This window comes from Agrobacterium sp. P15N1-A, from assembly GCF_044626815.1.
Taxonomy (GTDB): Bacteria; Pseudomonadota; Alphaproteobacteria; order Rhizobiales; family Rhizobiaceae; genus Agrobacterium; species Agrobacterium leguminum.
This window is the reverse complement of record NZ_JBIUPF010000001.1, coordinates 781,045-893,283: the sequence shown is the minus strand read 5'-3', so window position 1 is coordinate 893,283 and position 112,239 is coordinate 781,045. Positions and strand designations below refer to the sequence as shown.

The following is a 112,239-nucleotide window of genomic DNA, read 5'->3' as shown; positions in this document are numbered from 1 at the left end:
GTCAGCGCCTGCCGGATCGCGCCGACGATCAGCCCGCGAATGAGGCCGGGATCGCGGAAACGCACGTCGGATTTTGCCGGGTGCACGTTCACATCCACAAAGGCGGGATCGAGCGTGATGGACAGCACCGCGACAGGATATCGCCCATGCGGCACCGTTTCGGCATAGGCGCCGCGAATGGCGGATAAAAGCAGCTTGTCCTGCACCGGGCGCCCGTTGACGAAGACATATTGATGCGCCGAGTTGCCACGATTGAAGGTCGGCACGCCGGCAAAACCGGTCAGCGTCACATCCTCGCGCCCGGCATCGATCTCGATGGCGTTGTCCTTGAACTCGGCACCGAGGATTTGCGCCATGCGGGCGAGATGATCGTCGCCGGTCGAAGGGATTTCGAGCGTCGAGCGGTCGGTGCCGGAAAGTACGAAACGGATATGCGGAAAGGCGATCGCCATCCGTTTGACCACCTCGGTGATGGCGGCCGCCTCGGCGCGTTCCGTCTTCAGGAATTTCAGCCGCGCCGGCGTGGCGAAAAACAGGTCGCGCACCTCGACGATGGTGCCGGCATTCGAGGCGGCGGGCCGCACAGCGGACACCTTGCCGCCGGTAACGGAAATCACCGAACCCTGTTCCGCGCCCTGTTGGCGGCTGGTGATTGTCAGCTTGGCGACGGAGCCGATGGAGGGCAGCGCCTCGCCGCGAAACCCGAGCGTGCGGATATCGTCCAGCGTATCGGAAATCTTCGAGGTGCAGTGACGCCGGACCGCAAGCTCCAGATCGACAGGCGACATGCCGGAGCCGTTGTCGGTGATCCGCACCAGCCCCTTGCCGCCGCCCGCCGTGGCGATCTCGATCCGGGTCGCGCCCGCATCGATGGCGTTTTCCACCAGTTCCTTCGTGGCGCTGGAGGGTCTTTCGATGACCTCGCCGGCGGCGATCTGGTTAATGAGGGTTTCTGAAAGCTGCTTGATGGCCATGATCGTCATTTTCGCGGATTCGCCGTGGCTTCGAAAGCAAAAAACTCGAGCTGCGGAAATTTGCACATGTTTTGCGGCCTGTCTGGCATTCGATCATTTCCGTCAACATGGCGTTAAGCGTTAATCCGCCTTTAATCGGCCTTGATTATGGTGAGGCGGCTTGAAATGACCGCAGGAACGGGGCCGCCTTCGCCGGGCGGTGTGTGACGTCGACTATGGGTGAGCGTCATCTTCCCCTCAAGACTGCTTCAAGTTGCAAACCCTGATGTCTCTTTTTCGGAATTTTTCGTTTCATCCCGGCATCTGCCCTGGACGATTCCACTAGAAACATAAGCCTGACCCCTGAAAAACAGGCGGGAGTTTGCAGTTGAGTGATTTGGCGTCCTCTGGCGCGGGCGTTCATACGGTGATGCTTGATGCCCTTTGCGACGCGCTTGGCGCGGCGATCGTCGTTTACGACCGGAACGATCACATTATTTTCGCAAGCCGGAAACTCTTGAGCTTTTTTCCGCTGGAAGAGGCCGTCATCGGCCCGGGCGCGCGGCTGCGCGACTATCTGAGCGCGCTTTACGATTGTTATCTGCTCGAGGCGGAAAGCCTCTCCGCCAATGCCCGCCCGCTCGGCCGGGAGGAGTGGATCGGCGAGCGGCTGGCGCTGCACTGGAAGGAAAGATCGGAAAAAACCGAGAGGCTGAAGGGAGAACGCTTTCTGCGCTTCGTCATGAACCGTCTGCCGTCCGGCCTCGGCATCAGCGTGGTTGCCGATATTTCCGAACAGAAGAAGCGCGAAGAGCAATGGCGCATCGACCTCGAGCGCGTGCAGCTCATCGAGGATATTCTCGACAATCTGCCGTTTCCCGTCTTCGTCAAGGACCGGAACATGGCCTATGCCGCCGTCAACAAATCCGCCTGCGCCTTGGTCGAAACCAGCCCCGAGAGCATTCTCGGCCGCACCGTTTTCGATCTCCACTCGCGCAAGGTCGCCGGACGGATCGATATTGCCGATCGTATGGTGCTGGATAGCGGCACGCCGAGCGTCATCCCCGAAAGGGTGCGGCGGCTGAACGGCGAAGAGGTGCTGACCATCACCCGCAAGCAGCGTGTGGGCAGGCCCGGCCGATATTTCCTGGTAACGACGATGGAGGACGTGACCGCTCTCGCGACCCTCGATGCCAACGGCATGCCCGTCATTCCCTCGCTGGAACATGTCCCTTTCGTCGCCTCCACTTACGGCAGGGATGAGGAAACGGAAAAGCGCGGCGGGGTTTTAAAGAGCAAGTCGGTGCTGATCGTCTCTGAAAACGGACGCTTTGCGCAAGTCGCCGGTCGCCGGCTGACGGCGGGCGGCATGGACCACGCGGCGGTGACGAGCGAGGATGAGCAGCGTGCCTTCATCGATGTCGCGACCTCCGCCGGCGTGAGCATCGATGTGGTCGTTGTCGACGCCCAGATGAGCGTCGCCTGCCTCGATATTGCCGCCGCGCATGATCTGCCCGTCGTCACCATCGAGGAAGAGGAGATAGACGCTTCGCTGCTGCATTATCTTGCGGCCGGGCTGCAATCGTCCCCGAAGGAGAAAGCCGCCGACGAGGACTGGGAGATCATGACGGAGGACCTGCCTGAAATCCTCAAGACTGGCGGCGTCTGCGATATACTTCTTGTCGAGGATAACAGGGTCAACCAGATCGTCTTTTCGCAGATACTCGAGGGCCTCGGGCTTTCCTGGCGGCTCGCCACCTCGGGCGAGGAAGCCCTGCGTCTCTTTGCCGAGCAGCCGCCTTCCGCTGTCCTGCTCGACACGACGCTGGGCGATATCGACGGCTTCGAAGTCGCGCGCCGCATGCGCGGCCTTTGCGGTGAGAAGCACATTCCCATCGTCGGCGTCATCACCCACGCTTTCGAGGGCGATCTCGACAAATGCCGGGCGTCGGGCATGGATGACATGCTGCTGAAGCCCGTCAGCCCGGATATGGTCGAGGCGGTTTTCCTGCGGCTTTTCGGCAAGGATGTCCTGCGGCTACAGGCCTGAAATCGCCTTTGTCGGGAGGCTATGGCTTTTTTAATACTTGCCCTGCATTGTGAGCGCGGTCGACACAGGATTCACGAGATGCAGGAATGAAACGGGCAGAGCCGCAAACGTTGCAGGTCAGCCAGAACGAGCTGCAGGCGATGGCTTACAGCGACCCGCTGACGGGGCTCGGCAACCGCTACCGTCTGCGGGACAAGATTCGCATGCTTGCCAGCGAGCGCTCCAGCGATCCGGCGCCCTTCACGGTCGGCATTGCCAATATAGACGGCTTCAAACCCATCAACGATCTGTTCGGCGTGCAGGCGGGCGATGAAATCCTGTGTCAGGTCGCGCACCGGCTGAAGGCCTGCATTCCCGATGGCGCCGTCGTGACGCGCCATGACGGCGACGAATTCGCCTTCGTGCTGCCGCTTGTGTTCGAGCGCACCGGCGCGGAGCGCATCGGCAACATGATCAAGGACGTGCTTTCGGCCCCTTACGATCTCGGCGACCGCAACGTGCGCCTGTCCTCCTCCTTCGGTTTTGCCATCTATCCCTTCGCCGGCGATGAATTCGAGGATTTGCTGAAAAGCGCCGAGACGGCGCTCTATCGCTCCAAGAGACGTGGCCGCGGCCAGATCACGGTCTATTCGCGCGAAATCGCGCAGGAAATGAAGCGCGCCACGCAACTGGAACAGGCGCTCAGAAACGCCATCATCACCGATGCCATCGACGTGCATTTCCAGCCCATCGTCAGGCTGGAGGAGGCAAAGGTCATCGGTTTCGAGGCGCTGGCCCGCTGGAACGATCCGGACCTCGGTTTCGTATCGCCCGCGGTTTTCGTGCCGCTGGCCGAAGAGCGCGGTTTCATCGATGCGCTGTCCGAAGCCCTGCTCAGAAAGGCGGCGGAAGCGGCCCTGTTCTGGCCGCGTGAGCTTTTCCTGTCCTTCAACCTCTCTTCCGCGCAATTGATGGACCCCAGCACAGCGGATAATATTCTCTCCATCCTCTCGCGTGTCGGCCTCGATCCGCACCGGCTGGAGCTTGAAATCACCGAAACGGCTGTCATGACTTCCGCCGATACCGCCCAGCGCATCATCAGCGAATTGCAGAGCGCCGGCGTTCGCATTTCGCTGGATGATTTCGGCACCGGCCAGTCGAGCCTCGGCCGCCTGCGGGATTTCACCTTCGACAAGGTGAAGATCGACCGCGCCTTCGTCTCGCGCATCAGCAGCGACCGCCCCTCGGAACATATCATCAAGGCCATCGTCGCCATGTGCGAAGGGCTCGATCTCGAAGTCGTGGCCGAAGGGATCGAAGAACGGGCGGAAGAGGAAAAGCTGCGCGCGCTCGGCTGCGCCATGGGGCAGGGCTATTTCTACGGCCGCCCCGCCGATGCCGCCGCGACCCAGCGGTATCTGCACGAGAATTACCGCGAGATATTGTCGGATATTTCCTGAGGCGGTACGGCTTGGTCGTGACGCTTGTTGGAGAAAACACTATCTCAGCCAAGCTTGTGCGCGCCGGCGCATCCCCGCAACCCTCATTCCTGTGCTTGTCACAGGAATCCAGCCGACGCGCGTCTGCGCGGCGAAACGACTCCTTCCAGCCCAAGGACTTGGGCTGGCTAGATTCCTGTGACAAGCACAGGAATGAGGGAGGTCGTTTCGGGAGCAGCCCTTGCCAGAAGGCGCTCCGCGTTTTGTTGCGGGCGGCCTACGCCGCGCTTCACAACCGATAAAGCGGCTCGAACCGACCCTTCACCTCAACCCCCAGCTCGAATGTCAACCCATGCTGCGGATTGGCGGCAATGGCGTCATCATCGAGATGTTCGCGCGCCGAGGTGACGAGAAGGTGCGATGCGTCGGGGCCGATGAAGGCCGGGCAGGTCGTCTGCCCGCCGGGCACCTCATATCGGGCGATGTGATTGCCGTCGGTATCGTAACGATCCACGGCACCCACGCCCCAGCGGGCGTTCCAGATATGCCCTTCGGCATCGCAGACCGACCCGTCGATGCCGCCTTTGACACCGGTGGAATCGATGAAGACTTCAGCCTTGCCTGCGGGAAGGCCGGTCTCGGCATCGAGCGGCACCCGCATCAGCCTGTTCACCTTGGTATCGACGTAATATCCCGTCGCGCCATCGGGCGAGAAGCAGATTGAATTCGGAATGCTGATCTCGGCAAACAGCTTCGTCACGGTGCCCTTCGCGACATGATAGATGCTGCCCGCGCCGGTTTCCGCCTTGCGGCCCATGGTGCCGATCCACAGCGCGCCGGAGGGGTGCATGCGCCCGTCATTGGAGCGGTTGCCGGGCAAGTCCTTTTCCAGCTCCGCATGCAGCGTCAGCACACCGGTTGCCGTGTCGCGCAGGAAAAGCCCGTCATCGGAGGCGATCAGCTGCTTGCTGTCGCTGACCTTGGCGAGCGCACTGCCCATGAAGGGCAGGGCGTGCACGGTCTTGCGGCCGGAGGCGAGATGCAGCTCATGCAGTTCCCGCTCAAGAATATTGAACCACCAGGCGGTGCCGGTCGCAGGGTCGAAGGTCGGGCCTTCGCCGAGCAGCATCGGCGTCTCGTCCAGAACACGTCCGGCAAAGGGAAAAACAGTCGCCAAGCTCTTATCCTCCGATGGCTGCATCATAGGCTGAAAGTGTGACAGTGGCGCGTTCGCGCACCTCCGCCGCCGTCATGCCCGGCTTGTAAAGGCTGGTGCCAAGCCCGAAAGCCACGATACCGGCCGAGGTATATTCGGCAAAATTCTTGTCCGAGACGCCGCCGACGGCGGCAATGACCAGATCCTTCGGCAGGATCGTCCGGATCGCATTGATGCCGGCGGGGCCGATGATGCTGGCGGGGAAGAATTTCAGCCCGGTCGCGCCGGCCTTCGCGGCCACCAGCGCCTCGGTGGGGGTGAGAACACCCGGCATCGTCACCATGCCCTTGACGCGCGCGGCAACGATCACATCGGCATCGGCATTGGGGCTCACCATCAGCTTGCCGCCGGCCGCATCCAGCGAGGCCACGTCTTCCACGCTGAGCACGGTACCCGCGCCGATCAGGCAATCGGCGGGCGCCATCTTCGCGGCGATCTCGATGGAGCGGAACGGATCGGGCGAATTGAGCGGAATTTCAATGGCGCGGAAGCCGGTTTCGATCAGCGCGCCGACGACGCCTTCGGTTTCCTCGGGTTTCAGACCGCGCAGGATGGCGATCAGCGGATATTTAATGGAAGGGAAGGGAATACGCATGGTCGATCTTTCTTTTTATGGCCAGATGGCATTTGCAGCGGCCAGCAATCCGCGCCGCACGGCCTCGTCTGCATCGATGACCGTATAGTGGATATCAAGGGCGGTGAAGGCGCCTTCGTAAAGCGCGCCGAGCGCACCCGAACCGATCAGCACCACCGGCATCTCGCGCCGGGCGGTGGAATGCGCGCCGGCGATTTCCAGCCCGATCATGATGCCGGAAAGCTTGGCCTTGGCGTCGGTGGCGGTGAGGCCGTGCAGCAATTGGCCGGAGCGAAGGGTGAAAAAGCGATTGGTCGCAAGCTGCGGATTGGCATAGATATCGCGCACCGCCGCCGTAAAAACCGCATGTTCGCCGGTAAAGGCTTCGGCCTCGGCCACGGCATGGGAAAGGATCGTCTGTTTCGAGACGACTTCGAAGAGTTCGCCGGTCATGAAAGTGGCAAAGCCGGTCACGCCGCCATCCTTCACGGTCACCCATTTGGAATGCGTGCCGGGCATGCAGACGAGCTTTTCACCGGCCTCCGAGGAGGCGAGAGCGCCGAGCAACTGCGTTTCCTCGCCGCGCATCACGTCGGGCGCGTTTTGATCCCGCTGCGCCAGCCCCGGCAGAATCCGCACATCCCGCACCTGGCCCGGCACGCGAACCGCGCCGTCGAGAACCGCCGAAAGCGATGCCGGCACGTCGATATAACCCGCCTCGACCCAGCCCTGCCGCGCGCCTGCCATGCCGCAGACGAGAACCGGCAAACCTTCCGGCGCGCCGATGGCGTCGAGATGCGATTGCAGCACATCGGCAAAACCGGTCCGCATGGCGGTGGTCATGCCTTCCGTGCTTCTGCGCTCCGCCAGCACCGCGCCCGATCGGCTCATGAGCCAGAGCCGGAAACTGGTCGTACCCCAGTCGACGGCGATGAAAGCGGGTTCAGACATTATAGGAGGCCTCCGTCTACGATTATGGATTGCGCCGTAATGGCGCTCGATGCCGATGATGCGAGAAACAGGCACGGCCCCGCCAGATCGGCGGCGACGAGCGTGCGCTTCAGACATTGCCGCGCGGTTGTGGCGGCAATGCCCTCATCCGTCAGCCATAGTTCCTTCTGCCGCTCCGTCACGATCATGCCGGGCAGCAGCGTGTTGACGCGGATATTTTCCGGCCCCAGCCGGCCGGCAAGGCTTTTCGTCAGCCCGATGATGCCGGCCTTGGCCGCCGCATAGGAGGGTAGTTCGCCCATGTTGAGCAGAAACGAGATAGACGAGAAATTGACGATGGACGCATCTTTCGCCTGCCGCAGATAGGGCAGGGATGCCTGAACCGTGAAGAACATCTGCTTGAGATTGACCGCCTGATTGGCGTCCCAATAGGCTTCCGTCACCGTGTCTATGTCGTGGCGGTCGTCCCAGGCGGCGTTGTTGACCAGCACCTTGATGCCGCCGGTGGCGGAAGCCGCGGCCGCCACCGTTTTTCCGATCGCCGCAATATCGCGAAGGTCGGTCTTGAAGAAGTGGACCGGATGCGGCGCCGTCGTTGCAAGCCGCTTGACGAGCGCCAGGCTCGGCTCTTCGGCGATATCGATGAACGAAACCTTCGCGCCCTGCATCGCAAGGGCTTCCACCAGCGATGCCCCGATGCCGGAACCGCCGCCGGTGACGAGCACGCCCGCATCCTTGAGGTCCGGAAATTGGGCTTGCGTCATCGGCGTCATCTCGTCCATGAAAGGCTTGATTGTTCCATTATTTGGAACTAGATTTTACTAAATGGAATTATTCTCTTGGCGTCACGCTTATGTCAAGGCAGATGATGGTGGATGTTGCCATGCCCGATAATAAAAAGCCCAATGGGCAAAAGCCTGATACGGTTCCGGTGACGCAACGGAAAGCCGGAGTTGAGACGGGCACCCTCGGCAAGGCCGTTTCGCTGCTGGAGCTGATCGCCTTTGCTGAAAAACCGATGCGCTTTACCGATGTGGTCGAAGCCTGCGGCCAGCCGCGGGGCACGGTTCACCGCCAGCTCGCCCATCTTGTCGCCGAAGGCCTTGTCGATCACGCTGCCGATCAGACCTATGCCGTGGGACTGAGGTTGCTGCAACTGGCCGCGAAAGCCTGGAGCGGCAACGACCTGCGCAGCGTCGCGGCCCCCCATCTGGCGGCGCTGCAGGAGATGACGCAGGAGTCGGTACATCTCGCCGTGCTGAACGGCAGGCAGGTCACCTATCTCGACAAGATGGAGGGCCGGCATACATTACGCATGCATTCGCAGGTCGGCAAAACCTCGCCAGCCTATTGCACCGGGGTGGGCAAGGCGGCGCTGTCGTTGCTCTCTGCCGACGATCTGGCGCAGCTGGCTGGGGAACTGGATTTTCATCGCTTCACGGAAAGCACGGTCACGACGCCGGAAGCGCTGATGGCGGAGGTGGCGACCATTCGCGACAACGGCTACGGGTTCGACCTTCAGGAGCACGAGATCGGAATTCACTGTGTCGCCGCGCCGGTCCGGGCGCCTGGGCGCAATTTTCGCGCGGCGATTTCCGTCACCGGCCCGGCCTATCGCGTGGATGTGGAACAGCTCCGCAAATGGGGGCCGCTCGTGCGCGAGACCGCCGACAGGATTTCCGACGATCTTGCCTGCAGATTATCCCCGGTTGCGGATGGTTGAAGAAAACAGGGCGCGCAGTCCCTGGATTTTCCCGTGCAGAAAGGCCGCCATGCACCCATTTAGATGCGTTCGATATTATTTTCGACTATTCTGAATTAAGTTTTCAACTTTTGTTTGCATGAATCGTTTTGGTGAGTAACATCCGCAACAATTTCCGGGCAAGGGCGGGCCTTTGCGGCGGCATTTTCTCATTCTCGAAGAACAGCTTTGATGCAGAAAACAGAGACGGCCGCCGTTCAGTCGATTGGTGTTGATTGCGTTTGCGAGATCGCCGATCTCAACACGCAATTCGATATATTCCGGTTTTTGAAACGGCTGACGGAGGCCTGGGAATTCAGGGCTTTCATGGTGCTCGACCTGTCTTCGGAAGTGGCGAGCGAACTGTCGCAATATACGATCATCACCAGCTGGCCGGCCGAGCTTCTGCAGCGTTACGATGAAGAGGGCATGCTCCAGACCAGCCGGGTGATGGCGCAGTTGAAAAAAACGACCGTCCCCTTTTCCGTCTCCATGGATTTTCTGGTCAGGGGCGACGGAGAAATCGCCAAAAAAACCGTGATCAACCTTTTCGAACGATTCGAGATGATCAATTCGGTCTGGTTCCCCGTTCACGACATCACCATGCGGCGCGGCGCGGTATCTTTTTCCGGCAACAAGACTGCTGTGCCCGCCAGCCGGCTTGCGGAGCTTTTTTACATTTCCAGCCATGTCTTTGCCCGGCTATCTGAAATCCGTCGCCTCGATCTCAGGGTTCCCGAAACCCTGAGCGAGCGGGAGATCGACTGCCTGAACTGGACCGCCGCCGGCAAGACCAGCGCCGAAATCGCCGAAATCATGATGCTGTCGGAACATACCATCAATCATTACCTGAACCGTGCGACGAAAAAACTCGACACGGTCAACCGCACCCAGGCCGTCGCAAAAGCGCTGCGGGTCGGCCTGATAAAATAGCGAAATCTTAATTTTATCATTGTGATAAACCGCTTCCTGGGCGATCCTCTTTTCGAATCACCGGAAAGGAGAAATCGTTTGCCGGAACGGCATAAGGTAAAAGCAGGATTTTCTCCGACTATCGATTGCGCCGTGCTGATAGCCGCTGCCGAAAAAGGCTTTGCTGCCGATGAAGGCATAGAACTCGAACTTTTCCGAAAACAGTCCGCCCGCGCCGTGCTTGCGACGCTTGGCGAGGATGGCGTTCACGTCGCACATCTGCCCGCTCCGGTTCCGGTCGGCTCCGCTGTCGGCCTCGACGATCTGCCGGCCGATATTGTCGGCGTTTTCACGCTTTCCCTCGGCGGATCCGCAACGACCGTTTCCCACGGATTTTATGACGAACTCTACCGCGAAGGGCTGAAGCTGCCGGACCCGGCGGCTTTTGGACGCGCCATGGCCCGTGTCTGCGCCGCGCGCCGGGCGGCGGGCGGAAATCCGCCGGTCTTTGCGGTCGAGGATATCGTCTCCACGCCGTTTTATGCGCTGCGTTACCTGCTCGGAAGCTGCGGCGTGCTACTCGGCCGCGATATGGAAATCGTCGAGGCCCTGCCGAAGGCGATGCCGGGGCTCCTGGAAAGCGGCAAGGTCGATGCGCTCTGTACCGCCGAACCGGCGGGCAGCGCCGTGGTGCTCGGCGGCGCCGGCCGGATCGTCACCACCGGGGCGTTGATCTGGCACAACGCGCCGGAAAAGATACTGGCCGCGAAGAAGCGGTGGACGGAGGACAACCCAGCCCTTCTCGAAGGGCTGCTGCGCGCCCTTTACCGCGCCGGCGAATGGTGCGCCAATGCCGCCAATATCGAGGAACTTGCGGGTATCCTCGCTGCCCCTCAATATATGGATGAGAACGGCGAATTCCTGCTGCCGGCGCTGACGGGCTATATTTCCACCTCGCAGCGGGACATGCAGCGTTTTCAGGAGTTTTTCGTGACCAGCGCCAAGGCCGCCAATTTTCCCTGGCAGAGCCAGGCCCTGTGGTTCTTCAGCCAGATGTTGCGCTGGGGCGAGGTTTCCGCTGATTGCCGGTTCGATCCCGCCGTGGTGGAGGCGGCCCGCAACGCCTACCGGCCGGATATTTTCCGCAAGGCGATGAAGCCGCTTTTCGTGCCGGTGCCGGGTGCTAATCTGAAGCTCGAGGGCACGCTGCGCGAGCCTGTTCATGTCGGCGCATCCCGCACGGGTCTGGTGCTCGGCCCCGACTGTTTTTTCGACGGCCATGTTTTCGATCCGGAAACGCTGGCGATGGACGACGAAATCTGAAACCGCAGCGTTAAATCGTCGCGAATGCCTGACTGTCGCGCTTTGGCATTGGCGAAGCGCTCCGGCTTGTCTATGGATGGCACGCAATACCCGGTCGGATGATGAAGCGGAGCAGGAATATGGCAGAGGTCAGCAGGAGCCAGGTTGAAAAGGCGCTGGAAACGGTGATCTATCCCGTTAGCGGCAAGAGCATCGTCGCACTCGGCATGGTCTCGGAAATCTTCATCGCCGATGCGAAGGCCTATTTCTCGATCACTGTCCCGGCCGACAAGGCTGCGGAGATGGAGCCGTTGCGGCTTGCCGCCGAACGGGCGGCCAAAAGCGTGGAGGGTATCGTCGGCGCGGTCGTGGCGCTGACGGCCGACCGCAAGCCCGGCCAGCAGCAACCCGCACCCGCGCGCCCCGCCGCCGCAACCGGCCGGCCGACCCAACAGCCCGGCTCCTCGAAGGTCGGCGTCCCGGGTGTGCGGGCCATCATCGCCGTGGCCTCGGGCAAGGGCGGAGTGGGCAAGTCGACCACCGCGGTCAATCTGGCGCTCGGCCTCCAGTCGCTCGGCCTCAAGGTCGGTATGCTCGATGTCGATATTTACGGCCCTTCGCTGCCGCGACTGCTGAAAATTTCCGGCCGCCCGCAGCAGCAGGAAGACCGCATCATCCTTCCCATGGAAAATTACGGGCTGAAGGTCATGTCCATGGGCTTTCTGGTGGATGAGGAAGCCGCGATGATCTGGCGCGGGCCGATGGTGCAGTCCGCCCTCATGCAGATGCTGCGCGAGGTGGCCTGGGGCGAACTGGATGTGCTGGTGCTGGACATGCCGCCCGGCACCGGCGATGCGCAGCTTACCATCGCCCAGCAGGTGCCGCTCGCCGGCGCCGTCATCGTTTCCACGCCGCAGGATCTGGCGCTGATCGATGCGCGCAAGGGCATCACCATGTTCCGCAAGGTGGAGGTTCCGCTGCTCGGCGTCATCGAGAATATGAGCTATTTCATCGCGCCCGATACCGGCGCGCGTTACGATATTTTCGGCCATGGCGGCGCGAAGGCCGAAGCCGAGCGGATCGGCGTGCCCTTCCTCGGCGAAGTGCCGCTCACCATCTCCATCCGCGAAATGTCGGATGCCGGAACGCCTGTCGTCGCCGCCGAGCCCAATGGCCCGCAGGCCGCGATCTATCGCGATATTGCCGAAAAAGTCTGGGCGCGCATCGGTGCGGGCGAAAGAAAAGCGGCGCCGAAGATCGTTTTCGAGTAGCGCGGCAATCATGGGCGCAAATCGGGCAGGTCTCTGCCCGCTTTGAATAATCCTTTGAAAACAAAAGATTAATCGCCAGTATCGGGCAGGCTTTCCGGATTTGAACTGCAGAAATGCTTCGCCTGCAATGCTGTCGAGAAAAAATATTGCTTGATTGCATCTCGCTTTGGGCGCATACGCCTGCGCCGTTTGGCTCTTGGTCCATCGGGCTGGCGAGATTGTAAAAATCCCGCTCGTTCCGGCGTTCCCTGAAGTGTCGTCCAGGGGTTTGCCGAGCGCAAACAGGATATGTTAAGCAGCATTGCGGCTGAAGCCTGCAATGTGGAGCGGAGAAACGGATTGATAAAAGCCTATCGCGCCAATTGCGAGGCGATCAGCCTGTCGTCAGACGACGGCTCCGGACAGATTCCCGACGACATCGTCTGGATCGATCTCGTCAATCCGGACAGGGCGGAAGAGCAGCATGTGGAAAAGCTGCTGGGCGTGGAGCTGCCGACGCGCGAAGACCTGAAGGATATCGAGCCTTCCAGTCGCCTTTATATGGAAGACGCCAATGTCTTCATGACCGCATCTCTGGTGTGGAAGGCGGATTCGGATGATCCGCGCCTCACCGATGTCGCCTTCGTTCTGGTGGGCAAGCGTCTGGTGACAATCCGTTATGCCGAGCCGAAATCATTCCACCTTTTCATTGCCGCCATCACCCGCGCGCCGCACGAGATGCGCAGCGGCACGGCGCTGCTGTTGAAGCTGCTTGAAACAATCGTCGACCGCACGGCGGAAATCCTCGAAAACTCGGTCGCCGGCATCGACAATCTCGCCGCCGACATTCTTGGCAGCCAGGCGCGTTCCAAACGCAAGGCGCCGCGCTATCTCGAAGACCGCCTGACCAATATCGCCGCCTATCACCGGCTGATCTCGAAGGTCCGCGTCAGCCTCGCATCGCTGGCGCGGCTCCAGACCTTCCTCTCCACCAGCGATCAGGCTCGCGAGGACAAGGGGGCGAGGGAACAGGGCAAGTCGATCGGGCGCGATATCCAGTCGCTGAACGAACATGCCTCCTTCGTTTCCGGCAATCTGACCTTCCTGCTGGACGCCTCGCTTGGTATCATCAATATCGAGCAGAACAGCATCATCAAGATTTTTTCCATCGCTTCGGTAGTGTTCCTGCCGCCGACGCTGGTGGCCTCTGTTTATGGAATGAACTTTCAGCTCATGCCGGAGTTGAACTGGACATTCGGTTACCCACTCGCGCTCATCGTCATGCTGATGTCCGCCATCATCCCGTTTCTCTTTTTTCGTTGGAAGGGCTGGCTCTGAGGAGCCAGGATCATCATGTCCCAGATCGTTGACAAGGATCTTGCCGAGAAACCGGATGCGGATGACGAGCACAGGAACAAGGGGCTTTATGCCGCGATCCTTGGTTCCATCGGCGTCGTCTATGGCGATATCGGCACCAGCCCGCTCTACGCCTTCCGCGAGGCCCTGCGGCCCATTGCCTATGATGGCGTGACGCAGGAAGAAGTCATCGGCCTCACGTCGCTGATGATCTGGTCTTTGACCATCATCGTCACCTTCAAATACATTACCCTGCTGCTGCGCGCCGACAATGACGGCGAAGGCGGCACGCTGTCGCTGCTGGCGCTGCTGATGAAAACGGCGGGCACCCACCGCAGCGTCCTCATCGTGCTCGGCCTCATCGGTGCGGCGCTGTTTCTGGGTGATGCCATGATTACCCCGGCGCTTTCGGTGCTTTCGGCGGTTGAGGGCCTGAAGCTCGTCACGCCGGAGATGGACGCCTTCATCATCCCGATTTCCGTCGGCATTCTCATCGGCCTCTTCGCCATCCAGTCCCACGGCACGGGCACGGTGGCGAAATTCTTCGGGCCGATCACCGCCGTCTGGTTCATCGTCATGGGTCTGGCCGGTCTCCTCCATATCGCCGATGATTTCAGCATCCTCTTTGCCTTCAACCCATGGCATGCGGTGGAGTTTCTGGCCAATGAAGGCTTCTACGGCATCGTTGTGCTGGGCGCGGTCTTCCTGACGATCACCGGGGCGGAAGCGCTTTACGCCGATCTCGGCCATTTCGGCCGCCGTCCCATCCAGTGGGCGTGGTTCTGTCTGGTTTTTCCGGCATTGACGCTGAACTATCTCGGGCAGGGCGCGCTGGTGCTGAAAGACCCGGCGGCGATGTCCAATCCCTTCTATCTGATGTTCCCGCAATGGGCGATCCTGCCGGCCGTCATTCTGGCGACCGCCGCCACCATCATCGCCAGCCAGGCGGTCATAACAGGTGCGTTTTCGCTGGTGCGTCAGGCGATCCATCTCGGCTACCTGCCGCGCATGGAAATTCTCTTCACCTCGGAAACCAATACCGGGCAGATTTACCTGCCGGCCGTCAACACCATCCTGCTGTTCGGCGTCGTCGCTCTCGTGCTCACCTTCAAGAGTTCCGATGCGCTGGCCACCGCTTATGGTATCTCGGTTACCGGCGCGATGGTCGTCACCAGCCTGATGTTCTTCGAATTCGTGCGCAAGCGCTGGCAATGGTCGGTCTGGCTGGCAATTGCCGTTCTGGCCCCGCTTCTGGCGCTGGAGCTGATCTTCCTCGGCGCGAACCTCCTGAAGATTCACGATGGCGGTTATGTGCCGGTGCTGCTGGCAATCGCCTTCACCGTCATCATGACCACCTGGCAGCGCGGTTCGAGAATCCTCTTCGCCAAGACCCGCCGCATCGATGTGCCGCTGAAGGCTTTCATCGCCTCGGTGGAAAAGGAAAGCGCCCATGCGCCGGTGCGCGTGCCCGGCACGGCCATCTTCCTCACCGGCGATCCGGAAACGGCGCCGGCGGCCCTGCTGCATAATCTCAAGCACAATCACGTCCTTCACGACAAGAACGTCATCCTGACGATCCGCACCGAAGACCAGCCGCGCGTTCACCCCGAAGATCGTTATACGCTGACGAAGATGAGCGACCGTTTCGCCGTGGTCGAACTGCATTTCGGCTTCATGGAAACCCAGAACGTCACCCAGGCGCTGGGGTATCTGAGGCGCACCGGCTACAAGTTCGACATCATGTCGACCTCGTTTTATCTCGGCCGCCGCAAGCTGGTGCCGGATCCGAAATCGGGCATGCCGGGCTGGCAGAACCGCCTGTTCATCGCGCTCGCCGAAACCGCCGCCGATCCGTCCGATTATTTCCGCCTGCCGGCCAACCGCGTGGTGGAACTGGGTTCGCACGTCGTCGTCTGATGAAGTGGGCATGCCCTTAATGTAGCTGGGCGGTCTCCTTCTTTCCGTCATACCAGCCTTGAGCCGGTATCCAGCCAGCCCAAGTCCCTGGGCTGAAAGGAGTTTTTACGCCGCGCCGACGCGCGTCGGCTGGATTCCGGCTCGAGGCCGGAATGACGGATGTGGAGATGCCCTGCGGGACAGTTATGATCGGCACATGCGAACTCGACTCCACGCCACGCGCATTAGAATGTGGTTACACATTAACGTGAAGCCGCGTCCGCGCGCGGCGTTAACCAAGCATCAAGGTTAATAAGAGATTCTCGAACACCTGTAGCAAATATGGTTGTCGGTGTTCGGAGTGCTGGTTTTGCGTTCGAAAAGAGTAATGCGTCGTCGGTCCCCCGTGTCCCTTCAGGGGTGGGCGTCAAAATGGACCTCGCCCGTCGTCTTCGGCCTTGCCGCCTGGCTCGTTTTTCCTTCCCTCGCTGCGCGCGCGGATCTGGCCTCGCTTCTGGCCGGTCTGGACAATGGCGGCGAGCAATGGCGCATGGTGCTGACGGCCTCTCCGGCGGGCTCGGTGCACAATGCCTCGCTCACCTTCAACGATGCGGCAGGGGAGGCGGCGCTGCAAGGCGGCGGCATGACCCTGCCCAATGGCAGCAAGGTCGCCTTCGTCACCAACAAGAAGGGCGAGGCAACGACGCCCGACAGCGAGCGCGTCAACCGCGCCGCCAAGAAGGGCCGCATCGTCGCCACCGAAATCATGCAGCCGCCCAAGGCCTTCACCGCCGGTTCCGTTCTGCAGCGCACCAGCATGCTGGATATCGAGCCGCTGAAGCGCAAGGATCGCACCGCTTTCGTCAAGCCGAAGCGCGGCAAGGATGTGGAACTCGCCTCCTTCTATTTCCGCCGCGAGGAAAAGAAGGCGGACAAAAGCGTCTCGCCGATGCTGGCCGAGCTCATCACCAATCGCACACCGGATATTCTTGCCACGGCCTATGCGCCGGCCGAACCGGATTTCGCCCGCGAGTCGCCCTTCGACGCCATTCTCAAAAAGCCCGAGGCCGGCCGTTTCGTGCCGCAGATCGCCGAGGACGACCACGCCTGGGCAGCCACGCCGCTGCCGGCGGCGGTGTTTTCCGCAGCCGAACAGCAATGCCTCGCCTCCGGCATCTATTTCGAGGCGCGCGGAGAATCGGTGAAGGGGCAGGCGGCGGTGGCGCAGGTCATCCTCAACCGCGTGCGCAATCCCGCCTATCCGAAAACCATCTGCGGCGTCGTCTATCAGAACAAGGACTGGCGCAACCGCTGCCAGTTTTCCTTCGCCTGCGACAATATCAAGGACCGCGTGAATTCCGAACGCCACTGGAAAATGGCGCGCGAAGTGGCCATGGCCACCACCGCCGGCAAAATCTGGTTGAAGGAAGTGGGGTCGGCAACCCATTATCACGCCGTTTATGTGCGTCCCGCCTGGGGCCGCACCATGAAGAAGGTCGGCAGAATCGGATTGCACGTCTTTTACCGTACCTATGGTGGCGGCTGGAGCTGATACCACCGCCGATTTATCGCATTTTGCGTGTCAAAAATGCCGATTCCTTTGCGAAACATCGCGGTCAAACGGCGATTTGAGGTCAAGCTGTTGTTTTTGCATGATTAATTTGTGCTGCAACAACCGTCGCCAGTGCCTTGACTAGAGAAGCCCCTAAAACTATGTTGCGCGCGACTTCAGAGCGGGCTGGAACAGGCTTAATCCGTCACCGTTTACAACTCCAAAGGGTTCTGGCATGGCTGGAACGGAGAAAACGGGTGGGATTTTAAGATGACTGGCAACCGTGACGATAGTCTGGACGAGCGCCGCAAGCGCCTTGCTGACGAGTTGGCCAAGGTGAAGGCGGAGGATGAGGCGGAAGTGAGGGCGGAGACCAACGCTGCGGAAAGCCGGAAGGGCTTTGCGATGGCGGTTAAGCTCTCATCGGAGTTCATCTCGGCCATCGTGGTCGGCGCTATGCTGGGTTATCTTCTGGACTATTTTGCCGGCACGACGCCGTGGGGGATGATCGTTCTTCTTCTTCTCGGTTTCTGCGCAGGCGTATTGAATGTGTTGCGCTCGACCGGCGCGGTGGCCAAGCCGCCGCTGCTGGAAAAGGCGGACAGGCGAGACGAGGGTGGAAAAGGCGGCGTTTAAGCTGTTTTTTCTTGCAGTTGAGATGCCGCGACAAGCGGCGACAGGTAAAGAGGGCAGCCGGTGGCAAACGATCCGACCCATCAGTTCTTGGTGCAGCCGATCATTCCGATCGAAATTGGCGGCGTCGATTTTTCCTTCACCAATGCGTCGCTCTTCATGGTCGCGACCGTGGCTGCGGCTTCCGGTTTCCTTTATTTCGCAACGTCGAACCGCGGTCTGATCCCGACCCGCATGCAGTCCGTCGCGGAAATGTCCTATGAATTCATCGCCTCCATGCTGCGCGAAGGCGCCGGCAAGAAGGGCATGGTGTTCTTCCCATTCGTATTCTCGCTGTTCATGTTCGTGCTGACGGCCAATCTTCTCGGCATGTTCCCGTATTTCTTCACGGTCACCAGCCAGATCATCGTCACCTTCGCGCTCGCCTGCCTCGTCATCGGCACGGTCCTGGTTTACGGTTTCTGGAAACATGGCCTGCATTTCTTCGGCATCTTCGCCCCCTCGGGCGTGCCCAAGGCGCTTTTGCCGCTTGTGGCGTCGATTGAAATGATCTCGTTCCTGTCGCGTCCGATCAGCCTTTCGGTTCGTCTTTTCGCGAACATGCTGGCCGGCCACATCACGCTCAAGGTTTTCGCAGGCTTCGTCGCCTCCATGAGCGCGCTCGGCGCGCTCGGTGTCGGCGGTGCTGTCCTGCCTCTCATCATGACGGTCGCCATGACCGCTCTCGAATTTCTCGTTGCCTTCCTGCAGGCTTATGTCTTCGCGGTACTGACTTGCATGTACCTGAACGACGCCGTGCATGGTGGTCACTGAGAAGTAAAGTCGCTGGCCCCGGCAACGGGCGTCAAAAACAGCCGCAACAACCAATATCTCAAGGAGTCTCACATGGAAGCGGAAGCAGCAAAGTACATCGGCGCAGGTCTCGCATGCCTCGGCATGGCTGGTACGTCCCTCGCACTCGGCCGTATCTTCGGTGATTACCTGTCCGGCGCACTGCGCAACCCCTCTGCTGCCGACAGCCAGTTCGGCCGTCTGGTATTCGGCTTCGCCGTTACGGAAGCTCTGGGCATCTTCTCGCTGCTCGTTGCTCTCCTTCTCCTGTTCGCTGTTTAATATCGGCATCAGGTCTGGATCACGGCCCGCGATATAGCGTGCCGTGATCCTTCGCATTTGCAGTACCCCTGGAGGTGAGCATGTTCGTGACCGAGGCTTATGCCCAGTCAGCACCGACCGTAGGTGAAACGCATACGGAAACTCCGGCTGTCGGCCAGCCGCAACCGGAAGCCACGCACACGGAAACCGGTGTGGCGCACGGCGCCGAACACGGCGCTTCCGGCGTATTCCCGCCGTTCGACCAGTCTACTTATGCATCGCAGGTTCTCTGGCTGGCGATCACGTTCGGCCTTTTCTACCTGCTCATGCAGAAGGTCATCGTTCCGCGCGTCGGCGGCATTCTCGAAAACCGTCACGGACGCATCGCACAGGATCTCGATGAAGCGGCACGGCTGAAAAGCGAAGCAGACGCTGCCGTCGAAACCTATGAAAAAGAACTCGCGGCAGCCCGCGCCAAGGCAGGCTCCATCGGCGCTGCGGCCCGGGACGCCGCAAAGGCGAAGGCCGATGCCGACCGCGCCGCTATCGAAGCCGGTCTTGCCGAAAAGCTCGCCGCCGCCGAAAAGCGCATTGCGGGCATCAAGGAACAGGCATTCGCCGATGTCGGCGCAATCGCCGAAGAAACCGCGACCGCGATTGTCGACCAGCTGGTCGGCGCCAAGGTCAAGGACACGGACGTCAAGGCAGCGATTGCCGCCGCTTCGAACGTGAAGGGAGCCTGATATGGCATTTGATGCATCATTTTTCGCTCTCGTCGGTCTCGTCCTCTTCTTCGTTCTGGTTGCCTATCTCAAGGTTCCCGGCATGCTCGCCAAATCCCTGGACGAGCGCGCCCAGAACATCCAGGACGAGCTGGCCGAAGCCAAGCGCCTGCGCGAAGAGGCTCAGCACCTGCTGGCCGAATATCAGCGCAAGCGTAAGGAAGCAGAAGCCGAAGCCGCAGGTATCGTTGCCGCCGCCGAGCGCGAGGCCGCAGCCCTGACGGAAGAAGCCAAGCAGAAGACGGAAGAATTCGTCGCCCGCCGCACGGCCCTTTCGGAACAGAAGATCAAGCAGGCCGAAGACGACGCCATCGGCGCCGTCCGCGCCGCCGCCGTGGATATCGCCATTGCCGCTTCCGAGAAGCTCATTGCCGAAAAAACCACCGCTGCCGCAAAGGCCAAGCTTTTCACCGCCACCATCGGCGAAGTGAAGTCGAAGCTGAACTGAGATTTATCTCGGTATTGTTCAAAACCCCTCCGGCGAAAGCCGTGAGGGGTTTTTGTTTGAGGTGGTAAGGCTGGTTAGGAATATGATGTCGCCTGCACTATGGAAATGCGGCATTCGCTCCAGCAGGCCCCCTCGGAGGTGGCGATGATTGGCTTTAGTGTTTTTTGATGCTGAATGTCGGATTGCGCTTCCGCTTTGCGCCAGAAGCGGATGGATGAAGTGTGCGTCGCCTGATTGCCGCGGCGCCGAAAGCGAAAGCGGCCATTCCATACCTGGCGCAGCTTTTTCCGAGGGTCGACCGTCAGCAGTGTGGGCTTAGCCGCCGCTCGTCTAATCGTTCAGGCTCTTTAGAACTTGTTGGTAGAACACGCCTTGTGCATTCTCAGCAGTCGACCTTATGACCCCTTCCCAATCCAAATTCAGTTTTCCTGCCGGGACCATTTGCTGCGCGATTTCAGCCGGTGTGGTTTCGTTGCTGGTTCCGTTCTCCCAGTCGTGAAAGGCTGATGAGTATCGAACGACCGCTCCGCTAGTCGGCAAATCGAGCAACCCTCCCTCGGCAAAAAATCTCAACCCGTCGCCCATTTCTTCCCCGATGAGTTTGAGCCTATGTCCCAAACGATGTTTGAGGATGGCTACAAACACTATCGCTGCGGAAAACGTGAATTTGTCGACAAGCACAGCAACCTGCCTGCCTGCGTTTTCAGAGATGGCGTCGATCAAGGGCATCGTTTGAAGGAAGTCGCCACCCGTGTTTCCGCGAACGTCAATCAAGAGTTTTTTGTTCGGGCAGGTGCTTACATGCTCCGCTGCACCGGAGATGGCTTTCGGCAGCGCAGTTTCGCCTGGGTCGAAGAAACTTGGCAATGATATTGAAAGCCCAAGCCCCTGCCAGTCCTTGATCTCCACGAATCTCTCGGGTTTCCAGGCCGGATCAGCCTTGCCATGCTCGTTTCTCGGGTAGAGCATCGATGCAGGAACCGTATGCCCGTTCTCCACTTTCAAATCGGTTACCCGCCCCTTCTCGTCTTTCACGCGATATTCAGTCGTGTTCTCTTTTGAAGAAAAACCGAGGTGGGCCAATGCATACGGCCATGCGAGAAGAATCGGACCGATGACCCGTTTCCTCTGGCGCGTTCCCGCCAGAAATTTCTCTGCGGCGGCTTCAATCTGGCCCAAAGGTGTGCCGTTGACTGCTATCAGCTCTCCTCTTGGCGCAGTTGTTTCCAGTGCCGTGTCAGTTAACTGCACCACCGTTCCGACGCTCACAAACCTCAGCGGGAGCACCGAGATGGAATCGTTCGGGATCAGCCGTGTGTGTCCGTTGTCGGGAAGTGCGAGCAGGCGCATCGCGGAAAACAGAAAGGCCTCTTCGGAGCCCTCCCAAGCGTATCGTCGAGTGTCACAAATGCAGCTGTCTATCATCGCCTGTTCGATCCGCCGAAAGCTGGGATCGGTTGGCAGGACAGTTTCCAGAATTTTCTCGAGGTCTTGCGTCAGGGACATGATTTACGGTGCGCATAGTTGCTCGTCGATGTCCAGATCGGGTCGATAGCGGAGGTTCTGGTTGGAACTCCATTACTTGTCATCACTCCCGCTTCAGTGGCCTGAAACTCATCCGGTGCAGCGGGCAGGGCCCGTGGCTTTCGATGGCGCGCAGGTGGGCTGGCGTGCCATACCCTACATGTCCGTCAAAACCATAGGACGAATGAACCAAACCAGCACGTTCCATCATCCGGTCGCGTGTCACCTTGGCGATGATAGAGGCTGCGGCGATGGAGAGGGAGCGGGAATCGCCCTTGATGACGGCTTTGGCCTCGCAGGTGATGCCGGGCGGGCGGTCGCGGCCGTCGGCCAGCACGAGGGCAGGGGAGATTTCGAGGCCGAGCACGGCGCGGCGCATGGCGTCGAGGCTGGCGCGCAGAATATTCATGCTGTCGATCAGGCCGGGGCCGGAAGAGGCGACGGATACGATCGAGGTTTCCATGATCTGTACAAACAGGCTTTCCCGCTTCTGCTTCGTCAGCTTCTTGGAATCGTCCATCCCCTTGGGAATATTGTCCGGATCGAGAATGACGGCTGCCGCGACCACCGGTCCGGCCAGAGGTCCCCGTCCTGCCTCATCCGTGCCGGCCACGGGCCAGAGGCCCTTCTTTTTCGCTTCCAGTTCGAAGGAAAAATCCGGACCGGTATCGGCAAGATCAAAAAGAGCAGGAGAATCGGGTGTGGCCGTGCGTTTCATGCGGCGAAACTGGCACACACACCCGATCTCCTGCAAGCCCCCGGAAGCGGGCGATGACAGGCGCGGTGAGCCGGGGTCGAGGGGCGTGGCTCACCGTGCCCCGAAGGTCATCATGACCTTTGATCCTCCAACGGGGCGGCGGAGGAAAAACGATCGCACGCGAGGCGGCGGTTCCGGGGGCGATGTCCGGCGGGCCAGGGAAAACCCGTCGGGCATTTCGTGGAGCGTGGCCGATCAAAAAGAGAGGCCGCCGCTCCCTGTCATATTCCGCCTGATATCGCCGCACGTTCCGTATGGTGCTTCGATCGGGCGGGATTGTTTTCAGCGTCGGTCTTTCAAAGCAGCGACAATTGCACGCCTGCACCGCCCGGCGGCACGAAGAGATCGTCGCGCAGGTGGATGCCGCGGCGGATGAGGCCGAGCCTTTTTGTCGCCATCTCGAAACGCCTGCCGATCTGCCAGGCATAGGGGCCGGCGCCCTTCATGCGTTTTCCGAATTCCGCGTCGTAATCCTTGCCGTCGCGCATGGAGCGCACCAGCGACATGACATGACGGTAGCGGTCCGGATAGTTGCGCAGCAGCCAGTCGCGGAACAGCGGGCTCACCTCCAGCGGCAGACGCAAAAGCACATAAGACGCTTCTGTCGCTCCCGCTGCCTTGCCGGCCTCGAGAATACGCTCGATCTCATGATCGTTGAGCGCCGGAATGACAGGCGCCATCATCACGGCCACGGGAATGCCGGCCTCGGTCAGCGCCTTGACCGCTTCCAGCCGCTTCTCCGGCGTGGCGGCACGCGGTTCCATGTTGCGTGCGAGCTTCCGGTCCAGCGTGGTGACGGAAATACCGACCTTGGCGAGCCCCTTTTTGGCCATGGGCGCGAGAATATCGATATCCCGCTTGATCAGCGCCGATTTGGTGACGATGGCGACGGGGTGATCGGCCTTGGCCAGCACTTCCAGTATCTGCCGCATGATGCGCCATTCGCGCTCGATCGGCTGATAGGGATCGGTATTGGTGCCGATGGCGATCACCCGCGGCTTGTAGCCCGGCTTCGCCAGTTCCCGTTCCAGCAGCTTCGCCGCATCCGGCTTGGCGAAGAGCTTGGCTTCGAAATCCAGCCCGGCGGAAAGCCCCATATAGCTGTGCGTAGGGCGCGCAAAACAATAGATGCAGCCATGTTCGCAGCCGCGATAGGGATTGATGGAGCGGTCGAAGGGGATGTCGGGCGATTCATTGCGGGTGATGATACTGCGCGGCTTCTCCACCTGCACCTCGGTGCGGAATTCCGGCATGTCCTCGAGAGTCTGCCAGCCATCGTCGAAAACCTCGTGCTGCAGGGTCTCGAAGCGTCCATCCGGGTTCAGCCCGGCGCCACGGCCGCGACGACGGTCGATCTCGATGCGCAGACCGGATGCATCGGCCAGTGCATTGGCAATATCCGGCATATGGCTCGGCTGGAAGGCAGCCTGCCCCGAAAGCGTATGGTTTCTCATCTGGATGCTCCCAGGACGCCGCACGCCTCTCAAGGCACGCTCAACGCCCTAAACCGTTTCCATCCGGACAGGCTTTCAACCGCCTTCCGAATGATTAAATTCCTACATCAGGAATGAGAACAATACAAGAACAAAATTGCAAATTCGGCTCGTTCTCCAGAGATGGATGTGACCGCGACAGGCGCGGCCACGTCTGGAGACTGCGCGGTCGGTGGGAAGGACAGCCCTGGATTTTACCGCGATGAGCACAGTGGCAATTTATTGTGCGATGCGTTAGAGCTATGCAGATGTTGACAGTCATAATGGAATGCCGGGATCACGAGCCGGAATTGGCGCACACATTGTCTGCGCTTGTAACCGGGGCCGTGGAAGGGCTTGTAAGCGATGTTGTGATTCTCGATCACGGTTCGCGCGATGGATCGTCGCGCGTAGCCGATGCCGCCGGCTGCCGTTTTTATGGGCAGTGGGACATCGAAGACGTGGTGAAGTCCGCACGCGGCGGCTGGCTGCTTCTGATCGAGCCGGGCGCGCGCCCGCAGGCCGGCTGGATCGACGAGATTCTCGAATATGTGGCGATCTGCGCGCAGCCGGCGCGTTTCTCGCCCTCGCGCTATCACCGGCGCAATGTCTTCAGCCGTATGCTGCGGCGTATTCCGCCCTTGGAACACGGATATCTTCTGCCAAAGAAGCATGCCGTGTCGATTGCGAAATCGGGCATGAGCCTGACGCAATTTGTCGGCGCGCAGAAACCGCGCCGGCTGAATGCGGAAATGGTGCCCGCCTGGGCGCTGCGGGCCTCGGCCTAACCTCGGGGGGCTGCTTTACCCGGCCAGAACCTTGCCGGGGTTCATGATGCCGGCGGGGTCGAAAGCGTGTTTGATGCGCCGCATCAGTTCCATTTCGATGCCGGGGCGGATGGCGGCCAGTTCGTCGCGCTTCAATTGCCCGATGCCGTGTTCGGCCGAAATGGAACCGCCGAGCGACAGCACGATGCCGTGCACGATCTCGTTCATGTCCCGCCAGCGGCCAATGAATTCGGCCTTGTCGGCACCCACCGGCTGGGAAATATTGTAATGAATATTGCCGTCGCCCAGATGTCCGAAGGCGCAGACGCGGGCGCCGGGTATGGCGGCAAGAACCGCCTTTTCCGCCGTCGTCATGAATTCCGGTATTTTCGACACCGGAACGGAAACATCGTGCTTGATCGAGCCGCCTTCGGGTTTCTGCGCCTCCGACATGCTTTCGCGCATGTGCCAGAGCGCCTGCCGCTGCGCTTCGGACGCGGCGATCACCGCATCCTGAACCAGCCCGGCCTCAAAACCGCGCTCCAGCAGCGATTGCATCATGCTATCCGCCGTTTCGGCCGAGTCAGAGGTGGAAATATCGATGAGCGCGTACCACTCATGCGGCTGTTCCAGGGGATCGCGCACGCCGGGAATATGCCGGGCGGTGAATTCGACGCCGATTCGCGGCATGAGTTCGAAACCGGTCAGCGCCGTGCCGCAGAGATTGGAAGCCATCTCGAACAGCTTCAGCGCGTCTTCGGTGGAGCTGAGACCGGCAAAGGCCACCTGATGGCCGAGCGGTTTCGGGAAGAGCTTCAGCACAGCGCCGGTGATGATGCCAAGCGTGCCTTCGGAGCCGATGAAGAGATCGCGCAGATCATAACCCGTATTGTCCTTTTTCAGCCGGCGCAGCCCGTTCCAGATTTCGCCGGTCGGCAGCACCACTTCCAGCCCGAGGCAAAGCTGGCGCATGTTGCCATAGGCGAGCACCGCCGTGCCGCCGGCATTGGTGGCGAGATTGCCGCCGATGCGGCAGGACCCTTGAGAGCCGAGCGACAGCGGGAACATCCGCTCCACGGAATCAGCAGCCTTGTGAATGTCATCGAGAATGCAGCCGGCATCGGCGACGATGATATTGGCGACCGGATCGATATCGCGAACGCGGTTCATGCGCTCCAGCGACAGGATGATGTCCGTTCCTTCGGCACGGGGCGTCTGTCCGCCCACGAGGCCGGTATTGCCGGTCTGCGGCACGATGGGGGTGCCGGTCTCGCTGGCGAGCTTCAGGATGGCGGCAACCTCTTCGACCGAAGCGGGCTTGATGAGCAGCGGCGAGGCGCCGCGATAAAGCCCGCGATTTTCCACGAGGCGCGGCGCCATTTCCGCCGGGTCGCGGACCGCGTTCTTTTCGCCGACAATGGCGGTAAAGCGGTCGAGGATGTCGGAGGAGGGGATGGCGGTGGTCGTCATGGGCGGCGTCTCGCTGTCTTTTGAAACATGGGCGAAAGGATTGGGTGCCGTCAGCCTCGCGGCGCGGCGGCGCGGGAAAGGCGGTCGTTGATCGCCTCTCCGAGACCATGGGTGGGAATGGCGGTGATGGCGATCATGTCTGCGCCGCTCGCATCGGCGGCTTTGAGATAATCGAAGAGATTGGCGGCGGCCTCGGAAAGATCGCCGGAAGGGCTGAGATCGAGCACGGTGCGCGCCGTCGCTTCGCCGGCAATGGCAATGCCGCCGAAGCGGATCAGCGCTTCGCCCGCCAGAACCGATGTGGCGTGAAGGCGCACGGCAGCAGCCGGCGCGTAATGCGAGGCGAGCATTCCCGGCGCTTCAATGGCGGCGGCGGCTTTTTTCGGCCGCTCGAGCCGTTTGCCGGCAATGCGCTCTATGTCCGCGGTAACGATGCCGCCGGGACGAAGCAGCCGCACCCGGCCATCCTCTTCCACCTTGACGATGGTGGATTCGACGCCGACGGCGGCCGCGCCGCCATCGAGAATGAGATTGATCTTCTGTCCGAGATCCGCCTCCACATGAGAGGCACTTGTGGGGCTGATCTTGCCGGAACTATTGGCGCTGGGGGCGGCGAGCGGCCTGTCGAAGCGTCGGATCAGATCGCCTGCAAAACCCTGGGGCACACGAATGCCGACCGTATCGAGACCGGCTGTCGCCAGCGAATGAATGTCGCTTGCCGGTTTCAGCGGCAGCACCAGCGTCAGCGGGCCGGGCCAGAAGGCCTCGGCGAGCTTCAGCGATATGGGATCGAACACGGCGTAACGTTCAGCCATGGCGATATCGGCCATGTGGCAGATCAGGGGGTTGAACTGCGGCCGGCCTTTTGTCTCGTAAATGCGGGTAATCGCCGCCGGATTGGTGGCGTCGGCGGCAAGGCCATAGACCGTTTCCGTCGGCAGGGCGATGGGCTGGCCGGCGGCAAGCTCCGCCACGGATGCCTGCAGGGCCGTTTCCCGCTCTTTCTCTATATCGATATGACGCGCCATGATGCTGCCTTTCAGGGCGGTCAATAGCGTATTTCAGAGGCCTATGGAAAGTTTTATATCGCCTTGATGATCCTGCGCATCTCCTCGGACCGCGCGCCGAGCATGAGCACGTTTTTCAGTGCCACCCGCGGATCGTGGGTCTGGAACAGCAGGCCGCCGCGATGCACGGAGGTATCGACGGCGAGTTCCTGATCGGGAAGCGCGTTGATAGCGACGGCGAAATACATCCTCGAATAGCGCGCATCGATATTTTCGAAGAAGTTTTCTGCCCCGCTCAGCTCGGCGAAGAAATTCGCGAAATAGAAGGACCAGAGCACATGGCGCTCGGCATCGAAGCTGGTTTTCGCCGCCGTGACGTGACAATAGCCGAGATGCGGCCGGTCATTGAGCAGATGGTGAAAAACCATCTTCGGAAAACGGATGGACTGGTGAAAGCCGTTCAGACGGCTGTGGGTGGCATCGGCGGCAGCTTCCAGCTTTCGCCCGGTCAGCGCAGCCACTTCGTCATGGCTGTAATAGACGCGTTCTTTCGGCAGCCATCGTTCTTCATAACGGCTGATACGCCCTGTCCGCAGAAAATCGGAATGCGCGGTCTTCGAGCGTATCGGTGTGACCGAATGCCTGCTCGCATCGAAATAGCGTATGCGTGTCGCCTTCTCCACCGGGAACACCCTCGTTGCTGTCGATCCGGCAAGATAATTTAGGGCGCGTTAATACTCCGTTGCGCCGCATCCCCCGTTTTTTTATGGGTGGGGAGCAGGACGCGCGCCATCATGCGTCATATTGCGACGTCATTTCCGTCATTGAATAGCCGTCGGATTTCCCAGCGGAATGGGCTGAGAGGGCGAATTGCGCATGTCGCAATTTGTCGCCAATGCGGAAGGTAATGTCGCTGTTTGTGCTGCCGCAAATGAGCGCCGGTGTTTAGATGAGGACATGCTTCCGCAACCCCGCAAATGGTGTCGGGCAGGGCGGTTTGATCGAGGATTTGGCCATGGAATTGCGTGATACCGTATTGCGCCAGCTGAAAAACCGCCGCGAAGGCTTCAGCCTGGAACAGCCCTTCTACACGGACCCGGATTATTTCAAGCTGGATATGGAAACGATCTGGTATCGCGACTGGCTGTTTGTCGGCCATGATTGCGAAGTGCAGAAGTCCGGCAGCTATTTCACCGTGCAGGTCGGCGCCTATTCCGTGGTCATCGTTCGCGGCCGCGACGGGCAGATCCGCGCCTTCCACAATTCCTGCCGCCATCGCGGCTCGCGCGTCTGCACCACGCAGAAGGGCCAGTCGGCCCGCCTCGTCTGTCCCTATCATCAGTGGACCTACGATCTCGACGGCAAGCTGCTGTTTGCGCGCCATATGGGCGAAGAGTTCGACAAGGGCGATTTCGGCCTGAAGCCGGTCGCCTGCGAAACCGTCGCCGGTTACGTCTTCATCTGCCTTGCCGATCAGCCGGCCGATTTCGAGCCCATGCGCAAGGAAGTCGAGAGCTACATGGCGCCGCACCGCATCTGGGAGGCGAAGGTCGCGCATGAGAGCACCATCATCGAAAAGGGCAACTGGAAGCTCGTCTGGGAAAATAACCGCGAGTGCTACCATTGCGCCGCCAACCACCCGGAACTCTGCCGCACCTATCCCGAAAACCCGAGCGTGACGGGAACAGACGGCGGTGCGAGCGATCCCGAGATCGGCGGCCACTGGGCGCGCTGCGAGGCCGCCGGCCTGCCGAGCCGTTTCAAGATCGACCCCAAGGGCCAGTTCCGCGTCGCCCGCATGCCGCTGATCGGCGAAGCGGAAAGCTACACCATGTCCGGCAAGCGCGCCGTGCGCCGGCCGCTGTCAGACGATGTCAGCATCAGCCATATCGGCGCGCTGCTCCTGTTCCATTATCCGACGACCTGGAACCACTTCCTCGGCGACCACACCATTTCCTTCCGGGTGCTGCCGCTCAGCGCCACGGAAACCATGGTCACCACCAAATGGCTGGTGCACAAGGATGCCGTCGAAGGCGTGGACTACGATCTCGAGGATCTCACCCACGTCTGGAACGAGACCAACGACCAGGACCGCCGCATCGTCGAGGAAAATGCCTTCGGCATTCGTTCCCCGGCCTACGAGCCCGGCCCCTATTCCATGGAGGACGAGGGCGGCGTGATGCAGTTCGTCAACTGGTACTCCGATTTCATGGTCGACCGGCTCTCGGGCGATAAGGCCCGGCTTTCGGCTGTAGCGTGATGCGAAGATGAATATGGTTGTGACCTATAAGCATATCGATGAGATGAAGCCATGGAGCGACAAGCTCCAGCTTCTGGAGTGCATCTCGGTGACGCCCGAGACGCCTGATGTGATGACGTTCCTGTTCCGCTCGGAGGATCAGAACTGGTTCCGTTATCTGCCGGGGCAGTTCGTCACGCTGGAATTGCCGGTGGGCAAGGAGCCGCTTTACCGCACCTACACATTGTCCTCCAGCCCGTCGCGGCCCTATGCGCTGTCGGTCACGGTCAAGGCGCAGGCCAACAGCATTGGCACGCGCTGGATGTTCGACAATCTGAAGCCCGGCATGAAAATCCGGGCGCTCGGGCCGCTCGGCGACTTTTCCTACGTCAAGCATCCCGGCGACAAATATCTGTTCATCTCGGCAGGCTCCGGTGTTACGCCGATGATGTCGATGGTGCGCGACATGAGCGACCGCGCCCCGCAGAGCGATATTGCCTTCATCAATTGTTCGCGCACACCCGGCGATATCGTTTTCCGTCACGAGCTGGAATATCTCGCCCGGTTCATGCCGAACCTGTCTCTCGGCTTCATTGTCGAGAAATGCGGCCGCACCGATCTGTGGTCCGGCCTGAAGGGCATGGTCGACAAGGCCAAGATCGCGCTGCTCGCGCATGATTTCATGGAGCGCACCGTCTTCTGTTGCGGGCCGGAGCCGTTCATGGCCGCCGTCCGCTCGATGCTCGATGCTTCCGGCTTCGACATGAGCCGCTATCATCAGGAAAGTTTCGCGCCGGCTGCGCCGGTCACCGTTGGTGAAACTGTCCTCACCGGGGCGGATGGCGAGGCGCTGTCGATGGTGGGTTTCACCCTTTCCGGCAAAGAAATGCCCTGCCAGCCCGGCCAGACGGTTCTGATGACGGCGCGCGCCGCCGGCGTCCGTATCGGGGCGGCCTGCGAATCGGGGATTTGCGGCACCTGCCGGGTGCTGAAGCTTTCCGGCGAGGTGGAGATGAACCACAATGGCGGCATTCTCGATGAGGAAATCGAGGAAGGCTATATTCTCGCCTGCTGCTCACGCCCGTTGACCGACGTAAAGGTGGAAGCCTGACACGAGCAGGCGTTTCATCTTCATCCGCCTTTCACCGGATGGTTGTCTTGGAACCAAATTTCTCTAAACTCGTTTGCACGTCATCGAATTCTTTTCGGGCATGAAACGGGGCTGTCCCATATCTCCGACAAGAGCGAGTGGGTAAAAGGCGCGGGTCCAGCGCGCTGAAGCAAACGGAGGAAGATCATGATGAATTTCCGGACAACGAGTGTCGCCACGGCGATGATCGTGTTCCTCACCAGCTTTACGCCGTCGCAGGCGTTCCAGGTCCCTGTTCCGATGCCCAAGCCGGCGGTTTCGACCGACAATGTCGTGCCGGTGCAGTACCGCGAATGGGACCGCCGATACGACCGCAGGCACGGCGACCGCATGTATCGCCCGCGCCCCCCGCGTGACGGCTGGTATAATGGTCACCGTGGTTATCGCGATCGCCGCCCCGGTTACCGTTATCACAATGGTTACTGGTTCCCGCTGGCAGCCTTCGCGGCAGGCGCGATCATTGGCGGTGCCATGCAGCAGCCGCGCCCGGCCTATGGCGGCAGCCATGTTTCCTGGTGCCAGAACCGCTGGCGGTCCTACCGCGCTTACGACAATACCTATCAGCCGAACAGCGGTCCGCGTCGTATATGCGTATCGCCTTACAGCCGCTGACAGGATTTTCGAAAGCCCGGATTTTGATCCGGGCTTTTGTTTTCCGGCTGCCGGATCGGGTAAACGAAGCGTGATGGGATCGTTAATGCTGGGTTCAGGCGAAAACGCCTAGCCTGCAACCTGCAATGTTACAGCCAGACCGAAAAACTGGCCGAATGAGAATAAAAAAGTGTTATTATTCACGGAGAACGGCCTGTTGACCGTCGTGAATGGAGGAAGTCAGATGAGAAGCTATATGAAGAATATCCTGGCTGTCGGTCTTTCTGCGATTGTGGTTGCGGGAGCGATTGTTCCGGCGGAAGCAGCAATGCCTTTGCCGATCGCGCCGAAGAGTGTTGAGACCGCCGGCAATGATGCAAGCCAGAATGTCGTGAATGTCCAATATTGGCGTGATCGCGACGGCTGGGGCGATCGTCGCGGCTGGTATCGCGGCCACCGTGGTTATCGCGATTACCGCCCGGGCTATCGTCACCATGACGGTTACTGGTTCCCGCTCGCAGCCTTTGCGACGGGCGCGATCATCGGCGGCGCACTCTCGCAGCCGCGTGAAGTCTACCGCCCGGTACCGGAATATCGTCCGCGCCCGGTCTATCGCGAATATCGCCCGGTCCGCCGCGGCGGGCTGAGCCAGGCGCATGTGAACTGGTGCTATGGCCGCTATCGTTCCTACGATGCCTATAGCAACACGTTCCAGCCTTACCATGGTCCGCGCCAGCCCTGCTATTCGCCTTACAGCTGATAGAACACGCTGAAATTGAAAGAGCCGTCCGGTCATTGCCGGGCGGCTCTTTGCGTTACAGGATTCGCGCGCGTTTCAGCACGAACCAGGCGAGAGCAACCGAAATCGCGATGAAGATGCTGGCCGACAATGTGCCGCCCGTGCCGACGGTAAACGGCAGCTCATCCGTATTCATGCCGAAAAAGCCGGTGACCAGCGATGGCGGCAGCAGGAATGCGGTCATCAGCGACAGGATATAAAGGTGCCGGTTGGTTTCCGACGAGAGTTTGGAATCGATTTCTTCATGCAGCAGCCTTGCCCGCTCCTGCAGGGCGTAGACGTCGTGGTCGACAGCCTCCAGACGGCCCATCAGGCGTGAGGCGACATCCTCGAAACCATTCGGCATCTCGTCATCATCGGCGGCCGAAGCCCGCCGCATCAGGGTCAGCACGGTGCGCAGATGCCGGTGCAGGCGAACCACCGTGCGGCGCAGCGGGGCAAGACGCCGCCGCTCATCACGGTTCTCGCTGTCATAGACCATATCCTCGATGGCGTTCAGCTCTTCCGTCGTCTCCATCACCAGATTGATGAGCGAACGCTGGAATTCCGCCACCAGCCCCTCGAAGACATGCGACGGCGTGAGGTAACGGTTGGAATTCTTGTCGACCGCCGCCTTCAGCCGGTCCACCGAATGCAGCGGTTGCAGGCGGGTGGTGATGATGAAGCGGTCGCTCACCGCAAAATGCAGCCAGCCGAAATCGCGCGTTTCCTTGTCGAATTCCCGCTGGAAATCGACAAGCGTGCCGTAAAGCGATTTTTCATCGACCACGATGGACGGATGTGTCTCATGGGTGGTGAGGCTTGCCCGCGCCGCCGGGTCGAGACCGTCGATGGTCTCGAGAAAACCCGCCACGCGCTGATCGGCGAGGTTGAGGTGCAGCCAGAAGAACCCTTCGCACTCCGCCATTTCCTGAAAGCCGGCATCGGGCGCGAGCCGCCGGCACGGGGCTGTACCGGGATGAAATTGATAGGCCCAGACAAGGCCGGGAATAACGGGCGTTACGAGATCCATCGTGGCAGTCCTGACCGGCTGGATGGGGGAGAGGGAGGCGTTCGTCGTTCCGGTGTGGGAGCGGCGGCGGCGAGGCGCCTTTCAGCGCATGCTGAGCAAATTCATATGACAGTTTTATAACAATCCCGCCGAAATGACGGGAATTTTCAAATTGACGTTTACGTAAAAATCATTTAGCCCGAAGGCAGTAGCAAGATGCCACAGCTTCGGGAGGAGGCAGCATGTATAGCGCGCCGGTGGACGATATCGCCTTTACACTCAAACATGTAGCGGGTCTTGAAGACGCGCTGTCGACGGGTGCGCTGGGAGAGCTTGGGGAAGATCTGGTCGATGCCATTCTGCACGAAGCCGGCCGTTTCGCCACCGCAGAGGTCGCGCCGCTCGCCGACATTGGCGACCGCCAGGGCGCAAAGCTTGCCGACGGGAAGGTGACGACACCGGATGGCTGGGCCGATCTTTACCGCCGCTGGGCGGAAGCGGGCTGGAACAGCCTGACGGCGCCGGAAGAATTCGGCGGCCAGAACCTGCCGCATATGCTGAATGTCGCCGCACTCGAAATGTGGAATTCCGGCTCCATGGCCTTTGCGCTGGCCCCGACGCTGACCATGGGCGCGGTGGAAGCCCTTGTCGCCCACGGCAGCGATGACCTCAAGCGCACCTATCTGCCGAAACTCGTCTCCGGCGAATGGACAGGCACCATGAACCTCACCGAGCCGCACGCGGGTTCGGACCTCGGCGTCCTGAAGACCCGGGCGGAGCGCAATGGCGACGGCACCTATCGCATCTTCGGCCAGAAGATTTTCATCACCTGGGGCGAACATGACGCGGCGGACAATATCATCCACCTCGTTCTCGCCCGCCTGCCGGATGCGCCGGCCGGCACGCGCGGCATCTCGCTGTTCCTCGTACCGAAATTCCTGCCCGATGAAAACGGCGCGCCGGGCAGCCGCAACGATCTGTTCTGCCATTCGCTCGAACACAAGCTCGGCATTCACGGCTCGCCCACCTGCACGATGATCTTCGGTGACGGCAAATTCGGGGAAGAGAAGGGCGCGCTCGGCTGGCTGGTCGGCGAGGAGAACAAGGGTCTCGCCTGCATGTTCACCATGATGAACAACGCCCGCCTTGCCGTAGGTATGCAGGGCGTGGCGATCTGCGAAGCCGCGACCCAGAAAGCTATCGAATATGCCAGGGAGCGCACGCAGGGCAAGGCGCCCGGCTGGCAGGGCTCCGGCATGAGCCCGATTATCGAACACCCGGATATCGCCAGAACGCTTCTGACGATGAAGGCGCTGACGCAAGGGTCGCGGGCGATTTCCTTCAACTGCGCGCACGCCCTCGACATGGCGCATGCGAGCGAAGACGCCCGGCAGCGCGCTCACTGGCAGGAGCGCGCTGCCCTTTTGACACCCATCGCCAAATCCTTCTCCACCGATGCCGGCGTCGATGTCGCCTCCATGGGCATTCAGGTGCATGGCGGCATGGGCTTCATCGAGGAAACCGGCGCGGCGCGTTATCTGCGCGATGCCCGCATCGCGCCGATCTATGAAGGCACCAACGGCATTCAGGCCATTGATCTGGTGCTGCGCAAGCTGCCGCTCTCCGAGGGCGCGCAGGTGCGCGGTTTCATCGCCGAACTGCGTGAGATCGCCGCCCGCACAGCCGCGTCGAACCGCGACGATCTCGGCGAGACCGGCCGCTATCTCGAAGCAAGCCTCACCGATCTGGAAACGGCGACCGACTGGCTGCTGGATCGCATCAAGGCAGGCGAAACCGAAACCGCGCTCGCCGGCGCGACGCCCTATCAGCGCCTCTTCGGTCTGGCGCTCACCGGCGCCTATCTCGCCAAGGGCGCGTTGGCCGCCGTCGATGATGGCAGGGGCGGGCACCGCGCAGCCCTTTGCCGTTTCGCTGCGGAAAATCTGCTGGCGGAAACGGCGGCGCTGAAGGATCGCGTTATCGCCGGCGCGGCAAGCCTTACCGCCGCCCGCACCGTATTGGCTTGAGGAGCTTCAGATGTCGGACGACCACATTCTCGTCGAGCGCGTCGGCCATGCGCCGGAAGTCTTGACCATTCGCTTCAACCGGCCGGACAAGAAAAACGCCATCACCGATGCCATGTATTTGCGCATGGCAGACGCCCTCCATGCCGCCAATGCGGACCCGGAAATTCGCGTCGTCGCCTTTCTCGGCACGGAAGGCTGCTTCTCCGCCGGTAACGACATGGCCGATTTTCTGGCCTTCGCCATGTCGGGCGGCAGGGGCAAGCTTGCCGCGCTCGAGCTTCTGAAAGCGCTCGTCGCCTTCGAAAAGCCGATGGTATCCGGCGTCGACGGGCTCGCCATCGGCATCGGCACGACGCTGAACCTGCATTGCGACCTGACGGTCGCCTCCAGCCGCAGCCTGTTCAAGACCCCATTCGTGGATTTGGCGCTGGTGCCGGAAGCGGCTTCCAGCCTGCTCGTGCCGAAACTCATGGGACACCAGCGCGCCTTTGCGCTGCTTGCCATGGGCGAAGGTTTTACTGCTGAACAGGCGTTACAGGCCGGAATGATCTGGAAAGTCGTCGCCCCTGAACATGTGGAGAGCGAAACGCTGGCGCTCGCCACCCGGCTTGCGGCCAAACCGCAGCAGGCGCTGAAGATCGCCCGCGATCTGGTTCGCGGCAATCCGGCCGATCTTCTCGCCCGCATCGAAGAGGAAGGCCGTCATTTCATCGCGCAACTGCAAAGCGCCGAGGCGCGCGCCGCCTTCGAGGCATTCATGCGTCGTTAAGCGTTCCGGCAGGAAGTCCTTGCGGTTAAGCAACCGGGCAATATGGGTTGGGTTAAATAATGCAACGTCATCGCCCGAAGGCTACCCGCATGCGTCACGTCGTTTTCGCCCTGTCCGTCTTCCTCTGCGCCGCCACTGTCACCGAAGCGGCGGCGATAACGCGCCCTCCGGCGGCTTTCGCCGGCAATGTCATTCTGGCGCAATCCGTCATTACCGAAGACGATGGCTCGGATTATTATTCCGGCCGCAATCGCGACCGCCAGCGCCGCGCCCATTTCGTCTGCGTCATCACCCCGCCGGAGAGCGCCAATCGCCGCCGGCCCTATGTCTGCCCCATCGAGCGGGGCCGCGTGGGCGGCGCCTGCCGCTGCTCGGGCGTGGTCGGCAACGGCACGGTCGATACGGCCTGGTGATTATTTCTCCAGCGTCGCCACCGCTTCCACATGTGGCGACCACAGGAACTGGTCGACCGGCGTGACGCGGGTGATGCGATAACCGCCTTCCGTGAGGATGGTAAGATCGCGCGCAAGCGTCAGCGGATTGCAGCTCACCGCAACGATCTTCTTCACCGTGCTGCGGGCCAGTTCCTTGCACTGGAATTCCGCACCGGCGCGCGGCGGATCGAAGACGACAGCATCGTAATTCTTCAATTCGCTTGTCATCAGTGGCCGGCGGAAGAGGTCGCGTTTCTCGACGCTCACCGGCTTCAGGCCCTGTGTGTTGCGGGCGGCGAAGTCCAGCGCCTTTAGCGGCTTGTCTTCGGCTTCCACCGCATGCACCTTGCCGATGCGTGCGAGCCTCAACGCGAAGGTGCCGGAACCGCAGAAGAGATCGGCAATGCGCTTGGATTTGCCGATATGGGCAAGCACCAGCTCGGCCATGGCGTCTTCGGCCTGTTTCGTCGCCTGCGTGAAACTGCCGGCCGGCGGGGAAACCGCAACGCCGCCGAATTCGATGATCGGCTTTTGCGGTTCGATCAGAATTTCACCTGAGAGCGAGACACGGGCAATGCCGCGCATGGCAAGCACCGTTTCCGTGAGTGTGCGCCGCTGCTTGTCGCTGACCGACTTGATGCCCTCGACCGAAATATCGAGACCCGAGAGCGTTTCGAGAACGGTGATGCGGAACGGTTCGGCATTCGCCACCATGGAAAGCCCGATGGCGCGAATGGCATCCAGCCGCGAGACGATGCCGGGCGAGGTGACGGGACATTCCTCAATGGCGACGATGTGATGGCTGTTCGCCTGGCTGAAACCGAGCAGCAGGCCCTTTTCCGTCCTGCGGGCGGCGAACACCGCGCGGCGGCGCTCGCCGGGGCGACAGATGACGAGATCGTCGACCGGCGGCGTCAGGCCTTTCGATTTCAGCGCCGAAACCACCAGCTCCCGCTTGTAGGCATGGTAAGGCTGGTCGGACAGATGTTGCAGCGAACAGCCGCCGCAGGTGCCGTTCTTGCCATCGGGACCGAAATGGCGGCAGGCCGGTTCACGGCGCTCCGGCGAGGCTTCGGCAATGGACATGACCGTGCCGTGATCCTTGAGCTTGGCGATGGCGACCGTTTCGCCGGGCAGCGCGAAGGGCACATAGACCGGGCCATCGGGACAGTGCGCGATGCCGTCGCCCTGCGCGCCGAGGCTCTTGATGGTGACGGTCTGTGTGCTCATGGCTTTTCGCCTCCGAGAAGAAATTCGATATTGCCGTCGCCGCCGGAAATTGGCGAGGGAATGAGGCCGAGGCTTTTCCAGCCCATGTCCTCGGTCAGCCAGCGTTCCAGCTCGGCGGCCACGGCAGGTGCCGTTTCCGGTTCTTTCAACAGCCCGGCCTTGCTGATGGCGTCGCGCCCCGCCTCGAATTGCGGCTTCACCAGCAGAACCGCCAGCGCGCCCGCTTCCGCAAGCTCGAGTGCCGGCGCAAGCGCGAGCTTCAGCGAAATGAAGGACACGTCGGAGACGATGAAGCCGATGGGCCGGTCATCGATATCTTCCGCCGTCAGGAAACGCGCATTCAGCCCTTCCAGATTGGTCACGCGCGGATCGTTCTCGATCCTCGCATGCATCTGCCCGTGGCCGACATCGATGGCGGTGACGTGTTTGGCGCCCCGCTCCAGCAGCACCTCGGTGAAACCGCCGGTCGAAGCGCCGACATCGAGACAGTCATGGCCCGATGGGTCGAGCAGGAAATGGTCGAGCGCGGCAACGAGCTTCAGCGCTGCGCGCGAAACATAGGCCTGCGCGGGATCGCTGATGGCGATTTCGGCATCGCCGGCGACGGTCTGGCTCGGTTTGGTGATGATTTTACCGTTGACGCTCACGGTGCCGCGCGCAACCGCGTCGCGCGCACGCGAGCGACTGGCGAAGTGGCCGAGCGACACGAGAAGCTGGTCAAGCCGTTCATTTTCAAATGTTTTGGACATGGTCCCGTGTCAATGACCGCCAAACCCCGCCGATGCAAGCGATTTATCGCTGAAACGGGCCGGCGATGCCCGCTGTCGCCCATTGATGTTGCACCGCAAAGTCAGAATGTTCGATTAATCCAATATAAAGGCTTGTATTGCACTTTGTGCACAAGGCCCGTGCGGCCACCGGAACCTGCCATGACGGCATCTCCTCCCATCCACAAAATTGCGGCCGTTGCAGCGCAGACGCTTGCTTCGAGGCATCGGGTCGCCGAGAGAGTTTGCGATGTCGCTTAAAAACCTCCCCATCAATCTGAAGCTCATAGCCACCTTCTGTGCCTTGATGAGCGTGTGCCTGCTCGCTTCTGCGGTCGTATTCTGGCAGACGCTGGGGAGCGAGCGTGTCACGATCGAAAACAACCGCACGAAGGATATCATCCAGGCCGTGGATGGCGCGACGGCCGCCATGCTGGAACAGGCCGTCAATCAGCGCGGCTTCCTGCTGTTTCGCAGCGACAGCACCTATAATGACGTCTTCGCCCAGCGCGACCTGATGCTGAAGAAGCTGGACGAAGCCCGCGCGCTGGCTGTCGGCCGGCCGGACATTCTGACATCCATCGACGACATGCAGAAATCCGCAACCGTGTTCTTCAAGGAACTGGCGGAACCGCAGATCGCCGCACGCAAGACGACCGAAGCGCCGATTTCCGAAATCATCGAGATCGGCCGCAATCAGGCCAAGGGCCAGCTCGATGGCTTCCGCGCCTCCGCCGCCAAGATCAAGGAACAGTTGAACGGCCTGTCCGCCGCTTACGCGGCAGAACAGCAGGCAGCCGCACTGAACCTCAAATATGCGCTTCTGGGTGGCGGCGCTGTCGCCGGTCTTCTGGCCGTTGCCCTCATCTGGGCGCTGTCGCGCTCCATCGTCACGCCCATCGTCGGCATGACGGCGGCGATGAGCCGGCTCGCCGATGGCGATCTGACAACGGAAGTTCCGGCCACGGATCGTGGCGACGAAGTCGGCAAGATGGCGAAGGCCGTTCTGGTCTTCAAGGAAGCCGGGCTGGAAAAATCCCGCCTTGCCGGCGAGACCGATCGCATGCGCTCCGCGACGGAGGCTGAACGCCGCCGCAACGAGGAAGAAAAGGCCAAGGATGAAGCCGCCAGCGCTTTTGCCAGCGCCGAGCTTGGCAAGGGCCTTGCCGCTCTTGCGGATGGCGATCTCTCCTATCGCATCGAAACGCCTTTTGCGCCCGCCATCGATCCGGTTCGCGTGAATTTCAACAGCGCCGTCGAAAAACTCCAGCAGGCGCTGCGCACGGTCGGCGAGAACGCGGCCGCGATCAATGCCGGTGCTTCGGAAATGCTCTCCGCCGCCGACGACCTGTCGCGCCGCACCGAACAACAGGCGGCCTCCATCGAAGAAACCGCCGCAGCGCTGGAAGAAGTCACCACCACGGTGCGCGATAGCGCCCGCGGCGCGGAAGATGCCGGCAATCTGGTCCAGCGCGCCCGCGCCGGTGCGGAAAAGTCCGGTGTCGTGGTCCGCAAGGCGGTTGCCGCCATGCGCGAAATCGAAAAGTCCTCGGGTGAAATCGGCAACATCATCGGTGTCATCGACGATATCGCCTTCCAGACCAACCTGCTGGCGCTGAACGCAGGCGTTGAAGCCGCACGCGCCGGTGATGCCGGCAAGGGCTTTGCCGTGGTTGCACAGGAAGTCCGTGAGCTTGCCCAGCGTTCCGCCAATGCCGCCAAGGAAATCAAGACGCTGATCGGCGCTTCCAGCCAGCAGGTGGAAAACGGCGTCAATCTGGTCGACGAGACGGGTAAGGCTCTGGAACTCATCGTCGCGGAAGTCGAAGAGATCAACGCCCATGTTAGCGCCATCGTCGTCGCTTCCCGCGAACAGGCGACCGGCCTGCAGGAAATCAATACGGCCGTGAACACCATGGATCAGGGCACGCAGCAGAATGCCGCCATGGTGGAACAGCAGACCGCCGCCAGCCATTCGCTGGCCCGCGAAGCGGAAGCGCTGAACAGCCTGCTCGGCCAGTTCAGAATGGATGGCGCACGCGCTGCCGTTGCGAGTGCCGGCGGCTATTCAGCGCCGCGCCAGTCTGCCGCGAGGCCCGCCTTCCAGCCGGCACCTGCCGCACCGGCCCGCAAGGCTCCGGTAAAATCGGCCTCCGCAACCGCAAGGCCTGTCGCCTCGCCGGCCCGTGCGCTTGGCCAGAGCCTCGCCCGCGCCTTCGGCGGTGCCGCCGAAGCGCCGGCTGCCAAGGATCAGGACTGGACGGAGTTCTGAACCGGGCTTTCAGATTGAACCTATGGATTGGGGGCCGAAAGGCCCCCTTTTTGCATCGGCTTTTCAGATTGGGAACTTTCGCTTTTCTTCGAATCGCGAAACCACTCCAACTCTTTGTTTTGGCGCATTTCCGGACGGAAAGCCGGGGTCCACTTTTCCTGGAAATGCTCTATGTGCCCTGTAGCCGGAACATCCGCGCAAAGAACAGCTCATCCGACAGGCGGTGAAGCAGGGCGGCAATGCCGGCGGTCGCGGCAATGGCGAAAACAAGCCGCCCGGCCAGAACGCCATAGACATCCGCGCCAAGCGACATCACCACGAGCGTGTCTTCGATCACGCTATGGGCAAAACCCATGAACACGCAGGACAGAAACACCTGACGCGGCGAGATTGTGCCCGATTGCGCCTCGCGGATCAGGAAACCGGCGCCGTAGGAAATGCCGAGGAACAAGCCGATGGCGGTGAGGTGTTCGGCCTCGCCGCGAATGCCCGCAAGACGCAGCAGGGGCGAGAGCGCTTTCATCATCAGCGCCAGCAGGCCGGTCAGCCTGAGGATTTCAAGGCAAAGGGAAAGTGCCAGGAGGATGACGAGCATCCAGACCATGGTTTCCCCGAGGCCGAGGAAATAGGCGGTCCATTCAGGCGTGGCGCTCATCGCAATCCAGGCGGGGTTTACCGGCGCGGACAGCCATCCCATCGCCTCCAGAACGTGATGCAGCATGAAGGCATACAGCAATCCGCCGCCGACGCGTAGCGCCGTGGTGACGATCATGCCCGGTCCCGCTCTTTCAATGATCTTCTGTTCGATGGGCAGGCCATGGGCGAACAGGATGAGTGCCGAAAAAACGGTGATATCCGCAACAGTCAGAGAGGATGCGGGCACAAGCGTGAAGATGAGCGGCACCGCACCCCATATGCCGACCAGCATCGCGGTCAGCCAGGCAAGACCAAGCTCCGGCGGCAGCCCGATGAGGTTCATGACCGGCGCAAAGGCAGGCGCCACCGCCTCGATCGCGCCCATCCTCGACAACAGCTCGGTCAGAATGGCGATGGGAACCGTGATCCGCACAAGCACCCAGTAGATTGCTAGCGTTTCCCGCGTTTTTTGCCAGACGGGCAGGAAAAGTGACATGTGAGACTCCCTGAAGGTTGTTCCCATTCACTAATCCCGGCCCGTTCGCATTTGCGGTCAAAAATTGCAGTTTCATGCAATTTTATTGCAAATCCAATGGCGAGAGATATGCTGCCGGCATGGATCGGATCGACCGGAAACTTCTGAACCTTTTGCAGAACGATGCGTCGCGCACCAATGTGGATATGGCCGATGAAGTCGGGCTGTCTCCATCCAGTTGCCTGCGCCGCCTGCAGCGGCTGCACAAGTCTGGCGTGATCGACCGCATCGTGGCGATCCTCAACCCCGCAAAGGCGGGGCGGGTGATCAAGGCTCTGGTGACGGTGGAGCTGAAATTGCACGGCGAGCAGCATATGCGCCGCTTTCTGGATATTGCGAGTGCCGAAGAGGCCGTATCGCAGGCCTATGCCGTGACAGGAGCATCCGATGTCGTGCTGATGTTGCGCCTGCGGGATATGGAAGAATTCGACGCCCTGTGCGACAGGCTGTTCCGGGATCAGCACAATGTGGCGCGCTTTGTCACCATGGTCGTCATCAAGACGGCGAAAGAGGAAACGGCTATCAGGCTTTAACCGGAGCCCTTCAATACAGGACATTCACTCGTCCAGGAATCCATTTCGCCACGACGTTTTTTTGAAGAGGTGCGTTTTGAATAGTGAAATCGAACTGCCGGTACAAAAGCAGCTTGAGGCCTATAATGCCCGTGACATCGATGCCTTCATGCTCTGGTGGGCGGATGATTGTCAGTATTACGCGTTCCCGGCGACGCTTCTGGCAGGAAGCGCGGCAGAGATTCGGGAGCGTCATATCCAGCGCTTCAAGGAACCGGATCTCCATGGGAAACTGCTGACGCGCATTGTCGTTGGCAACGTCGTCATCGACCATGAAACGGTCACCCGAAACTTTCCGGAAGGAAAGGGAGAGGTCGACGTTGCCTGCATCTATGAAATTGAGAACGGCAGGATCGCCAAGGCCTGGTTCAAAATCGGTGAGCCGCGGATATTGTCGCGAAAATCCTAGCGCGTGCAAAGGGTGCTTGCGTGGGATTCCTTATGATCCATGTCGCTATGCGGCGTGATCGGCCCGCATGGGATGCCAGACGGAGATATCCCGTGGGGCTTCCAGAAGCTCGGGCAGGGCAGCGTGCCATGCCTGACGATAGGGGCGGTGAATCTGGACATCGATGACGTCCTGATGGTCGCTCCAGGTCTCATGCAGCAAAAAGCGGTTCTCGTTTTCACCGTCCCGATGCAGGGTTGCGTTCACGAAGGTCTTTTCATGCCGCATGGCGTCGAGCAGCGCATTCAGCAATTCGAGAAAGCGCTCGCGCTGGCTGGGGCGGACCTGAAAGCCGATGAGATAGGTGGTGTGCACGGGTCTTACTCCTTGGTGCCTTGCATCAGTGCTTCGCGGGTTGCCGCGTCGGCGGGATAAAAACACTCCAGCACCAGTTCGGACAGCGTGACGTCTGTGGCCGTGCCGAAAACCGTGGTGGTTGAAATGAAGCTCAATATGCCGCCCGAAGACGGATCGCGAAGCTGGAGCGGTATGGCCAGAGGGTCGGCCCCGGCGGCATGCGGCGAGACCTTTGGTGCGGGATAGGCCGCAAGCTCCGCATGTAGCCGGGAAAGCACCTCGTCTCCCGTCTCTTCGACCTGGCGACGCAGGCGTTCCAGCAGGTGATGACGCCATTCGGCGAGGTTGACGATGCGCGAACTCAGGCCCTGCGGATGCAGGCTCAGCCTCAAGGCGTTGAGCGGCGGGAGAAGCAGCTCCTCTGAAACGCCGGCCAGAAGCGCTGTGATCGCGCCATTGGCGAGAACGACGTTCCAGTGCCGGTCAACGGCAAGGGCGGGGAAGGGCATATGCCCGTGCACCACGGTTTCGACGGCCTGCCGGGCCGCCGCCATGTCGGGCGCGTCCAGCGAGCGTTCGGAATGAACAGGCGCATAACCCGCCGCCAGCATCAGCCGGTTGGCGGCGCGGGCGGGCATGGAAAGCTGCTCCGCCAGTTTCGCGAGCATCTCGCGGCTGGGGGATGAACGCCCGCTTTCCACAAAGCTCAGATGCCGCGCCGATATGTCCGCCTCTATCGCCAGATCGAGCTGGCTCAACCTGCGGCGGGCACGCCATTCCTTCAGCACCTGGCCGACATGTTCTTGATGATGTGTCATGCCCCGCAGCCTAGCAGAACATATCGGCAATGCGATTACCTCCGAGGTAATTGTTCCGCTTCCCGACCGCCGGCATGTTTGGGCCGTCAACCAGAAGGAACGCAATCATGACGCAACATCTCACAATCGCCCAGACCTATCTCGCAGCCTGGAACGAAGAGGACAATGAACGCCGCAGGCATCTCGTCGGGCAGGCATGGGCAGAAAATACGCGCTACGTCGATCCGCTGATGCAGGGCGAAGGCCAGCAGGGGATTGCCGCGATGATCGAGGCGGCGCGGCAGAAATTTCCGGGATATCGCTTCGTTCTTGCCGGCACCCCGGATGGTCACGGCAACTTCACCCGTTTCTCATGGCGTCTCATTTCGCCTGACGGGGACGATGTTGCTGGCGGAACCGATGTCGTCAGCCTGAATGCCGAGGGACGGATCGAGAATGTCGTCGGTTTTCTCGATGGCGCGGCATCCTGAGAAAGAGGCGGGATGGTCCCGCCTCCTGTCCCGGCAATCTTGTCAGCCGGCGAAACCGACGCCGGCCTGACGCTGGCCGAGCGCATTAAACACGGTGGAAACGATGCCGGCCCGGTCAAGGCCGGCATTGGCATACATGGTTTCGGGTTTGGCCTGCTCCACCCACTGGTCGGGCAGGGTCAGGGTCCGGACCTTGGGGCCATGGTCAAGCAGGCCGGCGCTGGCCATGAAATGCAGCACATGCGCGCCGAAACCGCCGACAGAGCCTTCTTCGATCGTCACCAGAACTTCGTGATGGCTGACCAACTGGCGGATGAGATCGAGATCGAGCGGCTTGGCGAAGCGCGCATCGGCAACCGTGGTGGAAAGGCCGGCCGCTTCAAGGTCTTCGGCCGCCGCCAGGCATTCCGCCAGCCGCGTGCCGAAGGAGAGCAGCGCAACCTTGGTGCCTTCCTTGATGATGCGACCCTTGCCTATCTGGAGAATCTCACCACGCGCGGGCATTTCGACACCCACGCCTTCACCGCGCGGGTAGCGGAAGGAAATCGGGCCTTCATCATAGGCCGCTGCCGTGCGCACCATATGTTTCAGCTCCGCCTCGTCGGCCGCCGCCATCACCACCATGCCCGGCAGGGTGGCGAGGAAAGTCGTGTCGAACGAACCGGCATGGGTCGGCCCGTCAGCACCGACAAAACCGGCACGGTCGATGGGGAAACGCACCGGCAGGCTCTGGATCGCCACATCATGCACCAGCTGGTCGTAACCGCGTTGCAGGAAAGTGGAATAAAGCGCGCAGAACGGCTTGTAACCATCAGCCGCAAGTCCTGCCGCGAAGGTCACGGCATGCTGCTCGGCAATGCCGACATCGAAGGTGCGAGACGGGAAAAGCTCGGCCATCTTGTCGAGGCCTGTGCCATTCGGCATGGCGGCCGTCACACCGATGATCTTTTCGTCGAGCGTCGCTTCCTGGATCAGGGCTTCGGCAAAGACGCTGGTATAGCTCGGCGCATTCGGCTTGGCTTTCGCCTGCGCGCCGGTGATGACGTCGAACTTGTTGACGCCGTGATATTTGTCGGCTGCGGCTTCCGCCGGCGCGTAACCCTTGCCCTTCTGCGTCACCACATGGATGAGAACAGGGCCCTTCTGGTTGTCGCGCACATTGCGCAGCACCGGCAGGAGGTGATCGAAGGAATGACCGTCGATCGGTCCGATGTGATAGAAGCCAAGCTCCTCGAACAGCGTGCCGCCGGTCACGTAACCGCGCGCATGGGTCACGGCGCGGGTAATGGCGCGGTCGATGGTCTTGCCGAGATAAGCCGTCAGTTTCTTGCCGAAATCGCGGAAGCCCATATAGGTGCGGCCGGAGGCGAGGCGTGCCAGATAAGCGCTCATCGCGCCCGTCGGCGGCGCAATCGACATGTCGTTGTCATTGAGGATGACGATCAGCCGCGCATCGAGCGCACCGGCATTGTTCAATGCCTCAAACGCCATGCCCGCCGACATCGAGCCGTCGCCAATGATGGCTACGACCTTGCGGTCGCTGCCATCAAGACCCGCCGCCACCGCCATGCCGAGGCCGGCGGAAATGGAGGTGGAGGAATGGCCGGCGCCGAAATCATCATATTCGCTTTCGGCCCGCCGGGTGAAACCGGAAAGCCCATCTTCCTGCCGCAGCGTGCGGATGCGATCCCGTCGGCCGGTCAGGATCTTGTGCGGATAACATTGATGGCCGACATCGAAGATCAGCCGGTCCTCGGGCGTGTTGAACACCTTGTGAATGGCAATCGTCAGTTCCACCACGCCAAGGCCGGCACCCAGATGGCCACCGGTCTTCGATACGGCGTCAATCATCTCGTCGCGCAGTTCCCGTGCCAGTTCCGGCAGGTCGCGATCATCGATCTCCTTGAGATCGGAGGGAAAATTCACCCGGTCGAGCAATGGTGTCTGTGGCATTCCGGTCAATCGTTCGGCCTTTTCTTGTCGTCAGCAGGGCGTGCCAGAGCGTCTTTCATGTCGAAAGCCGACGGTGCAGCCCTGCATGTCGTACACTTCTATAGAATTTCAACCTTCCGGCAAAGGGACAAACTCTTCTTCGTCGCCGGGAACGATGTCGAAGCGTCCGGTTCTCCACTCCTGTTTGGCCTGTTCTATGCGTTCTTTTGATGACGAAACGAAGTTCCACCAGATGTAACGGCGTTCATTCAGCGCCGCCCCGCCAAAGATCATGATGTGACAGCCATTGCTGCCGGCCTGCAGCGTGATGTCGTCGCCGGGCCGGAAGACGAGCAGTTGATCGGCGGCGAAGATATCGCCAGCCACATCCAACGAACCGGACAGAATATAGATCGCCCGCTCCTCATGATCGGCGGAGAAGGGGAATTTTACCCCCGGCTCCAGCGAAAGATCGACATAAAGCGTATCGGTAAAGGACGAAACCGGGGAGGTGAGGCCTTCGAATTCGCCGATCACCACCCGGCCTGTCGCACCCTTGAGGTCGATCAGCGGCATGTCTTCCTTCGCCGTGTGGGCAAAGGCGGGGGCGATTTCTTCCATGTTGTCTGGCAGGGCAAGCCAGGTCTGCAGGCCGGACATGGAAAGCGGATGGCCACGCAGGTTTTCCGGCGTGCGTTCCGAATGCACGATGCCACGCCCGGCCGTCATCAGGTTGATGTCGCCGGGGCGAATGACGAGTTCGGTGCCGAGACTGTCCCGGTGCTTGATTTCGCCGTCGAACAGATAGGTAACGGTGGAGAGCCCGATATGCGGATGCGGCTTGACGTCGAGCGCCTCACCCGCCTTCAGGATGGCCGGGCCCATGCGATCGAAAAAGATGAACGGCCCCACAAGCCGCCGCTGCCGGGTCGGCAGCGCACGACGCACGGCAAAACCGCCAATATCACTGGTTCGGGGAATGATCAGGTTCTCGATGGCATCGCAGGCAAAAGCATCACCCGCGACGGGATCGTTGCCGGGAAAGAAGGACATCGCAAGCTCCTCGTATGGTCTGGCGGGAGTTTAGCATAACCGAGGGGGAGGGGAGCATCGCGATATCGAACGCAGCGTCAACGATCCTTGTTAACACGACATTGTGAGAACACCTTACGGCCGGGGAAAGTTTTGAAACCTCTCCTCCGTCATCCTCGGGCTTGTCCCGAGGATCTAAACACGTCAAGAAAATCAGGTAGTTGCAGATCCTCGGGACCAGCCCGAGGATGATGTCGAGTGTTTGAATCGGGAGGTGGCTACCTTATCGAATCACGTCCAAAAGCTCCCGCTAAACGCAGTCATTCCCCGTCGAGCGGCTCCACACCCTGCGGCTTGCCCGCACGATCGAGACGGATTTTCTCGATTCGCTTTTCAGCGGCGTTCAACAGCGTCTCGCAGTGTTTCTTCAGGGCTTCGCCGCGCTCATAGATGGCGATTGATTCGTCCAGCGCCACGTCTCCGCGTTCCAGGCGTGCGACAATGCTTTCCAGCTCGGCGACGGCCTTTTCGAAGGAATAACCGCTGACATCGGCTGTGTTGGCATTTTCCGTCATGTTCAACCCTTCATCATTCTCAAAATATGCATGGCTGCCGATTCCGCCAGCCCTTCCAGATCATAACCACCTTCAAGCAGGCTGACGACCCGGTTCGATGCGTATTTGTCGGCCATTTCCAGAAGCCGGCCCGTCGCCCAGTCGAAATCCTCGCCCACCAGATTGATCTGTGCCAGCGGATCGCGGTGATGCGCGTCGAAACCGGCGGAGATGAGGATGAGATCAGGCGAAAAATCGGCAATCGCCGGCAACACGCGGGATTTGAAGGCCTCGCGAAAGTGGTCGCTGCCGGTATTGGGCGAAAGCGGGGCGTTGACGATATTGTTCTTCGCGCCGGTTTCGTTTTTATCGCCGCTCCACGGGTAAAGCGGCATCTGGTGGGTGGAACAGAACAGCACGGAAGTGTCGTTCCAGAAGATGTCCTGCGTGCCGTTGCCGTGATGCACGTCCCAGTCGATGATGGCGACGCGCTCTGCCCCATGTTTTTTCTGGGCATGGCGGGCGGCAATCGCCACATTGTTGAAAAGACAGAAACCCATGGCCTTGGCGGTTTCCGCATGGTGGCCGGGCGGGCGGGCGGCGACGAAGACATTGTCGGCAGCGCCGGTAAACACGTCATCCACCGCAGCCATTGCCGCACCGATGCCGGTCAGCGCCGCCTGCAGGCTTTTCGGCGAGGCATAGGTATCCGCCTCGATGCGGTTGATCTCGCCATCCTCTTGCGGGATCTGCCGCATGACGGCAAGCAGATGCTCTTCCGGATGCGCCAGCAGCACCGCATCCTCATTGGCCTGCGGCGCTTCCTTCCGTTCCAGCCGCTCGAAATTCGGATGTTCGAGCGCGATGTTCAGCGAACGCAGGCGGTCCGGTCGCTCCGGGTGGCCTTCGGGCGTGATATGCTCGAGGAAGATCGGGTGTTCGTATAAACGCGTCGCCATGCTTTTCCTCCCGAAGAAAGTCTGTTCAGGCGCGCTGCGGCAGAAGCGGATAACCGGCCATCACGGCACGGCCGGCCAGTGCGGCAAGCACGGCCTTCAGCGCATCGCCGGGAATGAAGGCGAGCGAACCCATGAAGGCCTTTTCGAAACCAAGCCCGACGACCAGCGCCAGATAGGTGATGCCGAAGGCATAAAGCACCACCACGCCGCCGATGAGGCTGGCGACGAAGAAACCGATGCCCTGCGCCAGAGCGGACTGGCTGCGATTGACGAGTTTTTCCGAGAGCGTGCCGGTGACGAAGACAGCCGCGATCCAGCCGATCAGGAAGCCCGTCGTCGGCGTGGTGAAGATGGAAAGACCACCGCGTCCGCCCGACAGGACCGGCAGGCCGATGGCGGCAATCAGGATCGTCAGCAGCACCGCGAGCGTGCCGCGCTTCGCGCCCAGCACGACACCGGCCAGCATGACGCCGAGCGACTGAGCGGTGATCGGCACGGGAATGAAGCCGAGCGTGATCGGCGGCAGAAGCCCAAGTGCGATGATGATGGCGGAAAACAGCGAGATCAGCACAAGGTCGCGGGTCGTCATGGCTCGGAAACTCCGGATGGTTATCTGGCCGTCAGCTTTGGCCTCTGAAACCGCGCGCGTCAATGGCGTCGGCAATGGCATCGGCATCCTTCAACGTCATAATGACGAGTGGCACGATGATGGTCGCCATCCGCACGGGCAGGCCGCGAGCCCGGTGTGCGTCACGCACCGCATGATACCGGTTGACGATCTCGGGCACGAAACGCACGACGAGCCCGACCGCAAGCCCGATATCGGCAGCCTTGACCAGCCCCAGCCTTTCGAGAGGGGCGGCGGCAAGCGTGATCTCATTCATGAACTGCGAGATGCTGACGGTGATGGTGACGGCGGTGGCAAGCAGCGCCAGCGCCGTCAGCCGCAAAAGATTGACTGTCGCATGGGTCGGAAGCAAAAGATAGCTGAAAGCCGCGACGAGGAAGATGGTCAGCATCACCGGCCGCAGCCGCAGGCCGATATCCTGGAAGGGTAGCCGCGTCTCGCGCAGGATGGCGGCGGCGAGAACCACGGCGCATCCCAGCAACAACAGATCGCGGGTAAGGAACAGCGCGATGCTGAAGCCCATCAGCGTCAGGAGCTTGAGGCGCGGCGAGACGCGGTAGAGCCAGCCCGTGCCTTCAACGTGCAGCGATTTCATCGCGCCACCGCCGCGAGATATTGCGCCACTGCCTCTTCAGGCGCGGCGTCCGCAATCAGCGCGCCGCCGTGGAAAACCAGCACACGGTCGAAGCCTTCAAGCAGCGGCAGATCATGGGTGATGACGATGAGCGACTGCGACAGTGTCGCCATGGTCTTTTCCACGACAGCCCGGTTTTTGAGATCAAGCTGGTTGGTCGGTTCATCGAGAATAAGGATGTGCGGTTCGGTAACCAGAAGCGCGGCCAGCGCCGCAAGCTGCAGCTCCCCGCCGGAAAGCTCATGCGCGCGCCGTTCTTCGAGATGGGAAATGCCAAGTCTGGCAAGAACGGCCTTCACCCGGGCTTCGGTTTCCGCCCTGCCGAGGCCGAGCCGCTTCAGCCCGAAGGCGACATCGTCGCGCACGATCGGCAGGATGATCTGGTTCTGCGGATTCTGGAAGATGAAACCGACCGTCTGCAAGACAGCCTTGGCATCCGTCACGGTGTCGAGACCGTTGACCGCAACCTTGCCCTCGCTCGGCTTGTTCAGCCCGTTGATCAGCCGCGCAAAGGTGGTCTTGCCGGAACCATTAAGGCCGATCACGCCGATACGCCGTTCCGTCAATGTCAGAGACAGCGGCTGCAGGGCCTGCCGGCCCTCGAAAGCGACACCGGCGGCGTCGAAACGGATTTCCAAGCTTACATCCTCGCGCTCGTTTTCCGGTTCTATACCCCGTCATCAACAGAAGTGAAACAAGGAACAAAAAAAGAACATTGCAATCCTGAAAAAGCCGTCATACCTTCTGCACCATGGTGATCAAGGTTTCAAACGAAGCGGCAAGACGAATTTTTCTGGCGCGGCAGGGGCTTTCCTCGCCGCCCGGCAAGGCGCTTTCCAAGAGCGACCTGCTGCAGCTGATAACCGATATCGGTTTTGTGCAGGTGGACAGCATCGGCACGGTGGAGCGCGCCCACCATCAGATCATCTTCTCCCGCAACCAGACCTACAGGCGTGATCATCTGACCACGCTTTTGGAAAAGGACCGGGCGCTGTTCGAGCACTGGACACATGACGCTTCCATCGTGCCGACGGAATTTTATCCCTATTGGAAGCATCGTTTCCGCCGCCGCGAGCCGATCATCCAGGAGCGCTGGCGCAAATGGCACGGCGAGGGTTTCGACGCCGCTTTCGGTGAAACGCTGGAGCGCATTGCCGCAACCGGGCCGGTTCTGGCGCGGGAGTTGAAAGAGGAGGGGCACCAGTCCGGCGGCTGGTGGAACTGGCATCCTTCCAAGACCGCGCTCGAATATCTCTGGCACACCGGGAAGCTGGCGATCGCTGGCCGGGTGAATTTCCAGAAGGTCTATGATCTCGCCGAACGGGTCATTCCCGGCGAGCATCACGAAACCGAGGTGGAGCATGCGGAATTCGTCGACTGGGCCTGCCGACAGGCGCTGAAACGGCTGGGTTTCGCCACCCATGGCGAAATCGCCGCCTTTTTCGATCTCGTCACCCCGCAGGAGGCGAGGGACTGGGTCAAGAGCCACCGCGATGAACTCTGTGAGGTCTCGCTTCTTGCAAGCGATGGCGACACTGCCCGCCTGTCTTATGCCTTTGCTGATTTCACCGCCGACCTGACCGACGTGCCGGAACCGTCGTCCCGCGTCCGTGTCCTCAGCCCCTTCGATCCGCTTTTGCGTGACCGCAACCGCACGGAGAGGCTGTTCGACTTTTATTACCGCATCGAGGTCTTCGTGCCGGAGCCGAAAAGGCAATATGGCTATTATGTCTTCCCGCTTCTGGAGGGCGACCGCGTGATCGGTCGCATCGACATGAAGGCGGATCGCAAGCGCAGCACGCTCGATGTTCGGCGCCTGTGGCTGGAACCGGGCGTGCGTGCCTCGGCGGGCCGGCTGGAGAAGCTCGACGCGGAGCTGGCGCGGCTCGCGAAATTTACGGGGGTGGAGAGCGTGAATTATCTGGAGGGCTGGCGGGAAGAAAGCTGAAGTTTTTCGCTCTGGACACTGTGAGAGTGACATCCCACCACGCGACGCCATCTTCGCAGCTGAGGTAGCCCGGCGTCGCCGCGTGTTTCTTCTCCCCGCCGGGGAGAAGGTGGCCCGAAGGGTCGGATGAGGGGGCAAGCTCTCCGAAATCCGGCAAGGGTGCCCCTCATCCCGCTGCCGCGGACTTCTCCCCCTCGAGGAGAAGAAACAAGGGGCACCCACTCGCTTCACAATTGCCCTGGAAAACCAAGGCAAACCCCAAAAATCAGCAGATATCCGTCGCCGAAATCTGGATGCCGAAGCCTTCAAGCCCGACATAATGCCGTTCGCGGGTGGTCAGCAGCTTGATGGAGCTGATGCCGAGATCCTTGAGGATCTGCGCGCCGAGGCCGATTTCCAGCCATTCGTTTTCGCGCGAACGGGCCTGGGCATGCGCTTCGTCCGGGTCACGCGCCTTGCGCCGTCCGGCAACCTGGCCAACGCCAACGGAGCCTTCGCGCAGATAGACGATGACGCCGCGTCCTTCCTCGGCGATCTTCTGCATATAATGCCGCACTGGCTGGCGATCGCCGAACACGTCGTCGGCGACGTTTTCGGGGTGCAGGCGAACGGGAATATCGATACCGTCGCGGATATCGCCGAAAATCACCGCCATGTGCTGCATCGGATCCCAGGGCAGGGAATAGGTCTGCGCCTTGGCTGGCCCGAAGGGCGTTTCGATGGTGAAGGAGGATTCCATCTCCACCAGCGTTTCCTTGCGCTGGCGATAGGCGATGAGATCGGCGACCGAAACGTGTTTCATGCCGTGTTTGTCGGCGAAATCCAGCACCTGCGGGCCGCGCATCACGCTGCCATCGTCATTCACCAGCTCGCTGATGACGCCGATGGGCGGCAGGCCGGCGAGACGGCAGAGATCGACCGCCGCTTCGGTATGGCCGGAACGCATCAACACGCCGCCCTCACGGGAAATCAGCGGGAAGATATGGCCCGGCCGGGTGAAATCGGAAGCGCCGACATTGGGATTGGCGAGATTGCGCACCGTGAGGGTGCGGTCATCGGCGGAAATGCCCGTCGTTGTGCCGTGCTTGAAATCGACGCTGACGGTGAAGGCCGTCGTATGGGCGCTGTCATTTTCCGCCACCATGGCGTTGAGGTTCAGCCGCTTGGCCTCCTCGCGCGGCATGGGCGCGCAGACGATGCCCGAGGTATGACGCACGATCAGCGCCATTTTTTCAGGCGTGCAGTGAACCGCTGAAATGATCAGATCGCCTTCGTTCTCGCGGTCGTCATCGTCGGTCACAACGACGATTTCACCGGCTTCGAAAGCGCGGATGGCGTCCACGACGCGTTTCTGGTCATAGGCCATGGCGATATCCCCTCACTTCAGAGCAACGGTTCGTTGCTCTTTTTGTTTCTTTAGCGGATTGTCCGAAAACCGCTTCACACTTTTCGGTCCGCTAAAGCCGGCCGGTCTGGCCGCGGTCCCTCAGATAATGGTCGGCAACGGTGCAGGCCACCATCGCCTCACCAATCGGCACCGCGCGAATGCCGACGCAGGGGTCGTGGCGGCCCTTGGTGCGCACATCGACATTGTTGCCGTCGGTATCGATCGACAGGCGCTCCGTCAGAATGGAGGAGGTGGGCTTGATGGCGAAGCGGGCGATGACCGGCTCACCGGTCGCGATGCCGCCCAGAATGCCGCCGGCATGGTTGGACAGGAAAATCGGCTTGCCGTCATTGCCCATGCGCATCTCATCGGCATTTTCCTCGCCGGAAAGCTCGGCCGAGGCGAAACCTTCGCCGATTTCCACGCCCTTGACGGCGTTGATCGACATCAGGCTGGAGGCGATATCCTGATCGAGCTTGGCATAGATCGGCGCGCCGATGCCGGCCGGAACCCCTTCAGCCACCACTTCGACGACGGCCCCGATGGAGGAGCCGGCCTTGCGGATGCCGTCGAGATACTCTTCCCACACCGGCACCATCGCCGCATCCGGGCAGAAGAACGGGTTCTGGTCGACCTGATTCCAATCCCAGTTGTCGCGGTTGATCTTGTGCTTGCCGATCTGCACCAGCGCGCCGCGCACATTGAGGCTTGGCACCACCTTGCGGGCGATAGCGCCAGCAGCGACACGCGCTGCGGTCTCGCGCGCGGAAGAACGCCCGCCGCCGCGATAGTCGCGAATGCCGTATTTCAGGTCATAGGTGAAATCCGCATGGCCCGGGCGGAACCGTTTGGCGATCTCGCCATAATCCTTCGAACGCTGGTCGGTGTTTTCGATCAGCATGGAAATCGGCGTGCCCGTCGTGATCATCGTCTCGCCGTCCTCATCCAGCATCACGCCGGAGAGAACCTTGACGATGTCGTCCTCGCGACGCTGGGTGACGAAACGGCTCTGGCCGGGTTTGCGCTTGTCCATCCAGTGCTGCACTTCGGCGAGGGTAAAGCGCAGGCCGGGCGGGCAGCCATCCACCACGCAGCCAAGTGCCGGCCCATGGCTTTCTCCCCAGGTGGTAACGCGAAAAAGATGACCGAAGCTGTTATGCGACATAGTTCTCAAAACCGGAAAACAGGGCGCCTGCGGGTAGCGCCGTTTAAAACAAGCGGATTTGTCTTAGTGTAAATCCCGACAAGGCAAAAGCCTTTCTTTCGCTGCGGCAGGATAAGTGCCGAACACGACATCGACAGGCGTCTTCCCCATCCCGTCGACAGGCGCCGGGATGAGAGTGGGCGGCGATTCGGGCCGGTGAGCGCGGTTTTTCGAGATGACGGAAATGTAAATGCGCCGCCGTTTTCCACGTTTATCCGAAGTTTTCCAATATTGCCGCGAAATGCGGTGTAAAAATCACTAACGGCTTGAACACGATCCCAAATCCGTTCATCAATTGGGCCGAAAATGTCATGGTTGCGGGCAATTTCCGCCACATTCGAAAGGCAATTCTTCATGCATGTAAGGTTTTCACGCAAATCCACGAAAGCTAGATCGATGCGTATGATGATTGCCGCCCTTCTGGCCACCGCCAACCTCCTGATGCCCATCAACGGCTACGCCCAGAGCGTCGACGTGGAAGGCACGATCAGCAAGATCGATGCGAACGGGCTGAGCATTACGCTCAACGACGGCAAGACCTATCGCGTGCCGGAAGAGTTCAACTTCGAAGGTTTGAAGGCGGGCGTGAAGGTCGTGGTTTTCTATACGGAAGTGGATGGGAAACGCGTGGTGGACGATCTTCAGGTCGTTGAGTAAGGCTGTGTCCCCTTTACGCAGCCCTCGTGCCAAAACGTCCGTTGTGAAACGGGCGTCTGCATCCCTTTCTTCTCCCCTCCGGGGAGAAGTCCGCGGCAGCGGGATGAGGGGGCGAGGGTAGAGATATTCGGAGAGGGCACCCCCCCTCATCCGACCCTTCGGGCCACCTTCTCCCCGGCGGGGAGAGGAAACAAGCCGCGACGTCTCGCCACTCATGGGAAACACCTGACGGACCATCCAGAGACTTGCTCTCTGTCAGCCCCTCACCAAATCCACTCCGCACTGTTCCTGTCGATCTCGACCTTCAAAATCCGGTCCTGCGGGATTTGCGTGCGTGACGCCTCGTCCTTGTCCATGCCGGAGACCAGCCGGAAGATCGAGCGGATGACGCCGCCGTGGCAGACGCATATCGTCGGAACCTCGACAGAGGAAAGCCATGCGCCGATGCGCCAGGAGAGGATTTCATAGCTTTCGGCATCCTGGCCGGGGGGGATGAAATCCCATTTGTTGGCCTTGCGGGCCTTCACCCGGTCCGGGAACTCTTTTTTCAGCTCCGGCAGGGTTTGCCCTTCCCAGTCGCCGAAGGAAACTTCGATCAGGCGATCGTCGGTACGATAGGCCTTGGGATCGAGGCCCATGGCGCCGCGCATCAGTTCCATGGTCTCGCGCGTGCGCCCGAGCGGGCTTGCCACATAGTCGAAATCCGTGGCCTGTTCTCCCAGCAGATGCGCGAGGAGTTTGCCGTTGCCGACCGCCTGCTGGCGGCCGAAATCGTTGAGCGGAATGTCTTTCTGGCCCTGAAGCCGGCGTATCGCATTCCAGTCCGTTTGTCCGTGCCGGATCACATAGACGAGCAAGGCGATACCCCGTTCTTACAACTTGCAGGCTTAGTCCTTCACCACCGAAATGTCAGGCGCATCCACCGCCTTCATGCCGATGGTGTGGTAACCGGAATCGACATGGTGGATTTCCCCGGTCACGCCGGTCGAAAGGTCGGACAGCAGGTAAAGCGCCGACTTGCCGACTTCCTCGATGGAAACGGTGCGCTTCAGCGGCGCGTTATATTCGTTCCATTTCAGAATGTAGCGGAAGTCACCGATGCCGGAGGCTGCAAGCGTCTTGATCGGGCCGGCGGAAACGGCGTTGACGCGGATGCCGCGATTGCCGAGGTCGACGGCGAGGTAACGCACGCTGGCCTCGAGAGCAGCCTTGGCCACGCCCATGACGTTGTAGTTCGGCATGACCTTTTCGGCGCCGTAATAGGTCAGCGTGATGATCGAGCCGCCATCATTCATGACCGGCTCGGCGCGCTTGGCAACGGCGGCCAGCGAGAAGACGGAAATGTCCATGGTGCGGTTGAAATTGTCGCGGCTGGTATCGAGGTAACGGCCGGTCAGCTCATCCTTGTCGGAAAAGGCGATGGCGTGCACGACGAAGTCGATCTTGCCCCAGTGCTTTTCCAGCCCGGCAAAAACCGCATCGATCGTCTCGAGATCGGTCACATCGCAGTGACCGGCCATGAAGGCGCCCAGTTCCTGCGCCAGCGGCTCGACACGCTTCTTCAGCGCGTCGCCCTGCCAAGTCAGCGCAACTTCCGCGCCCGCGTCGGCACAGGCCTTGGCGATGCCCCAAGCGATGGAACGATTATTAGCGACACCCATGATGAGGCCGCGTTTGCCAGCCATGAGGCCGGATGCCTGAGCCATTTTATGCTCCCTAGTACTTTTGATCGGTCCTGCCTATGGCATAGGCTGCAATCCTGTTCAAGATTGCCAAAGATCATCAACTGTTAGGGAGCGTAACAAAGGGTGCGTTGTCCCGGCTATTCGCAAAACTTTCACAAATAAAGGCCTTCGCGCATGTGCCGCATCAGGTCGGTCACCTTTTCATCCGGCTTTTCCAAGAGAACGATGCGCAATTCGATGACGAGATCGCCCTGTCCGCCCTTGCCGTCGGCGAGGCCCTTGCCGGTAAGCCTCAGCACGCGGTCCGAGCCGGACCAGGCCGGAATGGTGATGTTTTCTTCACCGAGCGGTGTCGCGACTTTCGTTTCACACCCCAGAACCGCGTCGCTGAGCGAGATCGGCAGCGTCGTGTGAATATCGAAGCCACGAAGGGAAAACGCGTCGTCACGGGCGGTCAGCAACGTCACGGCAAGATCGCCGCGCGCCATGTTGGGAAGCTTCAGCCCCTGTCCCTTCAGCCGCACCACGTGTCCGTCGCTCATGCCGGCTTCGAGCTGGAAGCGAACCTCGCGCTCGTCGGCAAGCGACACGGTAATCCACCTGTGTTCCAGCAGATCGGCGACCGTGACGGTGGCCTCCGCAGTGATGTCCGGCGCTTTTTCGGGAGCCGGCTGCTGCGTGCGGAAACGGCGCACCAGAGCGCTGAAAAGATTGGCAGCGAGCGATGCGGGTGCTGTCCTGTCATCGCCGGCGCCGGGCTGCGCCGTCTCGCCGGCACCCGGAATATCGCTTTTTGCGGCGCCCGCAGCAGCCTTTGCCGCTTCCGCCGCCTGCTGCACCTTGGGATCGTTCTGCGCCTCGGCGCCAAAAATCCGTTCGACGATATCTTCGGCGGTTTCCGCCTTGGCGTCGGTTTTCTGGCCGGTCTGCGCCCGGTTGCGGGCGTCGGCGCGAGCCAGTTCCTCCATCAGCTTTTCGGCGGCCTTGGCGCGCTCGGCAGCCTCGCGCGCGGCTTCCCGCTGCTGCATGATGGTTTCGCCGCGCTGTTTCTTTTCGGCAGCCCTGCGGGCCTGATCGTAGAGATCCCGCTTTTTCGGGTCTTTGAGAAGATCGTATGCCTGCCCGATCTCGGCGAATCGCGCAGAGGCGTCGGGATCGTCGCGATTGGCGTCCGGATGGACGGTTTTCGCCTTCGTGCGCCAGGCGGCCTTGATTTCCTCGTGGCGGGCGTCACGTTTTACGCCGAGGATCGAATATGGATCGCGCATGCGAAACACCAGTTACGTTGGCTCAGGCGCTGCCGCCCTTCATGGCGCAATCCTGAAACTAACCCCTCCGAAAAGGGATGCCCGCGATCATTCGCCTGCACGCCCTCGGTTTAATCAACGTCGACTGTTGCAATAAGTTGCTAATCACTCCTTTACGGAGCAAGCGCGCCGCACCCGGGCCGGCTCTATTCCATATTTAAGGGTAAACAGATTATTTCTGCTCGAAGCGGGTCAGCAGCCATTCGCCGGTTTCCGACAGGCAGGCCTGTCCCGAATAGCTCGCAACGCCCTCGAAGGAGTGGCGCGTCGTCCTGAAATCGCGGCAGACGAAGCCGCTTGATTTGTCTTCGTGAATGGCGGTGACGACGCCGGCGCTGCCGGTGGCGGCATTGGCCCAGGGCAGCGGCTGGTCGGCGAGCTTGGCGAGATCGGCCGAGGTTACCGCATTGCGGATCGTCGCATCGTCCGTCTGCGGCGCATTGTTCGGCTGGTTGGGAATGGAGGCCGTGGAAAGCGAGCGGTCGACCTTGTCGCCGCCGAACAGATCGAGGCTGACGCAACCGCTCAGCACCACAAGCATTGACACGACGGCGGAAACTTCCGCTACCGACGAAAGGAGGCTCTTTGTTCGACTGTTCGACTTTGCTATGACGGTCACCATCTTCCACCAGAGATCATCTCTGGGGTCCAAATCAGCTCGGGAGCATTTTAGTCAATATGTCGGAAACGGGGTTAACATCCAGTGACTTCACGGAAGAAAATGAACCGTTCACGCTTTTTGCCGAATGGCTGAAGGATGCGACGGCTTCCGAAATCAACGATCCGAACGCGGTAGCGCTTGCCACCGTGGACGAAAATGGCCTGCCGAATGTGCGCATGGTGCTGCTGAAGGGCGTCGACGATCGCGGCTTTGTTTTCTACACGAATTTCGAAAGCCAGAAGGGCCAGGAGATTCTCGGCCAGAAAAAAGCGGCCATGTGTTTCCACTGGAAAAGCCTGCGGCGACAGGTGCGCCTGCGCGGCGAGGTGGAGATCGTCAGCGACGAGGAGGCGGATGTCTATTATGCCTCGCGCCCGCGCGGCAGCCGCATCGGCGCCTGGGCTTCCAAGCAGTCTCGTCCGCTGGAAGGCCGTTTCGCGCTGGAAAAGGCCGTGGCGGAATATACCGCCAGATATGCCATCGGCGATATTCCGCGCCCGTCCTACTGGTCCGGTTTCCGCATCCGACCGCTCAGCATCGAATTCTGGCACGACCGCAAGTTCCGCCTGCATGACCGCATCGAATTCCGCCGCGAGACGCCTGACGGTGCATGGTCCAAGGTCCGCATGTATCCGTAAGGGCGGTCAGGGCAGGGTAGGCCATTTACGGCCTGCCTATTTCAGCAGCGAATCGAACAGCGGCAGGCCGATGACGGCGGAGATGGCGATCAGCCCATAGCAGATGCGCCGGAACGCCGCCTCGTCGGCAAGCCCGTGCAGTCGCGCGCCGGCATAAAGCCCGGCCCCGTAAAAGGGCAGGGCGAGCAGGAAAAAGACGAAGACATCGGCGGTGAACAGGCCGCTGACAAAATAGCTGCCGGTGGAGATCACGGTCGAGATCGTGAAATATAAGATGACATTGGCGCGCACGAACGCGCCTTTGAGGGCGCCGCCGAGCCAATAGGCGACGACCGGCGGACCGCCCAGTTGCGCAGCCCCCGAAAACAGCCCGGCCAGAAATCCGGTAAAGAGGGTCAGCGGCGTCTTCGGCCGGCCGCTGTAACGCCAGCCGGAAAGCAGAAACAACAGCAGCACCACGACCACGGCGGAGATGATCCAGCGCAGCGTCAGCGGATCGCCGTTGGAAAGCAGCATGGTTCCAAGCGGCACGCCGACAAAGGCGCCGGCCGCCATGATGAAGACTTCGCGCCGGTCCGCCATGCGCCATGCGGGCGGTATCATGCCGAGCGTCAGCACGGCGTCCACCACCAGCAGCACTGCCGAGGCGACACGCGGTCCGACGATGGCGCTTGCGAGCGGGATGAAGATGAGCGCCGCGCCGAAACCGGAAAAGCCGCGGGCAAGGCCGGCGAGAAAGGCGGCGCCCGCAAACATGGCGAGCAGCGTCGGACTATGCGCGGTGATGAGGGACGAGAAAAAATCGAGGTGGGACATGGGCGATGGCACGGTTGTTCGAATATCTTTTCTCTATCCCGCTTGCATGTACCTGTCGCGGAAATTTCAGTTCATGGCTGCGTGACGCCCTGACGGGTCGACGCCGCCAGAGAATCATGATTAGAGTTGTAGCGCATGAACAAAGGATGAACAAATGTTTGCTGACATGATGCCTCGGTTTGAAGAGGCCTCGCAAAAATATGCCGCTGAAAACGGAATATTCCGCGACCCGGACTGGTACATGCTGAAGCTTCAGGAAGAGGTTGGCGAGGTCACACAGGCCTGGAATCGGCTGACAGGACGGGGGCGCATTAAGGGCAGGAGCAAAGAGGAGATGAAGCGGGATCTGGCCGACGAAACCGCCGATCTGCTCGGCCATGTGCTGTTGCTGGCCCATTATAACGGTCTCGATATTGAAGGAGCGATCGAGCGTAAGTGGCGTTTCAGGCCGGGGGCGTGACGATGCGCCGAACGGCGGCTTGATCCTTGCGGTATCGCGCCTCTAGTGGGGTGCGACTAGGAGAACGCGATGATAAAGAACAGGATCGCAAGAGCCGCAGCCACAGGCGTCATCACCAGCCGCTCCGGGCGGCTTTTCGACATTGCGTTCAATCCAGCGCTCGACGCGAGATAACAGGCGATAATCCAGATGCCGGGTTCGATCCAGCCGGATGGCCAGATGTGGGCATAGCCCGTCTTTTGCAGCGGAAAGGACGCAAAAAAGGTATAAATGAGTGGAGCCGCCGCGCTGGCAATTCTTTGCCGGACCGGCAACACCCGGTGCGCGCCGCCCCAGGCGAGGCGTCCGAAAGGTGCGCCGGCTGCAAGCGCAATCTGGAATACGGACAGAAGCAGCAGTATCAGCGTCGCGAGCGACACGGCAAAAGGCGGCATGATCACCCCAGTTATGGATAAGCCGACAAAGGCGCTCCACCAATAGCGGCGTTCGAGCCGGCATGTGCTTTATCATGACGCCAAATGGCTAAGGACATGTGACGGCTGCCCGCTCGTCCTCTCGCTCAGGCCCGCGCCTTTTGCAGAAGGCCGGCCACCGCGTGAAGGTCGCTTGCAACGGCAATGCACTTCTCCCGCATTTCCTCGGTCGGCGGCGCCACGTCAGGCACCATGATCGTCATCATGCCCGCCGATGTCGCAGAGCGTACGCCCGAATAGGAATCCTCCAGCGCAAGGCAGCGGCCCGGATCGAGGGAAAGCCGTCGGGCTGCGGTGAGATAAGGCATGGGTGCGGGTTTCGGTTCGGTATAGTCGCCGCGTGCGACGATGGTGTCGAAACGTCTGAGAAGGCCGTGGGGGCCAAGATGGCGCGTCACCGAATCGTGCCGCGACGAGGTGGCGATGGCGCGGCGGATATCGAGCCGGTCGAGCAGATCGAGAATGTCGATGACGCCCGGCTTCAGCGCCACGCCCTCCGCCATCATCACGCCAAGATGCCGAAGCCAGGCGTCGCGGAAGCTGTCGATGGGAAAATCCGCACCATAATCGGCAAAGATGGTGCCGGTGATGACGTCCCACGGGCTGCCACAGACCTTCTGATAGGTCTCAACCTTCATTCCGTGGCCGCCTTCATCCGAGGCAGCCAGAAATGAATCGCGATAGAGCCTCTCGCTCTCGATCAGCAATCCGTCCATGTCGAAAACCACGGCCTGCGGAAGAAAAGGCAGCATGACTTAACCGAACCGGAAGGGGCGTTCGCCCAGACTCTCGAACGGGCGGATCAGATAACCGTCCGGATCGGCGACGATGAATTGCCGGTTGCCCACTTCGACCGTGCCGCGCCTGTACCATTTTTCCTCCAGCGGCATGACGAGGTCGATGGAGGATCGCTCCAGCCGGGAAAGAATGGGTTGCAGGGAGGGAACGGCGAGCTGCAGGTTCATGCCGCGGCCGAGCGGAAATTCGAGCGCGGCATTGCCCGTCACGAATGTCCGGGTCGCGCCGATCTGGTCGATCATCAGCTGGGCATCCCCCAGCGCCAGATAGGTGAAACCCTCCTCGGGGCGCTCATAGACCACATGAAAACCGATCAGGTCGCAATAAAAGGCGCGGCTTTTCTGCCAGTCGCTGACGGCAAGTTCAGGAACGAGGGCATTTCGTAATATGGTCATGGTCTCCTTTGCCGCGCAGGCCCGGGGTGGGAGGAGGGCCTGCCATGAGGGGTGATCTTACCGCCTTCCCGGCCGCATGCCAGAGGAAACCTCATCATGGCAGCCATGTGTGAGGCTGCGGGCTGACAGGATGGCGACAGGCTCAGTGCGGTTGCGACTCTTTCTGCCGTCATTCCGGCCTTGAGCCGGAATCCAGCCAGCCCAAGTCCTTGGGCTGAAAAGAGTCGTCCCGCCGCGCCGACGCGCGTCGACTGGATTCCGGCTCAAGGCCGGAATGACGGACCGGGGATAGGGTGCCACGTCGTTTTGTCCGTTATCGGCTCAACTGCAATCACCCGAAAACCACCGCCTACGCCTTCGTGCCGCCGACGGTGATCTGGTCCATGCGCAGATGCGGCTGGCCGACGCCGACCGGCACCCATTGTCCAGCCTTGCCGCAATTGCCGATGCCGGTATCGAGCTTGGAATCGTTGCCGATCATCGAGACGCGCTTCATCGCATCCGGCCCGTTGCCGATCAGCATCGCGCCCTTTACCGGCGCGCCGATCCTGCCGTTTTCGATGAGGTAGGCCTCGGTGCAGCCGAACACGAATTTGCCGGAGGTGATATCCACCTGGCCGCCGCCGAAGGAGACGGCATAGATGCCCTTCTTCACGGAAGCGATGATCTCTTCCGGCGTCTTGTCGCCTGATAGCATGTAGGTATTGGTCATGCGCGGCATCGGCACATAGGCGTAGCCCTGCCGGCGGCCGTTGCCGGTGGGCTTGGCGCCCATCAGCCGGGCGTTCTGCCGGTCCTGCATGTAACCGACCAGCCTGCCGTTCTCGATCAGCACGTTATAGCCGGAAGGCGTACCTTCATCGTCGATCGTCAGCGAGCCGCGGCGGCTGTCGATGGTGCCGTCATCCACCACGGTCACGCCGGGGGCGGCGACCATTTCGCCCATCAGGCCGGCGAAGGCCGAGGTTTTCTTGCGGTTGAAATCGCCTTCCAGACCGTGGCCCACCGCCTCGTGCAGCATGACGCCCGGCCAGCCGGAGCCGAGCACCACATCCATGGTGCCGGCCGGCGCATCGATGGCGGTGAGGTTGACGAGCGCCTGGCGCAGCGCTTCATCCGCACCGCGCTGCCAGTTTTCCGTGGTGATGAAATCGCTGAAACCGACGCGGCCGCCAATGCCGTAGGAGCCGCTTTCCTGCCGGTCGCCTTCGCCCGCCACGACGGAAACATTGATGCGGGTCATCGGCCGGATATCGCTGACGCGATGGCCGTCGGCCCGCAGGATGTCCACCACCTGCCAGCTTGCGGAAATGGTCGCCGTCACCTGCCGGACCTTGTCGTCCTTGTCACGCAGATAGGCGTCGATATCGGTGAGGAGCTTCACCTTCTCCTCGAAGCTCGGGCTGCCGATAGGGTTCTCGTCACCATAGAGCTTCTTGTTGGTGCGCTGCGGTGCGGCGGCATAGGAGCCGGAATAACCCTTGGTCACCGCGCCCACTGCATCGGAAGCGCGTTTCAGCGCGCCCTGCGACAGCTCGCCCGCATGGGCATAGCCCACCGTTTCTCCGGCGACGGCGCGCAGGCCGAAACCCTGATCGGTGTTGAAGGAACCGCCCTTCAGCCGGCCATTATCGAAAGTCAGCGATTCGGCCTGGGCATGTTCGATGAAAAGCTCGCCATCGTCAGCGCCGGCGAGCGCCTCGCCGACGAGCTTGCGCAATTGCGTTTCGTCGCAATCGAAGAGTTTTACAAGATCGTCGGTCATGGGAGGCTCCAGTCATTATCGTTCAATGACCGATTTAGGCACTGGAGCGGACAGACGCAAGGCTGTCCGGCAATGGCAGGCTTTAAGGAAGCGCGTCGTAGCCCTCGGCGAAGCCGGAAAGCTCGATCGGAATACCCACGCGATCCTGATCCACGGCTTCGCGCAGCGCGAAAACCGCATTCTTGCCGGCGCGCAGAACCTTCAGCAGCTCGTCGTCGATATCCACTTCCACATAGCAGCCTTCGGAGAAGCAGCGGGTGAAATAGGCGCGGCCGATATTATTATTGTCGATATAAAGCTCCATGCCATCCTTCAAAAGCACGCCGAGCGGCGCGAGGATGCGCAGGATGCGCGACTTGCGGTCGGCCGTCTTCAGCACCACCACCGAAAGCCCCACTTCCGGGCGGTCATCGGCGATCACGTTCTGCATCAGGGCGCATTGTTCTTCGGAGGCGCCCGCCGGCTTGTCGCAGATGACAGACCATGCGCCATGCGTCGACTTCGGCGTGCCGGGCGGCTGCTGTTGCGCCAGCGCCGCAGCGGCGGGAGCGATGATGGCAAGACCGGCGGCGGCAAGAAAAGTGCGCGCGAGCGGGGAAAGACGCATGGATACCTCTGGGATTCGAATCAGTGCGGCTATTTTGACGCCATAATCCGGAAAAAAAAGCCTCGGGCCTTCAATTCCAGCGGAGTTGGGCGGAAATAGGACCTGTCTTCCGGTATGGGCGTCTGATTTGCCCGGCGCGACATTCATTATCCGGCGATGAAACTGGCGGCAAAACCGGCTGTGAGAAGGGGCTTTGTCGCATTTGGGCTGTTTGAAACCGCGTTCGGCCGGTCCGGTGAGGCGTGGGGTGAGAGAAAGTCGCCGTGGATTGACCAATGGCAAAATTGGGGCGCATCCGTGTCCCGACGCATATTGCGGCAGAGGACAAACTGTGGTTTGAAGTTAGTACCATAAGCATGGATTCTGCGTCTGTGATTGATCTAGATCAGACGCGTGAGGGAGAGGGTACCGTGACGAATAGGATTTACGCAGCACTGGCGGGGATGACCTGTCTGCTCACGGCTGTCGGCGCCCACGCCGATCAGCCGGTGCATTGGCAAATGGGCATGCAGGAGGCCGCCACGCCGATCATGCACGAAATACGCTGGTTTGAACAATATACGCTTTGGTTCATTGTTCCGGTCACGCTTTTCGTTCTTGCGCTGCTCATCGTCGTCGCCCTGAAATTCCGCGCCGCGAAAAATCCGGTGGCTTCCAAGACCAGCCATAACACGGCGATCGAGGTGGTCTGGACGCTGGCGCCGGTTCTCATTCTCCTGTTCCTTGCTTTCCCGTCGTTCAATCTCTTGAACGCGCAGCTGACGCAGCCGGAAAACCCCGACGTGACGCTGAAGGCGACCGCCACGCAATGGCTGTGGAGCTATGAATATACGGCCGCCGAAGGCGCCGAGCCGCTCTCCTTCGACAGCTACATGCTGAAGGACCAGGATCGTGCCGCCGCGGGCAAGGAAGACAGGGCCCGTTATCCGCGTCTTCTGGCGGTAGACAATGAAATGGTGGTTCCGGTCGGCAAGACCGTTCGCCTGCTCGTCACCGCCGCGCCGACGGATGTGATCCATTCCTTCGCCATGCCGGCTTTCGGCGTCAAGATCGACGCCGTTCCCGGCCGCCTGAACGAAACCTGGTTCAAGGCGGAAAAAGAGGGCCTTTATTACGGTCAGTGTTCCGAGCTTTGCGGCAAGGACCATGCCTTCATGCCGATCGCCATTCGGGTGGTTTCCGAACAGCAGTACAACACCTGGCTCACCGCCGCCGCCTCTGACCTGAGCGGCGCGAACCGGGCGCTGATGGCCTCTGTCGATGGCGCTCCGCGCACCGTCGACGTTGCCGCCAACGAAACCAACTGACTCTGGAGTGAGGACAATGGCTGGACCTTCCGCACACGACGATCATCACTCGCATGGTCATTCCGCACATGACGATCACTCGCATGATGCGCATCATTCCCATACGCCGGGCTTCTTCGCCCGCTGGTTCCTGTCGACCAACCACAAGGACATCGGCACGCTCTACCTGATCTTCGCGATCATCGCCGGCATCGTCGGCGGCGGGCTTTCCGTCGTCATGCGCATGGAGCTTCAGGAGCCGGGCATCCAGATATTCCACGGTCTGGCGTCCATGGTCTACGGCTTCGAGGGTGACGCCGCCATCGATGGCGGCAAGCACATGTTCAACGTGTTCACCACCGCGCACGCGCTGATCATGATCTTCTTCATGGTCATGCCGGCGCTGATCGGCGGTTTCGCCAACTGGATGATCCCGATCATGATCGGCGCTCCGGACATGGCTTTCCCGCGCCTGAACAACATCTCCTTCTGGCTGATCGTTCCGGCTTTCATCCTTCTCATTCTCTCGCTCTTCGTCGAGGGCCCTGCGGGCGCCTACGGTGTCGGTGGCGGCTGGACCATGTATCCGCCTCTATCGACCAGCGGCATGCCGGGACCGGCGGTGGATCTGGCGATCTTCGCGCTGCACGTTTCGGGCGCATCGTCGATCCTCGGTGCGATCAACTTCATCACCACCATCCTCAACATGCGCGCCCCGGGCATGACGCTGCACAAGATGCCGCTCTTCGCCTGGTCGGTCCTCGTCACCGCGTTCCTGCTGCTGCTTTCGCTGCCGGTTCTGGCGGGTGGCATCACCATGCTTCTGACCGACCGCAACTTCGGCACGGCATTCTTCTCGCCGGAAGGCGGCGGTGACCCGATCCTTTACCAGCACCTGTTCTGGTTCTTCGGCCATCCGGAAGTCTACATCCTGATCCTGCCCGGTTTCGGCATCATCAGCCACATCGTCTCCACCTTCTCCAAGAAGCCGGTCTTCGGTTACCTCGGCATGGCCTATGCCATGGTCGCCATCGGCGCCGTCGGCTTCATCGTCTGGGCCCACCACATGTACACGGTTGGCCTGTCGCTCGAAGCGCAGCGTTATTTCGTCTTCGCCACCATGGTCATCGCGGTGCCGACGGGTATCAAGATATTCTCGTGGATCGCGACTATGTGGGGCGGTTCGCTGACCTTCTCGACTCCGATGGTCTGGGCGATCGGCTTCATATTCCTGTTCACGGTCGGCGGCGTCACCGGCGTCCAGCTCGCCAATGCCGGTCTCGACCGTTCGCTGCACGACACCTATTACGTGGTGGCGCACTTCCACTACGTTCTGTCGCTCGGCGCTGTCTTCGCGATCTTTGCCGGCTGGTACTACTGGTTCCCGAAGATCACCGGCTACATGTACAGCGAGTTCCTCGGCAAGCTGCATTTCTGGGTCATGTTCGTGGGCGTGAACCTCGTGTTCTTCCCGCAGCACTTCCTCGGTCTTGCCGGCATGCCGCGCCGCTATATCGATTATCCCGATGCCTATGCCGGCTGGAACATGGTATCCTCCTACGGTTCCTACATCTCGGCTGTCGGCGTGCTGATCTTCCTCTTCTGCGTCTGGGAAGCCTTCGCAAAGAAGCGGATCGCCGGCAACAATCCCTGGGGTGAAGGTGCGACGACGCTCGAATGGCAGCTGTCTTCGCCGCCGCCCTACCACCAGTGGGAACAGCTGCCGCGCATTCGCTGATGCGCGGGCCGGAAGGCGCGGGCGGGGCTCGCAAATTCCGGGCGCTGAAAATGAGGGACGGCGCGGTTCGGTCCGTGCCGTTTCCCGAACGGGCAGTCTCTCCTGCCGCGTGACATTTTGTCCAAGCGATGCCTGCCGTCCGACGTGATACATGCCCCGGACGTGATAAATGCCAAATCTGGCCTTTATGAAATGCAAGCGCAGACGAATGGCGGCAGGGTGCGGCGAAAAGCCGGAAAATGGCATCGGTTTTGCCCGGCGCCGCTCATGCCAGGACGTTCGGGACCCATGAATTGACGCATCGCGCATGCCGGAAATCACATTCGTTTTCGGGCCGGTGCAGGGGACGTCGCTTCACGCGGCGTTCGAAGGAAACAGGACAGGAAATGAGCATTATCGACAATCGCGACATGCTGGGCGTGAAGGGCTCCGAACTTTCGGAAGCCGGCGCGCGCGATTATTTCGAATTGCTGAAGCCGCGCGTCATGTCGCTCGTCGTCTTCACGGCCTTTGCGGGTCTCGTGCTGGCGCCGGGTGAAATCAACCCGGTGCTCGGCATCATCGCCATTCTCTGCATCGCCGTCGGCGCCGGCGCGTCCGGTGCGCTCAACATGTGGTACGATGCCGATATCGACGCCGTGATGAGCCGGACCGCCCGGAGGCCGATCCCGTCCGGCCGTATCGCGCCGCGCGAGGCGCTGGCCTTCGGGCTGACGCTGTCGGCCTTTTCGGTGGTCATTCTCGGCCTTGCGGTCAACTGGTTCTCGGCCGGCCTGCTCGCCTTCACCATCTTCTTTTACGCCGTCATCTATACGATGTGGCTGAAACGCTCGACGCCGCAGAACATCGTCATCGGCGGTGCGGCCGGCGCTTTCCCGCCCATGCTCGGCTGGGCCTGCGTCACCGGCGGCGTTTCGCTGGACAGCATCATCCTGTTCCTCATCATCTTCCTGTGGACACCGGCGCATTTCTGGGCGCTGGCTCTGTTCAAGATGCGCGATTACGGCGCCGTCGGCATTCCAATGATGCCGAACGTGGTCGGCGAACGCTCCACCAAGAACCAGATGATCGTTTATGCGGTGCTGACCGCAGCTGCGGCCGTCGCACCTTATTTCACCGGCCTTGCGAGCGCCGGCTACGGCATTTTCGCAGCCGTTCTGAGCGCGATCTTCGTCTACTGTTCGCTCGATGTCCGGCGGATGCCTGAGGGCGACGAGAAGATGCTGCCGGCCAAGAAGATGTTCGCCTATTCGGTGCTTTACCTTTTTGCGATTTTCTCCGGCCTTCTGGCCGATCATTTCGCGCCGGCCCTGAAGGCCGTCATGTCGGGAGTCCTGTGATGGAAACGGTGGAACTGAGCGCGGCGCAGAAAAAATCGAGACGCGGGCGCAACATCGCGCTCGGCGTCCTGCTCGCCGGCCTGGTGGTGCTGTTCTACATCATCACCATCATCAAGATCGGCTCGCACTGACGCGCTGATTGAGGGGAGAGGAGGAGGAGATGGCGAATATGGAAGCGCAGACGGCAGGGACCGGCAGGCAGCGGGTGAGCAATCGCTCCATCCTCGTGCTTTGTCTGGTGTTTTTCTGCGCCATGATCGGCATGGCCTATGCCGCCGTGCCGCTTTATACGCTGTTCTGCCGCGTCACCGGCTATAACGGCACCACCCAGCGCGTCGAGCAATATTCCGACGTCATCCTCGACAAGACCATTAACGTCACCTTCGACGCCAATACGTCGAACGGCCTCAACTGGGATTTCCAGCCGGTCGACAAAAAGGTCACGCCGAAGATCGGCGAAACGGTGCAGGTGACGTTCAAGGCGACGAACCGTTCACCCGTGGCGACCACGGGCACGGCGGTCTTCAACGTCACGCCGATGGAAGCGGGCGCCTATTTCAACAAGGTGGAGTGCTTCTGCTTCACCGAAACGACGCTGCAGCCGGGTGAAACGCTGGAGATGCCGGTGGTGTTCTTCGTCGATCCAGACATCGCCACGGCGCGCGAAACCAAGAGCATTCATACTTTAACGCTGTCCTATACGTTTTATCCGGCCAAAACCGAAAAACCGGTTGCGTCCTTGCCGGTAAAGACTTCATCTGGCGAAAGCAAATTGTGAGAGGAGATCTGGCCTTTTATCTAAGGCCGGATCAGGGAAGAGACATTCGGGGATTGTCGCAATGGCAGATACGCATCAAAAGAACCACGACTACCACATCATCGATCCAAGCCCCTGGCCGCTTCTGGCCTCGATCGGCGCCTTCATCCTGACCTTCGGCGGCGTCTGTTACATGCGTTACCTGTCGGGCGGCTCCTTCAAGCTGTTCGGCGCGGAACTGGCCAATCCCTGGCTGTTCTATATCGGCCTCGTCATCGTGCTTTACACCATGTACGCATGGTGGTCCGACACGATCAAGGAAGCCCATGAGGGCAACCACACCCGCGTCGTCTCGCTTCACCTGCGTTACGGCATGATCATGTTCATCGCCTCGGAAGTGATGTTCTTCGTGGCGTGGTTCTGGGCCTATTTCGATGCCAGCCTCTTCCCGCACGAGGCCATTCAGGCGTCGCGCCTCGAATATACCGGCGGCCAATGGCCGCCCAAGGGCATCGAGGTGATCGATCCCTGGCACCTGCCGCTCTACAACACCGTCATCCTGCTTCTGTCGGGCACCTGTGTTACCTGGGCGCACCATGCTCTGCTGCACAATGACCGCAAGGGCCTGATCACCGGTCTGTTGCTCACTGTCGCGCTCGGCGTCCTGTTCTCCACCGTGCAGGTTTACGAATACATGCACGCGCCGTTCGACTTCAAGAATTCGATCTACGGCGCGACCTTCTTCATGGCCACCGGCTTCCACGGTTTCCACGTCTTCGTCGGCACGGTCTTCCTGCTGGTGTGCCTGTTCCGCGCCATTGGCGGCGGTTTCACGCCCCAGCAGCATTTCGGTTTCGAAGCGGCTGCCTGGTACTGGCACTTCGTTGACGTCGTCTGGCTGTTCCTGTTCTTCGCCATCTATATCTGGGGTGGCTGGGGTGCGCCGCTGCACGGCTGATTGCACCGATAATGGAGGGGTGGCAAGTCGCCGCCCTGATGTCCAGGGCGAGCTTCCCGCACACCCGGCGCCATTCCCGGGCTCGACCCGGGAATCCAGATCGGTAGTGTGCAAATCCTCGGGTCAAGCCCGGGGATGACGGAGGAGGGAGATTAGGCCTCCGTCGACACTTCACGGGCAGCGGTTGCTGCCCTCGTGCCTGAACCCTCTCCAACAGGGCGGTTTGCAGGCGGAAGCGGGAGGTCGTCATGTCTGAACCATCAAACGGCAATTTCGCGCCGGTCGATCCCATCAAGGTGGGCTTGAAAGGCTGCTGCCCGCGCTGCGGCAACGGACGGCTGTTCGACGGCTTTCTGACCATAAAACCCGCCTGCAGCGCCTGCGGACTGGATTATGGTTTTGCCGATGCGGGCGATGGCCCGGCGGTTTTCGTCATGCTGATCGTCGGTTTTCTGGTCGTCGGGCTGGCGCTCTGGTTCGATCAGCGTTTTGCGCCGCCGGTCTGGGTGCATGTCATGCTGTGGTTGCCGTTTACGGTGATTGTCTCCCTCGTGCTGCTGCGCAAGCTGAAAGGGATCATGATTGCGCTGCAATACCGCAACAATGCAAGCGAAGGCAGGTTTGATCGTGAATGACGTTTCCCACATGAAGGCGGCGGAAAGGCGGGTCTGGTTCGCCGCGCCGCTGGTGCTGCTGGCGCTTGCCATTCTTCTTGGGCTCGGCACCTGGCAGGTGAAGCGTCTCTACTGGAAAGAGGCGCTGATTGCCGATATCGAGGAGCGGCGGAGCGCGAGCCCGGCGCCGCTCTCCGACATAGAGGCAATCGCGAAAAGCGGCGGCGATATCGAATACCGAACGGTCAGCCTTTCCGGCACCTTCGATCATGCCCGCGAGCGGCATTTCTTCGCCACCCATCAGGGGAAAACCGGCTATTACATCTATACGCCGCTGACACTCGCCGATGGCCGCATTCTCTTCGTCAATCGCGGCTTCGTGCCCTTCGAAATGAAGGAACCGGCCAAACGGCTCGACGGGCAGGTTGCCGGTGCGGTGACGATCACCGGGCTTTCGCGCGCGCCGCTGGTTGCAAAACCGTCCTCGCTGCTGCCTGATAACGATATCGCCAAGAACATCTTCTACTGGAAGGATCTGGCGGCCATGGCCTCCAGCGCCGATATCCCGCCCGACCGGCTGGTCCACCTCTTCGTGGATGCTGACAACGCGCCTAACCCGGGCGGCTGGCCGCAGGGTGGCGTGACGTTGATAGATTTGCCCAACAATCACCTGCAATATGCGATAACGTGGTATGGGTTGGCGGCGGCCCTTGTCATCGTCGCCGGTTTTGCCTATTTCCGGAACGGTAAGGCGCAGGGTGAATAAAGCGCAGCCCGTCCGGTAAGGCAGCTTGTCGGGCAAGGCCATGAAGCACGGCCCAAGCAGCAGGCCAAGGAGCTGGAATGAACATCGCCGTTTCCAAACCCCCTTTGACGATAAGGCTGTGCGGACCGCGCGGCTTTTGCGCGGGCGTGGACCGGGCGATCCAGATCGTCGTGCTGGCGCTGAAGGCCTATGGCGCACCCGTCTATGTCCGCCACGAAATCGTGCATAACCGTTATGTGGTGGAAGGGCTGGAAGCCAAGGGCGCAGTTTTTGTCGAGGAACTGCATGAAATTCCGGCCGAGCACCGCGAGCAGCCGGTGGTTTTCTCGGCCCACGGCGTGCCGAAATCCGTGCCGGAGGATGCGCAGGCGCGCAATCTGTTTTATCTCGATGCCACCTGCCCGCTGGTCTCCAAGGTCCACAAGCAGGCCATGCGCCACCAGCGCCTCGGCCGCCATGTGGTGCTGATCGGCCATGCCGGCCACCCCGAGGTCATCGGCACCATGGGCCAGCTTCCGGAAGGAACGGTCTCGCTCATTGAGACGGTGGAAGATGCCGGCCGTTATGAACCGGCGGACCGGGAAAATCTCGGCTTCGTCACCCAGACGACACTTTCGGTCGATGACACGGCCGGCGTCATCGCCAGGCTGCAGGAACGGTTCCCGGCCATTCAGGCGCCCGCCGCCGACAGCATCTGTTACGCAACCACAAACCGTCAGGATGCGGTGAAGCAGGCGGCCCCCGGCTGCGACCTCTTCATCGTCGTTGGCGCGCCCAATTCCTCCAATTCCAAGCGGCTTGTGGAAGTGGCGCTGCGGGCCGGTGCACAGCGTTCCGTGCTGGTGCAGCGGGCCTCGGAAATCGACTGGAATGAAATCGGCGATATCCGCACCGTCGGCCTTTCGGCCGGCGCATCCGCACCGGAGGTCATCGTCGATGAGATCATCGAGGCCTTCAAGGCGCGTTTCGATACGACGCTCGATCTCGCCGTGACAGTCGAGGAAACGGAACATTTCCTCGTCAATCGAGAGCTGCGCAGCATCGAGCTGACGACGGACGACATGGCTTTCGTGAACGGCAATGCCAATGATGCGCTGCCGCCGAAAACCGCCGCCGGTATCTGAAAGCGGGATGGCGCTGAATGCGGGCGGTTTCCGTCCCACCTGCGTCATCTCCACCCGAGATTTCCACTCCATCCTTCATCAAGAGATTTGAAATTGGCAGTTTATACGGACATCACCGAAGATGATCTGAGGAATTTCCTCACGCAATATGACGTCGGCAGCCTCACCTCCTATAAGGGCATTGCCGAAGGCGTCGAAAACTCCAATTTCCTGCTGCATACCACCAAGGACCCGCTGATTCTCACGCTTTATGAAAAGCGCGTGGAGAAAAACGATCTGCCCTTCTTTCTCGGCCTCATGCAGCATCTGGCCGCCAAGGGTCTGTCCTGCCCCCTGCCGCTGCCGCGCAAGGATGGCGAGTTGCTGGGAGAGCTATCGGGCCGGCCGGCGGCGCTCATTTCCTTTCTCGAGGGCATGTGGCTGAGAAAGCCGGAAGCGAAACATTGCCGCGAAGTCGGCAAGGCGCTGGCCGCCATGCATCTGGCCGGCGAGGGGTTCGAGATCAAGCGGCCGAACGCGCTTTCCGTCGAAGGCTGGAAGGTGCTTTGGGACAAGTCCGAAGCGCGCGCCGACGAGGTGGAGAAGGGCCTGAAAGACGAGATTCGCCCGGAGATCGATTATCTCGCCGCCCATTGGCCGAAAAATCTTCCGGCCGGCGTCATCCATGCTGATCTGTTCCAGGACAATGTGTTCTTCCTCGGCGATGAACTGTCCGGTCTGATCGATTTTTATTTCGCCTGCAACGACCTGCTCGCTTATGACGTGTCGATCTGCCTCAATGCCTGGTGCTTCGAAAAGGATGGCGCTTACAACGTCACCAAGGGCAAGGCGCTGCTGGAGGGTTACCAGTCGGTGCGCCCGCTGAGCGAAGCGGAGCTGGAGGCGCTGCCGCTTCTGGCGCGCGGTTCGGCGTTGCGTTTCTTCCTCACCCGCCTTTATGACTGGCTGACGACGCCGGAAGGCGCGCTGGTGGTGAAGAAAGACCCGCTGGAATATCTGCGCAAGCTGCGGTTCCACCGTTCCATCGCCACTGTCGCCGAATATGGGCTGGCGGGCGAATGAAACATGTCGATATTTTCACCGATGGCGCCTGCTCCGGCAATCCCGGTCCGGGCGGCTGGGGCGCCGTGCTGCGTTACGGCGAGGTGGAGAAGGAACTCTTGGGCGGCGAGGCCGAGACCACCAATAACCGCATGGAGTTGATGGCGGCGATCTCGGCGCTCAATGCGCTGAAAAGCCCCTGCGAGGTCGATCTTTATACCGACAGCGCCTATGTGAAGGACGGCATCACCAAGTGGATTTTCGGCTGGAAAAAGAAGGGCTGGAAAACCGCCGATAACAAGCCGGTCAAGAATGTTGAACTATGGCAGGCGCTGGAAGCGGCGCAGCAACGCCATAAGGTTACCCTGCACTGGGTCAAGGGCCATGCCGGCCACCCGGAAAACGAACGCGCCGACGAGTTGGCGCGAAAGGGCATGGAGCCCTTCAAACGGCGGTAATGGAAGCCTGCTCTATTTCGGGCCGGGCAAATCCGCGCCGGCGACCCCGTTATCGGGGGTTGTGAAAACCGAAACCCGACCTATCTTGTCGTCAAGGGGCGCTCCGGTAGCGCCCAACGGAGGAGAGAAATCCGGATGATCCTGCATTGTGTATTTCTACGCTTCAAGGCTGCAACGGCCTCTTCTGAAAAACACGCAATATTCGAGGCGATTGCCGCCCTGAAGGATGCGATACCCGGCATCATCGATGTGAAATACGGCCAGAATGTCTCACCCGAAGGGCTGAATGGCGGTTTTGTCGATGGTTTCATCGTGACGCTGGAAAGCCCGGAAGCCCGCGACGACTATCTCGCCCATCCCAGGCACATGGAAGTGGGGGAACGTCTCGTGTCGCTCACCGATGGCGGTCTGGCCGGGCTTCTGGTGTTCGATATGAATGTTTGAGAGGAGGGCGGCGGGGCCGCCCTTTATTCTGCACTGTGAATGCCTATAGCAGAATCGTGTCACGAAAGGTCGCCGTCACCCCGGACTTGGTCCGGGGTCCAGTGCGATCAAGTCTTTGATCGCGAAAGACTCTTCCCACGGCGCAGACGCGCCGTGGCTGGATGCCGGATCAAGTCCGGCATGACGGGAAGCAGGAGCCTTTACATGCAACGAGGGACCAGGCTCGCCCTCAAAGCTGCTCGATCATCGCCGCAGCGGCAGAGACCGTCGCCTGGCCGGGGTTCTCTTCCACGTTGAGCGACTTCACAACGCCGTCTTCCACCAGCATCGAATAACGCTTGGAGCGCACGCCGAGGCCGCCGGCGGAAAGATCGGCGTCGAGGCCGAGCGCCTTGGTGAAAGCGGCGTCCCAGTCGGCGAGGAAGTGGATTTTGCCCTGACCGCCGGAGGATTGCGCCCATGCGCCCATCACGTGCCAGTCGTTGACGGCGACAACGGCGATATCGTCAACGCCCTTGGAAAGAATGGTGTCGCGGTTTTCGAGATAACCCGGCAGGTGATTCAGCGAGCAGGTGGGGGTGAAAGCGCCGGGAACGGCGAAGAGAACCACCTTCTTGCCGCCGAAAAGCGCGTCCGTGGTGGTTTCCACCGGGCCGTCGGCCGTCTTTTCCTTGAAGGTTGCGGAAGGCAGTTTTTCGCCGATCTTGATGGTCATGTCCGTGCTCCTGTAGCCGTTCGGTTCGCGCGACTATAGAGTTTGGCAGGGAAAAGTGGAACCCGGTTTTCCCGGGAAGACAAACGAAAACAAGGTGTCCGCATCCTCTCAGATTCAGAATGAACCTGACAGGATCCGGAGTACGGAAATGAAATCTGTCATGCGGTTTTCGAGCTAATTTCCAGCGCTGAAACGCTGCTCAGGGCTTCGGGAAATTCAGCATCGTTTCCATGGCCCGGTCGCCGGATTTGACCAGGATAGGCCAGCTATTGCCCTGCACCTGATAGGTTTTCGGCAGGCCCTTGATGTTCATGTAGAAGGAAAGCTTGCGCTTGTCGCGCACCAGGTTCTGCGGCTCGTAATAGGCAAAGCCCGAGGGACCGGCGATGAAGATTTCGGTCTCCTTCGGCGCGTTTTCCGGAAGCTGCAATTGCACGCCGAGCATGGTCTTGTCGGGTGTGATGTGGAAATCGATCACCTTGAAATCGTCGGATGCCGCCTCGGGCAGCGTTTCGCGCGCCTCCTCCAGCAATCGCCGTTCCTCGCGGTCGTCATCGCCCGCATTGCCGCGCTCGATTGAAAACTTCGCCTCGAAGGGAATGCAGATATTCTGGCACACGCCGATAAAGGCGGTGAGATCGATCTTCCCGCTTGCCGCCGGGTCGGCGGCTTTCAGCTGAAACGGAAGGCTGACGGCGTGGTCATAGCCGATATCGGTGATGTCGCCGTTTTCAATCAGCTTCGGAACCGGATAGGCCATGGTGGTGAGCGCCGCGCCGCTTGCCGGATCGGGCGTGATCTGCGGCGGTATCCCTGCTTCGCCCGGTTCGCGCCAATAGGTGATCCAGCCGTCCTTCGGCTCGATCTGCAGCACGCCGCGCACCACGCCGTCGGCATCCATGGCAAGGCTCGCCACGCGCATCTGGCCGCCTTCGCTTCTCGCCCAGTCGGTAATCTCGGCCCGGGCGGCTTCAGCACCGCCAAGTAGGGCGGCAAATGCCGCTGCAAAACGGAAATGTGAAAATCGAAAGAATATTCTGGCGCTCATGCTTTCCGTCTAACCCAACATCGCCCGGCGGACCAGTTACGAATTCGTGCGGTTCATCATTTTCGGTTGATTGATCGGGCGCGATGCCGCATCCTGTCCTTTGTCGAAGTGCGAACGCCGTTTCCGTTAAACGACGGAATGCGGTCTGCTGGAGGCGCCGGTGAGCTTTTCAACCCTGATGGACAAACGCGAACGTGGCTTTCTCGATGGTCAGTTCCTCATCGCGATGCCGGGGCTGGACGACGGCAATTTTGCCCGTTCGGTGATCTATATCTGCGCCCATTCGGATGCCGGCGCCATGGGCTTCATCATCAACCGCCCGCAGCAGATCACCTTCACCGATATTCTGCTGCACCTGAAACTGGTGGACAGCAACGACGCCATCATGCTGCCCAACCGCACCCGCGAATTTCCGATCCAGTGCGGCGGCCCGGTGGAATCCGGCCGGGGTTTCGTGCTGCATTCGGATGATTATCTAAGCGAATCCAGCATTCCGGTCAGCGATGACATTTCGCTGACGGCAACGCTCGATATCGTTCGCGCCATCTCCAACGGCCGCGGCCCGCAAAGGGCGACGATGATGCTCGGTTATGCCGGCTGGGGTCCGGGCCAGCTGGAAAACGAGATCGCCAATAATGGCTGGCTGAATTGCCCCGCTGCGGAAGAGCTGATTTTCGACCGCGGGCTGGACAATAAATACGAGCGGGCGCTGGCGCTCATGGGCGTCGATGCGCGCATGCTCTCCACCGATGCCGGGCACGCCTGAGCCCTGCATATTCCCGCCCGTTTTGGCTGGAACCAAATCCTGACCCCTGACGTTACTCACCCGGAAAGCCGGACAGACAGTACGGCTCAACGAGGGAGTAGTATTATGGGTAGCACATCTGACAAGATCGCCGGTAAAGCCAATGAAGTTGCTGGCAAAGTGAAGAAGAACGTCGGCGAAGCGACGGGCAATAATGAATTGCGCGCCAAGGGTGCTGCCCAGGAAGCCAAGGGCAAGGTACAGACCAGCGTTGGCAAGGCGAAAGACGCCGTCAAGGGCGCCGTCGACCGCATGTAATCTCGCCTGACGGTCTCGCGCCTCTTTCGATGCGGCGCTTCGGAGCGCATGTGTTGGCCGCACATGCGCTCCTGTCGTCTGGGATGTTCCGAAGGCGGCCGCCTGTTACGCCCTTCATAGTGGCCACCGCAGGCGACCGTTGCCAATCATTGGTGCTCCTGCGCTCCGGGCTTACCCCCCTCTGCCCTGCCGGGCATCTCCCCCTCAAGGGGGGAGATCGACCTGAGGCGAGGTCTCGCCCATCTCAATGCTTGAGAATGGAGTGGTGGAAGAGCGTCTTGCTGATCTCCCCCCTTGAGGGGGAGATGCCCGGCAGGGCAGAGGGGGGGTAAGCCCGGAGCGCATGAGCGTCAATGATTTTCAGCTGTCGTCTACGGTGCATGTTGGCATCGTATGTTTCCTCCATCCACCCGATCCATCGCAAGGGTTTCATCGATGAAGCTTTTTTCCTGCGCATCCTGCGGCCAGCCGGTCCATTTCGACAATCGTTTCTGCGTTTCCTGCGGTCATCGTCTGGCCTTCGTGCCGGAGCGGCTTTCGATGGAGGCGCTGGCGCCTGCGGGTGAGCCGAACTGGCAGATCGTCGCGGACCCGCAAAAACAGGTGCGGTTTTGTGCCAATGAAGTGAACGATATCTGCAACTGGTCAGTGCCGGCGCAAAGCGACAGCGCCTTCTGCCCGGCCTGCAGCCACAACCGTCTGGTGCCGGATATCGCGACGGATGAGGGTATCGCCCAATGGCGTCGCATCAGCCAGGCGCAGCGGCATCTGTTTTATTCGATCCTGCGGCTCGGCCTGCCGCATCCCAATCGCGATGCCGATCCCGCCGGTGGGCTGGTCTTCGATTTTCTGGTGGACGAGGTGGCGCCTGACGGTTCCGTCATTCCCGCCATGACCGGTCACGATGAGGGCCTGATCGCCATCCGCGCCGCGGAAGCCGACGATGCCACCCGCGAGCAGGTTCGCGCCAACATGAACGAGCCGTACCGCACCATGCTCGGCCATTTCCGCCACGAGGTGGGTCACTTCATCTGGAACAAGCTGGTGCGGGATGAGAACCGCCTGCAGGCCTGCCGCGCCGTCTTCGGCGACGACAGCGAGGATTATGGCGCCGCGTTGCAACGCAATTACGAAGAGGGACCGCGTCCCGACTGGCAGGAAAGCTTCATAAGCTCTTACGCCTCAGTCCACCCCTGGGAAGATTTCGCCGAATGTTTCGCCCATTACCTGCATATCGTCGATACGCTGGAGACCGCCCGCGCCTTCGGCGTGGCCATCGATCCGGACGGACATGAGGAAATGGCGGCCGAGGTGACGTTTGATCCTTACAAAGCCCGCAGCGCCGCGCAGCTGGTCAAGGCGTGGATTCCCCTCAGTGTCGCCATCAATTCCATCCAGCGCAGCATGGGGGAGGCGGACCTCTATCCCTTCGTGCTGACGCCGCCGGTGGTGGCGAAGATGGAGTTCATTCATGACCTGCTGCATGGGAAGGTGGCGGCGGATCAGTCGCCGATGGCCGAGCAGAATGCGGTAGTGCAGTGAATGTGCGGCAGGCGGAGTGTCCTGATCAGAGGAAGCGCGGTTTTCTTCTCCCGTCATACCGGCCTTGAGCCGGTATCCAGCCAGCCCAAGTCCTTGGGCTGAAGGGAGCCTTTCCGCCGGGCAGACGCCCGTTGACTGGATTCCGGCTCAAGGCGGGAATGACGGAACGGGGTTTTTCGTCAAGAGGAACAGTCTGACCTTCGAGGAGAGGAGCATCGCTGCGCCCCTCGCTTCCATGTGTCCCGATATCCCTTACGAAGCCCGCTTCGTCGGCTGGAAGCGTTCCCGCAGAAGCTTGAGCGCCGCATCGCCCGAAACCGGCGTGCCGAACAGGAAGCTCTGGCCGAAATGGCAGTTCATGCGCGCCAGTTCGGCCGCATCCTCGGGCGTCTCGATGCCTTCCGCCACCACCTGCATGTCGAGCGCCCGCGCCATGGCGATGACGGAGCGCAGCAGGACGTTGCGTTTGTCGCTGGTATTGGCCACCAGCGCCTTGTCGAGCTTGATGGTGTCGAAGGGGAAGCGGGTGAGATAGGCGAGCGACGAATAGCCGGTGCCGAAATCGTCCATGGCGAGGCTCAAGCCCGTTTCCTTGAGCTTGGAAAGCACCAGCCGCGCCTGTTCCGGGTTCTCCATGACCACGGATTCCGTCAGTTCCAGTTTCAGCTGCTGCGGATTGCAGCGCGTGCGGGTCAGCATGCCGCGCACGTCGTTGTACAATTCGTTGTTCAGCAATTGCGCGCTGGAAATATTGACGGAAATGAAGATCGGCATCTTCTCGATGGCGTGTTGCCAGTCCATCAGATCGGTCGCCGCCCGTTCCAGCGCGAACATGCCGAGAGGTTCGATCAGGCCGGAGGCCTCCGCAATCGGAATGAACTCGCTCGGCGGAATATTACCGCGCTTGGGGTGCTCCCACCGCATCAGCGCTTCGAAACCGGCCAGCTCGCCATCGTCGAGCTTGACGATCGGCTGGTAGGCCAGCGACAGCTCCTTGCGCTCGATGGCGCGGCGAAGGTCGCTTTCCATCTGCAGGCGGTCGGTGCCTGAGGTGCGGAAGGCGGGGCGGAAGGGCTCGACGCGGTTGCCGCCAGCGCGCTTGGCGCGATACATGGCGAGTTCCGCATCGCTCAAGAGTCCGGCCGCACTTTCCTGCTGATCGATCCACGAAACGAGGCCGATGGAAGCGGTGAGAATGATTTCGCGGTTGGCGAAATTGATCGGCACCATGATCGCCTTGTTCACCGCATCGGCGAAATCGGCCACACGCTGCGGATCGCGCTCCGAGGTCAGGATCAGGCCGAACTCATCGCCCCCAAGACGCGCCAGCGTATCCTGCGGTTTCAAAAGACGGCGCAGACGACGGGTCAGCGCAATGAGGATGTTGTCACCGGCAGCAATGCCGAGCGTATCGTTGACCAGCTTGTAACGGTCGATATCGATCGCCATCACGGTCGGACGCACGCCCTCGCTATCGGGCGAGAGATTGAGGATCGATTGCAGGCGATCAAGGAAGACCTGCCGGTTCGGAAGCCCGGTCAGATTGTCGTTCATCGCATCCTGAAGCAGTCGCTCCACGGAGTTCCTCTGCTCGGTAATATCGGTGATGGTGCCGACGCAGCGGATGATTTCGCCGTTGGAGCCGAGAACCGGCCGTGCTCGGATTTGCAGCCAGTGGAAATGCCCGTCTTCGGCGCGAATACGGAATTCGTGGTTGAGGCGGCCTTTGCGGTGGTCGAGCAGCACGTCGAGCGTCGCCTTGAACCGGTCGCGATCGTCAGGGTGCAGGCGCGGCAGCCAGTTGCGTGCCGCACCGTGCATGGCGCCGGGTTCCAGCCCCAGCCGGTTGGAAATATCGGGCGTGGTGACGATGCGGTCGCGCGTCACATCCCAGTCCCAGACGGTATCGCCGCTGCCCGTCAGCGCCAGCGACTGGCGTTCGAGGTCGGAGAACAGACCCTGTTGATAGGCGCTGCCGGCAAAGGCGTGCTGGATGACGGTGAAGCCGATCAGAAGCACGATCAGCACCAGCCCGCCGCCGAGTGCGGGCTGCACGATGTCGTTGTCCAGTTGTCCCGTCACCGTCAGCCAGCTGCCGAACAGCCAGACGAGGATAAGCGCCCAGGAGGGAACCAGCAAAATGGCCCGGTCATATTTGTTGAAACCGAGATAGATGATGAGGGCGATGCCGGCGGTTGCGGTGAGCGCGAAGGACACGCGGGCAATGCCGGAGGCGACCGAGGGATCGTAGATCGCCACACCGAACAGCAGCGCCAGACCCACCACCCAGGCAAAGGTCGCATAACCCAGATGCGCATGCCATCGGTTGAGATTGAGATAGGTGAACAGGAAGACCACGAAGCTGGAGGCGAGCGCGACTTCCGCGCCCGCCCTCCATATTCGCTGATCGCTTGAGGTGACGGTGATGAGCTTTTCGAGGAAGCCGAAATCCACGCATATATAGGCGAGCACCGCCCATGCGAGCGCGGCCGAGGCCGGCAGAACGGAGGTTCCCTTAACCACGAACAGGATGGTGAGCAGCACGGCGAGCAGGCCGGCAATGCCAAGCACGATGCCGCGATAGAGCGTAAACGCGTTGATCGTGTCCTTGTAGGCTTCCGGTTCCCACAGATAAAGCTGCGGCAGCTGCGGCGTGGAAAGCTCGGCGACGAAGGTGATGACGGAGCCGGGATTGAGGGTGATACGGAACACATCGGCATCCGGGCTCGGCTGCCGGTCGAGCGCAAAGCCTTCGCTCGGCGTGATCGCCATGATGCGCTGCGAACCGAGATCGGGCCAGAACAGCTTGGAATTCACGAGGCGGAAATGCGGGGCGACGATGACGCGCTCCAGCTGCTCTTCGGAGACGTTGGCGAGTGCGAAAACCGCCCAGTCGCCCTGATGGTCGGTGGAGCTGGCGCGCACCTCGATGCGGCGGCGAATGCCATCGGGGCCGGGCGCGGTCGAGACCTGAAAGGCTTCGCCCTGGTTGGCATAGATATCGGTGGTTGCCGTCAGGTCGAGCGCCGTGTCGTCACGGGAAATCTTCACCGGCTCGAAGGCGTAGGAATAGGAAGAGAAAAGCAGGAAAAGCAGGAAAAACGGCGCAGCCAGCGCGATTGCCGCCAGACGTTTCGCAAGGCAAGGCGCAGTGTGATTATAGGTCATGTATCGTACTTCGTTCCGCCGGAGCTTTGCTTGTCGGCAAGAAGGGAAAACATCATATGATCCCGCCATTGGCCATTGATTTTCAGATATTCCCGCAGGAGGCCTTCCCGCTGGAACCCGGCATTTTCGAGAAGCCGGATGCTTTTGAAGTTTTCCGGAATACAGGCTGCCTCGATACGGTGCAACTGAAGTCCGTTAAAGATGTATGGTATTACCAATTTTAATGCGGCAGACATATGGCCTTGCGCGGCGTGCCGCTCGCCGATCCAGTAGCCGATCATGCAGCTTTGCGCCGCACCCCGGCGGATGTAGCCGATGGTGATGCCGCCGACCAGCAGCGTCTCTTTCTCGAATAGCAGGAAGGAAACGGCGGTGCCGGAGGAAAATTCCTGGCCGTTGCGCACCACGCGCATGCGGAAGGCGCCTTCCGTCAGCTCGTCCGGCCGCCAGGTCGGCTCCCAGGGCTGGAGAAACTGTCGGCTTTCGGAGCGCAGCACATGCCATTGCTTGAAATCGCCGTAGCGCGGCAGTCTGAGAAGGTGGTTGGCGCTGCGCAGTTCGGGCGTGTCGCTATGTCGGGAAAGAAAACGCAGCATTCACGATCCCTGTGCGGCAGACATCGCCATCCGCGAGCGGGATGGCGAAAAAGATGAGCGGTCTTCGCCTTTAAATCCCGCTCTCATATCGGTTTATCCGTTCGCCTTTATCCTTGCGGGCTGCTGCGCGGAAAGCGCCGCAGTGATGTCGGAAAGAGGCGGCAGATGTTCGAGCGGGCCAATTGCGGACAATGTCGGAACTGTATCGAAAAACAGCCGTCCCGCAAGATCGGTCAGGCGCGCGCGGGTGATGTCGCCCAGCCGCTCCATCATTTCCTCATTGGGGATGGGCCGGCCGTAAAGCATCATCTGCCGGGCCATCTGGCCGGCACGTGCCGCCGGGCTTTCCTGTCCCATCAGCAATTGCGCGCGGATCTGCGCCCGGGCGCGGTCGATTTCTTCCTGATGGATGGTCTGCGAGGACTTGCGAAGTTCCTCCAGAATGACGGGCACCAGTTCCGGCAGGTCGTTGCCGCCGGTGGCCGCATGCACGCCGAAGATGCCGGTATCGGAAAAGCCCCAGTGGAATGCATAGACAGAATAGCAGAGGCCGCGATATTCGCGCACTTCCTGGAACAGGCGGGAGGACATGCCGCCGCCCAGTATATTGGCGAGAATCTGCGAACAATAGAAATCGCGGGCGTGATAGGCCTTGCCCTCGAAGCCGAGGAGCACCTGCGCATCCATCAGGTCGCGGGTCTCGCGGATTTCCCCGCCGGTATAGATAGCCTTTTCGAGCACCGGCGTGGCGACGGGCAATTGCGGCAGCGAGGCGAAACGTTCCTCCACCTGCTTCACGAAGCTCTCGTGATCGACTGCGCCTGCCGCCACGACGAAGATGCGGTCCGTCGTGTAGTTGCGGGCGAGATAATGCCTGATCTGGCCGGTGGTGAAGGATTGAACGGTATCCGGCGTGCCGAGGATCGGACGGCCGATGGTCTGGTCGCGATAGGCGACGCCGGAGAAATTGTCGAAGATCACGTCGTCGGGCGTATCGGTCGCCGCGCCGATTTCCTGCAGGATGACGTTTTTCTCCCGCTCCAGCTCGTCTTCGTCGAACAGCGATTCCGTCAGGATGTCGGCAAGGATATCGACGGCGAGGGGGACGTGGTCTTTCAGGACGCGGGCGTAGTAGGAGGTCGTTTCCGTCGATGTCGCGGCGTTGACTTCGCCGCCGACATTTTCGATTTCTTCGGCGATCTGCCGGGCGGTGCGGCGCGCCGTGCCCTTGAAAGCCATATGTTCGAGAAGATGGGCGATGCCGTGTTCGGCAGTCGTCTCGTTGCGGGAACCGGATTTGATCCACACCCCAAGAGCGACGCTTTCGAGATGCGGCATTTTTTCCGTCACAACGGTCAACCCGGACGAAAGCCGGGTCACATTTACTCTCATACTCAACGTCTTTCCGCGTCTCTATTTGCCGGCGCGTGCGTGTTTGCCGATGAAGGTTTCCACGGCTTTGAGCTCCGCATCCAGAATGTCGAAACGCTCCTCCCGGTTCATAATGTCAGCTAACCATACTGGAAGCGCAGGCTCGATTGCGCAAGCGGATTTTACAGCGGCCGGGAATTTAGCCGGGTGGGCGGTAGACAGAACCACCATCGGGCTTGAGGCCTTTTCGTGCTTTTCCGCCACAAAAACGCCGGTCGCCGTATGCGGGTCGATCAGGTAACCGGTTTTCTCAAGCGTGTCGCGGATCGTTGCCGCCACCTGCTTTTCGGTGGCGCGGCCGGCGCGGAAATCCTTCTTGATGAATTTCAGCGCGTGCGGCGGAATTTCAAAGGATCCGGACTGCTTGAGGCCGTCCATCGATGCCTTTACCGCAGCGGAATCACGGCCATAGGCTTCGAACAGCAGGCGCTCGAAGTTGGACGAGATCTGGATGTCCATGGAGGGCGAGGTGGTCGGCTTGACGCCGCGCATCTCGTAACGGCCGGTCTTCAGCGTGCGCGCCAGAATGTCGTTGTCATTGGTGGCGATGACGAGCTTGTCGATCGGCAGGCCCATCTTCTTGGCGACGTAACCGGCGAAGATATCGCCGAAATTGCCGGTCGGAACGGTGAAGGAAATCTTCCGGTCGGGGCCGCCGAGCGACAGCGACGCGGTGAAATAATAGACCACCTGCGCCATGATGCGCGCCCAGTTGATGGAGTTGACGCCGGAAAGCTTCACACCGTCGCGGAACTTCACGTCGTTGAACATCTCTTTGACCAGCGTCTGGCAATCGTCGAAATTGCCGTTGATCGCCAGCGCATGCACGTTGGAAGCGGTCGAGGTCGTCATCTGGCGCTGCTGCACCGGAGAGACCTTGCCGTTCGGGAAGAGGATGAAGATATCGGTGCGCTCGCGCCCGGCAAAGGCGTCGATGGCCGCACCGCCGGTATCGCCCGAGGTGGCGCCGACAATGGTGGCGCGCTCGCCGCGTTCGGAAAGCGTATAGTCCATCAGGCGGGCGAGAAGCTGCATCGCCACATCCTTGAAGGCGAGCGTGGTGCCGTGGAAAAGCTCGAGAACGAAGGTGTTCGGGCCGGTCTGCGTCAGCGGCACGACGGCAGGATGCCGGAAGGTCGCATAGGCGTCGTCAATCATCGCCTTGAACTTGTCTGCCGGAATCTCGCCGCCGGTGAAACGGTAGAGAACCTCGAAGGCGACATCCTGATAGGACTTGCCGCGCAGGTTGCGGATTTCCTTCTTCGACATGGAAGGCCATTTGCGCGGAACATAAAGCCCGCCGTCACGGCCAAGGCCCGCCAGAAGCGCGTCGCAAAAACCAAGCGAAGGGGCCGCACCCCTGGTCGATACATATTCCACGAGATAGTCCCTTATCCGTTACCGATGCGATCGGCGTCTTTGTCCGCAGCGTCTCACCGCAATGAGGCGATTGGCGAGCTAATGAAGGGCTTTTCTGAAAATTCAAGCAAAACCGAACATGCCAATCGATTTTTTCCGGCGTCGCTGCTATAGACCATCGCCAACCTGGGTGAAAGGTCAATAAACAGCGTCTCCGGTTCTGTTCCGGGACAATGGAGAGGGAATTAGAAGAGTGTCAGGGAATTTCTTGCGTTTGTCCGCCGCGATGTCGCTTCTCGTCGTTGTTGCAGGATGCAATTCCTCCAACCCGTCGGACTCGCTTGCCGTCAACCCGCCGGCAGCGCAGGCCGCACCGACGGCTGCCGTGGTTCAGGCCAATTGCCCGGCCGTGACGGTTCTCGATGCCAACGCCGTTCATCGCGTCTATGCCGGCGGCGCCAAGGACGATCCGCAGAAACTCGCCTATCAGGTCTCGCTGTCCGATACGACGCGTTCGTGCACCGCCAATGAATCGACGCTCACCGTCAACGTGCTGGCCCAGGGCCGCCTCGTTCCCGGCCCGATGGCCAAGCCCGGCCGCGTGACCGTGCCGATCCGCGTGACGGTGAAGGACGGCGACGGCGAGATTTACGGCGAAACCACCGCCTTCGCCATCGATGTTCCGGCAGGCGGGGCCGGCACGCAGTTCATCTTCAACAACGACCACGTCGCCATCCCCAACGGACCGGGCGGCGCACCGAAGTCTGTCAGCGTCTTCATCGGCTTCGCCGAGCAGGGCGCAAAGGCCAAGACCAAGCGCCGGTGATTTGACGGGCGAAATGTCAGAAAACCGGAGGCTGCTTTTGCGGGCTCCGGTCAGGTCGCGGACAAACCATTCCTCACACGCGACGTCATCCTCGGGCTTGTCCCGAGGATCCAAACACGTATCGTAAAATCAAACCGTTGCAGATGCTCGGGACAGGCCCGAGCATGACGAAGTGGCGTTTGTGACAAAGCCAGAGATTAAAAAGCGCCTTCCCACTCCGCCATTGCCGCAATCACGGCCGGCAGGTCCTGCATGCGCGAAATCACCGTTTCGGCGCCCGCATCCGTCAGCCGGTCGGCGTGGCTCGGATAGGTGTGGGATGCGCCGGTGAAGCCGATGACGCGCATGCCGGCGGCTCTTGCGCCATGGATGCCGTGCACGGAATCCTCGACCACGACCACGCGGTCGGGGGAAACGCCGAATTGCGCCGCGCCGTGCAGGAAGATGTCGGGTTTCGGCTTCACGCGGTCGGCTCCAAGGTCCTTGGCGGAATAGACATGCGGCGCGAAATAGGGCTTCAGGCCCACCTTCGTCAGCATCATGTCGAGGCGGTGGCTCGATGAGTTCGAGCAGATGCACCGCGGCGTGGTCAGGCGCGACAGCGCGAATTTGACGCCCTCGATGATCTTCACGTCGCGTTCCAGCCGCATGTCGAGCAGCTTTTCCGATTTGTCGAGCAGCGAGGCGGAGAGCGGAATGCTGGCTTCGCTTTCCACCTGCAGAAGAATGTTCTTCCAGGTCATGCCGGCGAAACGTTCGCCCATTTCCTCGACGGAGATCGGATATCCGGCTTCGGTCAGTAGGCGGGATTCCACCTGCGCCGCGATGATTTCGGAATCGACCAGAACGCCGTCACAGTCGAAAATAATGAGGTCGAAGCCGCTCATGGGCGCTCCCTGTATCGGATTTGGCTGGAAGAAAACGATGCCGGGCTTTTAGACCATGTCCGCGCTAAGCTCAACCGGCTCACCCGCAAAGGTCGGTCCCATCAGGCTCATAGCTCGGTCAGCCCGTGTAAGCGACTGTGCCGCCTCGAATATTTGGTTTGGCGTCCCTCTTTCGCGCAAAAACCGCTACACACGGCCGCGCCATATGCGTTATGGGATGTTATGCCCAAGACAGTGAAAAATACGCCCGAAGACACCATTGCCGCGCGCATCAGCCGCACGCTCGCCGACCGCATCGTTCGCGGTGAGCTGTCGCCGGGCGAAAGGTTGCGGCAGGATCACATCGCCGCCGAATTCGGCGCGTCGCATGTGCCGGTGCGCGAGGCATTCCGCCGGCTGGAAGCGCAGGGGCTTGCCGCCAGCATTCCGCGCCGGGGTGTCCGGGTGGCGGATTTCGGCCTTGATGATGTGCGCGAGGTGGCGGAAATGCGCGCCGCCCTTGAAGTTCTGGCGCTGCGCCACGCCATTCCCAACATGACGCCCGCCATTCTCGACCAGGCGGAGGCGGCGACGCTCGAGGGCGACAGCGCCGTCGATGTGCAGCATTGGGAAGAGGCCAACCGCCGCTTCCATCGTCTCATCACCGCGCCCTGCAACATGCCGCGCCTGATGGAGGCAATCGACGGGTTGCATGCGGCGAGCGCCCGCTTCCTGTTTTCCGCCTGGCGCGCCGGCTGGGAGCGCCGCACCGATACCGATCACCGCGCGATCATCGATGCGCTGCGCGGCGGCCGCGCCGAAGAGGCGGTGCGTATCCTCGACGGACATGTGCAATGGATCGGCCGCAAGGCGATCCGCACCTCGTCCGGCTCGGTGCGCGACGCCTTCGCCATTGTCGGATAGGGCGGGCCCGTGACCGTCCGCCTCCGGCCCCACCATCTTCTCTGTATGCTCACCTATGTGGGCAAGGGATATACGTCCGGCTTCGTCGAAAATTACGACCGTGTCGCCGCCCGCCTGAATGCCGGCGAGGAGGATATCGAGCTGGTGGATGGTCCGGACGATATTTGCGAGGGCCTGTTGTGTGAAAGCCATGCCCACTGTTTCAACGAAGGCGTGGTGCAGCGGGATGAGACGGCCCGCCTTTCGGTTTCTGCGCTTTTGGGCGAGACACTGACCGTCGGCAAGAAGCTGCAGGCGACGCCCGACTTTCTTGCGAAGATGCGTCTGGCTTTCGCCGCAGGCGAGATCAGGCCGGCCTGTCGAGGCTGTCAGTGGATAAGGCTGTGCGACCGTATCGCGGCGTCAGGCTTCGCAGGTGTGAAAGTCGGCGAACGTCCGGAGCCTCCGGCCGGGCGGCGGCCGAGGCCTACTCCGGCACATCCGTCTCGGTTCTCTCGGCGGCCTTGACCGTCGCCTTGATTTCCTTCGGCTCGCGGCCGGATTTCTTGTCGTAGCTCACCTTCACCGAATACTCGCCGGGATGCAGGGTTTCCTGATGCTGCGTGCCGTAACGGCCGGAAATCTCTTTCTGCGTGCCCTGAAGGTCCCTGGTGGTTTCAACGATGTCGATCCGTTCCGCACCGGGCGCGTTGATGGCGAGAACGCCCGCATCGAGATCGAGGGTGATTTCGGTTCGTTTTCCGGCAGTCACGGTGAATGGCTGTTCCACCGTCACCTTGCCGAGACGTGCGCGCATGACGAAATCGCCAGCGGGCATTTCCATGATCTTGCCGGTACCGTAAATGCCGTTGATGGTCTCACGCGTGCCATCCAGCGATTCCTTGGCCGACATCGCTTCGAAGCGGATATCGTCCGTTTCCACCGCCCTGCCGCCTTCGGCATAAACGGCCTTGGCGACTACCACGCCGCTTGGAATGACCAGCTCGTGGCTGATCTTCTCGCCTGCCTTGATGGCAAGCTTCTCCTCAGCCCGCGCCGGGCCGATGCGGCCGGTGAGGACGACCTCTCCCGCCGGCACGAAGACGGTATTCTGGCCATAAACGCTGTCCTTGAAATCGCCCTTGGTGATTTCCGTCTTCGCCTGCGTTTCCACATCGCCGCCGGCGCTGCGTTTCGGCACGACGGTCAATTCCGCAGCATCAAAATTCACCTTCGGCCTCGCGACGCTTCCGTCCTTCACCTCGAACGATACTTCGCGGGTCACATTGCCCAGCGCCGCCACCCCGACATATTTGCCCGCCGGCAGCTTCGCCTCGAAGGTGGCGTCATAGGAGCCGCCGGCATTGTCGTCGGTACGCCCGCCGGAACGGTCCGCCTTGTAAAAATCCCACCGCACCCTGTCGCTGTTGCCGAGCGAGGGGCCGCCATCGAACAGGACCGCATCGGTGACGACGTTATATTGCGGGGCCGGTTGCTGCGCCTGCGATGGCGCCGGCAGCGCCGTTGCGAAAACTGCGGCGCAGACGACATTCATGGAAAAAGAAGCCATTTTCATCACGGACCCCATTGCGGATTACCCCCTGCCATCATGGCTCTTCCCGCCGCGCCGATATGCGGGGACAGGAGAACCCGTTGTGCACAACGTTTTTGCCCGACTTCGAGTTCCCCCGCCGGCCGCCGCAAATCGCGCCTGCGTGCCGCGACAGCCATTTATTTCGCATTTTCCGTGACTTGTTCAGGCTTTGATAACCATCTTCGGTAACCATAAGCATCAGTAGAGAGTAAGCGTATGGAGCGAGTACCAATGGCAGCAGTTTTTCCGCTGGCCGATTTTCGGCGTGCCGGTTTTGATCGTGCGGGCGAGAGCGACGCCTGGAAAGACAGCATCATCAAAGGTGATTGTGTCGCTGCCTTGGATGCCCTCCCGAGCCAGTCGGTCGATGCGATTTTCGCCGATCCGCCCTATAACCTTCAGCTTGGCGGTACGCTTCACCGTCCCGATCAGTCGCTGGTCGATGCCGTCGATGACGAGTGGGACCAGTTCGCCTCCTTCGAGGCCTATGACGCCTTCACCCGCGCCTGGCTGCTCGCCTGCCGCCGTGTGCTGAAACCGAACGGCACAATCTGGGTCATCGGCTCCTACCACAATATCTTCCGCGTCGGCTCCATGCTCCAGAACCTCGATTTCTGGATCCTGAACGATATCGTCTGGCGCAAGACCAACCCCATGCCCAATTTCAAGGGCCGCCGGTTCCAGAACGCCCATGAGACGATGATCTGGGCCAGCCGCGATCCGAAAGCCAAGAACTATACCTTCAACTACGATGCGCTGAAGGCCTCCAACGACGATGTGCAGATGCGCTCCGACTGGCTGTTCCCGATCTGCAGCGGCCATGAGCGGCTGAAGGGCGACGACGGCAAGAAGGTGCATCCCACCCAGAAGCCGGAAGCGCTGCTGGCGCGCATCATCATGGCCTCCACCAAGCCGGGCGATATCGTGCTCGACCCGTTCTTCGGCTCCGGCACCACGGGTGCGGTCGCAAAACGTCTCGGCCGTCACTTCGTCGGCATCGAGCGCGAACAGGATTACATCGACGCGGCATCCGCCCGCATCGCCGCCGTCGAGCCGCTCGGCAAGGCGGAACTGACCGTCATGACCGGCAAGAAGGCCGAACCGCGCGTTGCCTTCAATACCCTGCTGGAAAGCGGCCTTGTCCGCCCCGGCCAGGTGCTGACGGATGCACGACGCCGTTATAGCGCCATTATTCGTGCCGATGGTACGGTCGCATCCGGCGGGACCGCCGGCTCCATTCACCGCCTCGGCGCGAAGGTGCAGGGTCTCGACGCATGCAACGGATGGACGTTCTGGCATTTCGAAGACGGCGACGCGCTGAAGCCGATCGACGATCTGAGAGCGATCATCCGCAGTGAACTGGCAAAGGCCGAATAGTCAAAGCCCAAAAGGCTTAAACGCAACGATCCACCGCCCGCCCTTGTCAGCCTATGTCTCCGTCCGGTTTAGTACCTTCAGTCCCGGATGGAGAACGACCAACGCCCGGCACTTCGGTGTCGGGCGTTGGTATTTTCGAGTATCATATTTTAGCAAGACAAGTTTCGCGCAAGAGATCGGCAATACTGTCTCAAATCAGAGCAGTGGTTGTGAAAATCCGGTTCGGAAAAATCACAAAAACATTGCGTCCGATGCCGCTTGCGGCAGGACTGGCGCAGGCCGGAGACCGCCATTTCCGCCTGCGCCAATTTCTTTTCCCGATCTGTTTTGACAAACTTTGCCAAATTCTGCACTCTTCCATCAAAGGAGATGGATATGGCGACCATGAACATATCGCTGCCTGCACCCATGAAAGAATGGGTCGAGGCCCAATCCAGGACGGGCCGTTACTCCAATGCGAGTGACTACGTGCGAGACCTGATCCGGAAGGACCAGGAACGAGGCGAAAAAATCGCGGCGATGCAGCGTTTTGTGGATGAGGGATTTCAGAGTGGCGTCGGGCATCGCTCTCAGGAGGCCCTGTTCGCCGAGGCTGAAGCCCGCTCCATGAAACGCAAAATCGGTTGATCATGGGCTTTCGCCTGTCTCTGCTTGCGGAAGAGGACGTCATTCGCATAGTCGAAGAAGGCATAGTCTTATTCGGGCTGGCGCAGGCGCAAAAATATCACCGGGAACTCTATGAGATATTTGAGCTGATATCTCTCAACCCACGAATGGCACGAGAGCGGCATGAGTTGTTACCGCCGTTGCGTATCCATCGGTTCAGGGCGCATCTGGTTGTTTATGCCGTGGGAACGGACGATGACGTCCTGATCGTCCGCATCCGCCACGCACATGAAGACTGGGTCAACGAGTCGTAGCCGGGCGTCCACGTCACCGTTTTGCCCGGCAGCCAGCTTACGCTTCCACCCCATAAGCCCGCAAATCCTGCCGCAGCTTTTCCGCGCCGGTGAAGTGCACGGCCTGCCAGCCCGCCGCTTTCGCACCTTCGACATTCACGAGCGTATCGTCGATGAAGAGGCTGGCGGCCGGATTGAGGCCGAATTCCCTGGCGTGCAGATCGTAGATCGCCACATCGGGCTTTAACAGCTTCACATCGCCGGAAACGGTGACGCCGCGCGGCAAAGTGAGGAAGGGAAACATTTTCTGCGCCTCGCGAAACGTGTCGGAGGCGAAGTTGGTCAGCATCGTCACGTCGTGGCCGCTGTCGATCAGCCCGACCATGATCGCGACGCTGTCGTCATAGGAATGCGAGACCATCTCGTGCCAGAACTTGCGGAAGGAACGGATGTGCTCTTCCCGCTCCGGAAACTGCTCCACCAGCAGCGCTTCGGCATCCTCCCAGCGGCGTCCGCGATCCTGTTCGAGGTTCCAGTCATGGGTGCAGACGTTTTCGAAGAACCATTGGCGCTCATCGGCATCGGGAATGAGGCGGCTATAGGGAATATGCGGATCGTAATGGATCAGCACCTTGCCGATGTCGAATACGATATGCTCAATCTTGGTCATCGAAATTTCCTGCTTTCATCGGACGTTAGAGCGTCCGAAAGACGCTCTAAATCTTTGAGTTGCGCATCGTTCCTGTCGAAAATCAATTTCGATTTTCGGACCGATACGCGGATGGAATAGCTTGGGCGATGACTTTTTTCATCACCGTTGGCAGCGCCTGCGCGTCAAGATTTGTAACCGGCTCCCACCATCCGTCATCCGGCCCGGTGTGCAGTCCATCCGGCACCTGCGCGCGATAGACGGTGAGCCTGAGTTCGAAATGGGTGAAGACATGCGTAATGACGCCCGCCGCCTGCCAGCCGGCGGCAAAGGGCGCATGGCTCGCCTCCGTGCCGCCGTCCATGCGGGCGGTCCATGCCGTTGTCGGCACCTCGGTCATGCCGCCGAGAAGCCCGCTTTCGATGCGCCGGCGGAGCAGGATTTCGCCGCTCGCATTCACCGCCACGAAGGCGGCCCCGAGCCGCACCGGCTTTGCCTTCTTCGCCGCCTTGACCGGAAAACGCTCCGGCTCGTCATGGGCAAGCGCAAGACAGTGGCCGTTGAAGGGACAGAGCGCGCAGGCCGGTCGTTTCGGCGTACAGATCGTAGCACCCAGGTCCATCATCGCCTGGGCGAAATCGCCGGGCCGATCGGAAGGGGTAAGCTCGGCCACCTTCGCTTTCATGGCAGGCTTTGAGCCGGGCAGGGGCGCATCGATGGCGAAGAGGCGGGAGATGACGCGCTCCACATTGCCGTCCATCACCGCCGCCTGCCGGTTAAAGGCGATGGCCGCGACGGCGGCGGCGGTGTAGTCGCCGATGCCGGGCAGTTGCTTCAGGCCGTCTTCGCTGTCCGGAAAGATGCCGCCATGCTCGCGCGCCACGGCTTCCGCGCATTTTTTAAGGTTGCGGGCGCGGGCATAATAACCAAGCCCCGCCCAGGCCGCCATGACATCCTCGACCGGAGCCGCGGCCAGATCGCTGACGCTTGGCCATGCCGCGAGAAACTTCAGGAAATAGGGTTTCACCGCCTGCACCGTCGTCTGCTGCAGCATCACCTCCGACAGCCAGACGTGATAGGGATCGGCGCGTTTTCCCCGTGCCGCCATGGCCGGCGACGTGCGCCATGGCAGTTCGCGATGGTGCCGGTCGTACCATGCGAGAAGTTGTTCCGCTGTCGGATGTGATATGTGTTGCCGCGTATGTGTGTTCATCGCCGCTGAACATAGACACGGCACGGCAATCTGCAACAGCAGCCTGCGGCGGCGGCGTGGAAAACCGCATCCGGCAACGAATGCCGACATCGAAACCCATGATCCGATTTTGGAGGAAGAGCCCCATGCTGAATGCGCTGCTGGATAATATACCCCAACCGCTGCTTTATGTTATCGAGGTTCTGTTGGCCCTGTGCCTGATTGGAAGCCTGTTGAACCATATTGGCCGGCTGTGTTTCGGGCGGCACAACTGCGTGGCCTTTGTGGTTTCCCGCCTGATCGGCGAAGTCCGTGAACTGGAGAAGATGAGAGGCAAGCCCTCGCGCCGCTTTCGAATTATCGAATCCGGTTTCTGGGCGATTTTTTGCCATGGCCTGTGGATATACCTCTCCATCGTGCTCACCTGCATGTTGGTGATTGCCGTTATGTCGGATAAGCCGGGAATATCGCATCTGAAGTTTTTGGCTGGGGCCTATTTCCTCTTTGGATGTTTGGTGGCGGGAATGATACGCTTGGGTGCCTGCCGGGACTGGCGACGATTCCGCGCATTGTTGGGCGGCGAAGAAGATGACGATGGCGCCACCGCTTGAGGCCGCTTGGCCTCTGTCGAGGAGAGCATGAAGAAACCCGCAGATTCATTCCGCAAAGGCGTCGTGCAGATCGCCGAAGTCGCCAATGGCATCATGGACCCCGTGCTGTCGAAACGGGCGGGCATCAACACGGCGCTGCTCGGCTCCTGGGACGAGATCGCCGGCGAGGACTTTGCCGATTGCACCCGGCCGGAAAAGATCACCTGGCCGCGCCGCGACGAGGGGCCGGATCGCGGCGGTTATCAGCCGGGCGTGCTGACGATTGCCTGCGAAGGCGCGCGCGCGCTGTTTCTCACCCATGCGCAGGGCGAACTGATTGCTCGCATCAACGGCTTTTTCGGCTTTCCGGCGGTGCGCCAGATCAGGATCGTGCAGAAACCGGTGTCCCAAACCGTCAACCGCCGGCGCAAACCGCAGCCCCTGCGCGGCGATGCGGCAAAACGTCTCGATGACATGATGGACGGCATCGAGAGCGAGGCGCTGCGCAAGGCGGTGGAGAGGCTGGGCACGGCGGTATTGCAGAAAAAGCCGCGCGGCAGGACGATTTGATGTGCACGGGCTGTCCTTGACTGGTCACAATTCTTTGACAAGAAGAGTTCAAAACCCCGCTTGTGATGAACAGGCCGTCGCTATATCGGAATCAACGGACAATAGAGTCTATTACCAACAGGTGCTTTCATGCATTTTCCCGAACTGACCATTTCCCGTCGCAGCCTCCTCGGCGGCGTTGCTCTTGCCGCCCTTGCCACGGCCCTGCCGTTTGCCTTCACGCCCGGTATCGCCCAGGCGCAGGAATTGCCTGAATCCACCGGCGATGTGGATATGGCTGCGGTGATGAAGCCCGGCCCGCTGCCGGAAGCCGCGCTCGGCGATGCCAACGCACCCGTCAAGATCGTCGAATATATGTCGATGACCTGCCCGCACTGCGCCAACTTCCACAACAAGACCTTCGAAGAGATCAAGAAGAAGTACATCGATACCGGCAAGGTCTATTTCGTGCTGCGCGAATTCCCGTTCGATCCACGCGCCGCTGCCGCCTTCATGCTGGCGCGCTGCGCGCCGGAAGGTCAGTATTTCCCCTTCGTTTCCATGCTGTTCAAGCAGCAGCAGAGCTGGGCTGTCGCGCAGGATGCGCGCGCCGCCCTGCTGCAAATGTCGAAAATGGCCGGTTTCTCACAGGAGTCTTTCGAGGCCTGCTTGACGAACCAGAAACTTCTGGATGATGTGAACGCAACGATGCAACGCGGTGCGACGGAATTCGGCGTCAACTCCACGCCGACTTTCATCATCAACGGCAAGAAATACGCAGGAGACATGTCGGTTGAAACCATGTCGGCTGTCATCGACAAGCTGCTCTGATCGCCGGACCCTGAAAGAAACGGGCGGCGGATATTTCCGCACGCCCGTTTTTTATTGCCCGTCTTCTTGCCGGGGCGTGACGGCATGAAGTTCAACAAGCTCCGCCTCGTCGGTTTCAAGTCTTTCGTCGAGCCTTCCGAATTCATCATCGAGCCGGGGCTGACCGGTGTCGTCGGGCCGAATGGCTGCGGCAAGTCCAATCTGGTCGAAGCGCTGCGCTGGGTGATGGGCGAGAATTCCTACAAGAACATGCGCGCCTCCGGCATGGATGACGTCATCTTCTCCGGTTCCGGCAATCGCCCGGCCCGCAACACCGCCGAAGTCGGCCTCTATCTCGACAATTCCGACCGCACCGCGCCCGCCGCCTTCAACGATGCCGATGAAATTCAGGTCACACGCCGCATCGAGCGCGAAAACGGTTCGGTCTACCGCATCAACGGCAAGGAAGCCCGCGCCAAGGATGTGCAGCTTCTGTTTGCCGACGCCTCCACCGGCGCGCGCTCGCCCTCCATGGTGGGGCAGGGGCGTATCGGCGAGCTCATCAACGCCAAGCCGCAGGCCCGCCGCCAGCTGCTGGAAGAGGCGGCCGGCATTTCCGGCCTGCATTCCCGCCGCCATGAGGCGGAGCTTCGCCTGCGCGCCGCCGAGACCAATCTGGAGCGGCTGGAAGACGTCACCGCCCAGCTGGAAAGCCAGATCGAAAGCCTGAAACGCCAGGCGCGGCAGGCCAACCGTTTCAAGATGCTGTCCGCCGATATCCGCGCCCGCGAGGCGACCCTGTTGCACATCCGCTGGGTAGAGGCGAAGGAAGCCGAAGGCGAGGCGGAAAGCGCTCTCAATCAGGCCACGAATATCGTCGCCGAGAAGGCGCAGGCGCAGATGGAGGCGGCCAAGCAGCAGGGCATCGCCAGCCTCAAACTGCCGGAACTGCGCGAGGACGAGGCCCGTGTCGCCGCCGCCCTGCAACGACTGCAGATCGCCCGCACCCAGCTGGATGACGAGGCCAACCGCCTGCTGCGCCGCCGCGATGAGCTGGCCCGTCGCCTGTCGCAGCTTGGCGAGGATATTATCCGCGAGGAACGGCTGGTCTCCGATAATGCCCAGATACTCGCACGGCTCGATGAGGAAGAGGCCGAACTTCTGGAAATCCTCTCCGATTCCGGCCGCCATGCGGAAGAGATGCGCGAGGCCTTCGAAGCTGCCGCTGTCAAGCTGGCGGAAAGCGAAGCCATCTTCACCGCGATTACCGCCGAACGGGCCGAAGCTGCCGCCGCCCGCCAGCAACTGGAGCGGGCGATCCGCGATCTTTCCGACCGCAAGCTGAGGCTGGAGCGGCAATCGCAGGAGGCATCCGCCGAGATCGATGCCATCGACGAAAAACTCTCCGGCCTTCCCGATCCGTCCGAACGGCGCGAAGCCGTCGAGGCGGCGGAGATCGCGGTCGAGGATGCCCTGATCGTGGTGGAAGAAGCCGAAGCCGCCGTTGCCGAGGCGCGTTCCGCCGAAGCGCTGGCGCGCGCGCCGCTGGAAACGGCGCGGAACCGGCTGAACGCGCTGGACACGGAAGCACGCACCATCACCAAAATCCTTGCCTCCAGCGCCGCCGCCAATGGCAGCTTTACGCCGGTGGCGGAAGAAATGACGGTGGAGCGCGGTTTCGAGGCGGCATTGGGTGCCGCCCTCGGCGACGATCTCGAAAGCCCGCTCGATCCCGCCGCGCCCGCCTATTGGGCCGGCAATGGCGATGGCGCGGATGATCCCGCGCTGCCGCAGGGTGCGACGCCGCTTCTGGATTATGCGCAGGCGCCGGAAGCCCTGCGCCGCGCTTTGGCGCAGATCGGTGTCGTCGCCAACACTGCGGAAGCCCTGCGCCTGCTGCCGCATTTGAAGGCCGGCCAGCGGCTGGTGACGCGCGAAGGCGCGCTGTTGCGCTGGGACGGTCACATCGCCAGCGCCGATGCGCCGGGCGCCGCAGCGCTTCGCCTGTCGCAGAAGAACCGCCTTGCTGAAATCGAGACAGAACTGGATGAGGCCCGCTCCATTCTGGACGAGGCCGAAGACCAGCTTGCCGCGAAAACCGAAGATATCCGCAGCAGCGAATTGCGGCTCTCGGACGTGCGCGACAGAAGCCGTCTTGCGACCCGCCATCTTGCCGAGGCGCGCGAGGCGCTGACCGCCGCCGAACGGGCCTCGGGCGATCTGCTGCGCCGTCGCGATATCGTGTCCGAAGCACTGAACCAGATCGGTGCGCAGATCGATGAGATTGCCGTTCAGGAGGAAAACGCCCGCATCGAAATGGAAGACGCCCCCGATCTTTCCGTGCTCGATCTGCGGCTGCGCGAAAGCCAGCTCGAAGTCGCGACCGACCGCGGCCTTCTGGCGGAGGCCCGCGCCCGCCATGAGGGTGTGAGCCGCGAGGCGGAAAGCCGTCAGCGCAGAATTCAGGCGATAGGGCAGGAGCGCTCCACCTGGCAGTCGCGCGCGGCAAGTGCGGCCGATCACATCGCGACATTGCGTGAACGCGAGGAAGAGGCGCGCGAGGAAATCGCCGAGCTGGACATAGCGCCGGAGGAGTTCGACGAGAAACGCCGCAACCTCCTCAACGAATTGCAGAAGACCGAAGACGCCCGCCGCGAGGCCGCCGACCGGCTGGCCGAGGCGGAAAACCTGCAGCGCGCCGCCGACCGTGTGGCGGCAACGGCGCTTTCCGAACTGGCCGAAGCCCGCGAAAAGCGCGGCCGTGCCGAAGAACGGCTGGTCTCCGCCCGCGAAAAGCGCCAGGAAACCGAACATCGGATCCGCGAAACGCTGAATACCGAGCCGCATATGGCGTTCCGCCTGACCGGCCTCGGTCCGGACCAGCCGAAGCCGGACATTCGCGACGTCGAGCGCGATCTCGACCGGCTGAAGATCGAGCGCGAGCGGCTCGGTGCCGTCAATCTGCGCGCCGAGGAAGAGCAGGCCGAGCTTTCCGCCAAGCTCGAGGCGCTGATCAAGGAACGCGACGACATCATCGACGCCGTGCGCAAGCTGCGCGCCGGCATCCAGAACCTCAACCGCGAGGGTCGTGAACGGCTGATCGCCGCTTTCGATGTGGTCAATTCGCAGTTCCAGCGGCTGTTCACCCATCTCTTCGGCGGCGGCACGGCCGAATTGCAGCTGATCGAATCCGACGACCCGCTGGAAGCGGGGCTGGAAATTCTCGCCCGCCCGCCGGGCAAGAAACCGCAGACCATGACGCTGCTTTCCGGCGGCGAACAGGCGCTGACGGCCATGGCGCTGATCTTCGCGGTCTTCCTCACCAATCCCGCGCCCATCTGCGTGCTGGACGAAGTGGACGCGCCGCTGGACGACCATAATGTCGAGCGTTACTGCAACCTGATGGACGAGATGGTGGCCTCCACCGAAACCCGCTTCGTCATCATCACCCACAATCCCATCACCATGGCGCGCATGAACCGCCTCTTCGGTGTCACCATGGCCGAACAGGGCGTCTCGCAGCTCGTCTCCGTGGATTTGCAGACCGCCGAGCAATTGCGCGAAGCCGTCTGAGGCTTCTTTCCGCTTCGCCCACCATCGCGAATTTATCTGGCCGTATCACCCATTCGGGTGAGCGACAATGCGCGGTGTTTTGCTATGTTTTCCGCAAGGGCCAAAGGGCTCGTCACAGACCCCACCATCCGGTTTCCTGTACCGGATGGAATGCCTTGCGAGGCCGCTGCCGTGGCCTCGCAAGGCTTTCTTTTTGCGGGTTCATAGGGTGAGGTGGGCGTATGGCTGGTAATCGGTTCCGGGGCGCAAACCTCCTCCGTCATACCGGCCTTGAGCCGGTATCCAGCCAGCCCAAGTCCTTGGGCTGAAAAGACTCTTCCCGTCGCGCGAGAGCCGCGTCGACTGGATTCCGGCTCAACGCCGGAATGACGGAGGGAGGCGACGCAGCAAATCCCTGTAAACACTGGCATGCTGCAACTGCCAATCGCGCAGTGTGCGAGTTTCTCGGCCCATGATGCATGGAGGCCTACCATCACTCACCCCGGCACCAGCCGCAGCCGCGTGCCCCAGGGGTCTATCGCTTCCACGACGTTATTCTCCATCTCCACCAGCACATAACCGGCGGCCCTGAGCCGCGTCTTCTGGGCCTCGAGATCATCGGGGTTGCGAATGGTGAGGGAAAACCAGTCGAGGCCGGTTTCCATGGCGTTGCGTTCCTTCGCGCCACGGCTGTTCCATGTATTCACCGCCAGGTGATGATGATACCCGCCGGAAGAAAGAAACGAGGCATCGGAGCGCGCGTCCTGCGTCGGTTGCAGGCCGATGGCCGTTTCGTAAAAGGCGCGGGCGGCGGCGATTTCGCCGACCCGCAGGTGAACATGCCCGATGCGCATTCCCGGTGGGGCAGCCTCATAATCGCTTCTTTTGGTATCGGTCAGCTTCACCAGATCGTCGACATCGAGCGGTTCGGTGCCCATTTTCACCACGCGGCCGCTCCACACCCATGTGTCCTTCGGCCGGTCGCTGTAAACCTCGATGCCGTTGCCCTCGGGATCATTGAGATAGATCGCCTCGCTGACATTGTGATCGGCAAAACCGGAAAGCGGCACCTGCTTCAGCGCCGCATGCACCAGCCAGCGCGCCAGATCCTTGCGGGAAGGCATCAGATAGGCGATGTGGAACAGGCCGGCGGAGGTGGGACTTTCGAAATCCGCCGCCGGCTTGTGCACCAGATCGAGCAGCGGCACGGTGCCGACGCCGAGCGTTACGCCTCTGGCCGTGCGCTCCACCTCGTTCATGCCCAGCACTGAACGGTAATACTCGATCATCTGGTCGAGATCGCGCACGCGCAGCGCGGCCTGGCCGATATGCATCGGCGTCGTCAGCGCGAAGGGAAGGGTGGAGGCGGCGCCTGCGACGGGCACTGCGCCTTCGGCTCTGAGCGCCCCGGCAAGCGCGCTGGCGGCACAGGAAATTCCGGCAAATTTAAGCGTATGGCGGCGGGTAAATTGCATGAATAATCTCTTTGTCGGCGATTTGAATGGCTTAGGCAACACTCCAGTTCAGCGCACTACACGAATGCGTCAATCATGGCGTTATTCGGCCTTTGCGGCAATTCTTGCGCGCAATTTGCCGCAATTATGCTGCACTGCGATGTAAACTGCACGTTGCGGCGTTTCCAACGTGCCGCCAATGCTGTAGATGATAGAAAAATGACAACGCTTCTGGGTGGAGAGCGTGGAATGAAAAAATGGGTTTATACCTTCGGCAACGGTGCTGCCGAAGGCAGGGCAGGTGACGTTGCGATATTGGGCGGCAAGGGCGCGAACCTTGCCGAAATGGCAAGTCTCGGCCTTCCCGTTCCCCCCGGCCTCACCATCATAACCGACGCCTGCGCCCTTTATCACAAGAACGGTCGCGATCTTCCCGAAGAGCTGAAGCTGCAGGTCATGGCCGGCCTGCACGGCATGGAAACCGTGACCGGCAAGACCTTCGGCGGCAGCCACTCGCCGCTGCTCATCTCCGTCCGCTCCGGCGCGCGCGCCTCCATGCCCGGCATGATGGATACCGTGCTGAACTTGGGTCTCAACGACCGCACCGTCGAGGCGCTGGGCCATGATGCGGGCGACGCCCGTTTTGCCTGGGACAGCTACCGTCGCTTCATCCAGATGTATGCCGATGTGGTCATGGGCCTCGATCATGAGCTGTTCGAGGAAATTCTCGAGGACGAGAAGGGCCGCCTCGGCCACGAATACGACACCGACATGTCGGCAGTCGAATGGCAGCATGTCGTTTCGCTCTATAAAAAGCTGATCGAGGATGAGCTGGACGAAGCTTTCCCGCAGGACTGTCATGTCCAGCTCTGGGGTGCGATCGGCGCGGTCTTCGCCAGCTGGACCAACCACCGCGCCGTGACCTACCGGCACCTGCACAATATTCCGGGTGACTGGGGCACGGCGGTCAACGTTCAGGCCATGGTCTTCGGCAATCTCGGCTCGTCCTCGGCAACCGGCGTCGCCTTTACCCGCAACCCCTCGACGGGCGAGGCGGAGCTTTACGGCGAATTCCTCGTCAACGCTCAGGGCGAAGATGTGGTGGCGGGCATCCGCACGCCGCAATCCATCACCGAGGCCGCGCGTCTTGCCTCCGGCTCCGACAAGCCTTCGATGGAAAAGCTGATGCCGGAGGCGTTCAGTGAATTCTTGGCGATCTGCAAGCGGCTGGAAAACCACTATCGCGACATGCAGGATCTGGAATTCACCATCGAGCGCGGCAAGCTCTGGATGCTGCAGACTCGTTCCGGCAAGCGCACCACCCGCGCGGCCATGAAGATCGCCGTCGATATGGTGGAAGAGGGGCTGATCTCGCAGGAGGAAGCCGTCTGCCGCATCGAGCCCTCGTCGCTCGATCAGCTGCTTCACCCCACCATCGATCCCGGCACATCGCGCCCCATCATCGGCTCCGGCCTGCCGGCTTCGCCGGGGGCGGCGACGGGCGAAATCGTCTTTACCGCCGAAGAGGCGGTTGCGGCGGAAGCCGAAGGCCGCCGCGTCATTCTGGTGCGCATCGAAACCAGCCCGGAAGATATTCATGGCATGCATGCCGCCGAAGGCATTCTGACGACGCGCGGCGGCATGACCAGCCACGCCGCCGTGGTGGCGCGCGGCATGGGCATTCCCTGCGTCACCGGCGCCGGCTCCATGCGCGTCGATATGCGCAACAAGGTGCTGATCGGCGTCGGCTGCATGTTGAAGCGCGGCGATGTCATCACCATCGACGGCTCTTCCGGCCGGGTGCTGAAGGGCGAGGTGCCGATGACGCAGCCGGAACTCTCGGGCGATTTCGGCAAGCTGATGGAGTGGGCCGACAGCCTGCGCCGCATGACCGTGCGCACCAATGCCGACACGCCGGCCGACGCCCGTGCCGCGCGCGCCTTCGGCGCGGAAGGCATCGGCCTCTGCCGCACCGAACATATGTTCTTCGAGGGCGACCGCATCCATGTGATGCGTGAGATGATTCTCGCCGAAAGCGAAAAGGGCAGGCGGGCGGCGCTCGATGAGCTTCTGCCGATGCAGCGCTCGGATTTCACCGAACTCTTCCAGATCATGCACGGCCTGCCGGTGACGATCCGCCTGCTCGATCCACCGCTGCACGAATTCCTGCCGAAGACCGATGGCGAAATCGTCGAGGTGGCGGCCGCCATGGGCATGCCGCAGACGGTGTTCCGCCAGCGGCTGGATGCGCTGCACGAGTTCAACCCCATGCTCGGCCATCGCGGCTGCCGTCTCGCCATTTCCTATCCGGAAATAGCCGAAATGCAGGCCCGCGCGATTTTTGAAGCCGCCGTTGCGGCAGCGCGCATCACCGGCGCGCCGGTCGTGCCCGAGATCATGGTGCCGCTGGTCGGTCTGCGCTCGGAACTGGATTACGTCACCGAAGTCATCGACGGCGTCGCAGCTGCGGTGGCGCAGGAGACCGGCATGGAGATCGAATATCTCACCGGCACCATGATCGAGCTGCCGCGCGCGGCACTGCGCGCCCATGTGATTGCGGAAGCGGCGGAATTTTTCTCCTTCGGCACCAACGATTTGACGCAGACTACCTTCGGTATTTCCCGTGACGATGCGGCGCGTTTCATCAACACCTATCAGCGCAAGGGCATCATCGAGCGTGACCCGTTCATCTCGCTCGATTTCGACGGTGTGGGAGAATTGATCCGCATCGCCGCAGAACGCGGCCGCCAGACGCGGCCGGAACTGAAGCTCGGCATCTGCGGCGAACATGGCGGCGACCCGGCCTCGATCCATTTCTGTGAGGATGCCGATCTCGACTACGTGTCCTGCTCGCCCTTCCGCGTGCCCATCGCCCGCCTGGCTGCAGCGCAGGCAACGCTGGCGGCGAAGAGGGATGAGGGCAGGGTGGCGAGCAATGTCGCCTTCATTCCTGTCAGGGGTTCTGTTGGACGATGATGCGCCGCTCCACCACCACGGGGCGGTAGAACATGTCGCGGTTCATCTGCGCCTGCCAGGCGCGGTTGTCGGCGCGGCGGTCCATTTCCAGATCGAGAAGGCAACCGGCCATCGGGTCCGTGCCGGGGCGGAAACCATAACCCCGGCATGTCGCCTCATCCCGCGCGCGACGCTCTTCCGGCGTCAGCGTCTGGCAGGCGGTGAGCGCCAGCATGGCGGCAAGCGCACCGAAGACGATGGAAACGCGCATTTTGTTTCTCCCTTAACATGACAGCCGTACGGCACTTTTATTGCCGCGATTGATACGCCTGTTTTCATGTGGGGAAAAGCCGCGTTGGGGCGGAAAGTTGCATCAATCCGTCATGGAGAATGGCTTGGCAGGCGGCGGCGATAGCGTTGTCAGGCGGAGTAGCGTCGCAAAATCCGACATACTCCCCTTGCTCAGGAATCACGCAGAAAAGACGGCGGGAACAAACCCTGTTGAATGAGCCAGTCGCCGAGGAGAACCGTGAGGATGGCGATGACGACGATGCCGCCGATAAATGCGAGGAGGCCGAGCGTGGCGCGCGTCCACCGGCGGGTTTGATAGAGGTAAATCGCAAGCCCGATGGGTGCGAGCAGAACGGTGGTGATTTTGGCGGCGGAGCTGCGCCGGAGGTTCCGCTTTTCGGCATCCTCTATCTGCCACCAGGCAAATAGCGTGATGATGCCGATCATCTGCACCAGATCGTTTGCGGTAAAGGAGGTTGGAGGCCCGGCAGGCCAGACGGCCGCGTCGATCAGAAGCCCAAGCGAGATGAAAGCGAGCAGGCCGACATAGATCCAGTTACGTTTCGCCATGCACAGTTTCCGCTCAAAGTTGCGCTCTTGTCCGTGCCGCTATCGCTATCGATGAAATTATCACCGTCAACCCCAAACTATCAGGGAGCAACGGAAATGGTCCGCATGGGGCGTTTCCTTTTTCACCGGAAACACCCCATGATTATCGCTGTCAGGCCGGCGCTGCTTCCCGGTCGTCGAGTGCGTCGATATCCTTGGCGTTGTTATAGACGGCCTCATCGAGAATGCCCTCGCGCTTGGCGACGATGGTGGGCACCAGCGCCTGGCCGGCGACGTTGACCGCCGTGCGGCCCATGTCGAGGATCGGGTCGATGGCGAGCAGCAGGCCCACACCTTCCAGCGGCAGGCCGAGCGTGGAGAGCGTCAGCGTCAGCATCACCACGGCGCCCGTGAGGCCTGCCGTTGCGGCGGAACCGAGCACGGAGACGAAGACGATCAGCACATATTCCTGAATGCCGAGCGGCACCTGGAAGAACTGCGCGATGAAGATCGCCGAAATCGCCGGATAGATGGCGGCGCAGCCGTCCATCTTGGTGGTGGCGCCGAGCGGCACGGAGAAGGCGGCATATTCGCGCGGCACGCCGAGGCTCTTTTCCGTCACGGTTTCGGTGACGGGAAGCGTGCCGATGGAGGAACGCGACACGAAGGCGAGCTGGATGGCCGGCCATGCGCCCGCAAAGAAGCGCGACGGCTTCAGGCCATGGGCGATCAACAGCGCCGGATAGACCACGAAGAGCACCAGTGCGAGACCGATATAAACGGCCGCCGCATACCAGCCGAGCTGCGACAGCGTTGTCCAGCCATATTGATCGACAGCGCGGCCAAGCAGGCCGATGGTGCCGATGGGGGTGAGGCGAATGACCCACCACAGGATTTTCCGCACGATGGCGAGCAGCGACTGGTTGAAGGCGAGGAACGGCTCCGCCGCCTTGCCTGCTTTCAATGCGGCCACACCAAAGGCAATCGACACCACGAGCAGCTGCAGCACATTGAAATTCAACGAGGTGCTGCCGGCGCCGTTGGTGATTTTGGTCGAGGCTTCGAGGCCGAAGACGTTGGCCGGGACGAGGCCCTTCAGGAAGTCGAGCCAGGAGCCGGTGGAGGAGGGCGCCGCTGCTGCCGTATTGGCAATGGCCGTATTGACGCCCGGCTGGATAACGAGGCCGAGCACGATGCCAATGACGACGGCGATCAGCGCGGTGATGGCGAACCACAGAAGCGTCTGCCAGACGAGCTTCGCCGCATTGCTCAAGTTCTTGAGATTGGCGATGGAGGCGACGATGGCCGTGAAGATCAGCGGCGGAACCAGCGCGCGCAAAAGCTGCACGAAAATGCTGCCGATGGTTTGCAGCGTCACCGAAAGCCAGTTCGGGCTGCCGGCGGCATCGGGACCGATGTTGCGCGCAACGAGCCCGAGCAGCAGGCCGATGACCATGGCGATCAGAACCTGAAAGCCGAAATTGCGATAAAAGGGTTTAGGCCCGGAGGGGCGGGCGGACGTCGTTGCCTGTGACATGACATGTCTCTTTATTGTGCAAGAAAACGAGAATGTTGCACTTTTTACACGCATTCTCGAGGGAGGTCGCCGAGAATACGCCGATTTCCTCAGCAATTAAGGGATGAACGTGCGTATTTGTTGCGTTGCCGGGGAATAATTCTCTTTAGGCGAGGCAATGCGGAAAAATATTCCGCTCCTTCGTCGCCTTCGACGTCAGAGTCCTAAAACCTATAGTTTGGCAGTGTCATAGCCTGATATTCCGTCACCCCGGACCTGATCCGTGGTCCAGCGCGATCAAGTCCTTGATCGCAAAAGACTCATTCCTCACGGCGCAGCATGGCTGGATGCCGGGATCATCCTTGGGCTTGTTCCGGGGACCGGCATGACGGAGACGTTCGCGCGCTTTAGCGGACGGATCGCCTCCTCCTTTGTTTTCCTCGCCGCAAATCCGGTCTATGACATCATATGCAGGTGATTCCCTGCCAGAATTCGGGTGCAACGCTTTTTAGCCAATGCGATCTAACGGATATCCGCTTTCATGACTGTGCGTTTCGTCCGGCCTTTTTCGGTTGCAGCCTATCTTTCCCGCTATCTCGGTCTTGCGGCGCTTGTGCTGTTTCTCATCGCCGCCGGCATCCACCGTTTCGGGCCGCTGACGATGCCCGATCTAGTCGGTCTGCTCATCATCGCTGCCGGCATCGCTCTCGCGGCCGTGCTTCTGGCGTTGATCGGGCTTGAGCGGCTGTGGACCAGGGGCGCGCGCGGCGGCCTTTCGGCGCTTGCGGCGCTGCTCCTCTCGGCCCTGCCGCTCGGCGTGGTCGGTTACGGCGCTTTTCTTTATTGGCAGCAGCCGAAGATTTACGATATCTCCACCGATCTGACCGACGTGCCGGAATGGCTGGTGACGCCCGTGGCCAACCAGCAATGGCTGGTGCGGCCTGCGACTATCACCAAGACCGACCGCGATGCGCAGATGGAGGCTTATGCCAGCCTCGCCGGCCGCCGTTATGAAGGCGCAATCGACCGCATCTATGCCGCCGCCAAAAAAATGGCCGCCGCCCAGAATATCCGCATCGTCCACACGAAGGGGGTGATCGGGGCGGAAGATGCGCCCTCCGCCGGCGTTCCGGAGCAGGACAGGACGCAGCCTGCGGAAGAGGGGCCGGTCGAGGATCTGCCCTCCATCGTGCCGGTGCCCATGGCCCGCCCGACGGACGCGCCGTTGCCCACTTTCTTTAACGGTAGCGGTGTGGTGCTGATGCAGGGCGAAACGCGCACGCGCATCTGGGGCCTGCGTTTCGATATCCTCATCCGACTTAAGGAAGAGGCGGAAACCACCATCGTCGATGTCCGCGTCGCCTCCCGCTACGGCCCGCACGATCTCGGTATGGGTGCAGCGATTGCGGAGGCCTATCTCGATGCGCTGGATGCGGAGATGCAGGGGTTGAACGACAATTGAGGGCCTTTGGAGGGTGAAGACTGACGAAGTCGCCCCGAAACCTCTTTCCCGTCATGCTCGGGCTTGTCCCGAGCATCTGCTACGCCGCGATTGAATGAGACGTGATTGGATCCTCGGGACAAGCCCGAGGATGACGTCGCGGGTGAGAGGCTGCATATTTGGGCCTCACAGGCTCGAAGACTTGTTGCGTGCCTGTCGTTTCTTTACGCCGGAAAATACTCACCCAAAAGCGAAGGCGCGCCGTCCGTCTGCACCTCGCCCTTTTCGATCAGGTCTTCGATATGCGCGAGCACGGAAAGTGCGGCCGCGCCATGCAGGCGCTTGTCGGTGCTGGCATAGATCACCTTCACCATATCGGCGATCAGCCGGTCGCCTTCACGGATACGCTTCAGAACCGCCTTTTCGCGCATGCGGCGGTGGGCACGCAAGCCCCGCATGAAGGCGGCGGGATCGGTGACCGGGCCGCCATGGCCGGGCAGGAACAGCCGGTCGTCGCGGGTGAGCAGCCGTTCCAGCGAGGCCATGTAATCGCTCATCGCCCCATCCGGTGGCGCGACGATGGTGGTCGCCCAGGCCATGACGTGATCGGCGGAAAAGACGATGCCGCTGCCATCGAGCGCGAAGGCGGCGTGGTTGGCCGTGTGTCCCGGCGTATGCAGCGCGGTAAGCCGCCACCCGTCGCCGGAAAGGCTTTGGCCGTCGCCAAGCGCGATATCGGGTAGAAAAGCTGTATCGGAACTTTCGGCAAAGGGGTTTGTCTCGCCCGTGTGCAGCGGGCGCGCGGCACGGTGTGGACCTTCGGCCACCGTTATCGCCCCGGTCGCCTCCTTCAGCCGGCTGGCAAGCGGCGAGTGATCGCGATGGGTATGGCTGACGAAGATATGGGTGACCTCGCGGCCCTTCAGCGCCGCCATCAGCGCCTGAAAATGCGCCTCATCCTCCGGACCGGGATCGATGACGGCGACGGAACGGTCTCCGACGATATAGGAGTTGGTGCCATGGAAGGTGAAGGCGGAGGGATTGTTGACGGTGATGCGCTGGATCAGCGGAGCGACGGGAACCGCCTCGCCATAGGCCGGCTGGAAATCGAGATCGAATGCCGGGTCCGCCATCGAGACCTCCTGAAAAATGCCATGCCAGCTTGAGCCGCAGCTTCAGCCGCGCCATCGCCAAGCCCTAACATGCGAACTTCGCCACGGCATCCAAAAAGCTTGAATTTTGTGAAAAAATAAGTCGCCGGGTCATTGCCGGGCCGGGCAGGCTTTGCTAATCAGGCGCGGTTCAGGCAGCGGCGTTTCGCCTTCGCTGCCCTGTTGGGGCGTCGCCAAGCGGTAAGGCACCGGTTTTTGGTACCGGCATTCCCAGGTTCGAATCCTGGCGCCCCAGCCATCTCTTCCAAAGTCAGAACAACGTTCGCATGTCCCGGCGACCATCGATCACGCGGACGATTTCCACGGAATATATTTCGCCGTCATCGGTATCCGGCACGGTTTCGTAGAGAATGACATAAGGTGCTTCAACGAGCATACGGGCGGACGGAAAAATTTCCGGATGGCGTTCGCCAAGGTGAGGATGGTTGACCAAGCGCTCCACTTTGGCGCGGAACCGGGCGAAATATCGCTCTGCGGCAAGAGGCTGTGATTTGCCGATATCGATATAGATTTTCTTCACATCGCTACGCGCGCGGGGCGTCCAGACAAGCTTAGTGGTCACGATTTTTCAACGAGGCCAGTTCTGAACGGGCTTCATTGAGCGCCTCGTCGAAATCCACTTCGGTTGAACCGCCACTGGCTTTGCCCTCAGCCCACAATGCGCGCAGCTTGGCGATGTCGTCGCGTCGCTGAACCCATTTTGCCGACCAGTCTCGCATCGCCTCACGGATGACTTCGCTGCTGCTGGCATAAGCACCGCTTTCCACGGCGTCACGCAAAATCTCGGCGTGCTGGGGCGTCATCGAAACGCTGATCTTTTCAACGTTGGCCATGTCATTTCTCCATGGGTATTGGTAGGAATTATTACCACCAACTGGTTTTTAGCGCGAGATATTTTTTCGACGGCTAGTGGGAATGCACCGGAAGATGCCGGTGCGTGCGGAGAAGCCATCTCCAACAAAAACGCCGCGCATCCAGAGACACGCGGCGTCCAATCTTAAATCTCGCGACAATGCCTTAAAGCGCGATATCCGGCACCTTCTTCACCGGCGCGCCCGCAGGCGCCGCACCGGCGCCCTTCAGCGCCTCAAGGTCGATCTGCGGCGGGGTCGGCAGCTGCAGGTGTTCGGCGGTGTAGGCCCATTCCTGCTGCACCTTTTCCGGATCGTCATTGAGCTTGGTGCCGTAGCTCGGCACGATCTGGCGGATCTTGGCCTGCCATTCAGGCGTCGCGACCTTGTCCTTGAACACCTTTTCCAGAACGCTGAGCATGATCGGCGCGGCCGTGGAAGCGCCTGGCGAAGCGCCGAGCAGGCCGGCGATGCTGCCGTCCTTGGCGGCGACGACTTCGGTGCCGAGCCGCAGAACGCCGCCCTTTTCTTCGTCGCGCTTGATGATCTGCACGCGCTGGCCGGCCTGCCACAGGCGCCATTCGCCCTGCTTGGCATTCGGGAAATATTCCTTCAGCGCGGCAAAACGGTCATCATCCGACATCATCAGCTGGCCGGCGAGATATTCCACCAGCGGATATTCATCGATGCCCACCCGCACCATCGGCCAGGCATTGCTGGTGGTGACGGAGGAGACGAGATCGAAATAGGAGCCTTCCTTCAGGAACTTGGTGGAGAAGGTGGCAAAAGGTCCGAACAGGATGACACGCTTGCCGCCCAGCATGCGGGTATCGAGATGCGGAACCGACATGGGCGGCGAGCCGACCGAGGCCTTGCCATAGGCTTTCGCCAGATGCTGCATCGTTACGTCAGGGTTCTCGTTGATGAGGAACGAGCCGCCCACCGGGAAGCCGGCATAATCGTCCGCTTCCGGAATGCCGGACATCTGCAACAGGTGCAGCGCGCCGCCGCCGGCGCCGATGAACACGAATTTCGCATCCACCACCTGTTCGGCATCGGTCTTGGCGTTGGTATAGGTCACGCGCCAGCTGCCATCGGCATTGCGCTGGATGTCGGAAACCTCGCTATTGACCTGCAGGTCGAAATTCTGGTCGCCCTGCAGATGCGAGACGAATTGCCGGGTGATTTCGCCGAATTCCATGTCGGTGCCGAGCGGCGACCAGGTCGCGCCGATCTTCTGGGACGGATCGCGGCCTTCCATCATCAGCGGCACCCACTTCTTGATCTGCTCGGGATCGGTGGAATATTCCATGCCGGCGAAAAGCGGGCTGGCTTTGAGCGCCTGATAGCGCTTTTCCAGATAGGCGACGTTCTCGTCGCCCCAGACGAAGCTCATATGCGGCGTGTGGTTGATGAAGGAGCGCGGGTTCTTCAAAACGCCGTTGCGCACCTGCCATGCCCAGAACTGCCGGGAAATCTGGAAGGATTCGTTGATGTTGACGGCCTGGGTGATCTTGATGTTGCCGTTGTCGTCTTCCGGCGTGTAGTTGAGTTCGGCAAGCGCCGAGTGGCCGGTGCCGGCATTGTTCCAGCCGTTCGAGCTTTCAAGCGCCACGCCATCCAGCCGCTCCAGCATCTGCATCGACCAGGTGGGCTCCAGTTCACGCAGCCAAACACCGAGCGTCGCGCTCATGATGCCGCCGCCGATCAAAAGCACATCCACCTTCTTGGCAGCCGTATTGGCGAGAAGCGGGGAAGAGGGCAGCGCCGCTGCGGCAATTCCGGCGAGAGCACCGCCCAGAACCTGTCGGCGGTTCAGCGGAAGCGCGCCGGGGGCAAATGCATGGGAAAGGGTAGTTTCCTGGGAGAGATCAGTGAGCTGGGATTTGTCTTGATCGATGGGAGTCACGGCCATACCTGATTCTTGTTTTGTGTTAAAAACATTCCTCCCGTTCGCCCCGTTACAGCAAAGCGCAAACCGGCACAACCCGGACTCTTTCACTCCAGTTCAAGCAGTTTTGCAGGGATTTTGCAGGGACATATGGTC

At 61.0% G+C, this 112,239-nt stretch carries 112 protein-coding genes and 1 tRNA gene (1 of these 113 only partly in view); 58 read left to right on the top strand and 55 right to left on the bottom strand.

Features of this window, described 5'->3' with window-relative positions; translation table 11 throughout:
- Positions 1-974, bottom strand: the 5' portion of a protein-coding gene (gene mutL, locus ACIK7D_RS04435; RefSeq protein ID WP_137004294.1) for a DNA mismatch repair endonuclease MutL. Its footprint begins 859 nt before the window's first position; 974 of the gene's 1,833 nt are visible here — the first part of the coding sequence; its start codon is at positions 972-974; its stop codon lies beyond the left edge, outside the window.
- A gap of 409 nt (positions 975-1,383) precedes the next feature.
- Here mutL and ACIK7D_RS04430 point away from each other — a divergent pair, with 409 nt between their 5' ends.
- Both ACIK7D_RS04430 and ACIK7D_RS04425 read left to right on the top strand, forming a co-directional pair.
- The gene (locus ACIK7D_RS04430; protein WP_400156016.1) at positions 1,384-3,003 is read left to right on the top strand and encodes a response regulator; all 1,620 of its coding nucleotides are present in this window, start codon (positions 1,384-1,386) and stop codon (positions 3,001-3,003) included.
- Positions 3,004-3,089: 86 nt separating this feature from the next.
- Entirely contained in the window at positions 3,090-4,442 is a 1,353-nt protein-coding gene (locus tag ACIK7D_RS04425) for a bifunctional diguanylate cyclase/phosphodiesterase (protein ID WP_003521030.1), read from the top strand.
- 268 nt (positions 4,443-4,710) lie between these two features.
- Here the strand turns inward: ACIK7D_RS04425 and ACIK7D_RS04420 are convergent, their stop codons facing one another.
- Genes ACIK7D_RS04420 through ACIK7D_RS04405 form a run of 4 tightly spaced genes read right to left on the bottom strand, consistent with a single transcriptional unit; the run spans position 4,711 to position 7,944 of the window.
- Positions 4,711-5,598, bottom strand: coding sequence for an SMP-30/gluconolactonase/LRE family protein (locus ACIK7D_RS04420; RefSeq protein WP_400155709.1), 888 nt, complete (start codon positions 5,596-5,598; stop codon positions 4,711-4,713).
- Positions 5,599-5,602: 4 nt separating this feature from the next.
- Positions 5,603-6,232 (bottom strand): 2-dehydro-3-deoxy-6-phosphogalactonate aldolase, encoded by a 630-nt coding sequence (locus ACIK7D_RS04415; protein ID WP_003521032.1) that lies wholly within the window; start codon positions 6,230-6,232, stop codon positions 5,603-5,605.
- A gap of 15 nt (positions 6,233-6,247) precedes the next feature.
- Entirely contained in the window at positions 6,248-7,162 is a 915-nt protein-coding gene (locus tag ACIK7D_RS04410; RefSeq protein WP_080817596.1) for a 2-dehydro-3-deoxygalactonokinase, read from the bottom strand.
- Complete coding sequence (locus ACIK7D_RS04405) at positions 7,162-7,944, bottom strand: SDR family NAD(P)-dependent oxidoreductase (protein WP_269314409.1); 783 nt, start codon at positions 7,942-7,944, stop codon at positions 7,162-7,164. The genes ACIK7D_RS04410 and ACIK7D_RS04405 overlap by 1 nt, the downstream gene beginning before the upstream one ends.
- Before the next feature lie 71 nt (positions 7,945-8,015).
- On the opposite strand from ACIK7D_RS04405, the gene ACIK7D_RS04400 reads away from it, so the two are divergent.
- From ACIK7D_RS04400 to ACIK7D_RS04345, 12 genes are all read left to right on the top strand, one after another.
- Complete coding sequence (locus tag ACIK7D_RS04400; RefSeq protein WP_400155708.1) at positions 8,016-8,885, top strand: IclR family transcriptional regulator; 870 nt, start codon at positions 8,016-8,018, stop codon at positions 8,883-8,885.
- A 210-nt stretch (positions 8,886-9,095) separates the two neighbouring features.
- Positions 9,096-9,836: an autoinducer binding domain-containing protein gene (locus ACIK7D_RS04395; protein WP_400155707.1), complete on the top strand. Its 741-nt coding sequence runs from the start codon at positions 9,096-9,098 to the stop codon at positions 9,834-9,836.
- Positions 9,837-9,914: 78 nt separating this feature from the next.
- Entirely contained in the window at positions 9,915-11,138 is a 1,224-nt protein-coding gene (locus ACIK7D_RS04390) for a CmpA/NrtA family ABC transporter substrate-binding protein (RefSeq protein ID WP_269314411.1), read from the top strand.
- Between the two features lie 119 nt (positions 11,139-11,257).
- Positions 11,258-12,388, top strand: coding sequence for an Mrp/NBP35 family ATP-binding protein (locus tag ACIK7D_RS04385; protein ID WP_400155706.1), 1,131 nt, complete (start codon positions 11,258-11,260; stop codon positions 12,386-12,388).
- A 339-nt stretch (positions 12,389-12,727) separates the two neighbouring features.
- Complete coding sequence (locus tag ACIK7D_RS04380; protein ID WP_170985763.1) at positions 12,728-13,705, top strand: magnesium transporter CorA family protein; 978 nt, start codon at positions 12,728-12,730, stop codon at positions 13,703-13,705.
- Positions 13,706-13,720: 15 nt separating this feature from the next.
- Complete coding sequence (locus ACIK7D_RS04375) at positions 13,721-15,640, top strand: potassium transporter Kup (RefSeq protein WP_127756282.1); 1,920 nt, start codon at positions 13,721-13,723, stop codon at positions 15,638-15,640.
- 367 nt (positions 15,641-16,007) lie between these two features.
- A complete protein-coding gene (locus ACIK7D_RS04370; RefSeq protein WP_400155705.1) occupies positions 16,008-17,171 on the top strand; it encodes a cell wall hydrolase in 1,164 nt (387 codons plus the stop codon).
- 270 nt (positions 17,172-17,441) lie between these two features.
- Positions 17,442-17,807: an AtpZ/AtpI family protein gene (locus ACIK7D_RS04365; RefSeq protein WP_035261818.1), complete on the top strand. Its 366-nt coding sequence runs from the start codon at positions 17,442-17,444 to the stop codon at positions 17,805-17,807.
- Positions 17,808-17,867: 60 nt separating this feature from the next.
- Complete coding sequence (locus tag ACIK7D_RS04360) at positions 17,868-18,617, top strand: F0F1 ATP synthase subunit A (protein ID WP_003521045.1); 750 nt, start codon at positions 17,868-17,870, stop codon at positions 18,615-18,617.
- Between the two features lie 72 nt (positions 18,618-18,689).
- Positions 18,690-18,917: a F0F1 ATP synthase subunit C gene (locus ACIK7D_RS04355; protein WP_003494147.1), complete on the top strand. Its 228-nt coding sequence runs from the start codon at positions 18,690-18,692 to the stop codon at positions 18,915-18,917.
- Positions 18,918-18,997: 80 nt separating this feature from the next.
- Positions 18,998-19,639: a F0F1 ATP synthase subunit B gene (locus ACIK7D_RS04350; protein WP_059760786.1), complete on the top strand. Its 642-nt coding sequence runs from the start codon at positions 18,998-19,000 to the stop codon at positions 19,637-19,639.
- A 1-nt stretch (position 19,640) separates the two neighbouring features.
- Positions 19,641-20,126: a F0F1 ATP synthase subunit B gene (locus ACIK7D_RS04345; protein ID WP_020810758.1), complete on the top strand. Its 486-nt coding sequence runs from the start codon at positions 19,641-19,643 to the stop codon at positions 20,124-20,126.
- A 330-nt stretch (positions 20,127-20,456) separates the two neighbouring features.
- On the opposite strand, the gene ACIK7D_RS04340 is transcribed toward ACIK7D_RS04345, so the two are convergent.
- The 3 genes from ACIK7D_RS04340 to ACIK7D_RS04330 form a co-directional block, all read right to left on the bottom strand.
- Positions 20,457-21,632 (bottom strand): peptidase S41, encoded by a 1,176-nt coding sequence (locus ACIK7D_RS04340; RefSeq protein ID WP_400155704.1) that lies wholly within the window; start codon positions 21,630-21,632, stop codon positions 20,457-20,459.
- Between the two features lie 82 nt (positions 21,633-21,714).
- Entirely contained in the window at positions 21,715-22,368 is a 654-nt protein-coding gene (locus ACIK7D_RS04335) for a ribonuclease HII (protein ID WP_400156015.1), read from the bottom strand.
- A 335-nt stretch (positions 22,369-22,703) separates the two neighbouring features.
- Positions 22,704-23,861 carry a PA0069 family radical SAM protein gene (locus ACIK7D_RS04330; RefSeq protein WP_020810756.1) on the bottom strand — a complete coding sequence of 386 codons (1,158 nt, stop codon included), beginning with the start codon at positions 23,859-23,861 and terminating at the stop codon, positions 22,704-22,706.
- Between the two features lie 287 nt (positions 23,862-24,148).
- On the opposite strand from ACIK7D_RS04330, the gene ACIK7D_RS04325 reads away from it, so the two are divergent.
- A complete protein-coding gene (locus tag ACIK7D_RS04325) occupies positions 24,149-24,667 on the top strand; it encodes a hypothetical protein (protein WP_003521054.1) in 519 nt (172 codons plus the stop codon).
- Between the two features lie 15 nt (positions 24,668-24,682).
- Here the strand turns inward: ACIK7D_RS04325 and ACIK7D_RS04320 are convergent, their stop codons facing one another.
- From ACIK7D_RS04320 to ACIK7D_RS04310, 3 genes are read right to left on the bottom strand one after another with little or no spacing between them, the layout of a single operon-like run.
- Complete coding sequence (locus tag ACIK7D_RS04320; RefSeq protein WP_400155703.1) at positions 24,683-26,116, bottom strand: FAD-binding oxidoreductase; 1,434 nt, start codon at positions 26,114-26,116, stop codon at positions 24,683-24,685.
- A 50-nt stretch (positions 26,117-26,166) separates the two neighbouring features.
- Positions 26,167-27,144 (bottom strand): L-threonylcarbamoyladenylate synthase, encoded by a 978-nt coding sequence (locus tag ACIK7D_RS04315; RefSeq protein ID WP_400156014.1) that lies wholly within the window; start codon positions 27,142-27,144, stop codon positions 26,167-26,169.
- Positions 27,145-27,197: 53 nt separating this feature from the next.
- Entirely contained in the window at positions 27,198-27,806 is a 609-nt protein-coding gene (locus ACIK7D_RS04310; RefSeq protein ID WP_065654341.1) for a DUF6656 family protein, read from the bottom strand.
- 332 nt (positions 27,807-28,138) lie between these two features.
- Here ACIK7D_RS04310 and ACIK7D_RS04305 point away from each other — a divergent pair, with 332 nt between their 5' ends.
- The 4 genes from ACIK7D_RS04305 (at position 28,139) to ACIK7D_RS04290 (ending at position 31,863) form a co-directional block, all read left to right on the top strand.
- A complete protein-coding gene (locus ACIK7D_RS04305; RefSeq protein WP_078051484.1) occupies positions 28,139-29,383 on the top strand; it encodes an aromatic ring-hydroxylating dioxygenase subunit alpha in 1,245 nt (414 codons plus the stop codon).
- Positions 29,384-29,390: 7 nt separating this feature from the next.
- Positions 29,391-30,473 carry a hybrid-cluster NAD(P)-dependent oxidoreductase gene (locus ACIK7D_RS04300; protein ID WP_035237666.1) on the top strand — a complete coding sequence of 361 codons (1,083 nt, stop codon included), beginning with the start codon at positions 29,391-29,393 and terminating at the stop codon, positions 30,471-30,473.
- A 186-nt stretch (positions 30,474-30,659) separates the two neighbouring features.
- Entirely contained in the window at positions 30,660-31,124 is a 465-nt protein-coding gene (locus ACIK7D_RS04295; RefSeq protein ID WP_080817564.1) for a BA14K family protein, read from the top strand.
- A gap of 223 nt (positions 31,125-31,347) precedes the next feature.
- Positions 31,348-31,863 carry a BA14K family protein gene (locus ACIK7D_RS04290; protein ID WP_080817560.1) on the top strand — a complete coding sequence of 172 codons (516 nt, stop codon included), beginning with the start codon at positions 31,348-31,350 and terminating at the stop codon, positions 31,861-31,863.
- A 55-nt stretch (positions 31,864-31,918) separates the two neighbouring features.
- Here ACIK7D_RS04290 and ACIK7D_RS04285 read toward each other — a convergent pair whose 3' ends face one another.
- The gene (locus tag ACIK7D_RS04285) at positions 31,919-32,914 is read right to left on the bottom strand and encodes a transporter (RefSeq protein ID WP_080817557.1); all 996 of its coding nucleotides are present in this window, start codon (positions 32,912-32,914) and stop codon (positions 31,919-31,921) included.
- A gap of 221 nt (positions 32,915-33,135) precedes the next feature.
- On the opposite strand from ACIK7D_RS04285, the gene ACIK7D_RS04280 reads away from it, so the two are divergent.
- The 3 genes from ACIK7D_RS04280 (at position 33,136) to ACIK7D_RS04270 (ending at position 36,102) form a co-directional block, all read left to right on the top strand.
- A complete protein-coding gene (locus tag ACIK7D_RS04280; RefSeq protein ID WP_400155702.1) occupies positions 33,136-34,920 on the top strand; it encodes an acyl-CoA dehydrogenase in 1,785 nt (594 codons plus the stop codon).
- A gap of 10 nt (positions 34,921-34,930) precedes the next feature.
- On the top strand, positions 34,931-35,689 hold the full coding sequence (locus ACIK7D_RS04275) for a crotonase/enoyl-CoA hydratase family protein (RefSeq protein WP_400155701.1): 759 nt from the start codon (positions 34,931-34,933) through the stop codon (positions 35,687-35,689).
- 89 nt (positions 35,690-35,778) lie between these two features.
- The gene (locus ACIK7D_RS04270) at positions 35,779-36,102 is read left to right on the top strand and encodes a hypothetical protein (protein ID WP_400156013.1); all 324 of its coding nucleotides are present in this window, start codon (positions 35,779-35,781) and stop codon (positions 36,100-36,102) included.
- Here ACIK7D_RS04270 and ACIK7D_RS04265 read toward each other — a convergent pair whose 3' ends face one another.
- Positions 36,103-37,353 carry a class I SAM-dependent RNA methyltransferase gene (locus tag ACIK7D_RS04265; RefSeq protein WP_400155700.1) on the bottom strand — a complete coding sequence of 417 codons (1,251 nt, stop codon included), beginning with the start codon at positions 37,351-37,353 and terminating at the stop codon, positions 36,103-36,105.
- Entirely contained in the window at positions 37,350-38,102 is a 753-nt protein-coding gene (locus ACIK7D_RS04260; protein WP_400155699.1) for a TlyA family RNA methyltransferase, read from the bottom strand. The genes ACIK7D_RS04265 and ACIK7D_RS04260 overlap by 4 nt, the downstream gene beginning before the upstream one ends.
- 268 nt (positions 38,103-38,370) lie before the next feature.
- Between ACIK7D_RS04260 and ACIK7D_RS04255 the strand changes: the two genes are divergently transcribed.
- Positions 38,371-40,392 (top strand): methyl-accepting chemotaxis protein, encoded by a 2,022-nt coding sequence (locus ACIK7D_RS04255; RefSeq protein ID WP_262534883.1) that lies wholly within the window; start codon positions 38,371-38,373, stop codon positions 40,390-40,392.
- A gap of 169 nt (positions 40,393-40,561) precedes the next feature.
- Here ACIK7D_RS04255 and ACIK7D_RS04250 read toward each other — a convergent pair whose 3' ends face one another.
- On the bottom strand, positions 40,562-41,524 hold the full coding sequence (locus tag ACIK7D_RS04250; RefSeq protein WP_400155698.1) for a nucleoside recognition domain-containing protein: 963 nt from the start codon (positions 41,522-41,524) through the stop codon (positions 40,562-40,564).
- A 119-nt stretch (positions 41,525-41,643) separates the two neighbouring features.
- On the opposite strand from ACIK7D_RS04250, the gene ACIK7D_RS04245 reads away from it, so the two are divergent.
- Together ACIK7D_RS04245 and ACIK7D_RS04240 are read left to right on the top strand one after the other, a co-directional pair.
- Positions 41,644-42,096, top strand: coding sequence for an Lrp/AsnC family transcriptional regulator (locus tag ACIK7D_RS04245; RefSeq protein ID WP_127756269.1), 453 nt, complete (start codon positions 41,644-41,646; stop codon positions 42,094-42,096).
- A 76-nt stretch (positions 42,097-42,172) separates the two neighbouring features.
- A complete protein-coding gene (locus tag ACIK7D_RS04240) occupies positions 42,173-42,544 on the top strand; it encodes a nuclear transport factor 2 family protein (protein WP_137002987.1) in 372 nt (123 codons plus the stop codon).
- A 45-nt stretch (positions 42,545-42,589) separates the two neighbouring features.
- Here the strand turns inward: ACIK7D_RS04240 and ACIK7D_RS04235 are convergent, their stop codons facing one another.
- Positions 42,590-42,898 carry a putative quinol monooxygenase gene (locus tag ACIK7D_RS04235; protein WP_400155697.1) on the bottom strand — a complete coding sequence of 103 codons (309 nt, stop codon included), beginning with the start codon at positions 42,896-42,898 and terminating at the stop codon, positions 42,590-42,592.
- Between the two features lie 5 nt (positions 42,899-42,903).
- Entirely contained in the window at positions 42,904-43,698 is a 795-nt protein-coding gene (locus tag ACIK7D_RS04230; RefSeq protein ID WP_400155696.1) for a helix-turn-helix domain-containing protein, read from the bottom strand.
- A 107-nt stretch (positions 43,699-43,805) separates the two neighbouring features.
- Here ACIK7D_RS04230 and ACIK7D_RS04225 point away from each other — a divergent pair, with 107 nt between their 5' ends.
- Positions 43,806-44,168, top strand: coding sequence for a nuclear transport factor 2 family protein (locus ACIK7D_RS04225; protein ID WP_065115026.1), 363 nt, complete (start codon positions 43,806-43,808; stop codon positions 44,166-44,168).
- 42 nt (positions 44,169-44,210) lie between these two features.
- Here ACIK7D_RS04225 and dxs read toward each other — a convergent pair whose 3' ends face one another.
- The 7 genes from dxs to ACIK7D_RS04190 all read right to left on the bottom strand — a co-directional run bounded on the left by dxs (position 44,211) and on the right by ACIK7D_RS04190 (position 50,545).
- Complete coding sequence (gene dxs, locus ACIK7D_RS04220) at positions 44,211-46,130, bottom strand: 1-deoxy-D-xylulose-5-phosphate synthase (protein ID WP_400155695.1); 1,920 nt, start codon at positions 46,128-46,130, stop codon at positions 44,211-44,213.
- Positions 46,131-46,229: 99 nt separating this feature from the next.
- Complete coding sequence (locus ACIK7D_RS04215) at positions 46,230-47,153, bottom strand: pirin family protein (protein WP_206912258.1); 924 nt, start codon at positions 47,151-47,153, stop codon at positions 46,230-46,232.
- A gap of 299 nt (positions 47,154-47,452) precedes the next feature.
- A complete protein-coding gene (locus ACIK7D_RS04210) occupies positions 47,453-47,707 on the bottom strand; it encodes an exodeoxyribonuclease VII small subunit (protein WP_003503059.1) in 255 nt (84 codons plus the stop codon).
- A 2-nt stretch (positions 47,708-47,709) separates the two neighbouring features.
- On the bottom strand, positions 47,710-48,645 hold the full coding sequence (locus ACIK7D_RS04205) for a histone deacetylase family protein (protein ID WP_137452279.1): 936 nt from the start codon (positions 48,643-48,645) through the stop codon (positions 47,710-47,712).
- A gap of 25 nt (positions 48,646-48,670) precedes the next feature.
- Positions 48,671-49,234: a biotin transporter BioY gene (locus ACIK7D_RS04200; protein ID WP_153513285.1), complete on the bottom strand. Its 564-nt coding sequence runs from the start codon at positions 49,232-49,234 to the stop codon at positions 48,671-48,673.
- Between the two features lie 31 nt (positions 49,235-49,265).
- The gene (locus ACIK7D_RS04195) at positions 49,266-49,868 is read right to left on the bottom strand and encodes a CbiQ family ECF transporter T component (RefSeq protein ID WP_400155694.1); all 603 of its coding nucleotides are present in this window, start codon (positions 49,866-49,868) and stop codon (positions 49,266-49,268) included.
- Positions 49,865-50,545 carry an energy-coupling factor ABC transporter ATP-binding protein gene (locus ACIK7D_RS04190; protein WP_400155693.1) on the bottom strand — a complete coding sequence of 227 codons (681 nt, stop codon included), beginning with the start codon at positions 50,543-50,545 and terminating at the stop codon, positions 49,865-49,867. Before ACIK7D_RS04190 ends, ACIK7D_RS04195 begins: the two co-directional genes overlap by 4 nt.
- A gap of 113 nt (positions 50,546-50,658) precedes the next feature.
- Between ACIK7D_RS04190 and ACIK7D_RS04185 the strand changes: the two genes are divergently transcribed.
- Positions 50,659-51,855: a winged helix-turn-helix domain-containing protein gene (locus ACIK7D_RS04185; protein ID WP_400155692.1), complete on the top strand. Its 1,197-nt coding sequence runs from the start codon at positions 50,659-50,661 to the stop codon at positions 51,853-51,855.
- A 265-nt stretch (positions 51,856-52,120) separates the two neighbouring features.
- On the opposite strand, the gene ribB is transcribed toward ACIK7D_RS04185, so the two are convergent.
- The 3 genes from ribB to ACIK7D_RS04170 all read right to left on the bottom strand — a co-directional run bounded on the left by ribB (position 52,121) and on the right by ACIK7D_RS04170 (position 54,802).
- On the bottom strand, positions 52,121-53,221 hold the full coding sequence (gene ribB, locus ACIK7D_RS04180) for a 3,4-dihydroxy-2-butanone-4-phosphate synthase (RefSeq protein ID WP_065115034.1): 1,101 nt from the start codon (positions 53,219-53,221) through the stop codon (positions 52,121-52,123).
- 91 nt (positions 53,222-53,312) lie between these two features.
- Positions 53,313-54,407, bottom strand: a complete 1,095-nt coding sequence (aroC, locus tag ACIK7D_RS04175) for a chorismate synthase (RefSeq protein WP_400155691.1) — start codon at positions 54,405-54,407, stop codon at positions 53,313-53,315.
- Between the two features lie 5 nt (positions 54,408-54,412).
- Positions 54,413-54,802, bottom strand: a complete 390-nt coding sequence (locus ACIK7D_RS04170) for a hypothetical protein (RefSeq protein ID WP_400155690.1) — start codon at positions 54,800-54,802, stop codon at positions 54,413-54,415.
- Between the two features lie 40 nt (positions 54,803-54,842).
- On the opposite strand from ACIK7D_RS04170, the gene ACIK7D_RS04165 reads away from it, so the two are divergent.
- Entirely contained in the window at positions 54,843-55,103 is a 261-nt protein-coding gene (locus ACIK7D_RS04165) for a DUF1344 domain-containing protein (protein ID WP_162520615.1), read from the top strand.
- 263 nt (positions 55,104-55,366) lie between these two features.
- Here the strand turns inward: ACIK7D_RS04165 and ACIK7D_RS04160 are convergent, their stop codons facing one another.
- From ACIK7D_RS04160 to ACIK7D_RS04145, 4 genes are all read right to left on the bottom strand, one after another.
- Positions 55,367-55,960 (bottom strand): histidine phosphatase family protein, encoded by a 594-nt coding sequence (locus ACIK7D_RS04160; protein ID WP_080817496.1) that lies wholly within the window; start codon positions 55,958-55,960, stop codon positions 55,367-55,369.
- A 30-nt stretch (positions 55,961-55,990) separates the two neighbouring features.
- Positions 55,991-56,809, bottom strand: a complete 819-nt coding sequence (gene fabI, locus ACIK7D_RS04155) for an enoyl-ACP reductase FabI (protein ID WP_003521090.1) — start codon at positions 56,807-56,809, stop codon at positions 55,991-55,993.
- Between the two features lie 131 nt (positions 56,810-56,940).
- On the bottom strand, positions 56,941-58,056 hold the full coding sequence (locus ACIK7D_RS04150; RefSeq protein WP_400155689.1) for a DnaJ C-terminal domain-containing protein: 1,116 nt from the start codon (positions 58,054-58,056) through the stop codon (positions 56,941-56,943).
- A gap of 211 nt (positions 58,057-58,267) precedes the next feature.
- A complete protein-coding gene (locus ACIK7D_RS04145; RefSeq protein WP_059760835.1) occupies positions 58,268-58,717 on the bottom strand; it encodes an RT0821/Lpp0805 family surface protein in 450 nt (149 codons plus the stop codon).
- Between the two features lie 56 nt (positions 58,718-58,773).
- Between ACIK7D_RS04145 and pdxH the strand changes: the two genes are divergently transcribed.
- Positions 58,774-59,394, top strand: coding sequence for a pyridoxamine 5'-phosphate oxidase (gene pdxH, locus ACIK7D_RS04140; RefSeq protein WP_080817495.1), 621 nt, complete (start codon positions 58,774-58,776; stop codon positions 59,392-59,394).
- A gap of 36 nt (positions 59,395-59,430) precedes the next feature.
- Here the strand turns inward: pdxH and ACIK7D_RS04135 are convergent, their stop codons facing one another.
- Positions 59,431-60,210 carry a sulfite exporter TauE/SafE family protein gene (locus ACIK7D_RS04135; protein ID WP_400155688.1) on the bottom strand — a complete coding sequence of 260 codons (780 nt, stop codon included), beginning with the start codon at positions 60,208-60,210 and terminating at the stop codon, positions 59,431-59,433.
- Positions 60,211-60,364: 154 nt separating this feature from the next.
- On the opposite strand from ACIK7D_RS04135, the gene ACIK7D_RS04130 reads away from it, so the two are divergent.
- A complete protein-coding gene (locus ACIK7D_RS04130; protein WP_060722994.1) occupies positions 60,365-60,670 on the top strand; it encodes a MazG nucleotide pyrophosphohydrolase domain-containing protein in 306 nt (101 codons plus the stop codon).
- A gap of 56 nt (positions 60,671-60,726) precedes the next feature.
- On the opposite strand, the gene ACIK7D_RS04125 is transcribed toward ACIK7D_RS04130, so the two are convergent.
- The 5 genes from ACIK7D_RS04125 to ACIK7D_RS04105 all read right to left on the bottom strand — a co-directional run bounded on the left by ACIK7D_RS04125 (position 60,727) and on the right by ACIK7D_RS04105 (position 64,708).
- Positions 60,727-61,104: a hypothetical protein gene (locus ACIK7D_RS04125; RefSeq protein ID WP_400155687.1), complete on the bottom strand. Its 378-nt coding sequence runs from the start codon at positions 61,102-61,104 to the stop codon at positions 60,727-60,729.
- Between the two features lie 125 nt (positions 61,105-61,229).
- Positions 61,230-61,895 (bottom strand): HAD family hydrolase, encoded by a 666-nt coding sequence (locus ACIK7D_RS04120; protein WP_400155686.1) that lies wholly within the window; start codon positions 61,893-61,895, stop codon positions 61,230-61,232.
- A gap of 3 nt (positions 61,896-61,898) precedes the next feature.
- Positions 61,899-62,336 carry a VOC family protein gene (locus ACIK7D_RS04115; RefSeq protein WP_080817493.1) on the bottom strand — a complete coding sequence of 146 codons (438 nt, stop codon included), beginning with the start codon at positions 62,334-62,336 and terminating at the stop codon, positions 61,899-61,901.
- Positions 62,337-62,685: 349 nt separating this feature from the next.
- Positions 62,686-64,101: a metalloprotease TldD gene (gene tldD / locus ACIK7D_RS04110; RefSeq protein ID WP_127756251.1), complete on the bottom strand. Its 1,416-nt coding sequence runs from the start codon at positions 64,099-64,101 to the stop codon at positions 62,686-62,688.
- Between the two features lie 82 nt (positions 64,102-64,183).
- Positions 64,184-64,708, bottom strand: a complete 525-nt coding sequence (locus tag ACIK7D_RS04105) for an invasion associated locus B family protein (protein ID WP_003521101.1) — start codon at positions 64,706-64,708, stop codon at positions 64,184-64,186.
- Positions 64,709-65,151: 443 nt separating this feature from the next.
- On the opposite strand from ACIK7D_RS04105, the gene coxB reads away from it, so the two are divergent.
- From coxB to ACIK7D_RS04045, 12 genes are all read left to right on the top strand, one after another.
- The gene (gene coxB, locus ACIK7D_RS04100; RefSeq protein WP_400156012.1) at positions 65,152-66,015 is read left to right on the top strand and encodes a cytochrome c oxidase subunit II; all 864 of its coding nucleotides are present in this window, start codon (positions 65,152-65,154) and stop codon (positions 66,013-66,015) included.
- Positions 66,016-66,031: 16 nt separating this feature from the next.
- Positions 66,032-67,732 (top strand): cytochrome c oxidase subunit I, encoded by a 1,701-nt coding sequence (gene ctaD, locus ACIK7D_RS04095; protein WP_003521103.1) that lies wholly within the window; start codon positions 66,032-66,034, stop codon positions 67,730-67,732.
- A gap of 386 nt (positions 67,733-68,118) precedes the next feature.
- The gene (cyoE, locus tag ACIK7D_RS04090; protein ID WP_003521104.1) at positions 68,119-69,072 is read left to right on the top strand and encodes a heme o synthase; all 954 of its coding nucleotides are present in this window, start codon (positions 68,119-68,121) and stop codon (positions 69,070-69,072) included.
- On the top strand, positions 69,072-69,203 hold the full coding sequence (locus ACIK7D_RS04085) for a hypothetical protein (protein ID WP_003521105.1): 132 nt from the start codon (positions 69,072-69,074) through the stop codon (positions 69,201-69,203). Before cyoE ends, ACIK7D_RS04085 begins: the two co-directional genes overlap by 1 nt.
- A gap of 29 nt (positions 69,204-69,232) precedes the next feature.
- Entirely contained in the window at positions 69,233-69,850 is a 618-nt protein-coding gene (locus tag ACIK7D_RS04080; protein ID WP_003521106.1) for a cytochrome c oxidase assembly protein, read from the top strand.
- Between the two features lie 61 nt (positions 69,851-69,911).
- Complete coding sequence (locus ACIK7D_RS04075) at positions 69,912-70,787, top strand: cytochrome c oxidase subunit 3 (RefSeq protein ID WP_080817490.1); 876 nt, start codon at positions 69,912-69,914, stop codon at positions 70,785-70,787.
- A gap of 248 nt (positions 70,788-71,035) precedes the next feature.
- Entirely contained in the window at positions 71,036-71,422 is a 387-nt protein-coding gene (locus ACIK7D_RS04070) for a DUF983 domain-containing protein (RefSeq protein ID WP_400155685.1), read from the top strand.
- Positions 71,423-71,432: 10 nt separating this feature from the next.
- The gene (locus tag ACIK7D_RS04065; protein ID WP_400156011.1) at positions 71,433-72,167 is read left to right on the top strand and encodes an SURF1 family protein; all 735 of its coding nucleotides are present in this window, start codon (positions 71,433-71,435) and stop codon (positions 72,165-72,167) included.
- Positions 72,168-72,244: 77 nt separating this feature from the next.
- Positions 72,245-73,291, top strand: coding sequence for a 4-hydroxy-3-methylbut-2-enyl diphosphate reductase (ispH, locus tag ACIK7D_RS04060; RefSeq protein ID WP_003521111.1), 1,047 nt, complete (start codon positions 72,245-72,247; stop codon positions 73,289-73,291).
- 93 nt (positions 73,292-73,384) lie between these two features.
- The gene (locus tag ACIK7D_RS04055) at positions 73,385-74,353 is read left to right on the top strand and encodes a homoserine kinase (protein ID WP_400155684.1); all 969 of its coding nucleotides are present in this window, start codon (positions 73,385-73,387) and stop codon (positions 74,351-74,353) included.
- The gene (rnhA, locus tag ACIK7D_RS04050; protein WP_065654308.1) at positions 74,350-74,790 is read left to right on the top strand and encodes a ribonuclease HI; all 441 of its coding nucleotides are present in this window, start codon (positions 74,350-74,352) and stop codon (positions 74,788-74,790) included. Before ACIK7D_RS04055 ends, rnhA begins: the two co-directional genes overlap by 4 nt.
- Positions 74,791-74,925: 135 nt before the next feature.
- The gene (locus tag ACIK7D_RS04045; RefSeq protein WP_080817488.1) at positions 74,926-75,234 is read left to right on the top strand and encodes a Dabb family protein; all 309 of its coding nucleotides are present in this window, start codon (positions 74,926-74,928) and stop codon (positions 75,232-75,234) included.
- Between the two features lie 229 nt (positions 75,235-75,463).
- Here the strand turns inward: ACIK7D_RS04045 and ACIK7D_RS04040 are convergent, their stop codons facing one another.
- Positions 75,464-75,949: a peroxiredoxin gene (locus tag ACIK7D_RS04040; RefSeq protein WP_003521115.1), complete on the bottom strand. Its 486-nt coding sequence runs from the start codon at positions 75,947-75,949 to the stop codon at positions 75,464-75,466.
- 199 nt (positions 75,950-76,148) lie between these two features.
- The gene (locus ACIK7D_RS04035; RefSeq protein WP_400155683.1) at positions 76,149-76,997 is read right to left on the bottom strand and encodes a protein-disulfide reductase DsbD domain-containing protein; all 849 of its coding nucleotides are present in this window, start codon (positions 76,995-76,997) and stop codon (positions 76,149-76,151) included.
- Between the two features lie 160 nt (positions 76,998-77,157).
- On the opposite strand from ACIK7D_RS04035, the gene ACIK7D_RS04030 reads away from it, so the two are divergent.
- The 3 genes from ACIK7D_RS04030 to ACIK7D_RS04020 all read left to right on the top strand — a co-directional run bounded on the left by ACIK7D_RS04030 (position 77,158) and on the right by ACIK7D_RS04020 (position 79,602).
- A complete protein-coding gene (locus ACIK7D_RS04030; protein ID WP_003521117.1) occupies positions 77,158-77,763 on the top strand; it encodes a YqgE/AlgH family protein in 606 nt (201 codons plus the stop codon).
- Between the two features lie 105 nt (positions 77,764-77,868).
- Positions 77,869-78,060 (top strand): CsbD family protein, encoded by a 192-nt coding sequence (locus tag ACIK7D_RS04025; RefSeq protein WP_003521119.1) that lies wholly within the window; start codon positions 77,869-77,871, stop codon positions 78,058-78,060.
- Between the two features lie 435 nt (positions 78,061-78,495).
- Positions 78,496-79,602, top strand: a complete 1,107-nt coding sequence (locus tag ACIK7D_RS04020) for a putative zinc-binding metallopeptidase (RefSeq protein ID WP_400155682.1) — start codon at positions 78,496-78,498, stop codon at positions 79,600-79,602.
- 252 nt (positions 79,603-79,854) lie between these two features.
- Here the strand turns inward: ACIK7D_RS04020 and ACIK7D_RS04015 are convergent, their stop codons facing one another.
- From ACIK7D_RS04015 to thrC, 4 genes are all read right to left on the bottom strand, one after another.
- Entirely contained in the window at positions 79,855-82,770 is a 2,916-nt protein-coding gene (locus tag ACIK7D_RS04015) for a sensor domain-containing phosphodiesterase (RefSeq protein WP_080817484.1), read from the bottom strand.
- Entirely contained in the window at positions 82,767-83,366 is a 600-nt protein-coding gene (locus tag ACIK7D_RS04010) for a GNAT family N-acetyltransferase (RefSeq protein ID WP_003509108.1), read from the bottom strand. Before ACIK7D_RS04010 ends, ACIK7D_RS04015 begins: the two co-directional genes overlap by 4 nt.
- A gap of 93 nt (positions 83,367-83,459) precedes the next feature.
- Positions 83,460-84,758: a pitrilysin family protein gene (locus ACIK7D_RS04005; protein WP_080817483.1), complete on the bottom strand. Its 1,299-nt coding sequence runs from the start codon at positions 84,756-84,758 to the stop codon at positions 83,460-83,462.
- A gap of 21 nt (positions 84,759-84,779) precedes the next feature.
- Positions 84,780-86,177 carry a threonine synthase gene (thrC, locus tag ACIK7D_RS04000; protein WP_003520498.1) on the bottom strand — a complete coding sequence of 466 codons (1,398 nt, stop codon included), beginning with the start codon at positions 86,175-86,177 and terminating at the stop codon, positions 84,780-84,782.
- Positions 86,178-86,442: 265 nt separating this feature from the next.
- Here thrC and ACIK7D_RS03995 point away from each other — a divergent pair, with 265 nt between their 5' ends.
- Positions 86,443-86,982, top strand: coding sequence for a PilZ domain-containing protein (locus tag ACIK7D_RS03995; RefSeq protein WP_162936788.1), 540 nt, complete (start codon positions 86,443-86,445; stop codon positions 86,980-86,982).
- A gap of 197 nt (positions 86,983-87,179) precedes the next feature.
- Here the strand turns inward: ACIK7D_RS03995 and ACIK7D_RS03990 are convergent, their stop codons facing one another.
- Positions 87,180-87,869, bottom strand: coding sequence for an HAD family hydrolase (locus ACIK7D_RS03990; RefSeq protein WP_137003006.1), 690 nt, complete (start codon positions 87,867-87,869; stop codon positions 87,180-87,182).
- Positions 87,870-88,091: 222 nt separating this feature from the next.
- Between ACIK7D_RS03990 and ACIK7D_RS03985 the strand changes: the two genes are divergently transcribed.
- Both ACIK7D_RS03985 and ACIK7D_RS03980 read left to right on the top strand, forming a co-directional pair.
- Positions 88,092-88,772, top strand: a complete 681-nt coding sequence (locus tag ACIK7D_RS03985) for a GntR family transcriptional regulator (RefSeq protein ID WP_065654301.1) — start codon at positions 88,092-88,094, stop codon at positions 88,770-88,772.
- A 45-nt stretch (positions 88,773-88,817) separates the two neighbouring features.
- On the top strand, positions 88,818-89,279 hold the full coding sequence (locus tag ACIK7D_RS03980) for a DUF1284 domain-containing protein (protein WP_400156010.1): 462 nt from the start codon (positions 88,818-88,820) through the stop codon (positions 89,277-89,279).
- On the opposite strand, the gene ACIK7D_RS03975 is transcribed toward ACIK7D_RS03980, so the two are convergent.
- Positions 89,239-90,339 (bottom strand): hypothetical protein, encoded by a 1,101-nt coding sequence (locus tag ACIK7D_RS03975; RefSeq protein ID WP_400155681.1) that lies wholly within the window; start codon positions 90,337-90,339, stop codon positions 89,239-89,241. The two genes, ACIK7D_RS03980 and ACIK7D_RS03975, sit on opposite strands and share 41 nt — an antisense overlap.
- A 237-nt stretch (positions 90,340-90,576) precedes the next feature.
- Between ACIK7D_RS03975 and ACIK7D_RS03970 the strand changes: the two genes are divergently transcribed.
- From ACIK7D_RS03970 to ACIK7D_RS03960, 3 genes are all read left to right on the top strand, one after another.
- On the top strand, positions 90,577-91,722 hold the full coding sequence (locus tag ACIK7D_RS03970; protein WP_127756241.1) for a site-specific DNA-methyltransferase: 1,146 nt from the start codon (positions 90,577-90,579) through the stop codon (positions 91,720-91,722).
- A gap of 375 nt (positions 91,723-92,097) precedes the next feature.
- Complete coding sequence (locus ACIK7D_RS03965; protein ID WP_400155680.1) at positions 92,098-92,349, top strand: type II toxin-antitoxin system ParD family antitoxin; 252 nt, start codon at positions 92,098-92,100, stop codon at positions 92,347-92,349.
- 2 nt (positions 92,350-92,351) lie between these two features.
- Positions 92,352-92,642 (top strand): type II toxin-antitoxin system RelE/ParE family toxin, encoded by a 291-nt coding sequence (locus ACIK7D_RS03960; protein WP_162936787.1) that lies wholly within the window; start codon positions 92,352-92,354, stop codon positions 92,640-92,642.
- A gap of 37 nt (positions 92,643-92,679) precedes the next feature.
- On the opposite strand, the gene ACIK7D_RS03955 is transcribed toward ACIK7D_RS03960, so the two are convergent.
- Both ACIK7D_RS03955 and mutY read right to left on the bottom strand, forming a co-directional pair.
- On the bottom strand, positions 92,680-93,291 hold the full coding sequence (locus ACIK7D_RS03955) for an HAD family hydrolase (RefSeq protein ID WP_400155679.1): 612 nt from the start codon (positions 93,289-93,291) through the stop codon (positions 92,680-92,682).
- 82 nt (positions 93,292-93,373) lie between these two features.
- Positions 93,374-94,483, bottom strand: coding sequence for an A/G-specific adenine glycosylase (mutY, locus tag ACIK7D_RS03950; RefSeq protein WP_400156009.1), 1,110 nt, complete (start codon positions 94,481-94,483; stop codon positions 93,374-93,376).
- Positions 94,484-94,608: 125 nt separating this feature from the next.
- Here mutY and ACIK7D_RS03945 point away from each other — a divergent pair, with 125 nt between their 5' ends.
- From ACIK7D_RS03945 to ACIK7D_RS03930, 4 genes are all read left to right on the top strand, one after another.
- Complete coding sequence (locus tag ACIK7D_RS03945) at positions 94,609-95,073, top strand: hypothetical protein (protein WP_080817473.1); 465 nt, start codon at positions 94,609-94,611, stop codon at positions 95,071-95,073.
- A 27-nt stretch (positions 95,074-95,100) separates the two neighbouring features.
- The gene (locus ACIK7D_RS03940; protein ID WP_080817472.1) at positions 95,101-95,622 is read left to right on the top strand and encodes a DUF721 domain-containing protein; all 522 of its coding nucleotides are present in this window, start codon (positions 95,101-95,103) and stop codon (positions 95,620-95,622) included.
- 129 nt (positions 95,623-95,751) lie between these two features.
- Complete coding sequence (locus ACIK7D_RS03935) at positions 95,752-96,432, top strand: DsbA family protein (RefSeq protein WP_080817471.1); 681 nt, start codon at positions 95,752-95,754, stop codon at positions 96,430-96,432.
- 84 nt (positions 96,433-96,516) lie between these two features.
- Positions 96,517-99,984, top strand: a complete 3,468-nt coding sequence (locus ACIK7D_RS03930) for a chromosome segregation SMC family protein (RefSeq protein ID WP_400155678.1) — start codon at positions 96,517-96,519, stop codon at positions 99,982-99,984.
- Between the two features lie 476 nt (positions 99,985-100,460).
- Here ACIK7D_RS03930 and ACIK7D_RS03925 read toward each other — a convergent pair whose 3' ends face one another.
- Positions 100,461-101,438 carry a VOC family protein gene (locus ACIK7D_RS03925; protein WP_400155677.1) on the bottom strand — a complete coding sequence of 326 codons (978 nt, stop codon included), beginning with the start codon at positions 101,436-101,438 and terminating at the stop codon, positions 100,461-100,463.
- Positions 101,439-101,666: 228 nt separating this feature from the next.
- Here ACIK7D_RS03925 and ppdK point away from each other — a divergent pair, with 228 nt between their 5' ends.
- A complete protein-coding gene (ppdK, locus tag ACIK7D_RS03920) occupies positions 101,667-104,393 on the top strand; it encodes a pyruvate, phosphate dikinase (protein ID WP_003520484.1) in 2,727 nt (908 codons plus the stop codon).
- On the opposite strand, the gene ACIK7D_RS03915 is transcribed toward ppdK, so the two are convergent.
- The 3 genes from ACIK7D_RS03915 to ACIK7D_RS03905 all read right to left on the bottom strand — a co-directional run bounded on the left by ACIK7D_RS03915 (position 104,371) and on the right by ACIK7D_RS03905 (position 106,749).
- The gene (locus ACIK7D_RS03915; RefSeq protein WP_035260597.1) at positions 104,371-104,643 is read right to left on the bottom strand and encodes a hypothetical protein; all 273 of its coding nucleotides are present in this window, start codon (positions 104,641-104,643) and stop codon (positions 104,371-104,373) included. The two genes, ppdK and ACIK7D_RS03915, sit on opposite strands and share 23 nt — an antisense overlap.
- A 191-nt stretch (positions 104,644-104,834) precedes the next feature.
- Positions 104,835-105,233, bottom strand: a complete 399-nt coding sequence (locus tag ACIK7D_RS03910; RefSeq protein ID WP_080817468.1) for a hypothetical protein — start codon at positions 105,231-105,233, stop codon at positions 104,835-104,837.
- Positions 105,234-105,384: 151 nt separating this feature from the next.
- Entirely contained in the window at positions 105,385-106,749 is a 1,365-nt protein-coding gene (locus tag ACIK7D_RS03905) for a dicarboxylate/amino acid:cation symporter (protein ID WP_080817467.1), read from the bottom strand.
- Between the two features lie 520 nt (positions 106,750-107,269).
- Between ACIK7D_RS03905 and ACIK7D_RS03900 the strand changes: the two genes are divergently transcribed.
- Entirely contained in the window at positions 107,270-108,190 is a 921-nt protein-coding gene (locus ACIK7D_RS03900) for a DUF1499 domain-containing protein (protein ID WP_400155676.1), read from the top strand.
- A 203-nt stretch (positions 108,191-108,393) separates the two neighbouring features.
- On the opposite strand, the gene ACIK7D_RS03895 is transcribed toward ACIK7D_RS03900, so the two are convergent.
- Entirely contained in the window at positions 108,394-109,302 is a 909-nt protein-coding gene (locus ACIK7D_RS03895) for an MBL fold metallo-hydrolase (protein ID WP_400155675.1), read from the bottom strand.
- A gap of 202 nt (positions 109,303-109,504) precedes the next feature.
- On the opposite strand from ACIK7D_RS03895, the gene ACIK7D_RS03890 reads away from it, so the two are divergent.
- A tRNA-Gln gene (locus ACIK7D_RS03890) sits at positions 109,505-109,579 on the top strand.
- Between the two features lie 12 nt (positions 109,580-109,591).
- On the opposite strand, the gene ACIK7D_RS03885 is transcribed toward ACIK7D_RS03890, so the two are convergent.
- From ACIK7D_RS03885 to mqo, 3 genes are all read right to left on the bottom strand, one after another.
- Positions 109,592-109,903, bottom strand: a complete 312-nt coding sequence (locus tag ACIK7D_RS03885) for a type II toxin-antitoxin system RelE/ParE family toxin (protein WP_400155674.1) — start codon at positions 109,901-109,903, stop codon at positions 109,592-109,594.
- Positions 109,893-110,174, bottom strand: a complete 282-nt coding sequence (locus ACIK7D_RS03880) for a type II toxin-antitoxin system ParD family antitoxin (RefSeq protein WP_400155673.1) — start codon at positions 110,172-110,174, stop codon at positions 109,893-109,895. The genes ACIK7D_RS03885 and ACIK7D_RS03880 overlap by 11 nt, the downstream gene beginning before the upstream one ends.
- Positions 110,175-110,358: 184 nt before the next feature.
- The gene (mqo, locus tag ACIK7D_RS03875; protein WP_400155672.1) at positions 110,359-112,107 is read right to left on the bottom strand and encodes a malate dehydrogenase (quinone); all 1,749 of its coding nucleotides are present in this window, start codon (positions 112,105-112,107) and stop codon (positions 110,359-110,361) included.
- Positions 112,108-112,239 lie beyond the last annotated feature (132 nt).

Coding starts and splice junctions, on each gene's coding strand:
- ACIK7D_RS04415 (WP_003521032.1), bottom strand. CDS start 6,232: ATGCGTATTCCCTTCCCTTCCATTAAATATCCGCTGATCGCCATCCTG.
- pdxH (WP_080817495.1), top strand. CDS start 58,774: ATGTCGGAAACGGGGTTAACATCCAGTGACTTCACGGAAGAAAATGAA.
- ACIK7D_RS04405 (WP_269314409.1), bottom strand. CDS start 7,944: ATGGACGAGATGACGCCGATGACGCAAGCCCAATTTCCGGACCTCAAG.
- ACIK7D_RS03970 (WP_127756241.1), top strand. CDS start 90,577: ATGGCAGCAGTTTTTCCGCTGGCCGATTTTCGGCGTGCCGGTTTTGAT.
- ACIK7D_RS03995 (WP_162936788.1), top strand. CDS start 86,443: ATGTCGCTTCTCGTCGTTGTTGCAGGATGCAATTCCTCCAACCCGTCG.
- ACIK7D_RS04345 (WP_020810758.1), top strand. CDS start 19,641: ATGGCATTTGATGCATCATTTTTCGCTCTCGTCGGTCTCGTCCTCTTC.
- ACIK7D_RS04200 (WP_153513285.1), bottom strand. CDS start 49,234: ATGACGACCCGCGACCTTGTGCTGATCTCGCTGTTTTCCGCCATCATC.
- ACIK7D_RS04195 (WP_400155694.1), bottom strand. CDS start 49,868: ATGAAATCGCTGCACGTTGAAGGCACGGGCTGGCTCTACCGCGTCTCG.
- ACIK7D_RS04040 (WP_003521115.1), bottom strand. CDS start 75,949: ATGACCATCAAGATCGGCGAAAAACTGCCTTCCGCAACCTTCAAGGAA.
- ACIK7D_RS03915 (WP_035260597.1), bottom strand. CDS start 104,643: ATGCGCGTTTCCATCGTCTTCGGTGCGCTTGCCGCCATGCTGGCGCTC.
- ACIK7D_RS04115 (WP_080817493.1), bottom strand. CDS start 62,336: ATGACCATATTACGAAATGCCCTCGTTCCTGAACTTGCCGTCAGCGAC.
- ACIK7D_RS04215 (WP_206912258.1), bottom strand. CDS start 47,153: ATGTCCTTCTTTCCCGGCAACGATCCCGTCGCGGGTGATGCTTTTGCC.
- mqo (WP_400155672.1), bottom strand. CDS start 112,107: ATGGCCGTGACTCCCATCGATCAAGACAAATCCCAGCTCACTGATCTC.
- ACIK7D_RS04430 (WP_400156016.1), top strand. CDS start 1,384: ATGCTTGATGCCCTTTGCGACGCGCTTGGCGCGGCGATCGTCGTTTAC.
- ACIK7D_RS04290 (WP_080817560.1), top strand. CDS start 31,348: ATGAGAAGCTATATGAAGAATATCCTGGCTGTCGGTCTTTCTGCGATT.
- ACIK7D_RS03960 (WP_162936787.1), top strand. CDS start 92,352: ATGGGCTTTCGCCTGTCTCTGCTTGCGGAAGAGGACGTCATTCGCATA.
- ACIK7D_RS04045 (WP_080817488.1), top strand. CDS start 74,926: ATGATCCTGCATTGTGTATTTCTACGCTTCAAGGCTGCAACGGCCTCT.
- ACIK7D_RS03985 (WP_065654301.1), top strand. CDS start 88,092: ATGCCCAAGACAGTGAAAAATACGCCCGAAGACACCATTGCCGCGCGC.
- fabI (WP_003521090.1), bottom strand. CDS start 56,809: ATGGCTCAGGCATCCGGCCTCATGGCTGGCAAACGCGGCCTCATCATG.
- aroC (WP_400155691.1), bottom strand. CDS start 54,407: ATGTCGCATAACAGCTTCGGTCATCTTTTTCGCGTTACCACCTGGGGA.
- ACIK7D_RS04365 (WP_035261818.1), top strand. CDS start 17,442: ATGACTGGCAACCGTGACGATAGTCTGGACGAGCGCCGCAAGCGCCTT.
- ACIK7D_RS04375 (WP_127756282.1), top strand. CDS start 13,721: ATGTCCCAGATCGTTGACAAGGATCTTGCCGAGAAACCGGATGCGGAT.
- cyoE (WP_003521104.1), top strand. CDS start 68,119: ATGAGCATTATCGACAATCGCGACATGCTGGGCGTGAAGGGCTCCGAA.
- rnhA (WP_065654308.1), top strand. CDS start 74,350: ATGAAACATGTCGATATTTTCACCGATGGCGCCTGCTCCGGCAATCCC.
- tldD (WP_127756251.1), bottom strand. CDS start 64,101: ATGACCGACGATCTTGTAAAACTCTTCGATTGCGACGAAACGCAATTG.
- ctaD (WP_003521103.1), top strand. CDS start 66,032: ATGGCTGGACCTTCCGCACACGACGATCATCACTCGCATGGTCATTCC.
- ACIK7D_RS04250 (WP_400155698.1), bottom strand. CDS start 41,524: ATGTCACTTTTCCTGCCCGTCTGGCAAAAAACGCGGGAAACGCTAGCA.
- ACIK7D_RS04325 (WP_003521054.1), top strand. CDS start 24,149: ATGTTGACAGTCATAATGGAATGCCGGGATCACGAGCCGGAATTGGCG.
- ACIK7D_RS03975 (WP_400155681.1), bottom strand. CDS start 90,339: ATGGGGTCCGTGATGAAAATGGCTTCTTTTTCCATGAATGTCGTCTGC.
- ACIK7D_RS04320 (WP_400155703.1), bottom strand. CDS start 26,116: ATGACGACCACCGCCATCCCCTCCTCCGACATCCTCGACCGCTTTACC.
- ACIK7D_RS04400 (WP_400155708.1), top strand. CDS start 8,016: ATGTCAAGGCAGATGATGGTGGATGTTGCCATGCCCGATAATAAAAAG.
- ACIK7D_RS04075 (WP_080817490.1), top strand. CDS start 69,912: ATGGCAGATACGCATCAAAAGAACCACGACTACCACATCATCGATCCA.
- ACIK7D_RS04230 (WP_400155696.1), bottom strand. CDS start 43,698: ATGACACATCATCAAGAACATGTCGGCCAGGTGCTGAAGGAATGGCGT.
- ACIK7D_RS04270 (WP_400156013.1), top strand. CDS start 35,779: ATGCGTCACGTCGTTTTCGCCCTGTCCGTCTTCCTCTGCGCCGCCACT.
- ACIK7D_RS04335 (WP_400156015.1), bottom strand. CDS start 22,368: ATGAAACGCACGGCCACACCCGATTCTCCTGCTCTTTTTGATCTTGCC.
- ACIK7D_RS04080 (WP_003521106.1), top strand. CDS start 69,233: ATGGCGAATATGGAAGCGCAGACGGCAGGGACCGGCAGGCAGCGGGTG.
- ACIK7D_RS04025 (WP_003521119.1), top strand. CDS start 77,869: ATGGGTAGCACATCTGACAAGATCGCCGGTAAAGCCAATGAAGTTGCT.
- ACIK7D_RS03930 (WP_400155678.1), top strand. CDS start 96,517: ATGAAGTTCAACAAGCTCCGCCTCGTCGGTTTCAAGTCTTTCGTCGAG.
- ACIK7D_RS04300 (WP_035237666.1), top strand. CDS start 29,391: ATGAATATGGTTGTGACCTATAAGCATATCGATGAGATGAAGCCATGG.
- ACIK7D_RS03880 (WP_400155673.1), bottom strand. CDS start 110,174: ATGGCCAACGTTGAAAAGATCAGCGTTTCGATGACGCCCCAGCACGCC.
- ACIK7D_RS04340 (WP_400155704.1), bottom strand. CDS start 21,632: ATGTCCCTGACGCAAGACCTCGAGAAAATTCTGGAAACTGTCCTGCCA.
- ACIK7D_RS04020 (WP_400155682.1), top strand. CDS start 78,496: ATGAAGCTTTTTTCCTGCGCATCCTGCGGCCAGCCGGTCCATTTCGAC.
- ACIK7D_RS04170 (WP_400155690.1), bottom strand. CDS start 54,802: ATGAAGAATTGCCTTTCGAATGTGGCGGAAATTGCCCGCAACCATGAC.
- ACIK7D_RS03990 (WP_137003006.1), bottom strand. CDS start 87,869: ATGAGCGGCTTCGACCTCATTATTTTCGACTGTGACGGCGTTCTGGTC.
- ACIK7D_RS04280 (WP_400155702.1), top strand. CDS start 33,136: ATGTATAGCGCGCCGGTGGACGATATCGCCTTTACACTCAAACATGTA.
- ACIK7D_RS04355 (WP_003494147.1), top strand. CDS start 18,690: ATGGAAGCGGAAGCAGCAAAGTACATCGGCGCAGGTCTCGCATGCCTC.
- ispH (WP_003521111.1), top strand. CDS start 72,245: ATGAACATCGCCGTTTCCAAACCCCCTTTGACGATAAGGCTGTGCGGA.
- ACIK7D_RS04015 (WP_080817484.1), bottom strand. CDS start 82,770: ATGACCTATAATCACACTGCGCCTTGCCTTGCGAAACGTCTGGCGGCA.
- ACIK7D_RS04425 (WP_003521030.1), top strand. CDS start 3,090: ATGAAACGGGCAGAGCCGCAAACGTTGCAGGTCAGCCAGAACGAGCTG.
- ACIK7D_RS03955 (WP_400155679.1), bottom strand. CDS start 93,291: ATGACCAAGATTGAGCATATCGTATTCGACATCGGCAAGGTGCTGATC.
- ACIK7D_RS03895 (WP_400155675.1), bottom strand. CDS start 109,302: ATGGCGGACCCGGCATTCGATCTCGATTTCCAGCCGGCCTATGGCGAG.
- ACIK7D_RS04145 (WP_059760835.1), bottom strand. CDS start 58,717: ATGGTGACCGTCATAGCAAAGTCGAACAGTCGAACAAAGAGCCTCCTT.
- ACIK7D_RS04245 (WP_127756269.1), top strand. CDS start 41,644: ATGGATCGGATCGACCGGAAACTTCTGAACCTTTTGCAGAACGATGCG.
- ACIK7D_RS04165 (WP_162520615.1), top strand. CDS start 54,843: ATGCGTATGATGATTGCCGCCCTTCTGGCCACCGCCAACCTCCTGATG.
- ACIK7D_RS04035 (WP_400155683.1), bottom strand. CDS start 76,997: ATGAGCGCCAGAATATTCTTTCGATTTTCACATTTCCGTTTTGCAGCG.
- ppdK (WP_003520484.1), top strand. CDS start 101,667: ATGAAAAAATGGGTTTATACCTTCGGCAACGGTGCTGCCGAAGGCAGG.
- ACIK7D_RS04070 (WP_400155685.1), top strand. CDS start 71,036: ATGTCTGAACCATCAAACGGCAATTTCGCGCCGGTCGATCCCATCAAG.
- ACIK7D_RS04225 (WP_065115026.1), top strand. CDS start 43,806: ATGACGCAACATCTCACAATCGCCCAGACCTATCTCGCAGCCTGGAAC.
- ACIK7D_RS03980 (WP_400156010.1), top strand. CDS start 88,818: ATGCTCACCTATGTGGGCAAGGGATATACGTCCGGCTTCGTCGAAAAT.
- ACIK7D_RS03910 (WP_080817468.1), bottom strand. CDS start 105,233: ATGGCGAAACGTAACTGGATCTATGTCGGCCTGCTCGCTTTCATCTCG.
- ACIK7D_RS04295 (WP_080817564.1), top strand. CDS start 30,660: ATGATGAATTTCCGGACAACGAGTGTCGCCACGGCGATGATCGTGTTC.
- ACIK7D_RS04330 (WP_020810756.1), bottom strand. CDS start 23,861: ATGAGAAACCATACGCTTTCGGGGCAGGCTGCCTTCCAGCCGAGCCAT.
- ACIK7D_RS04370 (WP_400155705.1), top strand. CDS start 16,008: ATGCGTCGTCGGTCCCCCGTGTCCCTTCAGGGGTGGGCGTCAAAATGG.
- coxB (WP_400156012.1), top strand. CDS start 65,152: ATGACCTGTCTGCTCACGGCTGTCGGCGCCCACGCCGATCAGCCGGTG.
- ribB (WP_065115034.1), bottom strand. CDS start 53,221: ATGGCCTATGACCAGAAACGCGTCGTGGACGCCATCCGCGCTTTCGAA.
- ACIK7D_RS04275 (WP_400155701.1), top strand. CDS start 34,931: ATGTCGGACGACCACATTCTCGTCGAGCGCGTCGGCCATGCGCCGGAA.
- ACIK7D_RS04260 (WP_400155699.1), bottom strand. CDS start 38,102: ATGTCCAAAACATTTGAAAATGAACGGCTTGACCAGCTTCTCGTGTCG.
- mutY (WP_400156009.1), bottom strand. CDS start 94,483: ATGAACACACATACGCGGCAACACATATCACATCCGACAGCGGAACAA.
- ACIK7D_RS04010 (WP_003509108.1), bottom strand. CDS start 83,366: ATGCTGCGTTTTCTTTCCCGACATAGCGACACGCCCGAACTGCGCAGC.
- ACIK7D_RS04120 (WP_400155686.1), bottom strand. CDS start 61,895: ATGCTGCCTTTTCTTCCGCAGGCCGTGGTTTTCGACATGGACGGATTG.
- ACIK7D_RS03905 (WP_080817467.1), bottom strand. CDS start 106,749: ATGTCACAGGCAACGACGTCCGCCCGCCCCTCCGGGCCTAAACCCTTT.
- ACIK7D_RS04105 (WP_003521101.1), bottom strand. CDS start 64,708: ATGCGTCTTTCCCCGCTCGCGCGCACTTTTCTTGCCGCCGCCGGTCTT.
- ACIK7D_RS03925 (WP_400155677.1), bottom strand. CDS start 101,438: ATGCAATTTACCCGCCGCCATACGCTTAAATTTGCCGGAATTTCCTGT.
- ACIK7D_RS04315 (WP_400156014.1), bottom strand. CDS start 27,144: ATGGCGCGTCATATCGATATAGAGAAAGAGCGGGAAACGGCCCTGCAG.
- ACIK7D_RS04130 (WP_060722994.1), top strand. CDS start 60,365: ATGTTTGCTGACATGATGCCTCGGTTTGAAGAGGCCTCGCAAAAATAT.
- ACIK7D_RS03935 (WP_080817471.1), top strand. CDS start 95,752: ATGCATTTTCCCGAACTGACCATTTCCCGTCGCAGCCTCCTCGGCGGC.
- ACIK7D_RS04385 (WP_400155706.1), top strand. CDS start 11,258: ATGGCAGAGGTCAGCAGGAGCCAGGTTGAAAAGGCGCTGGAAACGGTG.
- ACIK7D_RS04395 (WP_400155707.1), top strand. CDS start 9,096: ATGCAGAAAACAGAGACGGCCGCCGTTCAGTCGATTGGTGTTGATTGC.
- ACIK7D_RS03945 (WP_080817473.1), top strand. CDS start 94,609: ATGCTGAATGCGCTGCTGGATAATATACCCCAACCGCTGCTTTATGTT.
- ACIK7D_RS04265 (WP_400155700.1), bottom strand. CDS start 37,353: ATGAGCACACAGACCGTCACCATCAAGAGCCTCGGCGCGCAGGGCGAC.
- ACIK7D_RS04210 (WP_003503059.1), bottom strand. CDS start 47,707: ATGACGGAAAATGCCAACACAGCCGATGTCAGCGGTTATTCCTTCGAA.
- ACIK7D_RS03900 (WP_400155676.1), top strand. CDS start 107,270: ATGACTGTGCGTTTCGTCCGGCCTTTTTCGGTTGCAGCCTATCTTTCC.
- ACIK7D_RS04135 (WP_400155688.1), bottom strand. CDS start 60,210: ATGTCCCACCTCGATTTTTTCTCGTCCCTCATCACCGCGCATAGTCCG.
- ACIK7D_RS04005 (WP_080817483.1), bottom strand. CDS start 84,758: ATGAGAGTAAATGTGACCCGGCTTTCGTCCGGGTTGACCGTTGTGACG.
- ACIK7D_RS03940 (WP_080817472.1), top strand. CDS start 95,101: ATGAAGAAACCCGCAGATTCATTCCGCAAAGGCGTCGTGCAGATCGCC.
- ACIK7D_RS03965 (WP_400155680.1), top strand. CDS start 92,098: ATGGCGACCATGAACATATCGCTGCCTGCACCCATGAAAGAATGGGTC.
- ACIK7D_RS04150 (WP_400155689.1), bottom strand. CDS start 58,056: ATGCGCGATCCATATTCGATCCTCGGCGTAAAACGTGACGCCCGCCAC.
- ACIK7D_RS04185 (WP_400155692.1), top strand. CDS start 50,659: ATGGTGATCAAGGTTTCAAACGAAGCGGCAAGACGAATTTTTCTGGCG.
- ACIK7D_RS04410 (WP_080817596.1), bottom strand. CDS start 7,162: ATGTCTGAACCCGCTTTCATCGCCGTCGACTGGGGTACGACCAGTTTC.
- ACIK7D_RS04305 (WP_078051484.1), top strand. CDS start 28,139: ATGGAATTGCGTGATACCGTATTGCGCCAGCTGAAAAACCGCCGCGAA.
- ACIK7D_RS04125 (WP_400155687.1), bottom strand. CDS start 61,104: ATGCCGCCTTTTGCCGTGTCGCTCGCGACGCTGATACTGCTGCTTCTG.
- ACIK7D_RS04285 (WP_080817557.1), bottom strand. CDS start 32,914: ATGGATCTCGTAACGCCCGTTATTCCCGGCCTTGTCTGGGCCTATCAA.
- ACIK7D_RS04205 (WP_137452279.1), bottom strand. CDS start 48,645: ATGGCGACGCGTTTATACGAACACCCGATCTTCCTCGAGCATATCACG.
- ACIK7D_RS04085 (WP_003521105.1), top strand. CDS start 69,072: ATGGAAACGGTGGAACTGAGCGCGGCGCAGAAAAAATCGAGACGCGGG.
- ACIK7D_RS04350 (WP_059760786.1), top strand. CDS start 18,998: ATGTTCGTGACCGAGGCTTATGCCCAGTCAGCACCGACCGTAGGTGAA.
- ACIK7D_RS04255 (WP_262534883.1), top strand. CDS start 38,371: ATGTCGCTTAAAAACCTCCCCATCAATCTGAAGCTCATAGCCACCTTC.
- ACIK7D_RS04065 (WP_400156011.1), top strand. CDS start 71,433: ATGAAGGCGGCGGAAAGGCGGGTCTGGTTCGCCGCGCCGCTGGTGCTG.